General features: G+C 52.9%; 85 protein-coding genes and 1 pseudogene. 41 read left to right on the top strand and 45 right to left on the bottom strand.

Features of this window, described 5'->3' with window-relative positions; all coding sequences use genetic code 11:
- A partial coding sequence (locus C8R21_RS16655) for an integrase core domain-containing protein (RefSeq protein WP_146162448.1) occupies positions 1–106 on the top strand: 106 nt, incomplete at its 5' end.
- A gap of 48 nt (positions 107–154) precedes the next feature.
- Here the strand turns inward: C8R21_RS16655 and C8R21_RS06770 are convergent.
- Positions 155–628, bottom strand: coding sequence for a hypothetical protein (locus C8R21_RS06770; protein WP_181258871.1), 474 nt, complete (start codon positions 626–628; stop codon positions 155–157).
- Between the two features lie 447 nt (positions 629–1075).
- Between C8R21_RS06770 and C8R21_RS06765 the strand changes: the two genes are divergently transcribed.
- The 4 genes from C8R21_RS06765 (at position 1076) to C8R21_RS06750 (ending at position 7901) form a co-directional block, all read left to right on the top strand.
- Positions 1076–3199 carry a PAS domain-containing hybrid sensor histidine kinase/response regulator gene (locus C8R21_RS06765; RefSeq protein ID WP_258192293.1) on the top strand — a complete coding sequence of 708 codons (2124 nt, stop codon included), beginning with the start codon at positions 1076–1078 and terminating at the stop codon, positions 3197–3199.
- A gap of 339 nt (positions 3200–3538) precedes the next feature.
- Positions 3539–5353 (top strand): hybrid sensor histidine kinase/response regulator, encoded by a 1815-nt coding sequence (locus C8R21_RS06760; protein WP_107762020.1) that lies wholly within the window; start codon positions 3539–3541, stop codon positions 5351–5353.
- A gap of 348 nt (positions 5354–5701) precedes the next feature.
- Entirely contained in the window at positions 5702–6805 is a 1104-nt protein-coding gene (locus C8R21_RS06755) for a 5-methyltetrahydropteroyltriglutamate--homocysteine methyltransferase (RefSeq protein WP_258192292.1), read from the top strand.
- A gap of 205 nt (positions 6806–7010) precedes the next feature.
- Positions 7011–7901: an alpha/beta hydrolase gene (locus C8R21_RS06750; RefSeq protein WP_107762019.1), complete on the top strand. Its 891-nt coding sequence runs from the start codon at positions 7011–7013 to the stop codon at positions 7899–7901.
- Between the two features lie 131 nt (positions 7902–8032).
- On the opposite strand, the gene C8R21_RS06745 is transcribed toward C8R21_RS06750, so the two are convergent.
- Positions 8033–9073, bottom strand: a complete 1041-nt coding sequence (locus C8R21_RS06745; protein WP_107762018.1) for a fatty acid desaturase — start codon at positions 9071–9073, stop codon at positions 8033–8035.
- A gap of 188 nt (positions 9074–9261) precedes the next feature.
- Here C8R21_RS06745 and C8R21_RS06740 point away from each other — a divergent pair, with 188 nt between their 5' ends.
- On the top strand, positions 9262–9660 hold the full coding sequence (locus C8R21_RS06740; RefSeq protein WP_107762017.1) for a MarR family transcriptional regulator: 399 nt from the start codon (positions 9262–9264) through the stop codon (positions 9658–9660).
- A 13-nt stretch (positions 9661–9673) separates the two neighbouring features.
- Here C8R21_RS06740 and C8R21_RS06735 read toward each other — a convergent pair whose 3' ends face one another.
- Positions 9674–10948: an O-acetylhomoserine aminocarboxypropyltransferase/cysteine synthase family protein gene (locus C8R21_RS06735; RefSeq protein ID WP_107762016.1), complete on the bottom strand. Its 1275-nt coding sequence runs from the start codon at positions 10946–10948 to the stop codon at positions 9674–9676.
- Positions 10949–11199: 251 nt separating this feature from the next.
- On the opposite strand from C8R21_RS06735, the gene C8R21_RS06730 reads away from it, so the two are divergent.
- Together C8R21_RS06730 and C8R21_RS06725 are read left to right on the top strand one after the other, a co-directional pair.
- Positions 11200–12738, top strand: a complete 1539-nt coding sequence (locus C8R21_RS06730; protein ID WP_107762015.1) for a hypothetical protein — start codon at positions 11200–11202, stop codon at positions 12736–12738.
- 232 nt (positions 12739–12970) lie between these two features.
- The gene (locus C8R21_RS06725) at positions 12971–14494 is read left to right on the top strand and encodes an FAD-dependent oxidoreductase (RefSeq protein ID WP_258192291.1); all 1524 of its coding nucleotides are present in this window, start codon (positions 12971–12973) and stop codon (positions 14492–14494) included.
- On the opposite strand, the gene C8R21_RS06720 is transcribed toward C8R21_RS06725, so the two are convergent.
- A complete protein-coding gene (locus C8R21_RS06720) occupies positions 14454–15137 on the bottom strand; it encodes a hypothetical protein (protein ID WP_107762014.1) in 684 nt (227 codons plus the stop codon). The genes C8R21_RS06725 and C8R21_RS06720 overlap by 41 nt on opposite strands.
- A gap of 144 nt (positions 15138–15281) precedes the next feature.
- Here C8R21_RS06720 and C8R21_RS06715 point away from each other — a divergent pair, with 144 nt between their 5' ends.
- Positions 15282–16361 (top strand): GGDEF domain-containing protein, encoded by a 1080-nt coding sequence (locus tag C8R21_RS06715; protein ID WP_107762013.1) that lies wholly within the window; start codon positions 15282–15284, stop codon positions 16359–16361.
- A gap of 166 nt (positions 16362–16527) precedes the next feature.
- Here C8R21_RS06715 and C8R21_RS06710 read toward each other — a convergent pair whose 3' ends face one another.
- The 8 genes from C8R21_RS06710 to C8R21_RS06675 all read right to left on the bottom strand — a co-directional run bounded on the left by C8R21_RS06710 (position 16528) and on the right by C8R21_RS06675 (position 26727).
- Positions 16528–18039: an efflux transporter outer membrane subunit gene (locus tag C8R21_RS06710; protein ID WP_107762012.1), complete on the bottom strand. Its 1512-nt coding sequence runs from the start codon at positions 18037–18039 to the stop codon at positions 16528–16530.
- Positions 18040–18077: 38 nt separating this feature from the next.
- The gene (locus C8R21_RS06705) at positions 18078–19253 is read right to left on the bottom strand and encodes an HlyD family secretion protein (RefSeq protein ID WP_107762011.1); all 1176 of its coding nucleotides are present in this window, start codon (positions 19251–19253) and stop codon (positions 18078–18080) included.
- Entirely contained in the window at positions 19250–19945 is a 696-nt protein-coding gene (locus C8R21_RS06700) for an ABC transporter ATP-binding protein (RefSeq protein ID WP_107762010.1), read from the bottom strand. Before C8R21_RS06700 ends, C8R21_RS06705 begins: the two co-directional genes overlap by 4 nt.
- A 63-nt stretch (positions 19946–20008) precedes the next feature.
- On the bottom strand, positions 20009–21145 hold the full coding sequence (locus C8R21_RS06695) for an ABC transporter permease (protein WP_107762009.1): 1137 nt from the start codon (positions 21143–21145) through the stop codon (positions 20009–20011).
- 409 nt (positions 21146–21554) lie between these two features.
- On the bottom strand, positions 21555–23063 hold the full coding sequence (pyk, locus tag C8R21_RS06690; RefSeq protein WP_107762008.1) for a pyruvate kinase: 1509 nt from the start codon (positions 23061–23063) through the stop codon (positions 21555–21557).
- Positions 23064–23100: 37 nt separating this feature from the next.
- Positions 23101–23586 carry an MgtC/SapB family protein gene (locus tag C8R21_RS06685; RefSeq protein WP_107762007.1) on the bottom strand — a complete coding sequence of 162 codons (486 nt, stop codon included), beginning with the start codon at positions 23584–23586 and terminating at the stop codon, positions 23101–23103.
- Positions 23587–23612: 26 nt separating this feature from the next.
- Entirely contained in the window at positions 23613–24812 is a 1200-nt protein-coding gene (locus tag C8R21_RS06680; protein ID WP_107762006.1) for an AI-2E family transporter, read from the bottom strand.
- 217 nt (positions 24813–25029) lie between these two features.
- Positions 25030–26727 (bottom strand): protein adenylyltransferase SelO, encoded by a 1698-nt coding sequence (locus C8R21_RS06675; protein WP_258192290.1) that lies wholly within the window; start codon positions 26725–26727, stop codon positions 25030–25032.
- A gap of 193 nt (positions 26728–26920) precedes the next feature.
- On the opposite strand from C8R21_RS06675, the gene egtB reads away from it, so the two are divergent.
- On the top strand, positions 26921–28219 hold the full coding sequence (gene egtB / locus C8R21_RS06670; RefSeq protein WP_107762004.1) for an ergothioneine biosynthesis protein EgtB: 1299 nt from the start codon (positions 26921–26923) through the stop codon (positions 28217–28219).
- A 1-nt stretch (position 28220) separates the two neighbouring features.
- Here the strand turns inward: egtB and C8R21_RS06665 are convergent, their stop codons facing one another.
- The 4 genes from C8R21_RS06665 to C8R21_RS06650 all read right to left on the bottom strand — a co-directional run bounded on the left by C8R21_RS06665 (position 28221) and on the right by C8R21_RS06650 (position 34542).
- The gene (locus C8R21_RS06665; protein WP_107762003.1) at positions 28221–28748 is read right to left on the bottom strand and encodes a hypothetical protein; all 528 of its coding nucleotides are present in this window, start codon (positions 28746–28748) and stop codon (positions 28221–28223) included.
- Between the two features lie 56 nt (positions 28749–28804).
- Entirely contained in the window at positions 28805–29221 is a 417-nt protein-coding gene (locus C8R21_RS06660; protein WP_107762002.1) for a PRC-barrel domain-containing protein, read from the bottom strand.
- Positions 29222–29430: 209 nt separating this feature from the next.
- Positions 29431–31944 (bottom strand): mechanosensitive ion channel family protein, encoded by a 2514-nt coding sequence (locus C8R21_RS06655; RefSeq protein WP_107762001.1) that lies wholly within the window; start codon positions 31942–31944, stop codon positions 29431–29433.
- Positions 31945–32142: 198 nt separating this feature from the next.
- The gene (locus C8R21_RS06650; protein WP_107762000.1) at positions 32143–34542 is read right to left on the bottom strand and encodes a catalase; all 2400 of its coding nucleotides are present in this window, start codon (positions 34540–34542) and stop codon (positions 32143–32145) included.
- Between the two features lie 258 nt (positions 34543–34800).
- Here C8R21_RS06650 and C8R21_RS06645 point away from each other — a divergent pair.
- Positions 34801–35799 (top strand): annotated as a pseudogene (locus tag C8R21_RS06645) (NAD(P)/FAD-dependent oxidoreductase).
- Positions 35800–35880: 81 nt separating this feature from the next.
- On the opposite strand, the gene C8R21_RS06635 reads toward C8R21_RS06645, so the two are convergent.
- The gene (locus tag C8R21_RS06635; protein ID WP_107761997.1) at positions 35881–36360 is read right to left on the bottom strand and encodes a hypothetical protein; all 480 of its coding nucleotides are present in this window, start codon (positions 36358–36360) and stop codon (positions 35881–35883) included.
- A 123-nt stretch (positions 36361–36483) separates the two neighbouring features.
- Complete coding sequence (locus C8R21_RS06630) at positions 36484–36906, bottom strand: hypothetical protein (RefSeq protein ID WP_107761996.1); 423 nt, start codon at positions 36904–36906, stop codon at positions 36484–36486.
- 278 nt (positions 36907–37184) lie between these two features.
- Here C8R21_RS06630 and C8R21_RS06625 point away from each other — a divergent pair, with 278 nt between their 5' ends.
- The 8 genes from C8R21_RS06625 (at position 37185) to C8R21_RS06585 (ending at position 47747) form a co-directional block, all read left to right on the top strand.
- Positions 37185–37763, top strand: coding sequence for an HdeD family acid-resistance protein (locus C8R21_RS06625; protein ID WP_107761995.1), 579 nt, complete (start codon positions 37185–37187; stop codon positions 37761–37763).
- A gap of 266 nt (positions 37764–38029) precedes the next feature.
- Positions 38030–39010, top strand: coding sequence for a DnaJ C-terminal domain-containing protein (locus C8R21_RS06620; RefSeq protein ID WP_107761994.1), 981 nt, complete (start codon positions 38030–38032; stop codon positions 39008–39010).
- Positions 39007–39363, top strand: coding sequence for a chaperone modulator CbpM (locus C8R21_RS06615; protein WP_107761993.1), 357 nt, complete (start codon positions 39007–39009; stop codon positions 39361–39363). Before C8R21_RS06620 ends, C8R21_RS06615 begins: the two co-directional genes overlap by 4 nt.
- A gap of 411 nt (positions 39364–39774) precedes the next feature.
- Entirely contained in the window at positions 39775–40146 is a 372-nt protein-coding gene (locus tag C8R21_RS06610; RefSeq protein ID WP_107761992.1) for a hypothetical protein, read from the top strand.
- Positions 40094–42265, top strand: coding sequence for a VTT domain-containing protein (locus C8R21_RS06605; protein WP_258192289.1), 2172 nt, complete (start codon positions 40094–40096; stop codon positions 42263–42265). The genes C8R21_RS06610 and C8R21_RS06605 overlap by 53 nt, the downstream gene beginning before the upstream one ends.
- A 92-nt stretch (positions 42266–42357) precedes the next feature.
- Positions 42358–43044, top strand: coding sequence for an endonuclease/exonuclease/phosphatase family protein (locus C8R21_RS06600; RefSeq protein WP_107761990.1), 687 nt, complete (start codon positions 42358–42360; stop codon positions 43042–43044).
- Positions 43045–43892: 848 nt separating this feature from the next.
- Entirely contained in the window at positions 43893–44438 is a 546-nt protein-coding gene (locus C8R21_RS06590) for an SRPBCC family protein (RefSeq protein WP_177219722.1), read from the top strand.
- 408 nt (positions 44439–44846) lie between these two features.
- Positions 44847–47747, top strand: a complete 2901-nt coding sequence (locus C8R21_RS06585) for a cation-translocating P-type ATPase (protein ID WP_107761988.1) — start codon at positions 44847–44849, stop codon at positions 47745–47747.
- A gap of 74 nt (positions 47748–47821) precedes the next feature.
- Here the strand turns inward: C8R21_RS06585 and C8R21_RS16650 are convergent, their stop codons facing one another.
- From C8R21_RS16650 to C8R21_RS15635, 3 genes are all read right to left on the bottom strand, one after another.
- The gene (locus tag C8R21_RS16650) at positions 47822–48112 is read right to left on the bottom strand and encodes an EexN family lipoprotein (protein WP_166637018.1); all 291 of its coding nucleotides are present in this window, start codon (positions 48110–48112) and stop codon (positions 47822–47824) included.
- Positions 48113–48357: 245 nt separating this feature from the next.
- On the bottom strand, positions 48358–48882 hold the full coding sequence (locus C8R21_RS06580) for a hypothetical protein (RefSeq protein ID WP_107761987.1): 525 nt from the start codon (positions 48880–48882) through the stop codon (positions 48358–48360).
- The gene (locus tag C8R21_RS15635; protein ID WP_146162453.1) at positions 48879–49115 is read right to left on the bottom strand and encodes a hypothetical protein; all 237 of its coding nucleotides are present in this window, start codon (positions 49113–49115) and stop codon (positions 48879–48881) included. The genes C8R21_RS06580 and C8R21_RS15635 overlap by 4 nt, the downstream gene beginning before the upstream one ends.
- 254 nt (positions 49116–49369) lie before the next feature.
- On the opposite strand from C8R21_RS15635, the gene C8R21_RS06575 reads away from it, so the two are divergent.
- The 4 genes from C8R21_RS06575 (at position 49370) to C8R21_RS06560 (ending at position 51432) form a co-directional block, all read left to right on the top strand.
- Positions 49370–49924: a helix-turn-helix domain-containing protein gene (locus C8R21_RS06575; protein ID WP_107762027.1), complete on the top strand. Its 555-nt coding sequence runs from the start codon at positions 49370–49372 to the stop codon at positions 49922–49924.
- Positions 49925–50143: 219 nt separating this feature from the next.
- On the top strand, positions 50144–50365 hold the full coding sequence (locus tag C8R21_RS06570) for a hypothetical protein (RefSeq protein ID WP_074974545.1): 222 nt from the start codon (positions 50144–50146) through the stop codon (positions 50363–50365).
- Positions 50366–50468: 103 nt separating this feature from the next.
- Positions 50469–50795, top strand: a complete 327-nt coding sequence (locus tag C8R21_RS06565; protein ID WP_074974544.1) for a hypothetical protein — start codon at positions 50469–50471, stop codon at positions 50793–50795.
- 382 nt (positions 50796–51177) lie between these two features.
- Positions 51178–51432, top strand: coding sequence for a hypothetical protein (locus tag C8R21_RS06560; protein ID WP_258192288.1), 255 nt, complete (start codon positions 51178–51180; stop codon positions 51430–51432).
- A 17-nt stretch (positions 51433–51449) separates the two neighbouring features.
- Here C8R21_RS06560 and C8R21_RS06555 read toward each other — a convergent pair whose 3' ends face one another.
- Both C8R21_RS06555 and C8R21_RS06550 read right to left on the bottom strand, forming a co-directional pair.
- On the bottom strand, positions 51450–52577 hold the full coding sequence (locus C8R21_RS06555) for an alginate O-acetyltransferase AlgX-related protein (RefSeq protein ID WP_107761985.1): 1128 nt from the start codon (positions 52575–52577) through the stop codon (positions 51450–51452).
- A gap of 30 nt (positions 52578–52607) precedes the next feature.
- Entirely contained in the window at positions 52608–54104 is a 1497-nt protein-coding gene (locus tag C8R21_RS06550; protein ID WP_107761984.1) for an MBOAT family O-acyltransferase, read from the bottom strand.
- A 954-nt stretch (positions 54105–55058) separates the two neighbouring features.
- On the opposite strand from C8R21_RS06550, the gene C8R21_RS06545 reads away from it, so the two are divergent.
- The 5 genes from C8R21_RS06545 to C8R21_RS06525 all read left to right on the top strand — a co-directional run bounded on the left by C8R21_RS06545 (position 55059) and on the right by C8R21_RS06525 (position 60357).
- Positions 55059–55949: a LysR family transcriptional regulator gene (locus C8R21_RS06545; RefSeq protein WP_107761983.1), complete on the top strand. Its 891-nt coding sequence runs from the start codon at positions 55059–55061 to the stop codon at positions 55947–55949.
- 236 nt (positions 55950–56185) lie between these two features.
- Positions 56186–57352 (top strand): DUF1624 domain-containing protein, encoded by a 1167-nt coding sequence (locus tag C8R21_RS06540; protein ID WP_107762026.1) that lies wholly within the window; start codon positions 56186–56188, stop codon positions 57350–57352.
- Between the two features lie 150 nt (positions 57353–57502).
- Complete coding sequence (locus tag C8R21_RS06535; protein WP_258192287.1) at positions 57503–57769, top strand: hypothetical protein; 267 nt, start codon at positions 57503–57505, stop codon at positions 57767–57769.
- Positions 57770–57890: 121 nt separating this feature from the next.
- Entirely contained in the window at positions 57891–59774 is a 1884-nt protein-coding gene (nhaA, locus tag C8R21_RS06530; protein WP_107761981.1) for a Na+/H+ antiporter NhaA, read from the top strand.
- Positions 59775–59928: 154 nt separating this feature from the next.
- On the top strand, positions 59929–60357 hold the full coding sequence (locus C8R21_RS06525; RefSeq protein WP_107761980.1) for an OsmC family protein: 429 nt from the start codon (positions 59929–59931) through the stop codon (positions 60355–60357).
- A 272-nt stretch (positions 60358–60629) separates the two neighbouring features.
- Here C8R21_RS06525 and bamC read toward each other — a convergent pair whose 3' ends face one another.
- The 5 genes from bamC to C8R21_RS06495 form a co-directional block, all read right to left on the bottom strand.
- Positions 60630–61754 carry an outer membrane protein assembly factor BamC gene (bamC, locus tag C8R21_RS06520; protein ID WP_107761979.1) on the bottom strand — a complete coding sequence of 375 codons (1125 nt, stop codon included), beginning with the start codon at positions 61752–61754 and terminating at the stop codon, positions 60630–60632.
- Between the two features lie 56 nt (positions 61755–61810).
- Complete coding sequence (gene dapA / locus C8R21_RS06515) at positions 61811–62713, bottom strand: 4-hydroxy-tetrahydrodipicolinate synthase (RefSeq protein WP_107762025.1); 903 nt, start codon at positions 62711–62713, stop codon at positions 61811–61813.
- An 831-nt stretch (positions 62714–63544) separates the two neighbouring features.
- Positions 63545–64087 (bottom strand): hypothetical protein, encoded by a 543-nt coding sequence (locus tag C8R21_RS06505; RefSeq protein ID WP_107761977.1) that lies wholly within the window; start codon positions 64085–64087, stop codon positions 63545–63547.
- 113 nt (positions 64088–64200) lie between these two features.
- A complete protein-coding gene (locus tag C8R21_RS06500; RefSeq protein ID WP_107761976.1) occupies positions 64201–64704 on the bottom strand; it encodes a hypothetical protein in 504 nt (167 codons plus the stop codon).
- Between the two features lie 264 nt (positions 64705–64968).
- A protein-coding gene (locus C8R21_RS06495; protein ID WP_375135997.1) for an IS3 family transposase occupies positions 64969–66080 on the bottom strand; the annotation gives its coding sequence in 2 pieces (ribosomal slippage) (positions 64969–65825 and positions 65825–66080; 1113 coding nt in all).
- A 97-nt stretch (positions 66081–66177) separates the two neighbouring features.
- Between C8R21_RS06495 and C8R21_RS15630 the strand changes: the two genes are divergently transcribed.
- Positions 66178–67311: an HAF repeat-containing protein gene (locus C8R21_RS15630; RefSeq protein WP_258192286.1), complete on the top strand. Its 1134-nt coding sequence runs from the start codon at positions 66178–66180 to the stop codon at positions 67309–67311.
- A complete protein-coding gene (locus C8R21_RS15625) occupies positions 67311–67382 on the top strand; it encodes a hypothetical protein (RefSeq protein ID WP_074704460.1) in 72 nt (23 codons plus the stop codon). Before C8R21_RS15630 ends, C8R21_RS15625 begins: the two co-directional genes overlap by 1 nt.
- Positions 67383–67631: 249 nt before the next feature.
- Here the strand turns inward: C8R21_RS15625 and C8R21_RS06480 are convergent, their stop codons facing one another.
- The 6 genes from C8R21_RS06480 to C8R21_RS06450 all read right to left on the bottom strand — a co-directional run bounded on the left by C8R21_RS06480 (position 67632) and on the right by C8R21_RS06450 (position 73352).
- Entirely contained in the window at positions 67632–67973 is a 342-nt protein-coding gene (locus tag C8R21_RS06480) for a hypothetical protein (RefSeq protein WP_219906619.1), read from the bottom strand.
- The gene (locus tag C8R21_RS06475) at positions 67970–68275 is read right to left on the bottom strand and encodes a HigA family addiction module antitoxin (RefSeq protein WP_107761974.1); all 306 of its coding nucleotides are present in this window, start codon (positions 68273–68275) and stop codon (positions 67970–67972) included. The genes C8R21_RS06480 and C8R21_RS06475 overlap by 4 nt, the downstream gene beginning before the upstream one ends.
- 11 nt (positions 68276–68286) lie before the next feature.
- Positions 68287–68442 carry a type II toxin-antitoxin system RelE/ParE family toxin gene (locus C8R21_RS06470; protein ID WP_107761973.1) on the bottom strand — a complete coding sequence of 52 codons (156 nt, stop codon included), beginning with the start codon at positions 68440–68442 and terminating at the stop codon, positions 68287–68289.
- Between the two features lie 25 nt (positions 68443–68467).
- A complete protein-coding gene (locus C8R21_RS06465) occupies positions 68468–68656 on the bottom strand; it encodes a hypothetical protein (RefSeq protein ID WP_107761972.1) in 189 nt (62 codons plus the stop codon).
- Positions 68657–69110: 454 nt separating this feature from the next.
- Positions 69111–71720, bottom strand: coding sequence for an ATP-dependent chaperone ClpB (clpB, locus tag C8R21_RS06455; RefSeq protein WP_107761970.1), 2610 nt, complete (start codon positions 71718–71720; stop codon positions 69111–69113).
- Positions 71721–71870: 150 nt separating this feature from the next.
- Entirely contained in the window at positions 71871–73352 is a 1482-nt protein-coding gene (locus C8R21_RS06450) for an FMN-binding glutamate synthase family protein (protein ID WP_107761969.1), read from the bottom strand.
- 59 nt (positions 73353–73411) lie between these two features.
- Between C8R21_RS06450 and nadC the strand changes: the two genes are divergently transcribed.
- Complete coding sequence (nadC, locus tag C8R21_RS06445) at positions 73412–74281, top strand: carboxylating nicotinate-nucleotide diphosphorylase (protein ID WP_107761968.1); 870 nt, start codon at positions 73412–73414, stop codon at positions 74279–74281.
- Between the two features lie 8 nt (positions 74282–74289).
- Here the strand turns inward: nadC and C8R21_RS06440 are convergent, their stop codons facing one another.
- The 3 genes from C8R21_RS06440 to putA form a co-directional block, all read right to left on the bottom strand.
- Positions 74290–75459, bottom strand: a complete 1170-nt coding sequence (locus C8R21_RS06440; protein WP_181258869.1) for an acyltransferase family protein — start codon at positions 75457–75459, stop codon at positions 74290–74292.
- 217 nt (positions 75460–75676) lie between these two features.
- Entirely contained in the window at positions 75677–76582 is a 906-nt protein-coding gene (locus C8R21_RS06435; RefSeq protein ID WP_107761966.1) for a hypothetical protein, read from the bottom strand.
- A 111-nt stretch (positions 76583–76693) separates the two neighbouring features.
- Positions 76694–80359: a trifunctional transcriptional regulator/proline dehydrogenase/L-glutamate gamma-semialdehyde dehydrogenase gene (gene putA / locus C8R21_RS06430; RefSeq protein ID WP_107762024.1), complete on the bottom strand. Its 3666-nt coding sequence runs from the start codon at positions 80357–80359 to the stop codon at positions 76694–76696.
- A gap of 649 nt (positions 80360–81008) precedes the next feature.
- Between putA and C8R21_RS06425 the strand changes: the two genes are divergently transcribed.
- From C8R21_RS06425 to C8R21_RS06415, 3 genes are all read left to right on the top strand, one after another.
- Entirely contained in the window at positions 81009–82217 is a 1209-nt protein-coding gene (locus tag C8R21_RS06425) for a cation:proton antiporter (RefSeq protein WP_107761965.1), read from the top strand.
- Positions 82214–83329 (top strand): YbdK family carboxylate-amine ligase, encoded by a 1116-nt coding sequence (locus C8R21_RS06420; RefSeq protein WP_074974534.1) that lies wholly within the window; start codon positions 82214–82216, stop codon positions 83327–83329. Before C8R21_RS06425 ends, C8R21_RS06420 begins: the two co-directional genes overlap by 4 nt.
- Positions 83330–83563: 234 nt before the next feature.
- Positions 83564–84340 carry a gamma-glutamyl-gamma-aminobutyrate hydrolase family protein gene (locus C8R21_RS06415; RefSeq protein WP_074974533.1) on the top strand — a complete coding sequence of 259 codons (777 nt, stop codon included), beginning with the start codon at positions 83564–83566 and terminating at the stop codon, positions 84338–84340.
- Positions 84341–84463: 123 nt separating this feature from the next.
- Here the strand turns inward: C8R21_RS06415 and thrC are convergent, their stop codons facing one another.
- From thrC to C8R21_RS06400, 3 genes are all read right to left on the bottom strand, one after another.
- Positions 84464–85897, bottom strand: a complete 1434-nt coding sequence (thrC, locus tag C8R21_RS06410) for a threonine synthase (protein ID WP_107761964.1) — start codon at positions 85895–85897, stop codon at positions 84464–84466.
- 155 nt (positions 85898–86052) lie between these two features.
- A complete protein-coding gene (locus tag C8R21_RS06405) occupies positions 86053–87372 on the bottom strand; it encodes a homoserine dehydrogenase (RefSeq protein WP_107762023.1) in 1320 nt (439 codons plus the stop codon).
- 100 nt (positions 87373–87472) lie between these two features.
- Positions 87473–88702 (bottom strand): pyridoxal phosphate-dependent aminotransferase, encoded by a 1230-nt coding sequence (locus C8R21_RS06400; protein ID WP_107761963.1) that lies wholly within the window; start codon positions 88700–88702, stop codon positions 87473–87475.
- A gap of 234 nt (positions 88703–88936) precedes the next feature.
- On the opposite strand from C8R21_RS06400, the gene C8R21_RS06390 reads away from it, so the two are divergent.
- Both C8R21_RS06390 and C8R21_RS06385 read left to right on the top strand, forming a co-directional pair.
- Positions 88937–89305: an Mth938-like domain-containing protein gene (locus C8R21_RS06390; RefSeq protein ID WP_074974529.1), complete on the top strand. Its 369-nt coding sequence runs from the start codon at positions 88937–88939 to the stop codon at positions 89303–89305.
- Between the two features lie 29 nt (positions 89306–89334).
- Positions 89335–89706, top strand: coding sequence for a VOC family protein (locus C8R21_RS06385; RefSeq protein WP_107761960.1), 372 nt, complete (start codon positions 89335–89337; stop codon positions 89704–89706).
- 234 nt (positions 89707–89940) lie between these two features.
- On the opposite strand, the gene C8R21_RS06380 is transcribed toward C8R21_RS06385, so the two are convergent.
- From C8R21_RS06380 to C8R21_RS06365, 4 genes are all read right to left on the bottom strand, one after another.
- Positions 89941–91179 carry an EAL domain-containing response regulator gene (locus tag C8R21_RS06380; protein WP_107761959.1) on the bottom strand — a complete coding sequence of 413 codons (1239 nt, stop codon included), beginning with the start codon at positions 91177–91179 and terminating at the stop codon, positions 89941–89943.
- A gap of 83 nt (positions 91180–91262) precedes the next feature.
- Positions 91263–95465, bottom strand: a complete 4203-nt coding sequence (locus C8R21_RS06375) for a PAS domain S-box protein (protein WP_107761958.1) — start codon at positions 95463–95465, stop codon at positions 91263–91265.
- Positions 95462–96796, bottom strand: a complete 1335-nt coding sequence (locus tag C8R21_RS06370; protein ID WP_107762022.1) for an ABC transporter substrate-binding protein — start codon at positions 96794–96796, stop codon at positions 95462–95464. Before C8R21_RS06370 ends, C8R21_RS06375 begins: the two co-directional genes overlap by 4 nt.
- A 369-nt stretch (positions 96797–97165) precedes the next feature.
- Entirely contained in the window at positions 97166–98110 is a 945-nt protein-coding gene (locus C8R21_RS06365) for a histone deacetylase family protein (RefSeq protein ID WP_107761957.1), read from the bottom strand.
- 189 nt (positions 98111–98299) lie between these two features.
- Between C8R21_RS06365 and C8R21_RS06360 the strand changes: the two genes are divergently transcribed.
- The 5 genes from C8R21_RS06360 (at position 98300) to C8R21_RS06340 (ending at position 104686) form a co-directional block, all read left to right on the top strand.
- On the top strand, positions 98300–100408 hold the full coding sequence (locus C8R21_RS06360) for a bifunctional diguanylate cyclase/phosphodiesterase (protein WP_107761956.1): 2109 nt from the start codon (positions 98300–98302) through the stop codon (positions 100406–100408).
- 238 nt (positions 100409–100646) lie between these two features.
- Positions 100647–102794: a hypothetical protein gene (locus tag C8R21_RS06355; RefSeq protein ID WP_107761955.1), complete on the top strand. Its 2148-nt coding sequence runs from the start codon at positions 100647–100649 to the stop codon at positions 102792–102794.
- A 77-nt stretch (positions 102795–102871) separates the two neighbouring features.
- Positions 102872–103894 carry a class I fructose-bisphosphate aldolase gene (locus tag C8R21_RS06350; RefSeq protein WP_107761954.1) on the top strand — a complete coding sequence of 341 codons (1023 nt, stop codon included), beginning with the start codon at positions 102872–102874 and terminating at the stop codon, positions 103892–103894.
- A gap of 23 nt (positions 103895–103917) precedes the next feature.
- Positions 103918–104304, top strand: coding sequence for a fluoride efflux transporter CrcB (crcB, locus tag C8R21_RS06345; RefSeq protein ID WP_074974521.1), 387 nt, complete (start codon positions 103918–103920; stop codon positions 104302–104304).
- Between the two features lie 64 nt (positions 104305–104368).
- The gene (locus C8R21_RS06340; protein ID WP_107761953.1) at positions 104369–104686 is read left to right on the top strand and encodes a DUF190 domain-containing protein; all 318 of its coding nucleotides are present in this window, start codon (positions 104369–104371) and stop codon (positions 104684–104686) included.
- 225 nt (positions 104687–104911) lie between these two features.
- Here C8R21_RS06340 and C8R21_RS06335 read toward each other — a convergent pair.
- Positions 104912–105448, bottom strand: a 537-nt coding sequence (locus C8R21_RS06335; protein WP_146162451.1) for an integrase core domain-containing protein, incomplete at its 5' end; no start/stop codon positions are given.

Raw genomic sequence — 105448 nt, 5'->3', positions numbered from 1 at the left:
CTGGCGGCGGGACTACAACGAGAGTCGGCCTCACTCGACTCTCAATGACCTGTCGCCGGCTGAATTTGTACGCCGGGCGGGGCTTCCAAGTCCCGTCCCAGCTTAACCAACGCCGAAAACTAACTCTCGGAATGGTCCTGGAAACCCAAGCGGATCAATCCGGGGAGGTACCCCTGGAAAAGCTGTCCTTGATATCGGGGATGGGACTGTAGGTGAGTTTGAAAAAAGCCTCTTCAGGATTTCCGGTTCGATTAATGATGAGCGGTTGATCATCAAAGCTGAAGGACTCGCACCGCTCCATCACCCCCTCACAGATGGGCGCAAGAAAATGCCATACCTCCGGCCAACACTCCGAAACGGGTTGTCCCAATCCATCCGGATGTTTGGCAGCCATCAGATTGCGATAACTATCGTTATAGATCTGTATCAGTTTCGGTCCCCACAGTAACAGGACAGCCGAAGGCATCAGCAACATCATGCTGACTGTGAATTGAAGAGCAGGCGACCATGCCGATATAGGTCCAAGACCCGAATCGATCCAATCATAGGCAAAAATAAGTTCACCCATTTCGCTCCCTCGAAGCCACTCGGGCAGTTCCGCTGAGTTTGTGGTTTCCCGCTCGTTCATCCCTTCCTCTTTCTGACACAATATTGATATTACGCATTGCAGAGAATACTGTTCAAAGCCTAGCATAACTCATGCTCCGGAACCTGAACGAAGCTCTCCAAATTTCCGACTCCGACTGACTTCAATATGCTCTGGAGACCTCCGCTCTAATGCGGATGCCCGCTAAAATGCTCCAATTCTCGCCCCAGACACAAGGAACACATTTCCCCTCCTTGCTGCCGCACAACCACGACATCAACAAGGCAGAGTCTCCCTCAAGTCCTGTTTGAATCACCCATGACGGCCGGCTGCCAGAGGCAGTCTCGAGTTTGCAGAGACCCAATAAGTAAAACCTCCTCTATATATGAATGTCAAAACTCTTGAACAGAACAGTTTACACGTGTGTCTGCTGCCGGTGATTACCGCTTGCTGTAAAGCCCCTGGCTTGGACAAACCTCATAAAGGGGAATGAAACAGATAATGGATAATAATGATGAAAACCTGCCGCACTCAGTTGCCTTGCATACAAACGCCGTACTGCAGGCCGGCCAACGGGTCGAGCATGAGCTCCAGCAGGTTAAAAGGGCCCTTGAGGACAAGACGAAGCAGCTTGATGAATCGCTATCTATCCTGCGAGCAACCATAGAATCCACTGCCGATGGAATTCTGGTTACCGATGAGTATGGCCATATGCTTCGCTACAACGAACGGTATCTGCAGATGTGGCAGATTCAACTCCCTGATCTCGTTGAAGTGCGTCAGCACAGGCAACTGCAGAAGCTCAGCTGCAGGTACTTGGCGGACCCGAAGCAATACTTTGAAAGAATAGAAGAAATATACGCAACCTGGCCTGCGGAAACCTATGATTTGCTGGAACTGACCGATGGCAGGATGTTTGAACGGTTTTCCAAGATTCAGTATTTGGAGGGTTTATGCGTAGGCCGTGTATGGAGCTTTAGAGATATCACGGCGCGCAAGCATGCCGAAGAAGCGCTGCAGGAAAGTACCGAGCGTTTGCGCTTCATGGCTGAGGCTATGCCGCAGAAAATATTTACTGCGCGAGCGGATGGGGCGGTGGATTATTTCAATCAGCAATGGAAGGATTATACCGGTCTTGCCCCTGAGAAAATGCAGGGCTGGGAATGGACCAAGCTCATCCATGCTGACGACGTGGCGGAGGGCGTGCAGCGCTGGCAACACTCGCTCAACACCGGCGAGCCCCTCCACATGGAATGCCGTTTCCGCCAGGCAAATGGCGCTTATCGCTGGCACCTGCTTCAGGCACAGGCTCGGCGCGATGCAAAAGGGTATATATCCATGTGGGTCGGTTCAAACACGGATATCGATACGCTTAAGCGCGCGAACGACGAAAAGAAACAGCTTCTTGAAAACGAACGGATTGCACGAAGCGAAGCTGAGCGCGCGAACCGCATCAAGGATGATTTCCTTGCAACTCTGTCCCACGAACTCAGAACACCGCTTAATGCCATCCTCGGGTGGTCGCAGCTCATCTTGCAGGGAACAATGAAAAAGGAAGACATTCAGCGTGGTCTGGAGGCCATCGAGCGAAACGCGCGGGCACAGAACAAGCTTATCGAAGATCTTCTCGAAATGAGTAGCATCATCTCTGGCAAGATTCGATTGGATGTACAGGAACTGGACCTAGGTGCAATAATCGAAGCAGCAGTCGAATCCGTTGCACCCGCAGCCGAAGCTAAAGGAATATGTATCCGAGAAACGATCGATGCCACTGCAGGACGAGTTCTAGGTGACAACCATCGTCTTCAGCAGATAATCTGGAACCTTCTTTCCAATGCTGTCAAATTTACGCCTAAAGGCGGCACTATAGAGGTTACCGTACAACCTGCCGCGTCGCAGCTTGAGATTACCGTAAAAGATTCCGGAGTGGGTATCAAAACCGAATTCCTTGCTTACGTTTTTGATCGTTTTCGGCAGGCTGACTCTTCCATCACGCGAAATCATGGAGGTCTGGGCTTGGGACTGGCCATCGTGAAGCAGCTTGTGGAACTGCATGGCGGAACAGTTCGCGCAGAGAGCGAGGGAGAAGGTCACGGAGCCTCATTTATCGTCACGTTGCCGCTTGCCCCGGTCGAGGACGACAAAGAGAAACAACAGCTGCCTGCCGCCACACTTTCCCCCAAGAGGGATGGCAGTTCCCTCCTCTCCGGCATGAGGATTCTCGTCATTGACGACGATCGGGACGCGCGTGAGCTCATCCATAAGGTGCTCGCGCAGCACCAGGCTGAGATCATCACCGCAGCAAACGCCATGGAAGGACTGTTGATACTGAAGAGCCAGATGCCGGATGTGATGATCAGCGATATCGGCATGCCGGGAAAAGACGGCTACCAGTTTATTCGCGAAGTGAGAAAGCTTCCCGCAATCCAAGGAGGGGAGACACCGGCGATTGCACTGAGCGCGTTTGCGCATTCGGAAGATCGTGCCCGTGCAAGGATGGCGGGTTATCAAGTGCACCTCTCCAAACCTGTGGAATCAAAAGAACTGATCGCTTCCATCGGAAGTCTGATGGCGCGAGCAAAACAGCGAGTAGCTAGCGGGGAGGGTAAATAAATACTTAGTCATGCGAGTTGACGCGGAAGGGATATGGCTCTGGGTCTAATATCCCAGACCAACTCCGATTATATCGGCGTGGCGACTTCTACAGTATTTTCACGTTTGCCCGCTTGACGTGGTACAGTACATGTTATGCAACTGAATCTGCCTGCATTGCAAGAACAGTCTGCAACAGCTTCCTCTTTGCTCAGTAGCATTGCACCCCATTTCATTTCGCTTGAACCGTTACACCCGTTCTGTTCAATCTCCCGCCGCCGTACCTCGAAGCCGGGGCCTGTAGCTTCTTTAGCGATTCCCGATCGTAGTGCGATCAGCATCTCTAGGAAAGGATAGCCGATGTTAAAAAAAGATAATGAAGACGCTTTGCTGCGCTCGGTTGCTTTGCAAACTGCTCAGACAATTCTGAGAGCTCGTCTCCAGGCCGAGCGAGTTCTTGAACAAGCAAAATTAGATTTGCAAGATAAAACTAGACAATTGGATCATTCGCTCACCATTCTTCGTGCTACAAGTACCATCGAAAAGGAGAGGTTGGAGTTCAGGAAAATGCCTGTACACCTATACCAGGAAGCATACAAGCGGAAAGCCGCATGTCGGACGTGCGTTGTCGCTGAAAAAACTCCTCTAAAAATATTCACTGCGCGGGTAGATGGCACCAAGGATTACTTTAACGAGAGCTGGTTCGAATATGCGGGGGTTGGCCTGGGGAAGTTGGTAGGCTGGGCATGGGTTGATCTTATTCACACCGAGGACAGAGAAGAGAATTTAAAACGGTGGAAGCAATCCCTACGAACCGGCGAGCCATTCTCGGTAGAAAGTCGGCTCAGACACGTAACGGGCAGCTATCGCTGGCACTCATCCTACGTCGTACCGATTCGTGATGCTGTCGGCAGGATCTGGATGTGGACAGGATATTGTATGGACATCCACGAAACAAAGATGAAAACCGAAGAACTGGAGCGCTCTCTTGCAAAAGAGCGGGAAACGCGTAAAGACGCGGAGCGAGTCAATCACTCCAAAGATGAGTTTTTCGCAATGCTGTCACATGAATTGAGGAACCCGCTCAATGCCATTCTCGGGTGGTCCCAGCTTATTTTACAGGGAACAATGAATAGCGAGAGTGTTCGTAAAGGAATTGAGACCATCGAGCGAAACGCTAGGATCCAAAACAAGCTTATCGAGGATCTTTTCGAAATGAGCAGGATCAATGCCGGAAAGGTTACCTTGGAACTGCTGAGAATTGATCTTTCAAGTCTTACAGAAGTCGTTGTAGACTCGGCGGCGCCAGTGGCGGAGGCAAAAAAAGTTCGGCTACGAAAAATAATCGATTCTGAGGTAGGAGTTGTCCTGGCCGACCAAAACCGATTTCAGCAAGTCCTGTGGAATTTATTGTCTAATGCCATAAAATTTACCCCGGAGGAAGGGGAAGTAGAAATCCATGTTCAGAGGGTGGGTTCTCGCGCTGAAGTAAAGGTAAAGGATTCGGGAATCGGCATCAAACGAGAGTTTCTGCCCCACGTTTTTGATCGCTTCCGGCAGGCTGATTCTCCTGCCAGTCGGCAACAGATCGGGCTCGGTCTGGGACTTGCCATTGTGAAGGAACTGGTCTTGCTTCACAGAGGCACCGTGATTGCCGAAAGCGACGGAGAAGGTAAAGGTTCAGTTTTTACTGTCAGCCTTCCTTTGATTCAGCATCGCGATACTGGGACTGGAATCGAGAATCAAACCGGTATTCTATTAGAGCGTGACGACACACCCCTCCCGCTCACTGGCCTCACACTTCTGGTCATCGACGATGAGAGAGATTCTCTTGAATTTGCGAAAAAGGCCCTTACAAAGCAAGGTGGCACAGTAATCATTGCGGGGGGCGCCGCAGAAGGCCTGGAAATTCTAAAAGCAAAGAGACCGGATGTGATAATTTGCGATATCAGCATGCCAGGCAAAAATGGATATCAGTTTATCCGGGAAGTAAGAAGCATGCCAAAAAATGCCGGCTCATCCACACCAGCAATTGCGCTTACCGGCTTTGCACGTCCCGAAGACCGGACAAAAGCGCTGATTGCAGGCTACCAGAAACATATCATCAAGCCCCTGGACACGCTCAAATTGATTGCAGCTGTCACAGCCCTCGTGCCAGGCCAATCCCTCTCATAACGCATCTCTCATGGAAGTGGAAGCTCAATAAGTTTTTTTGCTTCTATATAAGAAAGAATTCTCTCCTTTATCACCAAGGGGGACGTAATTCCGTTTACGCCGCTTGAACGGACTCTTCTCCCATTGACTCTTCTCCGCATTTCCTGACATTCCCAGGCGCTTTTCTGCCTAATCCCCTATCGTATATAGCTCAATCTCCAGGTCTGCGGGGACTTGAAAAATACGCCAGAACCCCAAATAATAATAAGTGTATGGCATAACTTCAGGCTTCGCGCGCCAGCGTAAAGCCAGAAGGAGTCAGAAAAACTCAATTTAATGGATTTTTGAAAAACACAGCTATAACGGGACTTGAAATATATCATGTTGACAATACCGACCGAGCCGATCGGAAGCATCCCCCGCCCTCTCGAGCTCATCCGGACCATTGAGAGCAAGGATTGGCACCCGGGGATGGATTCCGCACTTGATCACCTATATGAAGCAGCAATAATAGAAACTATCAGAGGATTTGAAGCGACGGGTTCCCCTGTTATAACCGATGGCGAACAGCGTAAATATCACAACTTTTGGACGTATTGCGTCGATGGACTGGAAAATACGACGCCGGAAGGCTTTGTTATCCCCTTCTCCGCGGGACATAGTCGAAGGATGCCGATGTTGAAAAAAGGACCATTCCGGTATCGCATATATGCAGATTATTATCTCGAAACAGCTATGCGTTACACAAATCTACCTGTAAAACAGGCTGTTATTTCCCCTTCTGCATTAAGTTTAATGTACCCCGCCCAAGAAATTGAGGGATACTCCCGGGATCAGTTTATCGAGGATTTATTGAATGAACACGAAACCGAGGTGCGACGCTGCCTCCATAAAGGTGCGCACAAAGTCCAGATCGATTTTACTGAGGGGCGACTGGCACTGAAAATTGATCCCACAGGAAGACTTCTGGACAGTTTTATTGATCTTAATAATATGGCGCTATCCCGATTTAATTCAGATGAGCTTTCCAGAATAGGCGTGCACACATGTCCTGGAGGCGACCGCGATTCTACGCACAGTGCCGATATCGACTATTCTCAACTCTTGCCAAAGTTGTTTCAGTTGAAGGCAAAAAACTTTTATATAGCCTTTTCTGGTGAGAAAGACCGTCTACGTATCCTTAATATGATTCGGGCCCATCTAAAGCCGGATCAAAAAATTTTTATTGGAGTAACTTCCCCAATTAACCCGGAGGTGGAGAGGCCCGAACACATCTGTGACCTTATCGTGGAAGCAGCGGAGTTCATACCGGTTGAGCAGCTAGGAACAACTGACGATTGCGGTTTTTCACCTTTTTGTGATGATATCTCTACCACCAGGGAGACAGCATTTGCGAAAATTGCAGCAAGAGTGCAAGGTACGATACTTGCATCCAGCATACTCGGTGGAATTGCACAATCCTGCACGTCTTGAAATAGATTCTCGAAGAGCATGTATTAGGCTAGATCCTGCCATTAAATATGTTGATTTTGGCACCGGGCTTAACCTCCTGGTGCCACCCTCTCTCATTAATCAAGCTTAATGGACGGAAGAGGCAAGTCTTGTATAGGACACTTATAGCAAGCCCGGACACAGCCGCATCCCCCTGTCTGAGACAGATCCATTATTTTCTTATAAGATGCGCCGCTGGATTCTGATCGGGATTTTTTTCTTTTCCTCCTGCATTGCTGTCATCTTGCTGGCAGCGCTTGGAGTGGGCGAACTCCTGTCCGGAGCAGTACCCACCGCGGTGAATACGCTCTCGATCGACCTGCCAGTCGAACCGGTGGAGATTCCCGTCTACACTGATGCCCACGAAGCAAGCTCAAACGTGCATGGATGGCTGGTGCACGGAGTACGCGGACGCGGCGTGGTACTGCTGGTTCATTCTCTCAGGAGCAATCGGGTGGAAATGCTGAGCCGCGCCCGGTTTTTGAACCGGCAGGGATATGGCGCTCTCCTCATCGATCTTCGGGCGCACGGTGAAACGCCGGGAGAACGCATCACCTTCGGCGTCCAGGAAGCTGAAGATGTGGAAGCGGCTATCGTCTGGCTGCGTAATACTTTTCCGGGCGAACGAATCGGCGCGATTGGCGTCTCGCTTGGTGCAGCCGCGATTGTACTCGCGAAAAATCCACCGCGGCTCGATGCCATGGTGCTTGAATCCCTCCATCCCACCATCGATGAAGCAGTGGACAACCGCCTCAGACTTCACCTTGGAAACTTCGGGCCGGTTTTCTCCCCCTTGCTGCTATGGCAGCTCTCCTTTCGTCTCGATGTAAATTCCGACGAGTTGAATCCGATCGACCGCATGGGTAATCTCAGTTCGCCTCTTCTGCTGATTTCAGGGACTGACGATCGACATACGACAGTAGCAGAAACCGAAAGGCTGTTTGCTGCTGCCCGTCAACCAAAAGAATTATGGATTGTTCCGGGTGGAGGACATTTCAATATGCACACCTACGCAGGCAGGGAATACGAAAATCGCATACTGGATTTTCTGGATCGGTACTTGCCCAGGCGAAACTGATGCTCTGATCTGACTGTTAATTGTGCGATCGTCCCTGGTCGTCCATAGCAAATGACGTTAGCGATAAAGCGATAAAGCGATAAAAGAAGTGCCCATTGCCGCAAAGGAACTCGCGGCGCTGGCAGCAGTTTTTAAAATGGAGTCAGGAAAGATACGCCGTTCGCGCCGACGGCGGAACCATCCTGGAGCCGATGTGCGAAAAGATTCCCTTGGGCTTCCCTGCCATCCCCCATTACGCGAGCAACCCTGCTCTTATGGAAGCTCGAAAGCTGTTTCCGGAACGGGATGACAAACGGCAACCGGCTCTCATACTGCGCCCCATATAGCGCTCTGTGCAGCTTCGGCAACTCGTGCCAGGGTGTGGTCGGCCGGCTGTGGTGGGCGTTATGATAGCCAAAATTCAGGGTAATGAGATTCAACCATGGATGCCTGATCGAAACCGGATTGCTGAATGTGTGAGTCTGCTCATAATCCCGGTCACCCCGGTATTTCACCAATTCCGCATCGTTATCGAACCCTATAATAGTGTCATAATTATGCTGAAGCGCATCCATGAAGCGCAGGATTGTCAGAAATATGACATAGGCAGTCAGGTAGCACAGATAGGCAAGTGGCGAATACACGAATAGCGTCGCAAGCAGACCGAACCGGACAAGAATAACCTTCGCTGTCCGAAGCCGTTGATCTTTCTTCTCCTCGAAGATGAACGGTGCAAAAATGAGCACACCGTGCATAAGAAGCTCTATAGCGGGCACATACAGCCACTCCAGCACTTCAACAAGTTTACGCTGGACGGGATGGCGGGCAAGATAACCCCTGTAGTCGAACTCGATGACATCCGCATTATCGACATGATGCCGCATATGCTTCTCCCGCAGATCAGCGAAAGTGCCGTAGCAACCCCCCGTCAACCAGTTCAACATGCTACCCAGCAGCGCATTATGCTGCGGTGATTTGAACAGCGTATTGTGCCCGCACTCATGAATCAGGTACGAGGCAATCACCATACCGTGAGCCACGGCAAACGTGCCAATCACCATAAGAACCGGGTGCAGGGACAGGATAAGCCCAAATCCCCCCAGATAGCTCAAATGACAATAAAGCAAGGCTGAAACGCTCGGAAGCAAGCCCCCTTTACAGCGAAAGTATGTTTCCTCGATTTTCGTGAACATGGTTTTATAGCTCGCAACAGTTTACGTCTTCGCGTCCCCGTCAGCCGGAAACCACAGGCTCCCACCATAGAGGCAAGTCAAATCTGATATGGTAATTATACATGTAAAAGTGCATGTATATGTATACTATTCTGCCGATATAATAAAGCCTACGGTTCCAAAACAAAGGGAAGGAAGAGAAAGGAAAAATGACCGGACTTTATGAGCAGTCAAACGCCCGGCGCCGCCAGTTCGTTCAACTGCTGACAGATCTCGATCAATACTGGATAGAGATGCTGGGGAACAAGCTTTTCCATGACCTGAATTACTACGACCTTTTCACGCAGATGTGGCTCAAGATTAACAGTTCAGAGGACGATACCTTCCGAAAATCCGAGTTATATAAGCTCATGCCGCACATCAGCCAGCGGACAGCAATCAAATATATCCAGACAGCCATTGATCACGGTTTGCTCATCGAACGAATGGACCCACAGGATCAGCGATCCCGGCGAATCACGATGTCAGCTGATCTCAAGCGAAAAATCGAACTTTTCCTGGACCGCTCCATCTCGATGCTTCAGGAGGCATCCTGGCAGACCGGTTGAACAAAGCGTAAAGTCAGGTAACTGAATCAAGTGCCTGCGCGATATCCTCGATGATATCGTCAATATGCTCAATCCCAACCGATATCCTCACAAGACCCGGTGAAACCCCCGCAGCCTTTAATTCTTCAGGGCTCAACTGCCTGTGGGTGGTTGATGCAGGATGACAGGCGAGCGATTTGGCATCGCCGATATTGACCAGCCGCAGGATCATCTTCAGCGCATCGCTAAACTCGCTGCCGGCAACCGCTCCACCCTTGATCTCAAAACTCAGCAGGCCGGATGCTTTCCCCTTGCTGATCCTGTTACAGAGGTCATAATATTTACTGCTGGGCAAACCTGCGTAATTAACACGCTCTACCAAGGGATGCGCTTCCAGATACTGCGCCACCTTCAAGGCATTCTCACAGTGCCGCTCCATTCTCAAACCCAGTGTTTCCAGCCCCTGCAGTATCAAAAATGCACTATGGGGCGCCAGCGCTGCCCCCGTGTTGCGCAATGGCACAACCCTACAGCGACCGATAAAAGCCGCGGCTTCAAATGCTTCTGTATAAACAACGTCGTGATATGAAGGGTCAGGCTCGTTCAGCAAGGGGAAGCGGTCCTTATGCTTTATCCAGTCGAATTGCCCTGAATCGATAATCATTCCTCCGACCGTCGTACCATGTCCACCGATATATTTCGTCAGCGAATGCACGACGATATCCGCTCCGAGCTTGAAAGGCTGACATAGATAAGGGGTGGAAACCGTACTGTCAACAATGAGGGGCACCCCGTGCCCGTGGGCAATCTCGGCGATCTTCTCGATATCGACAACATTTCCCGAGGGGTTTCCGATGGATTCACAAAAAACTGCCCGGGTTTTATCGTCTATGCATCGCTCGATTCCATCAAAATCATCGTGCGATACCATGTGCGCCTCGATTCCCTGCCTGGGAAAAGTGTGCGCAAACAGATTGTACGTACCCCCATACAGTTGGCTGGTGCTCACAATATTGTCGCCGGCATTAGCGATGCACTGGACGGCATAAGTGATTGCCGCCATCCCTGACGCAACCGCCAGTCCACCCACTCCACCCTCCATCTCTGCCAGACGCTGCTCCAGCACCGCATTGGTCGGGTTCATTATCCGTGTATAAATATTTCCCGGCACCTTCAAGTCAAACAGGTCAGCTCCATGCTGTGTGTTGTCAAATGTATAGGAAGTCGTCTGATAAATCGGTACTGCCGCAGCCTTCGTCGAAGCTTCTGATTTATATCCGTAATGCAATGCCAGAGATTCCAGTTTCATACCGTTCTTTTCCATTCAGATTAAATAGATACCTTCTCTTTCGCTAGACGATCTGCCAGAAGAGATTCTCGACTCGATGCCCGGGTGTGTCACTCCGCTTCCACTCCTTTGGAGGAGAACTCTCAATCAAACTCCCGCTTCCTGGAAAGGACTGGAGAGAGCCTCGATGAGAGGAAGTTTACAAGCCGATCAAACTCGAAACCTATCCTTTACCAAAAAACATATAACATATTTGTCCCAACGTAATAACAATGAGCGATCAGAACGATAATGACCCCATCCCAACCCCAATAAATATCTTCGGCAAGCTTCTCATGACACCCGATGATCTCATAAAACGGCATGATCAGCAGCAGCATGAAGCTGCACAGGCAGCCATGGCTCGAAAACTGCCCGCGAACCCGAATATTTCCGACTTCGCCGATTTTTCCAGGGATACGATGGCGGCGGTGATCAAGGGGTTCGGAACGATTGCCAACGAAACGGGAAGCTGGATCGACTCCCTTCCGCTCCCGCTACAACTGATGACTCAGTCGAAACTGACAGTCGATCTTACGCTGGAAACCCTGAAATCCCCCGCGCCTTTCGGTCTATCCCTATCCTCGCTATGCAAGCTGGCACGGAAAGGATTCATTTACCTGAATCTGCGGGATTACGATTCCGACCTGCAGAATGACCTCGCTGGCCATATGGCCTATCAAGCCAGGCTTGAACAGATTTTTACCGAAGCCCCGAACGCGGTGTATTTCGGCAGCGCGATACGCAAAAGTATCTTCGACGCGGCGATTACCAAAACCGGCCAACGTATCGGCTCTGGCAACAAAACCAGCCAGCCGTTGCAATACGAAAACTATCATGCCGAGGCAGCGCAAACACTCAAGCACGTCTGCCTGGACTATTCAAGATTGCCGGATAACGACCGGCGGGTGCAGGAAAGCTATTTTCGGGGCAGGCGCTCGAGCCCGGATGCCACTTTCTGGCACTACGCATACCTGCGCTCGGTGGAAGGTTATCTCCCTTATCAGGTCAATCAGCAGCTTACGGAAGCGTATGGACGTGCGCGGCACTCGGTCGGGGATATGGCAAAATTCATGCACCTGGCACGCATATGTCATCTCAATTTCACCGCGCCGATTACAGCCTCATTCGGCACCACTTACAATATTATGCCAGACGAATACAAGGAGCTGATGCGGCTGCACGTCTACCCCTCGGACCCTGTTCACGATGACCCGCAATATGATGAACTCATCGACCAGCTGCTTTATTGCCTGTTCGACAAAAATTCGCCTCTGAACCCGGACAGTATCGCATCCCTGAAAATACGCCTCAACCAGGACCCGGCACAGATTGTCTTCACCGATGAAAGGATCGATTCACTCATCGATGTTCTGGAGCGCAACCATTCCAGGCTCAAAGCAGCAGCGAAAATCCTGCGCCAATTTGGCTCTGCTTCGCATGTGGATGGCAGGAAGCCAGAACTCCAGGACTTGATCAGCCAATACAATGCTATTGAGTCCGAATCCTTTGATCTTATCGCAAAGGAGAAAAAACTGGCAAAACTGTTCACTGTCGGCACGAGCGCACTCGCTGCCCTACCAGGGGTGGGAATTTACTTTGGGTTGGGCATTAGCATGCCCTGGCTTGCCGCAGCAGCCGCCGCAGGACCTCTCGCTGCATTGTTGGCCAATCAATTTACCCCTGCCATTGCCGAGTCACTGATACAAAAAATCAAACTGCCGCATAAACTCGACAAAATGCTCTACAGAGTACACAAGGTCATCAACTAATTGTTTAGTCCGGTGTAATCAATGGGGCCGGAGTACTCCGGCCCCATTGATTTCCGGCAGGCGCTTTGTGCCGTAGCGTACAGAAAAACCCCAGCAAATCATTAATGCTAACGATCAATCTTCCACATCTATTATTCCGTGGAAGAGAGCTTTTAAAAGCCGCTGCCAATGCTTTAGCGAGTTGAGCACGGGGTGGGGTAATTCCTTGAAGCCGATACCCCATAACTTGAAAATGTCGAATAAAAAAGGATACATGATGGACACAACTTCTGTCTGGCGTGCCACAGCACACTCTGCCGGTTTTCCGATACTGCAGGAAGAGATCACCACGGATGTCGTGATTGTAGGCGGCGGGATAACCGGCGTATCCCTGGCCTTGAATCTGGCTGAGCAAGGCATCGGAGCAGTATTGCTGGAAGCTCGGGACTGCGGTTTCGGCAGCACAGGAAACTCCACTGGCAACCTTTACGAAACCTTAAGCCGTGGTATTCATCCCATTGTCGAGAGATGGGGTAGGGATGTCGCCCACGCCGTCACCACTGCCCGGCGCCAGGCAGTGGATCAGATCGAGGAGCGGGTGCGAAAATACAATATCGCCTGCGGATTCCGGCGTTGCCCATTACACCGCTACGCTACCTCAGCAGGTGGAAAGGATCGCGTGCAACAGGAGTACGAAGGTTCGCTCAATGCAGGATTATCGGTGCGTCTGGAAGACAAGCTTCCGCATCCTTTTCCCACCCCACATGGACGAGTGCTGGTTCTGGATAACCAGGCTCAGTTCCATCCGCAGACATATGTCCGCGAACTCGCGCAGCAGGCGGCAAAACAGGGTTGCCGCATCTTCGAAAATTCGATGGTCCTGGAAGTGGATGCAGATCAGCATGTCGTACGTACCGCTAACGGCACGGTAACTGCCAGGGAAATCGTGCTTGCAACTCACTCGCCCAAAGGTATTCACCTCGTGCAGACCGAAATGGTAGTGAACCGGGAATACGGACTTGCCAAGCGAATCACCAGGGATACATATCCCGCAGGAATCTTCTGGAGCAGCGGCCTGGAGAGGCTTTCGGTTCGTACCCTAGATGTCGAGGATGCGACATACCTCATCTGTGTCGGCGAAGAGCATAAAACCGGGCAGCAGGATACCAGGACCAGCATCGACCGGCTGGAAACGGCAGCAAGCGAATATCTTGGCATGAAGGAAATTGATTACCGATGGTCAGCCCAGAATTACAGCGCTGCCGATGGTCTGCCATATATCGGCCGCGACGCAACGGATTGCTTCATCGCGACCGGATTTGAAACCGATGGCCTCACCTATGGAACTCTTGCGGCCTCACTCATTGCTGACCAGATTGCGGGGCGTGACAACGCTTTTGCTCCCCTTGTCAAGGCAAGCCGCTTTGAACCAGTGAAAGGCATAAAGGGGATGGTCGAGGAAAATATCACGGTAATGAAGTCCTTCATCAAGGACTACATCACCGATCGGGAGGCTATACCACTGTCTCAACTCATGCCGGGCAAGGCTGCGATCGTCAAATTCGAAAGTGAATCGCTTGCTGCTTACAGAGATGCCGAGGGAACATTGTTTGCCGTTTCGCCTGTTTGCACTCATATGAAGTGCAGGGTGCACTGGAATGCGGTGGAAAAAAGCTGGGACTGCCCCTGTCACGGAAGCCGCTTCGCCCCTGATGGCTCGGTAATCGAGGGGCCGGCTACCGAGCCGCTCCGAAGACATATTCTGCCGGGGCACTAAGCCAATACCTATGCGTCGTTTCTCCCGATAAAACGACGACCGGCAAACTCAACCATGTAAGCTCTCCACTTTGCTGCATCTCCACCAGCGCCTGCAGAATCATCTGTTCCAGCACTTTTCCGAAGGCCTGGTCCTGAGGAAAAGTAGGCACATTCTCCGGTATGCTCATATTGCCAATCGCGGTATGGACAGCCTGCTTTATTCCTGTCCGGCTGATCATCCCCTCCTTGGTCGTGATGAACATGGATAATTCATATGCATCAGTAATGGTCTTGCCAATCACCCACAAGGGGTATCCCGTGCGGGCAGCCTCCGATGCGACCGTTCCGCTATCAGCGATGTTGTTCAAGACCACTCTGACCTCTCCCTCCGCCCGATCAATTACTGGCACCACTACCCGCGTATCCCTGAGTATTGCATTTGCATAATCCTTCAGGGGGATATCGCCTTTGGGAAAATGTTTGCCATTGCGCTGAAATTCGACATTAAGCTTTAACCGAAGCGGTACATTCCGCTCCGCGATGTCCCTATAGGTAACTCTTGGAAAAGACGCCCCCAGAAAAGACTTTTTTGGCGAAGTGCAGCCAGCCAGTGCAAAAGAAGCAATAACAGAGCCGAGTACTATTCCACGGCTGATATTCATAAAAAACTCCAGAAGGGCGCGTTTGGCTCCTGGCCAAGCAAGGGGACCAATAGTAAGAATAGCAATGAGGGAGAATAATGCGTTATCCTTTATGTCGCAACCGCTCAGCCACGGATTTTCTCGCACCCAACCGTCCGCGAATAAGTGAATACCGAAGCAACGCCGCATTGTGCAACGCTCGGGTTCGACAAAGACCGAATCCAGCAGACGCTTTCCTTGCTGGGACTGGACGCGGCTCATGAAAAAGTAGCCGCAAGCAGCCTGCTGCCCGAAGTCATTCCTGAAAGAGTCGATGAAATAATCAATTCCTGCTTTGCCGTAATGATGGACAGTGATAGTTTTGAACTGATCGAGAAGGATATCGGTACCGAAGCCTTCAGGCAGGAATGGAAATATCGCTTGCAATCCTTTGGCAAAAATTTTGCTACGCCAGGTTATTTTGAAGAGCGGCTGGCGCTGGCTGCAGCTTTCGCGCATGCAAACATCCCACTGGGAGCCTTGCAGCTTCCTTCCTTTCTGATACAGCAGGCGCTGATAGACAGTCTGTCGGACAAAGCTGATCTTAATGCGGATAAAAATAGAGCGCTTCTGAACATCATCCTCAATCTCACTGCACTTGACTTGTACCTTTCCGCCGAAGGTTACCGTCTTCCGGAGCTCTACGAGCTGGAAGAAAAACTGGACACACTGCGGGCGGAAGCATCGCGCTTGCAGCAAAAAGCCTGGACCGACGAGCTGACAGGCACGATGAGCTACAGAAAGCTCATGGAGTCTCTCGAACACCACATCAAACGAGCGGTGCGTAGAGGGCATGAACGCAGCCCTTTGTGCCTCATCATGTCGGATCTCGATTTCTTCAAGAAAATCAATGATACCTACGGCCACATGGTCGGTGATCTGGTGCTGCGGCATTTGGCGGGGCGTATAAAATCTGCGACGCGCGACTTCGACATGATCGGCCGGTTCGGCGGGGAGGAATTCGTCGTCATTATGGCGGACACCGACCTCGAATTGGCGAAGGTAATTGCCGAACGCATACGCCTGGGAGTCATGAGGACGCCATTTCACATAAAAAAATTTAACATCCACATTACCATCAGCCTGGGCGTGGCAATGCTGAAACCTGGGGAATCCAGAGAATCACTGCTTGAGCGGGCAGATGCGGCAATGTATGAGGCAAAAAGAAGAGGCCGGAATTGCGTGGTGACTACCAAGGAAATGTAGGAGTCCAACAGTCACCCGTTCAGTACTGTCCGAACATATGAGCCACTCTGATACCAAGGCAATGGGCACAGCGAGAAGTGAGGGACGTGGGCTACAAGCTCGGCAAAACAAGATCGCTTCGCTGATTTCCAGTACCTTCAGTCGGAACTGGCTCGTCTGGGTTTTGCTAGGGAATAGGTGAGTCTGGATTGAAGAAAATTTCCTCCATCCCCGTCAATTCACCTTCTCCCTCAGCATTCCACCACCCCCCTCCCAAGGCGACAAATAATCCCGAAGTATCCTGGAAGCGCTGACCCAATGTCCCTATATAGCCGAGCCTGGCCTGGAGATACTGACTGTTCGTGATCAGTACTTGCAGGTCATTGACGAGCCCCGCCTGATGGTTGATTCGGACAAGGCGCAATGCTTCACGGGCTGAACTGAGCTGTTGCAGCTGGCTCTGCAGAGTCTCCGCGTCGTGCTCCAGCGCGAGAAGCAGATCTGCGACCTGCGCGAGGGCGTTGAGGGCCGTTTGACGATAATTGGCAAGCGACTGCTTGTAAGCCTCAATGGCAGCCTTTCGCTGCTGCCATAACGTGCCGCCATGGAATATCGGGGCGGCAAAGGCGGCTCCTGCACTCCAGAAGTTTCCACTGCTCATGAAAACATCCATGAGGTTCCGGGCGTTTTGTCCATAGGTGCCGCTCAAGGTGAAGCTTGGAAGCATATTGGCCGTCGCGACGCCTATGTTCGCCGTAAATTGATGAACCTGGGCTTCGGCAGCGAGAATGTCAGGACGCTGGCGCACGAGCGTGGAAGGCAGTGCAACAGGCAGATCTTGGGGCAATGAAAGATCGGCGAGGCTGATCTGAGCCGTCAGCCCCTCCCCTGGCGCATAATTCATCAGCGTGTCGAGCAAATGCTCCGCCTGGTCGCGCCCCTGCTCCAGCGCGGGAAGTGTGGCTTCAAGAGATGCGAGCTGGGTTTGCAGCGTGACCCCACTGACGTACGGAACTGTTCCAGCCCGGATTTGCGCCTGGGTGATCTCGATTTGCTCCCGCTGCAGCGCGATAAGCTCTTTTGTTGCCTCGATCTGCGCGTCGTATGCCGCCCTGGCAATTACAGTATTGACGATATTGGCGGTTAGCGTGAGGTAAGTGGCCAATACCGTATAGCGCTGAAAATCCCTTTGCGCCCTGAGACTCTCCACGGCACGCCGCTGGCCGCCGAATATATCGAGCGCATAGGTGACCGTCGTCGACAACGTGAACAAGTTGAATGTTGCACTGGTACTGCCCCCGAAGCGCGCTGACGAGAACCGCTGCCGGACGGCCGAACCGCCCGCGTCCGCCTGGGGGAAAAATACGCCATAACCAGCGAGAAGATTATGCTGGCTTTGCCGCAATGCCGCCTGCGCTGCCCTGAGACTCTGGTTATTGTTGATCCCCTCCGTGACGAGCGCATTCAACTTGGGCGATTTGAACAACCGCCACCAGTCAGCTATGAGGTCAGCTCCTGCATCAAAATATTGTGCCTGATCCTTTACAGGAATTGCTCCTTCCAGCGGCTCCCCGGGCAGGTAACGCGCTGTCTCGGGTGGATTCGGCCGTACAAAATCGGGCCCCACCATACAGCCGCCCAGTACCAGCATCAAGCTGGTATAAATTCCGCCTCTTATAGCGCCCATCGCATTCATCATGTCCGCCTTCGGTTTGATGCTGCTGGCTACTTAGACTGCTATGGCTTGCTTCCTGTTCTTTCCTGCTCCTTCTCTTTCATGGCAGCATCTGCCTGCGTCTCCCCCGAGAACGCTTTTTCCCCGGCGGGCGCCTCTTCCCCGATGTAAACATCCACCAGCTGACCGGGGTAGAGCTGGATATCCTTTGGTTTCTGAAACCGGAAAAGCACCGGCAAAACCCGGACGTCGACGCGCTCTGTCCGCCGGTTCGATAACTGAATCTTCGGCGAGATGTAGGGTTGCACACGGACATATTCAAGCGGAATGCGGATCTTCGTGCCGCGAATGAACATCTGCGCGCGCATTTTCGCCGGATCGGGCAAGCGATGGACCAGGATTTCGTCAACGTAGCATCGTACCGCCAGTTCGTTTTCCGGCTTTCCCATGACCAATACCGGATCCATCCCTGAAGTGTACGTTCCATAGATACCTTGGGGGGAAACGTAACTGCCTATGGCAGCGCCGATCGACAAAATGACGCCGTCAGCAGGCGCGTAAACCGTATATTTTTTCAGCAACGCAAGCCCAGCCTGATAGGTGTTCGACAAGGCGGCATACTGCCGCTCCTGATTGCGGATGTCGTAGCTCCACGCCCCGGCCTTCGTCAACTGATAGTTGCGGCTGGCGACCTCCAGATTTGCCCGGGCGGCATTCACTGCATTGATCGCATTGTCGAGAGTATCCTTGCTAACCGAGCGCGGGTCGAGGTCATATGAAGCCTGCTGCTTCTGCAGTTGCGTTTCCGCCGTTTGAAGATTAGCGGCTGCATAATCGAGCTGTGCCAGGGAAACATCCAGAACTTCCTTGCGGGGCTGGGCTTTCAGCTCTTCCAGAAGTGCCAGCGCAGCTTCGGCCTGGGAACGCTGCTGCTCCACGGTTGCCCTCTGAATCGAATCATCCATTTTCAGCAACGGCTGCCCCTGCATTACGGTTTGCCCCTCCGCCACCATGATTTGCGTGACCACCCCCGCGACCTCGGGGTACAGATTGATGTTTTCCCCCGTGGCTTGGTAGCTCTCTATGATTCCGTTCGAATAAATTCCTTTCTCATAAGGATTCTGTGCGGGATTGAAGACAGGAGGTTGGGGCTTCTTCTGCTGGACAGCCAGAAATGCGTTCACGGCCCCGACCAGAATACCGAGGGCGGCAATGGCGATCAGCATCTGATTTCTCAATGATCTGCCCTTTTTTCAATCCCGACGGTCTTGCCATCCTCCATCCTCATTATTCTGTCGGCGTATTCGAAGATGCGGCTGTCGTGCGTGACGATCAGGATGCACCGGGAATCATTGAGTATGCGGTTCTTCACGAATTCCATAATGCGCCGCCCGGTGTCTCCATCCAGCGAAGCGGTAGGCTCATCGAAAATCAGCAAATCGGGCTGGGCGACCAGGGCCCGGGCAATGGCGACCCGCTGCTGCTCGCCTCCACTCAATTTCACCGGTGCGAGCTGGGCTTTGTTTTTGAGCCCGACGACATCAAGGTAATGTTCAGCGTCGCGGATGGATTCATTCCAGTCCTTTTTCTTCAGGATAAGGGGAATGGCAACGTTCTCAGCCGTGGTAAGGCGTGGAAACAGGTGGTAGTCCTGGAATACGAACCCAACCTTGTTCAGGCGGAATTCGGCGATCTGATCCGGCGTGAGACTCCAGATATCGACGTGATCAACATTCACTGTTCCTGAATCCGGCCGCAGGATGCCGGAAATCATGCTCAACAACGTGGTTTTCCCGCTCCCCGACGGCCCAACCACAAAAAGGATCTCGCCAAAATAGGCATCGAAACTGACTTCTTTGACAGCGTAAGTCCGAAGATCGCCTTCGCCGAACCATTTGGTCAGTTCTTTGGCTGAAATTGCAGTATCCACAGCGCCCCACCTCTACCGTAGGCTGGAGACTACCGGGAACGCAACCGGCGGCCTAGGCCGCGTTCAACCCCGGAAGATATCGAAAGGCTCGATCTTCAGCACCTTTCTTATCCCAATATAGCTCGAAATCGCCGCAATGATCAGGACCATGACAAATGCAAAGGCAAGGGTGGTAAAAGTGACGGTAGCTGAATATTCCGGAACCCTGATCTTTGCCAGTACGATAATCAGGACACATAGACCGACTCCCAGCCCGTACCCTACCAACGCAGTGAACGCTGCCTGAAAAAGGATCATGTATATAAGCTCTCTCCCCTTGGCCCCGATGGCTTTCAGTGCGCCAAATTTTTCAAGGTTCTCAAGGATGAAGGTATAAAACGTCTGGCCGGAAATGGAGAGGCCAACCAGGAAACTCACGGCCGTCATGATAAGGATATTGGTGCCCAGACCCGTCTGATATTTATAGAAATTCGCGATCTTCTCCATGAATTCATCCTTTGTCAGCGCGAGATAGCCGAGGCGGCGGACTTCGCTTTCAATATGCGTAACCGCCTCGGGACTCTTCGGCTCGACAAGGATGTACGAAATTGTGAATCGTGGAGACGGAATGTACTGGATTGCCTTGCTGTAAGTCGTATAGAGAGTCGGAAGGCCGAACAGTCCGCTTGCCCCGACCTTTGCAATTCCCACGATAACCCCACGGTGGTCATTGAGCTCGAACTCGGTTCCCACCGTTGGGTGCCCAAGCTTGCGCACCTCGGCATCCTGGACAACAATGAAGGCGTTCTCGGCATAGATGTCTTCAATTTCACCTTCGATCAACTCTGGACGGCCGAAAAGGCTGTGGTCATCCAGCCCCAGGATGGTTACCGGCTGGAAAATGCCGTTCCTCAGCTTGACCAGCGCAGCGCCTGAATACAGAGGGACGGCATAATTGACGCCCTCGATGCTTCTCACCGCATCGAGAACGTAGTCGGGGAGAGGGATGCTGCTGGCAACGTTATTAACAGCGGGATCCATGACCCACATATCTGCTCCCAGATTGATGACGGTCGATGAGGATTTGATAAGAATGCCCGAGAATATGGAGATCATCTGCACCATCAGGAAAACCGCGAAGGTGATCCCGACCAGCAAGGCCGCATATTTTCCTTTGTCATTGACAAGGAGTTTGAAGGCAATTTTCAGGATTCCTTTCACGCTTCTCTCGCCGCACGCTGCCTCTGCTATTTTCCCTCGTACAGTGGAACAACTTATTTCATTTTAGTTCGCCTAGCGATAGTCAACGGGATGCCGCGAAGATTCTTTCGGCCTTGATCTGTTTCCTCTTTCAGGAGTCGCTAAAAATTGATTCCATTTCTAGCTATATTACGTACTATAGGACTATTTACGTTGAGGCATACGGGCTGGATTTATGCCTTCACAATGCACTTGTGAGTATCTGCTGCTCATGACTGAATTGTAGGGCTGGGTGTTGACGTTTCCAGGCAAACCTCTCTGGTGTCTCTGGACAGGCGAGAAGAGAACCAAGCCAGAGATATTCCTGCTTCCACAAAGATAAATCGTGACGGACCGTTCCGAAGCGACGCAAACACCGAGAACTGGGCGGTCAGGAAGCCAGTTGAACGATCTGCAAGGTATCGAGTTTTCCGTCAATCATCTGTGATGCGGTCAGAAGAACGACTTCGTCCCCTGGCCGCGCCAATCCTTGTGCCAGCAACCAGGCCTGCGCCTTCGTTATCAAACTTCGAGGCTCGGCAGTAGCGTTGCATTCGTCGCATAAAAGCGGTGCAATCGCATGAGCCAGCGCCAGGCTGCGATATAGCGTGGCAGAACCGGTGATCGCAACAACGGGCACCTGCGGGCGGAAACGCGCGACTTCCAGCGCTGCTGCCACGGATTGAACGAAAACAACCACCGCCCGCGCGCCCATACGAACTGCAAGTTCACATGCGGAAAAGCCAAGATTATCCTGTTTCCAGCCCGATATGCTCACAGACTGCATCTCATTCAGCGTGCGCTTGTCATACCAGGTCGCCTCTTCGAGTTTGGTGGATCTGTTACCCCTTGCTTCGGTAGCGGCAATCACCCGGTGAAGAATCCTCACAGCCGCGACGGGAAACTGTCCGATTGCCGTTTCAGCGGAAAGCATTACCGCGTCTGTGCCATCCAGCACCGCATTCGCCACATCGGTTACCTCGGCACGTGTCGGATGCTCGTACGCCACCATGGATTCGAGCATCTGGGTAGCGGTAATTACGGGACGTGCCCGAGCGTTCGCCACCGATATAATTCGCTTCTGTACCAGCGCGATTTCGGCGAGATCGGTTTCCACCCCCAGGTCTCCCCGCGCCACCATTACCCCATCGGCTGCCTCCACAATCTCCTCCAGATTGACGAGTGCCTGGCGTTTTTCTATCTTTGCCATCACGAGCGGCCCCCCAGTGGAAGGAAGCAACGCACGCACGCGGTGGATATCATCAACTGACTGAACAAAGGAAATTCCTATCCACTCCACCTGCCGGGAAAGCGCAAAGGCAAGATGTTGCCGGTCATCGTCAGTCGGAACGAGCTCAAGCAGTGCCGATTCAGGAATATTGATGCCGGACCCGGAGCGCACGACGCCGCCGATAAGGACTTCACATCGGACTCGGGAGGCGTCGAATCCGGACTGAGCCGTCGCACTGCTCTCTACACAAAGCTCGACCGATCCGTCAGCCAGAAATACCCGCTCCCCTGCGCGCAGCGCCTGGAGTAATTCGGGGTTGCGCACTGGCAACCGGCTGGCGTCCCTATCATCAGTACCCGCCTCTAGCGCCCTGCCCTCTTCCACAAGCGTAACGATAGCGCCTTCAGCCAGCCTGCAACAATCATCGGGCAGATTGTCAAGACGAAACTTTGGACCGGGTAGATCGACAAGAATAGCTACCGGTTGCCCAGCCTCACTTGCCGCCCGGCGAACTTGTTCGACGCGACGCGAATGCGTGATGTGATCACTATGCGAGGCATTGATGCGAGCGACATCCATTCCTCCGCTGATCAGACCTTCGATAACTCCGGGCGCATCCGTTGCAGGACCCAACGTACAAACAATTTTGGTTCGATGCCATGGGGTCATAGCTGGTATTCCAATCGATCTGGTTCCACTCGGTCACCTAATGCAGTGTGCCTTTTGGCAGGATTTTAGGCACGAGATGTAAAATGACAAATGCAAGAAAAGCGCTGAGAACAGCCGAACCCTCGCGCCCTAAACCTGCCGCGATACCCACCGCGGCTGTCAACCATAAGCCTGCCGCCGTAGTCAGTCCTTTTACTGTTTCCTCGCTGGTGCTTTTAAGAATGGTCCCAGCCCCCAGAAATCCGACACCCGTAATGACGCCTTGAATTACACGCGACACCTCCGCATCAGGCATTTGCATTTGCTGCGGGACGAGCACGAAGATAGCCGCGCCGACGGCGACCAACATGTGGGTGCGCACGCCCGCCGCCTTGCCGCTATGTTCCCGCTCCAGGCCGAGCAACGCACCCAATATTGCAGCTATCGCGAGGCGCAAGATGACACGGGTAAATTCGACAGCAGTGGGCAGATCGGAGAACTCCACTATTATCGTTTTATATATTTCGTGCCACCATCCGTCCATAACAACTCCAAAGAGGATACATAACGCTATCGCCCCAGCATTTCACCTATAGGCTTGAGCGATTCGATGCCGTCGCAAACCACTTTTGCAACGGCCAATAGCGGCGCCCCCAGAAGCAAGCCAGCCACGCCCCACAGCCAGCCAAAAAATAACAGCACGATGAACAGCACAGCCTCATTCACCCGCGCGAATCTTCCCTGCAACCAGGTGCCGAACAACATTCCAATGGAGCCGGAAATGAAAACTGTTGTCGCCGCTATCGCGAGGGCAAGCGGAAGGGAACCAAATTGCAGCAAACCTGCTATGCCGCTTGCCAGCAGGATAATCATCGTCCCGAGATAAGGAACAAAACGTAATATCCCGGCAGCGACCCCCCACACTCCGGCGTGTTCCAATCCATACAATTCAAGTGCCCACCAAGTGAGTACGGCGATCAAAGTATTCGATATGATCAAGACAAGCAGATAGCGCTGGACCTGTAAATGCACCTCCTCCAGTATTCGAACCGCATCCTTCTTGCGTGTCAGCGATGGCCCGACCAGTTTTATGAGCTTACGGCGAAAATGTGTTCCTGCCGCCAGCAGGAAATAGGTCAGCAGCAACACGACCGGCATTTGCGCGGCAAACGAGACCAACAACGCGGACTGCTTGAGTAGAAAATCCTTGACCCATGCGCCATCTTCCGGCTGGCTTGTAATAACCACCGCCGCCGCGGGCGATTTCAATCCTGCATCTACCGCCGCTTTCTCAAGCTCTTTCGCCGCTTTCTCGACCTGCTGCAATACGGTTGGACCGTCGGCTCGCAGGGTTCTCAGACTATGCCGCAACTTGTGCGCAACCTCAGGAAGTTTTTCCACTATGAGGGCTGCATCACCGCTCAAGGATAAGGCTACCCATGAAACGCTGCCAAGCAGGACAACAAGCACAAGCGCAGCCCCGAGTACGCGAGGGATGCGGCAGCGCTCGAGCCAACCAACTACAGGACTTAACGCGTTACTCACGAGAATGCCGAACAGCAAGGGAATAAAAAAGGTCTGCGCGAAATGCAGACCTCCTAGCAGCGCAACCAGTGCGATTATCCAGAGTGCGATAGCTGTCCCAAAACGAGGTAAAGCGCGAAGCGCCGCAGCTTCCTCATCTATCGCCTGAGTGGAAGCGCCGGGAGAACCTTCCTCTGATCCCCCTTCCAGTCTTTCAGGAAGCAGCTTTTCGGGCACAGCACTCATGATCTAGTCGTTATTTATTTCAGATGAGAGGAACGTTAGCACCGGATATTGAGCAGGTATGGAAACTGATCTTGCCAATCTTGCCACATCACAAGCTTCCCGCTGGTTTTCGTGCTTTTTAAAAAAAGAAGTGCAAATGCTCGCAGTGCACATGTCCTTCTTTCCACTGCAACTCCCGGTCCTACATCAGAAACACGTCGCCATCCAATAAACGTGCTCAGGAACTGCACGACAAAGCGGAGCAGCCGGGCTTGTTACGCGCCCACTCCGGACGTCTTGCCGTAAGGTCCTCGTACTCAGGCTGTTCGTCATAGGGGTGCTTCAGCACTTCCATCAACCGCGTTATCACAGAGTCGTCCCGCCGTTCCAGTGCTTCTATCGCCTGCTGTGCGAGATAGTTGCGTAGCACATATTTGGGATTTGCACGGCTCATGCGATGGTAACGCATATCTGCGGGCTCCCCTTCCTGGCGGGCTCTTGCGATATAGCGTCGCAACCACCCGGCCAGTCGTGTGAGGTGCACATGAGAAAATGCCTGGTGCTCGTCGTAAAACGCCGGGCGGAATAGCTCGACCAGTCCATGGTCGTTCATTTGATCCACGCTTTCCAGGCTCTCTGGAGCATGGAGGGTTGCTGCCCTGTCTCCGGAGATCGGATTCAGAGGAATGTTCATCAGGCAACGAAAGAACAACGTCATATCCGTCTCAACCTGTTGCAGCGTTTCGAATAGGTCGCTCAAAAGCGAGTCATCGTCGGAGTGTTTGAGTGAGGCCAACCCCAGCTTGGCGGCCAGCATGCCACTCCATGTGTTATTGAATGTTTCACCAAAGACTGCCAACCCCTGCTCCAGCGCAGCGTCATCCTCGATCAGTGACGTCAACGCGCCGGCCAGGCGAGTCAGATTCCATTGCGCGATCTTGGGCTGGTTACCATAGCAATAGCGCCGCCCCTGTGCATCAGTGGTATTAGGCGTCCAGTGCAGATCGAAACCTTCGAGCCACCCATAAGGACCATAGTCTATCGTCAGCCCCAATATGGACATATTATCGGTATTCATCACACCGTGGACGAAACCGACGCGCATCCAGTGCGCGATGAGGATACCTGTGCGGCGACAAACCTCCTCGAACCATTTCGCATAAACTTCAGGTGCCCGATAGGATGAGGCCAGTTCTGGAAAATGTTCGCCTATCACGAAGTCGGCGAGCTGCCTGAGAAGTTCTGGCTCCTTCTGGGCAGCAAGTATCTCGAAATTGCCAAAGCGCAGGAACGAGGGCGAGACGCGGCAGACGATCGCGCCGGGTTCCGCCTCCGGATGCCCGTCGTAAAACATATCTCGTATCACCGGTTCCCCTGTCGCAACCAGGCTTAATGCCCGCGTAGTAGGCACCCCAAGGGAGTGCATCGCCTCACTGCACAGAAACTCGCGCACGGAAGAACGCAGGACCGCACGTCCATCCGCGGTGCGCGAATAGGGTGTTTTCCCTGCACCCTTGAGTTGCAGCTCGTAGCGCTTATCGTTTGGGCTGATCAATTCCCCCAAAGTGATGGCACGCCCGTCGCCAAGCTGCCCTGCCCAGTGTCCGAACTGGTGTCCGCCATAACGTGCTGCATAAGGCTGCATGGACGAAAGGATTCTGTTACCGGCAAGCACTTCCACTGCTGGCGAAACTGGAGATGCCGGCCGGGCAATACCCAGCATTTCGCCGACTGCATCCGCCCAGGCGAGGAGTCGCGGTGAGCGAACAGGCGTAGGACTCACACGTGTATAACCGGCATTGAGCACCTGACGGGGAACATTCCGCGTTTCCGGATCGCCCGGCAGCTCGCGCACAAAGCGGTTATCGAACCGTGCATCGGACAGATCTGACAGCGTGACGATCGGCATACTCCTCTGAAGATTGCTTTGGCTCATTTATTTCCTTATGCTGTAAGCAGATTGATATCGAACGATTTGGCGACTTCACAAGCAAGCTGTACAAACTGGCTCATTGCTATTACAGCATCCCCCTTGTAAGCTTGCCGGGAATAAAGCCCTTTCATCCTGATTAGAACATCGAACTGTCCAAGTGTTCTGGGTGTAGATCGCTATCCTTCGGAGGACTGCCATGCCAACGCCGTTGTACGTAAAATATTCCTCGATCCGCGACCGGACTTTAAGTCTGATCGAGCCACTGATCGACGAGGACTGCTGTGTACAATCCATGCCCGAGACAAGCCCGGTAAAGTGGCATCTGGGGCATGCTTCATGGTTTTTTGAGAAGTTTGTATTGCAGCACTACGAAAAGTCCTTCACGCCTTTTCACCCGGCTTTTCTCACGATGTTCAGCTCGTACAATAAATCCGGTCAGACCCACCCTGATCCGAAACGCGGGCTGTTCACCCGCCCCTCCTTGTCCTTGACTCGAGAATACCGCAATAACATCAACGAACGTATGGAGCAGGTCCTGAAACGCTCGGAAGGAGACGAAATGCTGCGCATGCTCGCGGTGCTGGGAATGCATCATGAGCAGCAGCACCAGGAACTTATGCTGGCCGACGTCAAGCATCTGCTTTCCCAAAGCCCTTTGAACCCTTCCTATAATAGGAATCCGCTCATTGATTCCCCTGTCCCCCCACCCCTCGAATGGTGTCGTTTTGACGGGGGTCTCGTTGAAATAGGCTATAAGGGAGACGAGTTCAGCTACGACAATGAATCGCCCCGTCACAAGCAATACCTTGAACCCTACCAGCTCGCATCCCGGCTTGTCACCAATCGCGAATACCTCGAATTCATGAAGGCCGGCGGATATGACAATCCTGAGCTGTGGCTTTCCGAAGGATGGGACTGGATGAAAGCCAACCGCCGGTCGCATCCTCTTTACTGGCGGGAAAGCGATCAGGGATGGGAGGAATTCACCCTCAGTGGTGCCATGCCACTGGACCTGAATCTGCCGGTCATTCATGTGTCCTTCTACGAAGCCGATGCCTTTGGCCGATGGGCAGGCGCCAGGCTCCCCACGGAAGCCGAATGGGAAAATGCTGCTTCTCAACAGGAAATAGAAGGTTGTTTCGCTGATAACAATCGTTTTCATCCCTCCTCCGCAGGCGAGGCTACGCCATCTGCAAATACCGGAGGCCTTGCTCAACTCTATGGTGATGCCTGGGAATGGACGCAGTCGAGCTACTCCCCTTATCCGGGTTACAATCCTGCAAAGCCCAACGAGAACGAACCGATGTCCTTTGTCTGGGATGAGGCGGTAGGCGAATATAACAGCCGGTCTATGGTGAACCAGTATGTGCTGCGCGGCGGGTCATGCGCGATTCCAAAAGAGCGGATACGGGCAAGTTTTCGTAATTTTTTCCCCGCGGATACATGCTGGCAGTTTTCCGGAATTCGTCTTGCGAGAGATTTGAGAGATTCTTAAATCAGCGCCGTTTATGAAATTCGACTCCCGCATCGATTACGTCGCGCGCAGCAAGGCCGACCGCAAGCGCAGCGAAAATTGCGGTTAAAGATTTTCCTGAAACACGCTTTTCGAATCCTGGCGTAAACCGCTTTGGAATGAGGTAATAATCAATAATGTAAGCCGCAACTGCTACTGCGGCTCCGCGGCAAACGGGTTTGACAAGAGACACCGGTTCAGGGGATATAGTGAAAGGAAATCTTCGCATGCGCTGCCTGGCACCGTGGCTGCCAGACAGTTTCTCGTAAAATGACGCCCAGAAAATGGTGGATGCGTGATTCAAGAGAAAACCCGTCAGGGTATATTTTAGCGATGGGCGGTCATGGTAGGCAGCCTCCTCCCCCCAGATAATATGGCTCGTTGCGTTTAGAGGTGCCGCATAAGAGCCATTTTCATATTTTCCGGCGAACGAAGCGACACCTGCTGTTGCAAGACCGCTCACCGTTCCGGATATTACGGCCCGCCCCAGGATACCCCTATTATTTTTCATGTAATCCCTCACTATTTACTGCTGCAAGTAAAGAGCAAACGCTGCCAGAATTTCCCTCATCCAACGCGCTGATTATCATAATATGCGTTAATCTGGCTGTTCCATGATTCATCAGCCATATCCGGCCAGTTGTCCTTGTCGAAACCGGGTGCTGATTCCAGACGTTCCTTCTCCACGTCGAGTATGAAACGCTTGTCCAGCGTTTCCAGCTTCAATGTCAGGACATTCCAGGGCACGGCGAAGAGCTTATCGCCGACTCCGAGGAATCCTCCGAAAGATAATACAGCGTAGGCCACACGGCCCTCTTCCACGTCCAGCATGACTTCCTTGATGTCACCCAGTTTCTCGCCTTTGTTATTGTAGACGTCCTCTCCTATTGGCCATGTCGCACCCATAAACCGGGGCATAGGGCCCGTGCCATCTATAACTTTGTCCAACCCCTGCGTGTTATGTTCATACCGTTCATAGCTCATGCTATTCTCCTGCTAGATTGATATCTCTCTCGCATCTTTCCCAACTTAATCAATTTAGAAGTTATTTTAAAAACAACAGGCATTCCTCTCTGTTCGGTAACGCACTCCTGCTGAACTATCCCTTGCTTGCCCTGCCCCTTCCTTGGAAGGATTCCCTTTGTTCTCTTTATTTCCATGCAATCATTCTAAAATTGAAAGCAATCGAATGTTTACGGGGTTTGAATGCTGGGCTTATATGGCTCGCTACCAACTTGGATTTCGTTACTCTCCATCACTACCTGCCGTTTCTGAGGATTGACGAACCGGATGTTCGATTCACGGAAACGCTCCAGAATCCGTAAGTTGAAGCCACGCTGTACTGGCCATCGGCCTTTATCCAGAGTCCGTATCTGTCCAAGAATGGTAATCATGAACCCATCCATCTGGTCGACGCCCCAGATATCAGCTTCCGACAGGATGAGGTCCTTGAAACGTGGATCGGCTCGCATATCATCGACCACACTCTTGATAGCAGCAAATACCTTCTCGACATCCGAATCAGCGGTCACGCTGACCCTGATCGAAGCATTCCCAATACCGCGATTGGTGTTGGTGACGGTTGAAACCGAGCTGAACGGAACCACATGCAGTGACCCGTCCGGGGCGCGCAACCAGACAGTGCGAATCGACAAATGCTCGACCGATCCTGAAAGATCAGCCACTGTGATGAAGTCGCCAACCTGGATGGCATTTTCCATGAGCAGGAAAATTCCGGTGATGAAATCCTGCACCAGCTTCTGTGAACCAAAACCCAATGCAACTCCGATGATACTGGCACCGGCCAACAGAGGCGCAATGGTAATACCGAGCTCATCCAGTGCTGCAAGCAGCACTATCATGATAAAGACAGCGGACATGGTCGTGCGCAGCATAGGCAGGAGGGTGCGCAGGCGGGCGGCACGAGCAATATCGCCAGCCTTCCCCCAACGATCGATGCGTCGGCAGATCGCAGTATTCAATGACTCCCATGCCGCCAGTGCCAAAGCACAGGTAACTGTGATTGTAACAACAGCCGAAGCCACTCGTCGGCCAACTGATCCGCTTTCAAACCAGGATAAAGTATCCACCCCCCAAACCCGAAGCAATACGAGCCCGGTAACAACAGCGATCAACAATGAGACCGCACGATGTATCAGCAGATGATAGGGGCTTTTTGTTCCAGCTTCGGCTGATCCTTCGAACAACTGCTGTCCTTGCTGCTCCGGCGTATTTTTCCGGTCGGCAATGAATGCGCGGTCAATTGCGCCAAGAACAAAAATCGACGCAAGGCTCGCGCTGATAATAACCACGGCTGATAGCGCAAAGATGTGGAGCATATGCTGAAACCCATTTTCCGTTCCCATCGACCCCAACAGCCAGGCACCTACGATAAGAAATGTTGCCACGAAAAGCCAACTATCAGCCAGCAGTCTCCGCAACCCGGCCAGGACTTGACTGTTTTCGGCGGAACCACGGATCGCGGCTGCCACTTCCTTGCGGCTGCGAAAAATCATTATCAGCAGCATGATATGGACAACGAGAGCCACCAGTTTGGAAAGCGCGTCATGAGTGTCGAGGGTCGCTCCGGTTTCAAGGGCGATATCGGCAATAGCAGTACCAAAAACAGCAGCGATAACAATGCGCCGCAACCAGAGGTTCAGGAAATTTGCCGCCTCGTCACTGATATGCATCAGCCGCAAGCGCTGCCCGATTGGCGATGCCATGAGGTGACCGATACTCAGTGCGATTCGCGTATTAGCATAAGCGCTGATGAGCGGAATCGTGGTTGTGTAGAATATTGACGATCTTCCGCCGAAGACAGTCAAGAGCAGAGTGGCTCCCGCCACGAACCCCCCCACTGGAACCAATTCGAGCAACCAGTAACCCAGAGCAAATGGAAAGCGACGCAACAGGCTCCAATGCCTGTCGACAGCCGTTGCCCTGCCCGTACCAGGGCCAGGGGCAACATGCATGCTCGTTGCAGATTGAAGATGAGGAGCAGCCTGGTTCACCTCCTTCTCCGGCCCTGCTTTTTCTTTCGCCCTTTCCTCGTGGTCCTTTTGGCGATCACTCGCGTTTTGGCGAACTGCCGCACGGTCTTCAATCATTCTCCGCGGGTGCCGCAGGGCCCGTCTCAGTACCCATTCGGTAAATAACGCCCCGCCAAGTATGAGAGCAAGCTCCAATAATGCCTCCAGGACAATGGCACGGCGTTCCGGCACACCCAGATTGTTCTGCCACCAATCGCCCACCGTTCTTATCTGGAGAAGTGTTTGAACGGCTGCCCGTAACTGATTCACAACGATGTGCAGTCGCTCGCCGATGAGATCGAATATCTGGGCGACAAGTCCACCCTTCGCGATTTCGATAGGAACACCCGCTGCCGGTGGAGCGCCGGATGACGAGGGTCCATTGGTTTGTACGGCAGCAGGAGATTGGTCAGAATCAGAAGTTGCAGCGGGCGCGGAAACTTCGTCTGACGTGTTTGCCAGTGGCGCTTCCGCCGTCGCTTGTGCGATTGCCCTTAACGTCTGTTCGAGCTCTGCACGCTTTGCATCATCCTGAAGAATCGATAAGGTCCGCCTGGCTTGAGCGGGAGTAAGTGGGGATTGGGTTGCTTGTTCTTCCGCCCCAGCCTGACTTACTGAAATAATCGGCAACAGCATACCGATTGCCACAAAGGTAAGGATTTTGTTCAGTGACATGGTAAAACGGTGTTGGTTTGCGACGTCGATCAAGTCGATCGAACATTGGTCGGCTATGGATACAATTGGTGATGCAGGGAGGCAGGAACAACAATTCGAATTGCTTGTTCCGACGACGACATTCTATAAAGCTACAAGACTTGCCGTAATAATCCAAGGATTTCGGCCTTCCCGGCCGAAATAAAATAAATAAGCGCTCTAAACAGGCGAAGGGTCCATTTCCCTTTCAAAATGACGATGCGCTGCTATAGCCTCAATGAAGCGGGTTGACGCGTTTCCAATATCTTCATCTTCGAAGTGGAGAAGTCCACTATCCTGTCCGCCTGACGGCAATGTCCATTTTATACCGGAAGCTTCAATCAGTTTCCTGCCATCGCCCAGCACCAGTATGGGTTTACAATGGCGATATTGCTCCTTGACGAATTCCAGCGCCTGACCCAGACGAGTGAGCGCGTCTATACCCTCGCTCCCACCGGGCACTACCAAAGCGTCGAAAAGGACTGACGGCATGGCCTCCAGCGTTACATCCACCTCGATTTTTCCCTCTGTGGTCCGGATTGAACCCAGCCGTACCCCAACGAAGCGCGGCACCGCTTGTTCTCCCAGCAGTCCGGCACGCAATGTCGCAATCCTTCCATCTATGCCATCCGCAACGAGAATCGCTATTCTTCTCATACGGATGCCACCATCGCCGGGACGAGCAAAAAGTGACAGACCGGGAGATGAAGAAACCTCAGGCATAACATCTTTCTCCAGGGCTTTGGGTAGGGGAGGCGGCAAAGCATCCATGCCCAACCCCCGAGCAACAGACTCGGCCAGATCGTTTGCAACATTTTCGAGCATTGCCACCACCCGCTGCCTTATGGCGGGGGATTGGACGCGAGTGAGTTCGAAACGAAAGGCACGAATGATATGCGCCTTTTCCACAGCGCTTTGGCTGTTCCAGAACAGGGTCGCCTGCGTGTAGTGATCTGCAAACCGCTCAGGTTTACCGCGTACCTTATCTCCCTTCACAGGTTCGGAAAATGACCTGAAGCCCGCCGCACCCGCTTGAAAGGGGCAACCTCCCGCAAGGGAATTCGGCTCGTATGAAACCCGACCTCTATTGATGCTCTGGCGATGCATCCCGTCCCGCTGGTTATTGTGAACTTGTGCAATGGGCGAATTGATTGGAATCTCGTGAAAATTCGGCCCGCCCAAGCGTGTCAATTGGGTGTCGACATAGGAATGAATGCGTCCCGCAAGGAGGGGGTCATTACTGAAATCCAGCCCGGGAACGACATGCGCCGCGCAAAAGGCTACCTGCTCCGTTTCTGCAAAAAAATTGTCGGGATTTCGATTGAGAATCATACGTCCCACCGGCTTGACCGGGACCAGTTCCTCCGGAACAATCTTCGTCGCATCGAGTACGTCAAAGCTGAATTGTTCCGCTTGTTCCTCGGTAAAAATCTGCATGCCCAACTCGTATTCAGGGTATGCGCCACACTCTATTGCTTCCCATAAGTCGCGTCGGTGAAAATCAGGATCGGCGCCCGATATTTTAACCGCCTCATCCCAATCCAAAGAATGGGTTCCTGCGAGTGGCTGCCAGTGAAACTTGACGAATCGCGACTCGCCCTCCGCTGTTACCAAGCGAAATGTATTGACGCCAAAACCCTGCATTGTTCGGAAACTACGCGGAATAGCCCGATCGGACATTAACCACATCAGCATGTGCGTGGATTCGGGCATGAGCGAGACAAAATCCCAGAATGTGTCATGCGCGGTGGAAGCCTGCGGAACTGCAAAATGCGGTTCAGGTTTGGCTGCGTGCACCAGATCGGGAAACTTGATGGCATCTTGTATAAAAAATACGGGAATGTTATTTCCTACCAGATCCCAGTTGCCTTCGTCTGTATAAAACTTGGTTGCGAAGCCGCGGGCATCGCGCGCAGTGTCTGCAGAGCCCCGCTCCCCGATCACTGTGGAGAAACGGACGAAAACAGGAGTGCGCTTCCCCGCCTCGGCAAACAGGGAAGCACACGTATACTGGGCAAGTGATTCGTAACATTCGAAATAACCGTGCGCAGCAGATCCGCGGGCGTGAACCACACGCTCAGGTATGCGTTCATGGTCGAAATGCGTGATCTTTTCACGCAGAATAAAATCTTCCAGCAGCGCCGGACCACGATAACCCGCCTTCAACGAGTTCTGGTTATCACCGACAGGAACACCTTGGTTAGTGGTAAGAGTCTGATTACTCGAATCCGCTCTTACACGGTCCAACGGTTCGTTGCCAGCATTGAAACGTAGCCGAGGTTCACCCGACCCGACTTTCGGTGACGCAACTGTTTCAGTTAACGTACTCCCAGTAACAAAGGGATCGGAAGGCGCTACCGTTTGGCCTTCCTCGGGAGAAGTGGAAGCCTCTCCATATTCTCCGGCCTTGTTGGCGTTATAAGGTATTGCCGCTGCGAGCTCGTCATTAGCGGAGAGCTTTCTGGTGAAATCGTTCGCCGGTGAACCAGTCGGGTTAGCGGGTCCCCCAATGGTAGATTTATTGTCCTTTTCGTTACCCGTTCCCATCACTAGTCCCCCTGAATTAGACTGATGATTCATAGTGAGGCCTCAGGAGGCTTTTTTCGGTACGCCATCATACATAAGCTAATTTTTCTTCCACTGCAGAATGTCGCAGCAAGGGTCACGCCCCTTCGAATGTCGCAGCATGGATCAAGCCCCTTCATTTGCATCCGCTATGTGTTGTCACGAACCGAACCGAAAAGAATCCAGGGGTACTGTTTTGAAAGTATTGAAATGGTGTTCTTCTTCTCCACACCCATAAATAAATAGCGGTCTGAGTTTCCGCTAAAACGTGCCATGGAGTTTAGCAACCTGAAATCACCTGGAGTAGTCGATTGCTTGATCATCGGGGCTGGTCCGGGTGGACTTACCGCAGCAATTTATCTCGCTCGCTTTCGGCGCAATATTGCAATTGTTGACAGTGGATTCAGCCGTGCAGCGCTCATCCCTACCACCCATAACTGCCCCGGCTTTCCCATGGGTATCTCGGGAAAGGAATTTCTGAATCGGCTGCGTTTACAGGCGGCGCGGTACGGAGTTGAAGTACAGGCCGGTGAGGTCATGCGACTCAAGCAGGTTGAAAATTTTTTTGAGGCCCACGTCAGCAATAGTGCCGGCAGCGGAACTAGCCGTCATAGGGGTGGGGATGGGGGCGGAGGTGGCGGAATGTCAATAATTCGTGCCATTACGATATTGCTGGCAACGGGAACTGCCGACTTGAGACTGGATACGAAGCACTGGAAAACGTGCATACAAAAAGGGCTTATTCGCCTGTGCCCCGTTTGTGACGCTTATGAAGCGAAGGATCAGAACATCGCCCTGATATCCTCTTCCCCTCGGGAGGGTGTAAAGCACGCGCTGTTTCTGCGAACATACAGCCGGAACGTGACACTGATCTATCAAGCCAAGGCTGAACTGACGAGTGCCGAAAAAAGAAGGCTTCTTAAGGTCAATGTCGAGGTGATTGAGGACGCGCTCGGCAGCCTCCATATAACGGGAGAATCGAAACCTTCGATACGCCTTTCAAATTGAGAAGAGCTTCAGTTCGATGTAATCTACCCGATGCTGGGCGAGAGCCCCAGATCCCAGCTCGCGGTTCAGCTTGGGGCGCACTGCAACAGGCAAGGAAAACTGATTGTCGACCGGCACCATCGTACCACTGTGGCCGGGGTATATGCGGTGGGAGATGTGGTTGATGAACTGAACCAGATCAGTGTTGCTGCGGCACATGCCGCCATTGCCTCTACCGACATTCAGAACCGCTTGAACAAACTAGGTTATAGGCTTTGCCCGTAGCTTCTGCCGTTCATGGGTTAAGGGGTGTACTCTCCAGGATCCTTGGTGATAAATCTCTAATGGCATCCTCTGAACTTACCATTACCTGTCTTCCTCATTCCCGGGAGCAGGCCATAGCAACATTATTTTGTTGCTGCCCCCTTTCCCTATGCTCACATCACGATGAAGCGTCTTCGATTCATACGAAGCATCGATCGAATATTTTCCGGGTACGAGCCTGACAAGCAGAAAGGGACCTTCGGTAACTGTATCCAGAATCATAGTGCCAGACCCATCCTTGATCGTAACGCGAACATCGCTGATGTAGGCAGCACGAGTCGGGCCATTCTGGGTAAGCTCAAGCACCAGGGGCCAGGTGCGTGCTTCCTGCAATATTGCCTCCGACTCATCCGCTCCGATCCCTCCTGTCAGATATTCGGTCTGGCCTTGTGATTGCACAGGGGGGAGCGCAGCAGGAGTAGAGGATGAATCTGATCCTGCTTGAGCAAAGCCAGGACTTGAAACAATACTTGCGAGCACAAATACAATTGCAGCTGCGAGAATGTGTTTAACAATTTTCATTAAGCTGCCTCAGGCTTGGCTTCAGCTTGTCTGGGTGAGAACGCTGAAATGATAGCTTTTTGTCTTTCCTGTTCTGCTCATCTGCTGTTGCATGAGCACAAAATGCAAGCATATTAATGTTTCTCAATGTTTCTTTACGTTTCTGTCGGGGGAGACTCCGGGAATATCATCTGCAGCCGGGATATCAGAATGAACTATATCGGATGGTATTCCACGCCGGTCTGTGTCCTTCAGACCCTGCTTCGTATCTTCATGTGCCTGTCCGATTACTTCGCGTGTATGCTCGTTCCCCCGGTGGCTCGTGCCGGTTGGCCGAGTTGTCTCGTCGCGCTCATGCGGCAACAGGGGCTGATGCTCTGCCTTATCCTTGGCACCTGGTTTCGAATTGGGCAAATCCGCCCGTTCCGTCAGTATCCCGGTTTCCTCGCATTCTATTCGCTTGGAAGGAGACTTGTTCTCTATAGTCATCATATCACCCGTAGCGTCAATATATCGAAAGATATTCTTACTGAAAGGCGGAAATCGCAACGCTGCTTCAAACTGCATAAATTATCCTTACCTTATCGCATCTACCATACCTCCGGCTGTGTCCCAACGCACATAACCTCACAGATTTATTCTTGTACCCGTTCGTCTTATGTCGGTTAACGCACGGCAAAAGCAATTGACTGCATCCATGATGGCAATCATACGAAAACGGCGGTCGTCATCCATTAGGGTGACTTTCGAAACTGGATGAAATCCGGTAACGAAGTAAGTCTCTAATACGTCCAATCGCCGGGTTCCACCCTTCACAACATCACTCGAAAAAGAGAGGTGATATCATGAATGAACTACTTTCGAAATCCTGGCGCTCTCTGGCGCTACGCGGCTTCATATCATTAGTGTTTGGTATACTCGCCGCATTCTGGCCGGGAATAACGCTCCTGTGGCTGCTCGTCATGTTCGCTGCTTATGCCCTCATACAGGGCGTAGCATCCGCTGTGGCAGCGGTACAAAACCGAAAAACCAATGGGGACTGGTGGTTGATGCTCCTTTGGGGACTGGTAGGGATCGGAGCAGGCGTGATTGCCTTCATGCTTCCCAATCTGACAGCTGTAGTGCTTGTGCTTGTGATCGGCGCAACCGCACTGGGAAGCGGTATCGTGGATATGGTAATGTCTGTCCGCTTACGCAAGGTCATTCGGGGTGAAGTGCTGCTGTTCCTCAACGGCCTCATCTCGGTCGCGTTCGGCGTATTTGTCTTTTTCTTCCCGGGAGCGGGTGCATTAGCCCTGGTATGGCTGATCGCGATGTACGCTATCGTTTCGGGATTATTACTCCTGGCGCTCGCCTGGCGCGCCAAAAAATGGGGCACTGATTATGAAGAATGGCCTCATGGGTTAACCCACAAGTCTTTATAACAGGATATGAGACGACGAGGCGCTCCAGATGCCTGCTCCAACGTGCCCGATACCGCGTCGGCATCAGCAGGCTGCGCTACGTCTGGTGGTTGCTTAACTGCATCGGCAACGTCGACCTTGCTCGTGATCCTGCTTCAGGCCGCTACAGGTTGCTATTAAACAAACCTTTCGGCTAAAGTTTGGTACGGCAGTAGTTACATTCTCCTGCGGGATTGGCTATGCTTGAAATCTCAATCCCATAACGGTCTCTTTCCACTGTAATCGCAATGGAATTCAAGGATTACTACAAAATCATGGGCATCCCCCGAGATGCCTCTCAGGATGACATCAAGCGCGCCTACCGGAAACTGGCACGCAAATATCATCCGGATGTCAGCAAGGATCCGCAGGCAGAAGCGCGCTTCAAGGAATTGGGTGAGGCCTATGAGGTGCTCAAGGATCCGGAGAAGCGCGTAGCGTATGACCGCCTTGGCACAAACTGGAAAGCCGATCAGGAATTTAGTCCTCCACCGGATTGGAACGCCGGCTTCGAGTTTTCGCAACAGGGATTTACAGGAGCGGATGCTTCCCAGTTCAGCGAATTTTTCGAGTCCCTGTTTGGACGCAGTTTTCGTGCAGAGCAAGCGGGACGCGGAGGAGAAACCCACGGAGGGTCTGGTGGAGCTTTCTTTCATGCCCCTGGCGAGAATCGGTACGCCAAGATAATGATCGATCTGGAAGATTCATATCACGGCGCTACCCGCACTATTTCGCTGCAAGTGCCGGAGGTCGATGCAGAAGGACATGTATCAACCCGCGAACATAAGTTGAATGTGGCTATTCCTCGCGGTATTCGGCCCAGGCAATACATTCGCCTTACGGGTAAAGGCGCACCCGGGCACGGTCAGGGAAAAGCGGGCGACCTGTATCTGGAAGTCGAGTTTCGCTCACATCCCATCTATCGAGTGGATGAGTACGACGTCTATCTTGACCTGCCGGTGGCGCCATGGGAAGCGACCCTGGGCGCAACGGTCACTGTCCCCACTCCGGAAGGAATGGTTGACTTGAAAATACCTGCCGATTCCACTACCGGACGGAAGCTGCGATTGAGAGGACGCGGTATTCCCGGTAAAACGCCGGGGGATTTCTACGTCGTATTGCGCATTGCACCGCCCCCTGCCACCGATGAAAGAGACAAGGCCTTTTACCGCAGCATGGCGGAGCAATTCAAATCGTTCAACCCGCGAGCCAAACTGGGAGTGATATGAGCGACGAAAACGGTCATCGAAACAACGCACCTTCGCCACCACCGAAACTATCGGTAACTCTTGTCGATGAACAGAACGCGTTGACACTGACGGAGTTCAGTCACGCATGCTCGGTACAAAGTGGCTATATCATCGAATTGGTAGATGAAGGGTTGATCACCCCACAGATTATGGCGGAAGAGCATGAACCGCATTGCTGGCGCTTCACGGGGACACAGATGCGTCGCGCCAGAATGGCACTCCGGCTGCAAAGCGATCTTGGCATCAATCTTGCGGGAGTTGCGCTTGCCCTGCAGTTACTGGATGAAATTGAGACCTTGCAAATGCGATTGAATGTACTGGATAACTGGTAGCTGTTACCCGGCTTGCACCTTTTGAACCCTCGAATCGTGCGGGAGCTTCCACCCGATATACTGAAGCCCCATCTTTACGCATCAAACCCGTAGCCCCTCTCTCCTCATCCGGTTCACTCCAAGCGCTTCGCTCCCCGTTCACGTCGAGAGCGCTTCCTCCTCCATTATCAAGCCCGCGCCCTTTATGTACGAAAACGAACGGAACGCGAAGCGATAGCTCAGGCATTATCGCCTTTATCGCCCATAGTATAACCCCGGCATTCCAGAGCCGACTCATCCGCAACCCCATCGGGGCCCTCGCCGTGCGCAGCAAACGGGCCATAACAGGATGCTCCAGTAGACCGCAGGTCACGCCTGGTGCGAGTTATTTTTAAGGGCGAAGCAGCTTCTCAGCCATAGGATAACTTTGAAATGGAAAAAGAACCGCTGATCAAATTGCCCTGGCGTGGGCGTGAAACGATTGAATCAATACCTCTGTTACTGGAAGGGGCGCAGCGAATAGAAATAACCCTCCCCTCCAACTACAACCACGCTCTGTTTGAAACGCTCCATCCCGGAGAACCCCCAGCTCAACTTGAAGAGATTGACGCAGCAGGTGGACCGGAATTACTTGCCCATATTGCAGCCGTCAGCGGTCTGGAGGAATTCCGCTTGCTCACAGGACCTCTAACCGCCGCCCGTGCGAGAGTGCGGGTTTCAAGCCCTGCAAAAGTCTTTATCATACTTCCCGGTGCAAATCTCAAAAGCAATGAACGGATCATCCATCCTGAAGCCGGGGAATAACTGCTGGCGCATCGAGCACGCGGACAAGGCTGCTTTTATCGTTGATGGAGCGGATTTTTTTCGTGCTTTCCGGGAAACGGTAAAACACGCCCGCCGTTCCGTATTGATCATGGCCTGGGACATCGACAGCAGATTGAAACTGGTACGGGATGAGGAACCCGATGGCTGGCCGATCACCCTCGGTGATTTCCTCAACAGCCTGGTCAAGCGTAACAGAAATCTCCATGTTCATGTCCTCGACTGGGATTTCGTCATGCTGTTTGCATCTGACCGCGAATGGCTTCCTCTCTATAAACAGCGATGGAACGGCCACCGACGGTTGCATTTTCATCTTGATGATCATCACCCCACCGGAGGCTCTCATCACCAGAAAGTCGTGGTGGTTGACGACCAGGTGGCGTTTGTGGGTGGGCTGGACCTGACGCTGGGTCGCTGGGACACTACTGAGCACGCGGCGTGTGACGAGCGCCGCAGGGATTTGCTGACAGAATCCATACCGCAGCCTTATCACGACATCCAGATGATGGTTTCCGGCCCGATCGCAACCGCACTGGGAGAATTGGCGCGTGAGCGGTGGTTTCTTGCAACGGGACAGAAACTTTCTGCTCCCAGGGTCAGGGGGGAGCCAAACTACTGGCCGGATTATCTTGCACCCGACGTTGAGAACATTGAGGTTGCGATCGCCCGCACTGTTCCCGAATATGAAAACCAGAAAGAAGTGCGTGAGGTGGAACGGCTGGTGCTGGATCTGATCACTTCCGCGCGCGATAGCATCTACATCGAAGCGCAGTATTTTACTACCCACATCGTAGCGGATGCACTGGTCCGGCGACTGGAGGAAGAGCACGGACCGGAAGTCGTCATGCTGCTGGCGGAACAGACAGTCGGCTGGCTATCGCAATACACGATGGATGTGCTGCGCGAGCGCTTGCTCAAGCGCCTGGTCGCCGCAGATCGTTACCACCGCCTGGCCCTTTATGAGCCATGCATACCCCGGCTTGTCAACGAATGCGTCAACGTCCACTCCAAGATCATCATTATTGACGATGAGCGGCTGCGTATCGGATCAGCCAATCTCAATAATCGCTCCATGGGACTGGATACCGAATGCGATCTTATGCTTGAAGCGAATGGCAGAGAGGATATAGGCCGGGCAATAGCTGGTTTTAGAACCCGCCTGCTTGCCGAACATTTAGACATGGACGCCAACAAAATCGAGGAGCGTCTCGCGCAGGAAGGGTCGCTGATACATACGATTGAAGCGTTGCGAGGTCATGGGCGTACCTTACGTCCGTGGCAGTTTCGAGTCGATGCCGATGTGGATGCCCTGGTGCCGGACGAGGATATCGTGGACCCGGACAAACCGCTCGATGCGAGTCTGCTGATGGCGAAGCTTATTCCCGAGGGAGCGCGCGCCCCTGCGCGAAGTCACATTGGTCTTATCGTATCGATACTGGTCAGTGTATTGGCGCTCGCAGCCGCATGGCGCTGGTCGCCACTCAAGGAATGGATAGACGTCAGGACCCTGGTAACGCTTGCGGCCGAATTCGAGCGCTCTCCAGCTGCTCCATTCATTACGCTCGCTATATTCCTTCTCGGTGGTCTGGTTGCATTTCCCCTCACTGTGCTTATTGTGGTATGCGCGCTGGTATTTGGCCCCTGGTACGGTTTTTTCTATTCGATGGCGGGTGCGCTATTGAGTGCAGCCTCCAGCTATAGTATCGGCCACCTGATAGGGCGCCATACAGTTTGGCGCTTTGCCGGGAAAAAAATCAGGGAACTGAACAAACGCCTTGCCCGACGCGGTCTGATGACTATCATCGCTCTCAGGATTATACCGCTCGCTCCATTCACGGTCATCAATCTCGTTGCAGGAGCGTCGCGGATCCGTTTCCGGGATTTCATGCTGGGAAGCGCAGTAGGCTTGCTGCCAGGGATAACCGGCATATCCGTTTTTACGGATCAGCTGGCTGCCACTATCCAGAAGCCTGATCTGCCCGCGTTTGCCGCATTGGTTGCCGTTGCTGCGATCATGATCGTTATCGCATGGACATGCTGGAGATGGATGAACCACCGGCGTGAGACGATGAACGCTTCGCCAGTTACTCAATCTGACTGAAGCCTAGCCAGGCGCTGGCTCCCTGCTTTCAGCCCGGCAGCTTTCAGTTTAAACACCTGTTCGGGCATGAAAACGGGAATTCATGAAATTATATGCAGATGACATTGGCCACCTACAATATACACGGTTGTATCGGCGCCGACGGACGCTTTAAACCTGATCGCATCATAAACGTTCTGCAGGAGATGAATGCGGATGTAGTTGCTCTGCAGGAAGTAGAGCATCGCCAGATTGAAGGTTATGACCTGCTGGATTATTTCGCAGCGAAGACCGGACTTACCGCCATTGCCGGACCAACCCTGGTGCGCCGTACACATCACTATGGAAACGCCCTGTTAACGAGGCTTCCGGTCGTGGCAGTAAATCGGATAGATCTCACCCTGCCCGGGCGGGAGCCGCGCGGGGCGCTCGATGTCACTCTTGCGTGGAACGAGCGACAGGTCCATGTGGTTGCAACCCACCTCGGCCTGCGACCTTGGGAACGACGGCAACAGGTGCGCCACCTGCTTAAGCTGTTTGAAATCCGTCTTACGGAGACCTATGTGTTAATGGGCGACCTCAATGAATGGTTCCTGTGGGGGCGCCCTCTTCGCTGGTTGCACGCTCACTTCAAGCGTCCCCCTCATTGCGCCACATTTCCCGCGCGAAAACCTTTCATGGCGCTGGACCGTCTGTGGGTGCATCCGCGCCGCCGACTGAAAAGCCTCGAAGCTCATACCAGCGGCCTCGCACGGATTGCATCGGATCACCTGCCTTTGAAAGCCATAATAGAAATCTGACCGGTTGCTTCTTGAGGATCTCCGCAATCGGGATTTATGGCAGGCCACCTATCCTTATCCAGGAATTATCTTTTTAATTCAGTTACTTTGACCGTTATGGGCAAACAGCGTTCCGGGGAATGCACAGCGTACACTCGCCGTTTTCACCCCACTCGCAGCATTTATTCGGGAAACAGGTCCCTCCGGCAGGAGGCCCTCCCCCGCCGCTACCGCCACCACTACCATTACTATTCTCTGGTATATCGATAAAGTCCAGACAATTACGGCAATAGGCGAACATCGAGCCCATGCAGGCCGCATAGCATGCAATCATGCCGGGAACTGACGGAAAAAATGCAGTGCACCCGATGCAACCCAGAATCCAGCCGTTACAAAGAATGTTTCTACCAAAACTGCATGCTTGAGGGGAAATGACAAGGCTATTGTTGAGGCCCGATCCGGGGTGGCGGGCCATATAGCTGGCAGTATATTGTGAACTCGTTCTATATATTGCTGCTTCGGCAGTAAACCCTGGCATATTCATTTTTCAATCGCTCAATCGTCTTTGAGGAGAGGATTTTCCTGCAATCTGCTTTTTGCATATTTCAGCTGGCAGTTGATCGAATGATATTTGGCCGATATTTGGTTATCAGTGCGATAGTGCACCTTGGATAACGTTGTCCTTGGATACATGCAGCCTCTGCAGTTGCTTCGTCGCGCAATTGCGATTACGTGCACAACCGCACAGAATTCCAGCCCGAAAAACCTATTATTGAGAATATCAGTAAATTTTTCATGAAACTGAGAGGCTTCCCGCTTGGAAAAATACGGGGCTCGTGCCAATGAAATCAAGTCTACAGGGGGTAAAAATGCTAGGAAGAATAGTGGCACTCGCCGCAGTTGCTGCAGGGGGACTGATGTTATCGAAAACATTCCGGAAATCGAGGGAGGCGGGATACACATCGACGGTGGAGAACTCTATCGAAGTCAATGTGCCAGTTAGTACTGCATATAATCAATGGACTCAATTTGAAGAATTTCCCAGGTTCATGAAAGGTGTGCGCGAAGTACGACAGATCGATGATACCCACTCGCATTGGCGGGCAGAGATCGCAGGCAAGGAAGAAGAATGGGATGCCGAGATTACGGAACAGATTCCCGATCAGCGGATCGCCTGGCATAGCACGAGTGGTGCCAAAAATTCGGGTGTTGTAAGCTTCTACGGAATCTCAGACTCAAAAACCCGAGTGGTGCTGAAGATGGATTATGGACCCCAGGGCTTCCTTGAAGGACTGGGGGACGCTCTGGGGGCAGTAAAGGCGCGTACGAGCGAAAATCTCCAGTGCTTCAAGGAATTTCTCGAAAGCCACGGAAAGGAAACCGGAGCGTGGCGCGGTTCGGTCGGACAACATTAGCTGTAGTAGTTCTCAAACTCAAAGATCGTACCAACTCCTCCCCCTGGTACGATCAAAACACTCTGCTGCCATATTGGCAAACCACTTTCTTCAAAGAAATTCGAAAAGCTTGTCGATGTATAGAGATCTCATCCCTGGAACACCGGTCCACCGATCTTTTGTTAGCTATCTATGTAACTCCTGCTTCTGCTACCCTGTTATTTTTTCCAGCCTATCTTCAGTACAAGAATCTCTTGAACAGTCCTCTGGATGAGTGAATTGCAGTTAAAATCGATCGTTCCAACGCACAGTGCCGATTATCACTGCCTTTTCGCCAGTATCCAGTATCCGGTTGCGCCAGCAAGTATCTGTTCAAGGCCCCTTATGTTAAGGAACGAATAAGGAAAACAAGAAGCAGGCAGATGAACATTGCATACATCCGAGCAAAATAAAAAAGACTCATATCAGCAATCCATTCAAGAACTGGCCTCCGCCTACGAAACGAATACCCAGCTTGGCTTGAGCGATACAGAAGCGCTGGCCCGGCTGGATAGATACGGCAGAAATGAACTGCCAGCCGGAAAAGTTGTTCCCCGCTGGCAAAAGTTTCTCGCTCAGTTCCAGAATGTACTGGTTATCCTTCTGCTGATTGCAACGGCAATTTCGGCAGGCCTGTGGCTTTATGAACGCGAATCCGCTTTACCTTATGAGGCAATCGCTATCTTTGCAGTAGTGCTGCTCAACGCGATCATGGGTTACATTCAGGAATCCAGAGCGGAAGAAGCAGTCGCTGCCTTACGCCAGATGTCGGCAGCACGTGCCAAGGTCATCCGCGGCGGAGTACAGCGCTCTGTTGTTGCAACAGAACTGGTGCCTGGCGATATCATTCTCGTTGAAGAAGGCGATACCATCCCTGCGGACGCACGGCTTATTCAAACCACCGCACTACAAACGACTGAAGCGGCACTCACTGGCGAGAGTCTACCGGTGTCCAAGGATACTGAGCTCATCATGGAACAGGCCGAGCTTGGAGATCGCCATAATATGATCTTTAGTGGAACCGCCGTTACTTTCGGCCATGCGCATGCACTGGTGGTGGCAATCGGCGAGCAAACCCAGATGGGGCATATCGCAGGAATGTTGGCAACGGTGCCGCCAGAGACAACGTTGTTGCAAAAAGAACTTGCGCACGTCGGCAAACTACTGGGAATAATCGTGATGGCAATTGCCGTCATCATGATTACCACGATTATTCTCGTAGGGAATGTAAGCAGTCTGGCTGTACTTATAGACGTTCTCATACTGGGAGTAGCTCTTGCTGTTGCCGCCATACCCGAAGGTTTGCCTGCCGTGGTAACAGCTGTACTTGCCTTAGGCGTCCAACGCATGGCGCGCAGAAATGCAATAGTACGTCATCTCCCTGCAGTCGAAACGCTTGGTTCCGCAACCATTATCGCTTCCGATAAAACAGGCACTCTGACAAAAAATGAAATGACAGTCCGGGTAGTTGTTACGGCAAGTGGACGCATCGAAATGACAGGTACCGGCTATTCACCCAAAGGCGAGGTGCGCCGCTATAGTCCTGTGGATAATAAAGAATATCCGGATAATTTGCTTCAAACTGATCCAGTTGTCATAGAGGAAGATAAAGCGGGTGGCAGAATTGAAGGCGCGTTGCGTCATGAGCTTGAGCGCGCTTTGACCATCGCCGACAGGGCCAGTAACGCTGTATTGCAGCATGATGTGGATGGATGGAGGGTACAGGGCGATCCAACCGAAGGGGCACTTATCGTCGCGGCGCGCAAGGCAGGAGTGGAGGCTGATGCACTGGATGAACAATTCGAGCGTGTGAGCGAGCTTCCCTTCTCCTCGGAGCGTAAATTGATGACGACGCTACATGTCGATGCAAAAAAACGTGAGTGCCTGCTTGTTTTTACAAAGGGAGCGCCCGATGCATTGCTCGCCCACTGCTCCTTTGAACTGGTGGGGGAAGAAACCAGGTCTCTAACTCCGGAGCGCCGCGGCGAGATCCTGAAGCTGAATGAGGAATTGGCAACTGAGGCATTACGTTCTCTCGGTGTCGCGTTCCGGTCCGTCCCCTCTGATGCGTTCAAAGCCAATGGAACGGATGAAAGCATCGAGTACAACCTGGTATTCGTAGGGCTGATCGGCATGATCGACCCTCCACGCGAGGAAGCGAAAAACGCCGTCAGCCAGGCAAAGGCTGCAGGTATCAGGCCGATAATGATCACAGGCGATCATCCTGTAACCGCAACCGTTATCGCCGCGCAACTGGGAATAGCTGGAGATAAACAGGTTGTTACGGGTGCAAAACTTGAGCAACTCTCGGATGAGGAGCTTGATCGCACCGTACAGGAAGTTTCCGTGTATGCGCGCGTGAACCCGGAACACAAGCTCTGGATTGTCAAAGCGCTACAGAGAGGGGGTGAAGTCATTGCGATGACCGGCGATGGCGTAAACGACGCGCCCGCCCTGAAAACTTCGGATATTGGAGTGGCCATGGGAATCACAGGGACGGACGTCTCCAGGGAAGCGGCTGACATGGTTCTCACGGATGACAATTTTGCGTCGATCGTGGCAGCGGTGGAAGAAGGTCGCACCATCTTCTCCAATATTCGAAAATTTTTACGCTATCTGCTCTCGTCCAACATAGGAGAAGTGCTCGTGATGTTTTTCGGCGTGCTACTCGCAAATATCATTGGATTGCAGACGGGGGACGGACTTATTGTGCTGCCCCTGCTGGCAACGCAACTGCTGTGGGTTAATCTTGTAACCGATGGAGCTCCCGCCCTCGCGCTAGGCGTCGATCCGGCAGGAGCGCATGTCATGCGCAGACCTCCCCGGGCAAAGGGAGAACGTGTGATAACATCTGAAATGTGGTTCGGCATCGCCTTTGTAGGTGTAATCACGGCAGTGGGAACGCTGCTGGTGATCGACGCCTGCCTTCCGCAAGGCCTTATAGAAGGCTCGGGCAGCACACACTATGCACAAACAATGGCTTTCAATACTCTGGTATTGTTTTCCCTCTTTAATGTGCTGAATGCGCGTTCTGATAAACAGAGCGCATTCGTCGGCTTATTCTCCAATAAATGGCTGTGGGGCGCGATTCTGCTGTCGCTCCTGCTGCAGATCGCCGTAATTTACGTGCCATTTCTACAGCACGCATTCTCCACCGTCAGTCTGAGTCTGCGGGACTGGCTGCTTTGCGCAGGAGTAGCCAGTTGCGTGCTGTGGTTGCGTGAATTGAGCAAATTGATACAACGTGCTGCGAGCCAGGCTTCACGTTCCCCAGTAGCTCAGCAGCCGTAACGCAGGGTCCGCCAGCCTAAATTACTTCGTATTTTACTTTACGTGGCGGGAAGGCAGCATTCTCCTGTTCGTTCTTAATTTCCGATAGATGGCTCAGTTCGGACACCTTCGTCTGGCGTAGCCCACTTAGTTGTTGCTTTAATATTATTTTCAGCACGGCTCGCATTGACACAATCGGGCGTTGCATCCAACGTGCGCGGATTGGTCATGCAATCTTTTAGCTTTTCAGTTCGTTCCGTTGCATGCGACTCATACCAGTCAATGGATCTGACGTCTTCCTGCGCGGGGCGGGTACCGCATCCCGCAAGCATTGCTATTACGAGTCCGCTCACTCCTACTGAAACGATAGTTGTCTTCTCTCTCATAGGTAAGTTCTTCGAGGGTAGATTATCTGTGATAAAACAGGCCCGGTACTCCCGTTCTGTCTGTGTTCATACCATTTGAGTTGAGAATTGCATAAACCAACGGGCGAATTCTGTGCGGTGGCGTACCCAACCGAAAGAAAGCAGAATCGTTACAGAACCCCTTCTGAACCGGGGAGGCACCAGGATCGAGCCGGGGCAAGATGTTTACGGCGCACTCAGCTCGATCTTCTTCTGGTCTGATCTAATTACGCCATTTCACTGACCACCGGACTCCGCAGCAGACCACGGCTTTCCATCTCCCTTTGCAGTATATCCATCGCCTGATCATGAATCAGATCGAGTGCGTCATAACCACGATTACGCAATGAGGCCGCCTTGAGCATTCCACAAGCCATAGTTTTCCTGATTTCACGCAACCCGATCTTTTGGCCACAGTAGGCGCGAATTATCTGCTCGATACCCCTGCGGTTGTGGATTCCCGTCCCAAAATTTGCAGCGAGGTGCCGGCTGAGCAGACCGAACCCGCTCGCCTCCCGGCCGAATTGAACATTTATGTACGCAATATGCAGATCAGATAGTATGCGATTGCATAAGCTTAGAATCAGCGCGGCCTGCGCGTGAAGATCGTGCGCGGTCAATTCACCATTTGCGCCGCCCTCCCCTGCTCTGTCAGGTCCACGCATTGCGTTAACGGATGAGATTTTTACGATCGGACGGCTAGTGGTTTCATACGCCCAGCTCAATGCATGCTGCGGATCATTAAACTTCATTTTTCATATTCCCTTTTTTGAAAAAATGTACAACGAACGCCGTGTTTTCGCCCTTTTTCACAGAACTCCAGGTTATTCCACCCCATCTGGATTTTCGACTCATACCGGCAGCCGTGGCATGATCGAGGCTGCCTGCGCTCTGCAACCGCTTCTGGATTTCCGTACTCCCAACGCTCAAGAGGCAAGCGCATATCGTGCTTTTCGATGTCTGCTCTTCTGATACCTGTTCTCATTGGTTACGCTCCGATTCCTTCCTTGTGTGAATGCCTGTGCCACAGGCTGTTGCTGATAGTTACCCGATACATCTGTAGTCATTCAGGGTGCAGAGCCATTTGTTCGACGATAAGTGGTATTGCTTTGTGGTCCCCTGTGAGGTGAACCTTTCTTGCTTGAAGATTTCCAATAAGAGATATTGTTACAAGTTTTACTTGTATATGTCAAGGGAAACTTGTAAGCGGGGTGCAAGAATTACTTGTATTATGATGGCATGGACATTGCGCGGATAATTCGCGAGGGGCGCGAAAAGCTTAAATTGAACCAGTCGGAGCTGGCCGAGCTCGTGGGCGTATCTCCACAAGCGGTTCAGCAGTGGGAATCTGGTGCTACGCAACCTCGCGGAAAAAGACTGAACAGGATCGCGGAAGTGCTCAAGCTGCCCCCAGCGATGATGCATTTCGGGATACCACTGGAAGTTCCGGCTGCGCCTGATACTACTGTATCGCCTCAGCCGGAGAAGCGGGCACGTGGAACCCGAGGCACTTCTCCCCGCGTCGCTGAGAAACCGGTTTCGGAGAACGATGCACTTATCAATCAGGTTATCGAAGCAATGCGGCGCATGTCTAAAGAAGATGCAGCGCGCCTGGTAACAATAAGCAAGGCCCTGGTCGGCGAATCATCTGCCGAAGTGGCTGAGGCGGTTCCTTCGGTAGATCTGAAACCGTTGCCGGTACCGGATCTGCCTCCTCATCCACCTCCAGCTTTTCCTCCGCGTCGGATGCCCGAGAGTAGAACAAAGGTCAGGGGAAAGACGGCAATCAGATAGACGACAGTTTTCCAGGCACGGACCGGATCGCCGCAAAAATGACAGGCGCCGAGGCTGACCCTGTTGTAGCAGTATGTTTATAAAAAGAAAAGATACGTACGGAAATACGGACCATATTCGCGTCACTCATTCGTGAATATCATCGGGATAATAGAAGAGTTGGTGCGCCTTGCAATAAATAATCTGGACCAGTGATACGCCAGTAACACTCCTGCCATCATGAGACCATTAGCAAATAGACTGCCGTATGACAGCACGGAGATGCTGCTCGCTTTTCATGTTTCAGAAAAGGCACGTGCAAAACGTGACAAATATATTATGCAATTCCCCGAGGAGTTGCGGGAACTCGAAAAAAGGAGGTATACACTTGAGCAGGCAGTAAAGGAGGTGCTGGGTGAAGTAGCGGAAGTTGCATTGCTTATCCGGGAACTGGAGAGCTGATTTGTCCGGAAGGCGGAAATTTAGCGCGAAATAACACATTTATTTTTTATAATTTTTATATATTCTTCCCTTTTTTCGCCTTTTTTATCGATCTGGAGTTCATATGAAAAATCTTATTGCTGCCTTGCTCAGTATGCTGGTGCTTTCTTCGTGTGTTATCACAGGAAAAATGTCAGGCGTCCGGGAAGGCATGACAAAAGCCCAAGTAATAAGCATTGCGGGTAATCCGGATGGCTATCAGCGCAATGGCGATTATGAGGCATTGCTCTATATCGATCGCCGGCACTCCTGGTCCTTATTCGGCGGACCCTATCGGGATGCTGTCGATTATTCGGTCATCCTTCGTGATGATCATGTGATGGAGTTTGGCCCTGGCAGAACGCACGAGCGCCAGGCTGAAGTTCCTTTTGTCAGGGTTCCCGGCCGTTAACTTGCATTTATCCGTATTTCCCAAGGCTTCCAGCGATTGCCCCATCCTGATCCTTTCAAAACTCAACCCCTCCTTCCATTCGATACTTGTAAACAGGCTTACAAGTTTACTTTTCACAAGTTTGTCTTGACAATTACAAGTTATACTTGTATTATGCTCTCCATGTTGCAACACCACAGTTAATCGGTCCTGGTGTTGCAACATCCGTGAAACAGACGTGCAGCCTGCCTCAGGCATAGCCTCGATCGAGTAAGACCCTCAGGGCGTCGAAAGACAAGCGGTCAGGGAAGGGAAAGGCACAAAGAAATATCCAGGCCGTGCCTGGCGCGGAACTTGAGCCCGATTTGAAAGGGCAAACTATGGTAGAGCGAGGGAGAGCGTGATGGGAAACGGGGTAGGACGATGGATGAGCTGGATGGCAGCGTGGACCGAACATCGTCCTGCCCCCCTTGATCTCTCAGATGCCGAGATACTTGACTGGTTAAGCGAATACTGCGACCAGGCGGTTTATACGCGCCCTACTCAGCAATGTCGCGGCGGATTCACCTTGTATTGCGATGAAATCAGAAGCAGCGCCGTCACCCTGCGTGAAGCGGTTTGTTTGGCAGCTGCTAAATGGAAGGAGGTTAATGAATAGGTCGCGACGATAACGAGCTACGGCTGCTGAGACAAAATTTCCGGTTTTCCGGAAGCGGATATCAATGGCGGAAGGCTTCCGAACCTCTTCCTTCGAGCTCCCCGTTCCACTACTGTGATGAAGACGTAATCTGGCTTGAAGCTGTTCACCAACCGGGCAAACAACTCTGGGTTTGCTGCGTCATAGTGAAGTTGCAGCGTTTCGCTGAAAGTGACAGCCATAAACGGCGCCATTGCGGTTCCAAAAGAGTCACGCAGCCATAGGACTCGCTTCTGATTCAAGGCCTGTTCAGATTTGACAAGCAACGGGCGTTGTGCAGTATGAACTTGAGGATTCCCGCCAGATCGCTTGAGCCGGCCTGTTTCAAAGTCGTACTGCTTCGTTTCGATAGGGCGGTCGCTGATGATATCGATGACGACCTCGTTATCTCGCAGTGTTTCCTTCAATCTCAGAAATTTCGCCAGATCACCCCCCTGGCGCTGGTTAACCCCCAAAACACGCACGTCTTTCTCCGATAGCAGACGGAGCCCCGGTTCAGCGCGGGCAATGTCCATTTCAAAAGCCTGAAAAGCCACCCAGGCTCCAAGGCTATTCCAATGGGTATCCGTTTTGTAGTAGAGCGATTCTGAAAATTTAGATTTTGCCGTTCTCAGAGCTGGACGAGTGTCAACGTAAAGTCCCCGTTTAACATTAGCCAGTAACGTATCCGTTGCTGTCGCGGCAGCAGGCTGCGCCCAATCGGGGAGAAATTCGGGATAGATGGTAGCCTTATCAGGGCCCAGCATGACTCGAAACATACTAATGCCGTTATGATTCAACCACCGATTCCATGACGCAGTCGCACGACCGATTACCCCGGCAACTCTTTCATCCTCAACAGTTGCGCCACGGCGTACACCGGTGATTGTTTTTCCATATTCCTCCCCTAGATAGAGCCAGTCTTCCTTTCCAATAAACACTTGGTCGGGATTAGTCGAAATCCCATGGGGATAAAAGAACCGGCTCAGGAAGGGCAATGCAAAGTCAAAGTTGTAGAGTACGGATTCGCTCCACCATTCCTGCCCGTCGTTCTTTTGCCAGATTCCTGCATTCAGATTGATAGCCGGCACCACGGCCAATACAAGCAGGACCGCGCCAACAAACATAAAAACTGTTCTTTTCACGCCCAGGTTCGCTTAGAAATTGAAATAAAGGAATATCGAACTCGTTGTTACCATCGTGAAATACATCGCGATGCAGAATAACAGAAGCGCTCCCGAGAGCTTTATCGCGCCCTGACCGCCCATCATCAGCTCAAACGAATTCTTCTGACCGATGATTCCCAACGTGAGCAGGATCATGGTGAAGCAGAACAGGTTTGAGGCAAGACCAACGGGCAGCCATCTCAGGAGATGATCCGAAAACCACCCACCCCAAACCAGGCTACTTGTTGGCACCTGAAGCAGTGGCAAATTAATGACCGAGTTGATATCCATCATTCCCCATATCACTCTCAGCGCATCGTCAAGGGTGCTGGCGCGAAAGAAAACCCAGGAAATGTTGATGAAGTTGAACGTCAGCAGCCATGCCATAGCTTTGGGCATGCGCAAACCTGATCCACTCCATGCCCGATATGCAACGAGCGCGATACCGTGCAGCGCGCCCCATATGATGAACATCCAGCTTGCGCCATGCCAGAGTCCGCCTAATATAAAGGTTGCCATGAGATTGAAACAGACTCGCGGGGTAGAACACCTGCTACCGCCCAAGGGAATATAGAGGTAATCACGCAGGTAGCGGCTGAGTGTTATGTGCCACCTTCGCCAGAAATCCTGAATATTCAGCGCCTGATAGGGAGAATTGAAATTGATGGGCAACCAGATATTGAACAGAAGCGCTGCCCCAATTGCCATGTCACAGTAACCGCTGAAATCGAAATAAAGTTGAAAGGTATATGAAAGGCTCGCTGCCCAGGCACTGAAAAAATCAAGGCTTGATCCCTCATCCGCGACATCGAAGCCGGCATTTGCCCAGATCGCAAAGGTATCTGCAATAACTACCTTCTTGAACAGGCCGATACTGAAAATAAACAGCCCCAGGGCGATATTCCGATAGCGTATCGCCAGCGTCCAGCGCGATTTGAATTGCGACATCATCTCACGGTGATGCAGGATCGGACCTGCTATCAGGTGAGGAAAGAAAGTTACAAACAGGGCATAGTTGAGGAAATCATATTCTCCCGTCTCTCCCCGGTAACTATCCACCAGGTAGGCTATCTGAGTGAACGTAAAGAAACTGATGCCCAATGGCAGAAGAATGTGTGGCGAAATAAGGCCAGCGTTAAAAACGCTATTAATGTTATCTACCAGGAAGTCTGCATACTTGAAATAGCCAAGCAACGCAAGATTCGCAGCAATACCCCCCGCCAGAACAAAACGGGAAGAAAACCATAAACGCCCCGAGGTCGAACAGGCGGAATTCCGCGAAAGCATCATGCCGATCGCGAAGTTAAATAATATGGACCCAAGAAGAAGCGGCAGGTAAGCGATATTCCAGTACGCGTAAAAGAACAGGCTCACAATTACCAGCCAAGCCTTGCCCGCCAGGATGAGCCGATTTCGATTCAGGAAAAAGTACCCGAGAAACGCAATGGGTAGAAATAACAGGATGAACTTTGGAGAGCTGAAAATCATCTGTGTACGACTTTATTATCTAAAGTTAGACCGACGCCTTGTCCGGAAAAAAATGTTCCGGCCGCTTATTATTCCAACCATTAACGTACAACTTGCTGATCAGCCGAAGTTCCCGGCTCCGAGCGATTTGCGTCCGGATGAGAAGTCAGGTATTACTTCACAGGCTCAAAGAATATGCTGGTTGAGCAATGTCCGTTTTATATTGGAGGCTGATATGAAAGACTAACTGACCTCCGGCCGTGGTGGTGTTGATCCCATCGGATAAACTCCCGCACTTGAGCCGATCTGTCGCAGGCAATTCACCAGTTTAACGAGGAATCCGAGCGAACAGTCGGAGCGAAACCAGCATACTGGTGCGTGACTTGTGACGTAATTAATTAGGTAGCTTTAGCTTATTCTTATTATTGGCTATCCTGCTGGTTTCTTTGGTTCCAGCGGTGGATGAGGCCACGAACGAGTCCTGCAAGAGCGACAACCATCACTAGAAATCCCCAGCCGGTGTCCTTGCTATCGTTCGATGAGCGCGACCCACGGCGATTCATCCCCGCGCATGCGGGGAACACGCCTCTTTCCGGTATGCCGATGGCCGCACTTTGCATGTGCGCAAGCCTACACGTCCGGAGTCAGAACTGGCCGCTATCTCCAGATGCCATCTTCACCTTCTTTCAGGCATGATCCATTAGCATCCAGTCCGTATGCATACTCTATTATTCCACCTGCAATAATTTTTTCATAATTCTCCCTTTCTCTTTCATTAATCGGCACCGAAGGACGACCACACGGCTATCAGCATAACTGACAGAGCAATAGTAACTGCATTAATAATATGCTTCATAAAATAACTCCCTAAAACTTTATAATAACCTTACCGTGGGAGTGGAATTATCCACTGCTTTTTATATAGAATAAAGGCTATTTTTTGGATAACATTGCTCTACATTTGGAGCAATTAGTATGGAATTTTTGAATGACATGGCCTTGTTCGTGGAAGTTGTCAAGGCCAAGGGCTTTCGCGGTGCTGCCGATACTATCGGAATGCCGAACTCAACTCTGTCCCGAAGGATCAGTGGGTTGGAGAAGGCAATTGGACTGCGCCTTTTGCATCGTACAACCCGCAAGATTGAGCTAACCGAGGCTGGTCAGATCTATTACGAGCGCTGTAAGCGCATCGTCGATGAAGCCAGGCTTGCCCATGAACAACTCGGCAAAATGCTCGCACAGCCCAGCGGAGTGCTACGCGCTTCACTACCTGTGGATTTTACCGTAGCCTACTTGGCGCCTTTGGTTGCCGAATTTGCAGACCTCTATCCCGGCATCACTTTCGATTTCGATCTCACATCACGGCGGGTCGATCTGGTGAGCGAGCCTTTCGATGTGGCGATCCGCCTGGGAGAACCAGAGAATTCGCAGTTGATCGCGCGTCCACTGGCCGTGCTCCCTACGTACCTTTACGCTTCACCCCGTTATCTCGACCGCTCGGGAGAACCTGTCGAGCCTGCCGATCTGGAGCACCATGAGTGTCTGAGCCTCCTGAAGACCGGTACGTGGACACTGCATGATGGGGCGCACACCCTCAAAGTTTCTATCAGTAGCCGGTTCACGCTCAACAGCGTCGCCATGATTCTCCGCTTGGGAACACTCGATATGGGCATTATCATGATGCTGGAGGAAATTGTCACCGATGATCTTGCCAGCGGGCGGTTGCGTCGCGTACTGCCTCAATGGCATGGCACTCCGGTATCAGTCTATGCCGTCACTGAGACCCGATTTCTGCCTGCAAAGACACAGTGCTTCATCGAGTTCTTACAGGAGCGCCTGCCACGGGGTTTAAAACACGGGGTTTAAAACACGGGGTTTAAAAAGATGCTGGAATTGTCATAAACGTATGCCCGTCGGCCAATCTTGCCGCAACTGGACAGTTGGCGAGCGACGCGTGTAGGGGGCAATGATCTTGCGGATGGACACCTCATGCCCGCCTGCAAGCAAGAAGGTGGATACTGCTACAGATAATCCACATTCAGGAATAGGAAAAAGACTCAAGCAAATCCATGCAAAGCTCGCGTTCACCTGCAAATTCCACTATGAGTGCTCCCTACATAACGTCCATCGACCTCATGCGTGGGCTGGTGATGGTGCTCATGGCGCTTGACCATGTGCGGGGATTTTTCACCGATGCGGATTTTAGCTCCACTGATCTTGCGCGTACCACTCCCGCTATCTTCCTGACCCGCTGGATCACCAACCTGTGCGCACCGGTATTTGTCTTTCTGGCGGGCACGAGCGCCTATCTGTCTGCATCCAGAGGCATGAGGCGCTCACAACTGGCGAAACGGTTACTCCTGCGGGGATTGTGGCTGGTATTTCTTGAGCTGACGGTTGTGCGTTTTGCCTGGTTCTTCAACCTGGATTACAGCTTGATGGATCTGCAGGTAATCTGGGCGCTGGGCTGGTCGATGATTGCTCTCGCGGCACTCGTCTATCTGCCGCTATGGGCGATAGCCGGCTTTGGCATCGGCATGATCTTGACTCACAACCTGCTCGACGGCATACGGCTTGAGGATTTTCAGGCAGCGAGCGGCTCACTCACCTGGAAAGGATGGCTATTGAGTGCGCTCCATATCCCCCACTTCCCGGTAGTGTATCCCCTCATCCCCTGGATCGGGGTAATGGCCGCAGGCTATGCATTTGGTCCTCTCATGCTGCTGCCATCAAAGGCAAGAATAAAGGCGGTGCTTGAATGCGGGGTTATTCTTGTCGCAGGCTTCCTCATTCTCCGAGCCTTGAATATCTATGGCGATCCGGATTCATGGGTTGTGCAGGAAACCTCGGTGTTTACCCTGCTATCCTTCCTGAATACGACAAAATATCCGCCGTCACTGCTCTATCTCCTGATGACGCTCGGACTCATGTTACTGCTGATATCTGCATTTGAATGGTGGCATGAGGCGCATGGGCCGCATGGCGGCGCGGGGCGTTTTCTTATCACTTTTGGACGCGTGCCCCTGTTTTTCTATCTCATTCATCTGTATTTTATTCACGGGCTCGCCCTGCTCATTGCGTTTGCAATGGGAGCCGATATCAGCTCATTCATGACTTCTTCGTGGGAATTTCCGCCCTGGTGGGGATTCAGCCTTCCAGTTGTTTACCTTGTTTGGGTGATAGTCACCGCAGTGCTCTATCCCATCTGCCGGCGGTTCGCGGCATTAAAGTCCCGGCGCCGCGGCAGCTGGTGGACGCCTTATATCTAAGGAAGCCGTAAGTCTGAGGGGTAAATTCCAGAGGAGACGGGAAACAGGTCACGTTGCACGCCAAATGTTCCTATATGTGCGCTATCCAACGAAAAAAAATCGTTCCTTTTGTTAGGCTTCGGGTTTCAGAGAATGACAGGAGTTGCTGTAATGGGTGACGATCTTTTTCAATTCCCCATCACCGGATGGGAAATAAAAACAGAACCTATCGATGGATTGCTCTCGGTCCGGTTTCCATTTTTATCTCACGAGCAGCAAAAGCTTGCGGAGGCAGATCCTGGCAGGCCCTACGTAATGCAGGCTGAACAGGCTCGAGAGCTTCGAGACGCATTGTCGAGAGCAATCGAACGCCTTGAGGACCAAGAGCTCGCGACCCCCGTGCTGGCGGAAACATACAACCCGTTTCTCATCTATTAAGCGAAGTGCAGCAGTTCGCTTTGCAGTCCCAATTCACCGAGCAGGATAGATAGCAAAAAGCAGTAAACCCTCGGCGCCATTGCCAGGAGTGAGCGAATATATTTGATACGCTCGATCTCTGATGAATCCTGAACCGCCACCAAATCGCCTCGACAGGCCGGTCGACGAAGCGTATGACCATACATTGGGACCAGCGGATGCCGAAATTACCCTGGTCGAGTATGGTAGTTACGCCGATGCGCCCTCACGCTCTGCACACGAGCGCGTTGCCGAGCTGCGAAGCCGGTTTGGCAACCGCATGCGCTATGTATTTCGCCATCGCCCGTTGGCAGGAAGCAAAATTGCGCGACGTGCAGCTGAACTGGTGGAATCATACGATGATCCCGCTCGATTCTGGAATCTGCATGTCGCACTGATGAGCCGATCTGACAAGCTGAACGCAGACGATCTGCGCACCATTATTTCTGATTTGAAGCTGGATGGGAATAAAGGAGCCGAACAGGAAGAAGCAGCAGCAAGAGCAAGAGATCGCGTAGATGCGGATATAGGCAGCGCAGATGCCAGCGGTGTCACCGTCACGCCGACATTCTTCATCAATGATCGACGTTACGATGGCCCCTGGGATGTGCGTTCACTCTCTGAAGCAATGCTTGGCTCGCTTGGCCACGTTATGCATTCTGCCGCGCTGGATTTCGCCAAATGGGCGCCTTCGACTGGAATCATGCTGCTGCTTGCCACCGGACTCGCGGTTATTCTGAGCAACTCCGCTTTCGGTCCTGATTTCAATGAAATGTGGGAACAACGCCTCGGGGTTACTTTCCAGCATAGCACTTTTGAGCTTTCATTGCGTCATTGGATAAATGACGGATTGCTGGTGATCTTTTTCCTGGTTGTCGGTCTCGAAATCAAGCGCGAGTTCACCGTGGGACATCTTGCAGACCGGCGATCCGCAATGTTGCCAATCGCCGCAGCGACTGGAGGCATGGCTGCTCCCGCCTTGCTTTATCTGATTCTGGTGCCGTCAGGACCGCCAATCGCTCCGGGATCGGAGGGGGCTGATGGCACATGGTCATATGGATGGGGTATCCCAATGGCAACGGATACGGCGTTTGCGGTTGCGCTGATTGCCATGATGGGCAGGCGCGTTCCTGTCGAGCTACGTGTCTTCCTTACCGCGGCTGCCATTGTCGATGATATTGGGGCAATCATTGTCGTTGCAATTTTTTATTCAGGTGAACTGCATATCGGTTATCTGGGCAGCGCAGCCGCGATTGCGGGATTACTGGCGCTGCTCAATAAGGGCAGCGTGTATCGTGCGTCTCCGTATGTGATTCTCGGAATCGCCCTATGGGCTTGTGTGTACGCAAGCGGGATACATGCTACGCTGGCAGGCATCATTCTCGCATTGTTCATTCCTACACGCCCGCCGCCCAATCTTCGCGCACTCATGCTTCAGGCGGATGCCATTCTGACCGCCGAAACCCGGCGCGGGAGGGAGGTCATGCATTACGGCCCTTCCGAACCTGCGCTGGAGGCGTTGGATGCCATTCATGACCGTTTGGAATCTCCCGCTGATCGCATGCTCCGGCACCTGGCGCCAAGATCGAGCTTTCTGGTATTGCCGGTGTTTGCGTTCGCGAATGCAGGAATGGTTGTAGAGACAAGCGTATTCAGCGAGCACGTACCGTTAATACTTGGCACCGCAACAGCATTGGTCATCGGCAAACCTCTCGGATTTATCACTGCCACCGTAACCGCTGTTCAACTGGGCTTTGCCACCAAACCAGATGCCTATTCCTGGCGACAGCTTGGGGGAGCAGGAGCCCTCGCCGGAATCGGTTTTACCATGTCACTTTTCATAGCCGGCCAGGCCTTCTCCGAGGTAAGCGATTATGCGGCCGCCAAAATCGCAATTTTCGGAGGATCGATCCTCTCGGCAGTCATCGGTGTCGCCATACTCTGGAATGCACAGGCAGAGGAAGAAAAAATCCATGAGCGTGAGTAGAAACGGTCCAGGTCGAAATAGCAAGGGGACGCGCTGGAAGCGAAGGTAAAAATGAAGCAGATATCCGGGCGGTAAAACCATTTTCTGAAACAACTGGTGATAATCAAGCTATACGATGAAAGTAAACGATAACTTTTCCATATGAGGAGGAAATATGACTACAAAGAAGGCGTGGGCAGTTTGGAAAGGTGGAATCAAGGACGGGGGCGGAACGATTTCCACCGAAACGGGTGTACTGAGCGAAGCACCTTACGGTTTCAAATCGAGATTTGAAAATGGCAAGGGCACCAATCCGGAAGAACTCATCGGCGCCGCACACGCAGGCTGTTTCTCGATGGCGCTCTCCCTGATGCTCGGAGAAGCTGGTTTGACGCCGGAGAAAATCGAGACGCACGCTGCTGTCACGCTCGATAAAGTTGGAGAAGGCTTCGAGATTACCACTATCCACCTTGACGTTGCCGCCAAAATACCGGGGACAGATCAGGCGAAATTCGAAGAGATCGCGAGCAAGGCAAAGGAAGGCTGCCCCGTATCCAAACTATTCAAGGCAAAAATAACAATGGATGCAAGGCTGAAAACATAGTTATTGCCCGATAAAGCGATCGGAGCGCCATTCGCCGACATATTACACGGCGAATAACCGGATTTACCCGGAACTTGCCAGATAGCTGGAAGAAAGCATATCAACCTTCGCTCCGAGATACCTGGCGGCAGCACCGATGATACCGCCAGATCGTTGGAGCAAAGCCCGAGACCTCAACACATGAGGCTTGCTGCAACGCTCATGCGGCTGGATCGGACCCACCGAGTACGAATCAGACATACAGCTACACGGGCAATAGCAACCGAAGGTGATTACTTCAACTGCTCATATAGCAGCTTCAATATGCGCTTTGCGTCGCCGGAATCCTCCGCCACGCCATCCTTGTTCAACACGGTGACGTCGGTATTGGCCCCCGCTTCGCTTAACTGGATGCGGTATTGATCCGGCTTATCGCTATCCTCGCCACGCCAGAATGCAAGCTTCGAAAGCAAACCGGTCCCTGCGCCGTTTTCTGCATCCGGATTTACATAGCGCACAAAGTAAACTCCCTGAGAGCGGTTTCGGTCTTCGACGGTAAATCCGATACGATCCAGCGCCAGTCCGACGCGTCGCCACGATCGGTCGAAAGCTTCGGTTACGGTCAGTATCCCGCCTTTTTCGCCATTGAGGCGCGCACGCTCCTGAACGCCCATGCTCGCCACTGCGCTTCTGGCGCGCTCCTCCGTCACGCCAAAGCGCATCATCAGGCGGGAAAGCATCTCCGCTTCCAGGTCAGGATCAGAGGGGCGCGGTTGCCATACAGTCCGTACGTTGGCGCCCTCGATCACCTCGTCCATGCCGCGATGGCTGATATAGATCTCCGTAGTACCGCTCTCACCGCGCTCCAGACGCGTGCGAAACTTGTCACGCTCACCCGTTGAATACATGCTGTCCAGAAGCTTGCCAAGCGTATTCCGAATAATATCTTCGGGAATTTTCGCGCGATTTTCCGCCCAATCCGTTTCCATCACGCCGGCTTCAGGCATTTCAATCTTGATGAGAAAGCCCAGTTCCTGCCAGAAATCCCTGACGATCGGCCATATTTCCTCCGGCTCGCCATTTACAACAAGCCAGCGCTGCGTGCCCGAACGTTCCATCCGTACTCCGGCCTCATCCATCGAGGGCAGGATGGAAGCTCCTCCGGTGGTGATACCTGCCGTCTTGCTGCGCTCCTTGTCGTAGGAGGAAAAAGTCGCAACTCCGGTGGGACTGATATCCGGAACATGATAACGCTCGTCCGAACCCGGTGCGGTCAGATCAGGTGGAATCTCCAGAGGTGGAAGTTTGCCCGCCGATTTATAATTGATCTTTTTAGCTTCCGGCAAAATGTCCGAGAAAACACTGCATCCTGCAACGGCCGCGGCCAGACACAGCGCAACCATTATCTGCGATCTCATGTGCAATACTTGATTCCTGAAAATCCTGCCCCAGGCTCTCGAATTCGGGCAGTCATTTAAACAGATATCGCCACATCGATTCCTGCCTCGCTCATCGCTTTCCTGACAGTCTGATGATATCGATCTGACAATGGTGTCAGTGGCAACCGCAGTCCCTCGCCGATCAATCCCATTTGCGCAACAGCCCATTTCACAGGAATAGGATTGGCTTCTATGAATAAATCCAGATGCAACCTCAAAAGCTTTCTGTTCGCAGCGCGGGCAGCAGCCAGGTCGCCCGCAAACGCCGCTGTGCACATCTCATGCATGAGCTTCGGCGCCACGTTGGCGGTGACGGAGATAACGCCATGCCCGCCGAGCAACAACAAAGCCAGGGCACTGGCATCATCGCCGCTATAGATTGCAAAATCTTCGGGAGCACGGCACAACAGATCGAACCCCCGACCGATATCACCCGTTGCATCCTTGATTCCGACAATGTTGGGAATTTGCGCGAGACGAAGAATCGTATCGTTGGCGATATCTGCCACCGTCCTGCCGGGCACGTTGTATAGTATCTGCGGGATATCCACCGCCTCGGCCACCGCTCTGAAATGCTGGTATAAACCCTCCTGGGTGGGCTTGTTGTAATACGGTACGACTGACAGGCTTGCATCCGCTCCCGCATTCTTCGCATAAATGGAAAGGTCAATTGCCTCGCGCGTGGAATTGGCTCCAGTTCCCGCAACTACCGGTACCCGTCCGGCTGCCTGTTCCACTGCGGTTTTGATCAGCAAATGGTGCTCTTCGAAATCCACGGTCGGTGATTCGCCGGTGGTTCCTACCACCACGATACCATCAGTTCCTTCCGTCACATGAAAGTCGATCAAGGATTGGAAACGCTCCAGATCCAGTTCGCCATTTTCATGCATCGGAGTGACAATGGCGACCAGACTGCCTTTTATTGCGACGTTATCCATGAAGGTAGATTCGAAAAAAACGGCTATTTTACCTGAATCCGGCAGCGGCAAAGCATATTCGCGAAGGTACAGGTCGCGTTGTCAGACAACACCAGGAGGAGCGGGTTCCCGACATCTTAGATGAATCCGATGAGAGTCATGAAAACCAAAACACCCTGGATGAATCTGCTGTCAGCTGGTGGTTGTCCTCCCACGCATAAGAAGGGGAGGCTGCGCGCAATGCTCAAGTAACTTGAGATGAGTAATAATTGGCTATGGGAAAAGTCCTGTAATTCAGTTATTTCCCTAAAAGTGATGAGCTCAAGGAATGGAGAATCTAAAAACCTGATCCTCTCGCTCGGACTCTCCTCGCTCCGCCTTGGGGCGGCGGCGGTGGGGAGGCCTTTTCCATCACGGGAAAGGGCTGGGAATGGGTGGGGTGAATAGCAGGCAATAGCGGACTATTGTTTCCCGCGTATTCTTTTATCCCCCCAGCAAGTCCCCCTCACAAAGGAATGGGGGCGCTTGCCTGGGGGGATTGGCGCGGGAAGCACTGGGTCCATGCCGGCGGAAAGGGGGTTCAAGGGAATTCAAGTGCAACTGCGTCCGCAAAGCTTTGCGGATCACAGGCCATGACAGGCGAAGCGCACCGCCTCAGGCCTTGGGCGGCTGGCGTGGCCTGTGACAGCAGCAAACGGGAAAAAGTGGGGAAGATTTTCTCCGGCGAGAAAATATCCGATTGATTTGAAAAAGAGATCGTTACCGGGTGGCCGAAACGACAGCTTCAGGCGGAATGGCGGACTTGACGTACCTCATCAGGGTTATTTTCCCAACCGATTGTGGTTTACATCGTTAATTACGGCTTGCGTACCAGACCCCATCAATTTGTTCAAATCCGCCTTGCTCCTCCAGGTATGAGTCGAAATTCTCATGGCCGACAGACAGCAGGATCAAATCACCGTTCACATGGCCTTCGGTTTGGACGATCATATTTTTTACTGCCTCTGGTGAGAGCCCGCCGATGTTTCCACGCTCATCCACCATCCATCTTGTAGCATTCATGAATGCCTCGTTGCGGGTAAATCCTGCGCCGAAAACGTAGTAACCCGATTGAACAACCGCAAATCTGATTGGCAAGCGGCCTCCTGTCGCCCACTCCCGGTATTCAGGATAGGCCTCAACCAGGGCAAGTCCATCTTCGGTAGCTTTCACCGTCCAATGCTCTTCAGGGTATGGAATTCCGTTAGCTTCATTTATGGGACGGCTAATTGCTATTAGCCCTTCTGCCTCCAATTCCGCCAGATCGTCGGCGTTATAGATCTCCGTAAAGTGCTTTCCCGCCTTGTCGTGGGTAGTAATTTTCGAGAGGATTCGCACTTGCTCTGCTGTGTTCATTTTCTGCTCCGTGGTTAATGTCTTGCTCCTTGTTGCTCAGGTTGCTTCCTCAGCCATCCACTGCACGCTCAGTCATGCTGCCGGGGTAGGCCCGCCCATCTTTGTCATACTCATTACTTGGACCCCAGTGCGGCTATTCCAGTTAAAAACTGTGTACCTGGATAATGAGCAGTTTCTTTACGAAATTTGTCTACAAGGTCCTTCTCCATAACTTGTACGCCATTCGCCCCTCGAAACATCGCCTTGAATGCCTGCGGATATTTCGACCTCATCAGGCTGGTAACAAGGTCGAGTGCTTCAACTGAATCTGTATTTTCATAGAGAATGGAATCGGCAGCTTCAGGGTTATAGTAGATCTCTGACATTGGTTTTTGCTTTTCCGTTGGCCTTAATCCGGCAAGCGGCAAATTAGACCACTTCAGCCTGGCAAGAAGCTTCAACTTGCAATCGCCTTTACCCCGCTGTCCTCCAAGTCCTTTCGGAATGATGAACGCCCAAATATAATCAGGGTGGCGGTCTTTCAGCTTTTCAAGTTGCTCCCTGCTGGAAACGAATCGGCCCAACATATCTTCTTTGACATTGTTCTCAAATTCTTTCCAGTAGTAAAAAACGTCCAATATTATTTCTCCTTATTTGAACCCAATTTTTCTTATTTTCGCACGTGCAAAAATTCTTCCCCTATTAATCAACCTTGAGAGCTTCCGATAGGAAAGCTCTTCCTCGCACATCAGCGTAACAACGCAAAAACGGAGACATCAAACCATGAACAAAAACGAACTCATTGAGGCGATTGGAGTTGGAGTTGACCCACTTTCGTGGACGATTATGAGCTTGATTCCCAAGCGTTATTGACGTTTCCCCGAAAACCGGACGGTTTAAAACTACAGGCGGACCGCTTCGTTGGTTTGATCTGACCTCTTTTTGACGAACTCGCTCGGGGTCAGGTGGCCGAGTGAGCCATGGGGACGGTGGTGATTGTAATCGTCCTGCCAGGCCTTCAGTTTCTCACGGGCATCGTGCAATGTAACGAATTCGTGGACATTGAGGAACTCATCGCGCAATCGGCCGTTGAAGGATTCGATCAACCCATTATCCGTGGGTTTGCCCGGCCGCGTGTAATCGAGCTTGATCCCCCGGCGATATGCCCACTCGTCCAGAGCCCTGGACGTGAACTCCGTGCCGTTGTCCACGGTGATTGCCCTGGGCCATCCACGCTGCGCTGCAAGCCGGTCCAGGGCTTGGCCCACGCATCGCCCGGACAGCCTGAAGTTGGCCTCCAGGCACACACTCTCGCGACTCCACTGATCAATGACAGCGAGGATGCGAAATGCCCGGCCGTCTTGCATCTGATCGTGGACAAAATCCATGCTCCAATGCTGGTCCGGGCCGGTGGGTGCCTGAGGCCTGCCTCGCAACAGCGCAATGCGCTTGCGGCGCTTGACCTTCATGCGCAGTTGCAGACCCTGCTGGCGATACAGCCGATACACACGCTTCTTCCCCACCTGCCAGCCTTCGCGCTTGAGCATCACCAGCACCCGCAGGTAGCCGAACCTGGGACGGCTCATGGCGATATCGCGAATGCGCTGGCATAGCGCACTTTGATCACGCGCCCTGCTTCTGGCATACCAAACCGAGCGCGCTAGCTGCGCCAGGCGGCATGATCGCTGCACACTGATCTTGAAACGCTCCTGCATCCAGGCTGCTAGCTCGCGCCGCTTGGCAGCCTTCAGAGCTTTTTTCTCACCACCTCCTGCAGAATCTGCTTGTCCAGCGTCAGGTCCGCCACGATACGTCGCAGCCGAACATTCTCATCCTCGATCTGCTTGAGCCTGCGCAGCTCGCTCACACCCAAATCCGCATACTTCTTCTTCCACGTATAGAACGTGGCCTCAGACACACCGATCTGCCGGCACACATCCACCACCGGCTGACCGCTATCGGCCAGTCGCAGCGCATAAATGATTTGCTCCTCTGTGAATCTCGACTTCTTCATCGCTTCTCCTTTGCCTCTCATGAGGCCTTGGAAGCAATCCTACCTCCAGTTTTAACCTGTACCGATTTTCAGGGGAAACGTCAGCTCCTTTGACAGCATGAACTCCATTATCTACATTGAAGTAATGGATTGCCAAACCCTGCTGGAGAATGCCGTGACGCTACTCAGCCACTCCTTCAAAGTTCGCCATCTTATCCTGGCCGCAGCCTTAACTACCGGCCTTGGTTTTGTCAATCCTGCAAACGCCGAAATAGTCCTCCTTGTTGACCTTAACAGCAGGAAAGCAATTAGCCTGGGCACTTTGGGCGGGAGCTGGAGCAATGCCTCCGGCATCAACGATGCTGGGCAGGTAGCTGGATACTCTCACACGGCTGAAGGTGGTCAGCATGCCTTCATCACCGGTCCTGATGGGGTGGAGATGAGAGACCTGGGCACTTTGGAGGGGGGTGAGAGCTATGCGTACGGCATCAACGATGCCGGACAGGTAGTGGGAGGCTCTGGCACTGTTGGAGGCTATGCCCATGCTTTCATCACTGGTCCGAATGGCATGGGGATGAGAGACCTGGGCACTTTAGGCGGGCACTGGAGCTATGCCTTCGGCATCAACGATGCCAGACAGGTGGCTGGATACTCTCTCACGGCTGATAGTAATCGTCATGCCTTCATCACCGGTCCTGATGGCATGGGGATGAGAGACCTGGGCAGTTTGGGCGGGAGCTTGAGCGAGGCTTTCGGCATCAACGATGCCGGACAGGTGGTAGGAATGTCTGGCACAGTTGATGGTAATCTTCATGCCTTCATCACCGGTCCTGATGGGGTGGGGATGAGAGACCTGGGCACTTTGGGTGGGCGATGGAGCTATGCCTACGGTATCAACGATGCCGGACAAGTGGTTGGAAACTCTTCCACGGCTGATGGTAGTCTCCATGCCTTCATCACCGGTCCTGATGGGGTGGGGATGAGAGACCTGGGCACTTTATTAGGTGGGAACGGGAGCCAGGCCAACGACATCAACGATATCGGACAGGTAGTGGGATACTCTTACACGGCTGAAGGTTATTACCATGCCTTCATCACCGGTCCTGATGGTGAAGGAATGACGGACCTCAATTCGTTGGTTGACCTCCCTCAAGGGATGGTTCTAGTCCAGGCAATGGATATCAATAACAGGGGTCAAGTCATTGCTATTGCTATTCCTACTACTATCCCGAACCTGAAGCCTATGCCTTAATGCTCGCCGGGTTGGGTTTGATCGGGTTTATGGCGAGACGAAAGAAGATGGAAAATTTAAAACGTTATTGAACGCTCATCTCTTGTTCTGCAATATTGCCCTTTTTGGCGAGTCGATAAGTAGCATAAAGACTCCCTTTTGCTACATCTTTACATCCTGCCCTTTCAATTTTTCAATATTTCCTCTTTCAACGAGATAGATCGCTTTCAATGTATCTCGTGTCATTGAGCAGTAGCGCACATACTTTAGGTTGTGGAATGCCCCTCCCGGGACGCAATCCGCTACCTGGCCAGTCTTTCCACAGGCACAAGGGCAAGCGGTTAATAGATCCGCCAGTAAGCTGGTTTACGCCGTAATCTCACTAAATGAATCCGTTCAATAAATTGTTTTCCCTCCACCTCTCCCTCTACCACATGCGACAGTTCTCCGTATTGCCTGGAAGCCTTGCTACCCCATCGACGCATAAGAACCCAATCGCCTAGTAGGTCAAGAACAAGCTCAGCCTCATACCAACGCTGCGCCGTTTCCCAACGGGCACGGATAGAACCTGTGGCCAAAAGCCCTACTTCTGATCTCTTTTCTGTTCCTTTCCTGCTTTCAGAACTACTTTGAAGATTGGCTTTGGCGCTTTTATTTTCCCAATTCTTTCCCGAAATCTTCACTGGCCTCCTGGGGCCGGATGCGGTTGGACAATCTGGTTGACGATAATGGTATCGGCGCGTGCCTCGACTTGGGCAAGATCGAAAATCATCTGCAGCCGCATCCAGAAAGCAGGAGCGCTTCCCATGGACTTTGATAGCCTTACCGCCATCCCCGGCGATATGCCGGCTTTTTCGTTGATGAGACTGGACAGGGTAGGTCGTGACACGTTTAACACCTTGGCAGCCTCGGTAACGCTTAAATCCAGCTCTTCGATCGTGCTTTTTACAATCCGACCAGGATGAACAGGATTCTTCATGCCCATTTTCAGCTCCTTCAGTGGTAATCGGTTAAGTCCAGGTCCTGCGCCGCTCCGTTCTCGAAGCGGAAAATAATTCGCCAGTTTCCGGTAACGCGAACACTCCAGAATCTTTCTCTGCTGGCCACTTCGAGATTCTCAGCTGTCTTTGCCGATGGTTTAGCATCATGCACACTCCCCTTAAGTCAAATAAGCGCGTCAGCCGATCTGGAATCGACCATCTACGTTCGTAGCCGCTCCCGCTTCAATGGCGACCGTTTTCAATTCCTCGCCGGTCGTCTTTTTTTGAGGGTTGCCGCAATCCTGAGCAATGCCGGAAACCCAGGCTGGACAGGCGCTTTGGAAGTCATCAACAGACCTATCCCCGCCAATGGGGGAAAACTCCATTAGTTGATTTCCCCCTGCTCAGTGAGCGAACTTCTTATGCCTTCGGGGGTACAAGATAATCTTTCACAACTGCACCGCGTTTTGAATCAGCATTGATCATCGAAGGCCGTACCCACACTACTTTCTTTTCAAGTCGCCGGAGATGTCCGCGCCTCAAATGCATGTGAGGACTGTCATGCTTCCCGCCCGATCCAGCCCCGCTTCGCGGCCTCTTATCCTCTGAAAGCTGCAAGATTTTGTAGGAAAAAAGGGTTGTTTGTCTTTTGCCATGCGTTTTTTATTAAGCGCGGCTGGTGCTGGATTTCACTGGTTGTCACGTTTGGACAGTTCATAACGCTACAAGCCTGAACCAATGCCATCACTTCATCGTGCGAATCGAGTTTCAACCTTACCCACTCCCTCTCCCTTGCAAGGAGAGGGTTGGGGAGAGCGCGCTTGGCTTCCGGGAATTTCCTCAAGCCGGTACGGATTCCCTTGTCTTCGAGAAGGTGATCACGCCATTTTTCGAATCGACTGTGATGGTATCCTTCGCAGCGAAGTGACCTTCGAGTATTTCCTTTGCCAGCGGGTTCTCGATCTGGGCCTGTATCGCGCGCTTGAGCGGTCGGGCCCCGAACACCGGATCGAATCCCGCCTGGGCCACTTCTGCAAGCGCAGCATCCGTCACCTTGAGGTGCATTTCAAGTTTCGCCAGACGCTTTTCCAGTTGCTGAAGCTGTATCCGCGCGATGGATTTGATATGCCTCTCATCCAGCGCATGGAATACCACCACCTCGTCAATCCGGTTGATGAACTCCGGGCGGAAATAGGCCTTCACCTCGCCCATGACCGCCAGCTTGATGACCTGGTAATCATCCCCTGCCATCTGCTGGATCATTTGCGAACCGAGGTTTGAAGTCATGACGACAACAGTATTCTTGAAATCCACCGTGCGGCCCTGTCCATCAGTCATGCGTCCGTCATCCAGCACCTGTAGCAGAACGTTGAACACGTCAGGATGTGCCTTTTCCACCTCATCCAGCAGAATTACCGAATAAGGTTTTCTGCGTACCGCTTCGGTCAAATAACCACCTTCCTCGTATCCGATGTATCCGGGCGGTGCGCCGATCAAGCGCGCAACAGAATGTTTTTCCATGAACTCGGACATATCGATGCGAATCAGATGCTCTTCGGAATCGAACAAAAAACCAGCCAACGCCTTGCATAGCTCTGTTTTACCCACCCCCGTCGGTCCGAGGAACAAAAAGGAACCATAGGGGCGGTTGGGGTCCGCCAGTCCCGCGCGTGAGCGGCGGATAGCATCGGATACCAGGCGTACCGCCTCATCCTGTCCCACTACGCGCTCGTGCAGCTTCTGTTCCATATTCAGGAGTTTTTCCCGTTCGCCCTGCATCATCTTGGAAACAGGAATGCCAGTAGCACGCGAAACCACTTCTGCGATTTCTTCCGCTCCAACCTGGGTTCGGAGCAGCTTCGGCTTGTTTTGCTCCATGGTCTCTTTCTCAGCCTGCCGATCCTGCACCTGAAGTTGCGCCTCCAGTTGCGGAATGCGTCCATATTGCAGTTCGGAAACTTTCTGCCAATCTCCTTTGCGCGTCGCCGCCTCGATTTCGAGCTTGACCTTTTCCATTTCTTCCTTGATATGCTGCGTACCCTGCACCTGGGATTTTTCAGCTTTCCAGATTTCTTCCAGGTCGGCGTATTCGCGCTCGAGTTTGGCTATCTCATCTTCCAGTAGTGCAAGACGCTTCTGGGACGCTTCATCCTTTTCCTTCTTCACCGCCTCGCGCTCGATCTTGAGCTGTATCAGACGCCGGTCGAGCCTGTCCATCGCCTCCGGCTTGGAATCGATTTCCATCCGGATACGTGCCGCGGCCTCATCGATCAGATCGATGGCCTTATCGGGCAGAAAGCGGTCGGTAATGTAACGATGCGACAGTTCAGCCGCTGCAACGATGGCCGGGTCGGTGATATCCACGCCATGATGCAGCTCATATCTTTCCTGCAAGCCACGCAGGATGGCGATGGTAGCTTCCACCGTCGGTTCATCCACCAGCACCTTCTGGAAACGCCGCTCCAGCGCGGCATCTTTCTCGATGTACTTGCGGTACTCATCCAGGGTAGTGGCGCCCACGCAATGCAATTCACCCCGCGCCAGTGCCGGTTTAAGCATGTTGCCCGCATCGATTGCGCCCTCAGCCTTGCCCGCGCCCACCATGGTATGAAGCTCGTCGATGAAGACGATAACGCTCCCGCTGGCCTGCGCAATCTCTTTAAGAACAGATTTGAGGCGCTCCTCGAATTCGCCCCTGTATTTGGCTCCGGCGAGCAGCGCGGCCATATCCAGCGAGAGCACTCTCTTGTCCTTGAGGGTTTCCGGCACCTCATTATTGACGATACGCTGAGCCAAACCTTCGACAATAGCAGTCTTGCCCACACCCGGTTCGCCGATCAACACCGGATTGTTCTTGGTACGGCGCTGCAATACCTGGACAGTACGTCGAATTTCATCATCACGCCCGATAACCGGATCAAGTTTTCCCGCCCGCGCACGTTCGGTCAGATCGAGCGTATATTTTTTCAGAGCTTCACGACTGGCTTCGGCCTCAGGATTGCTGACATTCTCGCCACCGCGCACCTCGTTGATTGCCTGTTCCAGCGCATTGCGACTGGCTCCGTTCTGCCTCAGCAGATTCCCAGTCTCGCCTTTGTCCTGAAGCGCGGCCACCAGGAACATTTCCGACGCAATGAACTGATCACCCCGTTTCTGCGCCTCCTTGTCGGCCAGGTTGAGCAGATTACCCAAATCACGCGAGACATTGATCTCTCCCCCCGTACCCTCTACTTTAGGAAGACGCTCAATCGACTTTTTCAGTGCTTCCCGGAGGGGCGGCACATTCGCACCTGCCCGCTGCAACAATGAAACCGTGCCCGTATCTTGCTGCTGCAAGAGTGCTAGCAGCAAATGCTGCGGTTCAATATAAGGGTTGTCCTGCCCCACGGCAATGCTCTGCGCATCGGACAACGCCTGCTGGAATTTTGTGGTTAATTTGTCGAAACGCATGAGAAGCCCTTTATGGGTAGTGAATGATTATTATATATGTGGGATACGGGAGAATTTTCAAGATATCCCTTACGGCCCCAATCCTCAGGCGAGATGGAGGATGCAACAGGCAAAGCTATTGCTGTATCGGATTCCAGTACCGCATGCCAGTCAAAGCGAAGGTATTTCCGGATATGGATACAAAATGTTGAGAGCCACACTTTTGCCCGCCGTCTCCACGATGCGCACATGCTCGCGCTTCAATTGACGGGCGTGGCGCAAGCCGCAGGAGTAGGCAATCATATCGATTTCCCTGTTCATGTTTTTGGCATAATTGGCAACGCGCTGGTATTTCTCCTGCACCACCAGGCCACGCTGCAAACGCCGATTATGGGTGGTGATACCGGTAGGGCAGGTATTCAGGTGACATCGCATGGCCTGGATACAGCCGAGTGAAAACATGAAACCGCGCGCGGTGTTGACGAAGTCCGCACCCACGCACAGCGCCCACGCCGCCCGTGCCGGTGTCACCAGCTTACCTGCTGCAACCACACGTATGCGGTCTCTCAAGCCGGATTCCAGTAATGCATCCACCACCCGTGGTAACGCTTCCGCAATGGGCAGGCTCATGTGGTCGAACAGAGTCTGGGGCGCAGCCCCGCTGCCACCTTCGCCCCCATCGATGTTGAGAAAATCCGGTGCGTATTCGGAACCCCTGCGATTCACTGCGTCGCACAGTTCGTTAATAAAGCGCCACCCGCCGATGGCAGCCTTGACACCCACAGGCCGCCCGGTGAGATCGCGGATATGAGCGATCTTGTCGAGCAGTTCATCCACATTTCCGATATCGCGATGACGATTAGGGCTGATTGAATCACGATGGGCAGGAATACCGCGAATAGCCGAGATTTCATTGGTTACCTTGGTTCCGGGCAGCAACCCTCCCTTACCCGGCTTCGCACCCTGAGAGAGCTTTATTTCAAATGCCTTGACCACCTTCGCAAGTTCCTTTGCCCGCTCCGGTGAAAAATTACCCTCCTGGTCGCGAATACCATACTTTGCAGTACCGATTTGCATGACAATATCGCCACCACCTTCGAGATGATAAGGTGAGAGCCCGCCTTCCCCCGTGTTCAGCCAGCATCCCGCCTCCGCCGCTCCAAGTGACAATGCGCGGACTGCGGGCGCCGAGATCGCGCCATAGCTCATTCCACTGATATTGATAATGGATTTCGCATGAAAAGGATGCTCGCAATAGCCCTCGCCAATTATCAGCGGCGGAGTGGGCAACCGGTCGCTCTCCAATACGGGGAAAGCGACATTGACGAAAAAAATAGAGCCTGGCTCGCGCAGATCATTGGTCGAGCCGAAACCGACGATACCGCCCTCATTCTTTGCATTCCTGTACACCCATGAGCGAGTAGCGCGATTAAAGGGCATTTCGCTCCGATCACTGGAAAAGAAGTATTGCCGGAAATACTCTCCCTGCTTCTCCAGGAAAAATCGCAGGCGCCCGATTACTGGATAGTTACGCAGGATGGAATGCTTCTTCTGGGTTATATCCTGAATGAACCAGAATACGACTATCCCTATCACGATCAGACCGACAATCGTGCCGAAACCGTATGAGATTACTTTCAATGCATCAGACATGACGCCTCCGTATTGCATTCAGCTAAAATACTCCATTCGTTCCGGTAAACATAATAAAAATGTTTTACGATCATTTCACATATCTGGAAACCGAAATCAAGAATAACGTCAGCCAGGCGCTGCTCGAAGATGTCGGTGCTGGCGACCTCACCGCTGGCCTTGTTCCTTGTGACGAAACTGCGACCGCTACTGTGATCAGCCGTGAAGAGGCTGTGATGTGTGGAAGCCAATGGTTTGCCGAATGCTTTCGGCAACTGGAATCGCAAATCGAAGTGCGCTGGCATGCGCAGGACGGCGAAACAGTCGGCGCCGGACAGAAACTCTGTGAAGTGAAGGGTGATGCCAGAGCACTGCTGACAGGTGAACGGACAGCCCTCAATTTTCTGCAACTGCTCTCGGCTGTCGCCACCCAGACCCGATGTTACGTGAATGCAATTTCCGGAACCGGTGCAGTCATTGTCGACACCCGCAAGACCTTGCCTGGATTACGGCTGGCCCAAAAATATGCCGTTAAATGCGGCGGGGGAACAAACCACCGGATCGGTTTATATGATGGCATTCTAATCAAGGAAAACCATATCATGGCTGCCGGCGGTATTGAACCGGCACTGCATGCCGCGAGGAAAATTGCCGCCCGGGGGATATTCATCCAGATCGAAGTGGAAACACTGGAAGGCCTCCGCACTGCTTTGAATGCCGGAGCGACACTGATTCTGCTGGATAACTTCGATCTGGAAGAACTGAGGAAAGCAGTAGTATTGAACGCGCGGCTAACCAATAAAGGCGCAGTGCTGGAAGCTTCCGGCGGAATTACCCTTGACAATGTCCGCGCAGTAGCCAAAACCGGTGTGAACCGCATTTCCATTGGCGGCCTTACCAAGGATATAAAGGCCATAGACTTGTCGATGCGGTTTTCTTCCCGTACCTGACATGCCACTCAAAAAATGCAGTCGCGTCTGGTTTTTTGAGGATCTTTAAGCGACAGATTAGCAGGCATCCGTCCCAACCCGTTGCGAACAATTGCCTTTTTTGGTTTTTGTGGTAACAGCAACTTTGACAACCATCGCTGACGCTTCGCCATCTCCCACAGGAGCAAAGACATCCCGATACTCCATGCAAGACTCACAATGCTGTTTAGATACACATAAGGGCTTATGTAGTGCAGCGCGTCAAACGCCAGTGTTTGCAGGAAGTCATGAAAGATCAGGATAAAAAGAGTCCCTGATCCCAGGTATGCCAGCGGTTTTCTGAAGGATGAAAAATTTTGCAGTAACGAAGCGATACTGAGCGTTATATATATCCCTGTCGCCGCCTCCACGGTCGATACAACTGCACTATCGTATACCCTTTCATTAAGATCAATAGTGTCATCAAAATAAAAGTGCAGAGCAACAAACACTACGGCAGATACAAACAAGCCGGGCAGGCTGAATTTCATTGATTTCACGGGTGTAGCGAGCAGATACCCGAAGATAATGAAGGAAGATGTTATCGGAATAAGATCAATGCCCCAGGGGAGTCCCAGGAATCGTCCTGGTCCCATAAGGCTGGCGGCTATTGCCGTAGGGTGACGATAGGCATCGATAGAACCTATGCCAATCCCTAAGAGCATGAGGGCAACTGACGCTATCCATACCTTGTTGTCCGTGCAAGCTTCAACCGCCCTCAAAATGATCAGGGACGCGATCAATGAGATAAAAAGATGCGGTAAGAACCATAGGGTAATCCACGCAATTGTGTCGCCGGTACCGTAAAGCAAGCCTATAAAATACCTGGTGCCGCTGATGTCGGCATCTCCATCCAGTGTCGCCCACACTATCTTGAGTATACCGAGGGCTGTCAGGACAATGAAATAGGGTTTCAGTAGCGATCCTGTCCGCCCTATTGCAAAACGCAGGAGTCCGTGTGGTGCTCTCAAAAATATTCCTGCCAGGAAGAAAAACAAAGGCATGTGAAAGGAGAAAATAACTCTTGTGAGTTCGCTTTTCTCGTGAGTCGACAGCCAGTTGTGCCCAAGCACAACAAAAAAAATGCCCATCCCTTTTGCCAGGTCAATTGTGCTATTACGGGTCGTCATAAAAAATAGCCGGTCTGGAATAATATGCATCGGTATGAAATAGTTCCGGCAGGCGGGGTAATGCATTGCACCTGAATCGTTGTTGCTTTCAGATAAAGAATTGCGGGAACAGGTTCGAGATTGAAATACATGTCAGCAATTGTTGAAAACTTTAGCGCTGGTTACAGCGCGTCCGAAATCAATAGGGTCAGAGTCGATTGATCCCATTTAGGATCAATCGACTCTGACCCTATTGAAATCCATATTATTAAAGCAAGATAATATTGTCCAGCAGGGGCAATACAACCGATCCTTGCCCTTCTCTCTCATCGGTGCTCAAGGTATCAAGGGGCCATGTGGGAAGATGCACCAGAGGCACGACAAATTCAGGAGGCTGGCCGCCTTCAGACTCGCTGAGACCAAACAGAAACAGGCGCGCGGGCACCCAGGCGTCGTCACCCTTGATACTTAACCTGATCGAGTCGGCGTTCAGTTGAGCCCTTGTAAAAGGAATATCGACCGGGGCGAAGTAAAGATTTGCCTGGGCGCGCTCCAGGTCATCCTGAGAAGTGTCGGGAAAAACGTGATCTACGACCACGCGGCCATCAGCAGCGGTAATCTGAAGCGCGATGTCGTTGTCGGTGCCGGCATTATCTACATCAGCGGTAGTCAAGAGCAGGAGCAATCGTCGAATAACTACCGTTTGGTCTCCCAGTTGAACGCGTGCAGGAGCAAAGGAAAGCTTGCCTTCACCAGAGTCCGTGCTGAGGGCCACACCCACCAACTGGCCCGCAATTCCCACATCCCCTTGCAACTCGGTATTGAGGGCAAGTGGAACGATTAATCCATCTTTTTGTTCCCCCCAGACGAATACGCTCTTGGGCCGCCACATATCATTACCGCGAATGCCGATCCGGATGGAGGAAGCATTCAGGTCCTGAGGATCGACCGTAGAGCCGACAAAGGGTTGCGGCTCGAAGTCATCCTCCGTTATTTCATAGAGATTCGCTTGTCCTTGTTCCTGGTCGTTCTGCTCCGTGTCAGGAAATGTGCGGTGCAAGACATCGAACCTGCCACCTCTTACATTGATAATTAATACAATGGAACTGTCGGTACCGGAATCATCCGAATCGTCAGTCAACATTCCGAACCATACGGTTTTAAGATCTGACATGATTGCTCCTCACCTTATATATAGATATCAGGATCTATTTTTAATATAGCGCATCAGTTCATCTTGAGAAGCTTCAATCCAAAGCTGGATTGATTTTTGACTTACGGCCGGCTAATGGGTAGATGATCCATTGAAATCCAGTACCATCAAGCCAGGGTTGCCGCCAGCAGCAGCGGTATTCACGCTAACCACCCGCTCAGCCGTCAAACGGTATAAAGGGAAATCGGTACCGGAGGCAGTAATGAATGCGACTAGAGCACCTTCGCGTCCCGCCAGCTCGTTTCGGAGCCGGTAGGCCTCATCTTCAGAGCCTGAATAGAGAACCGCAGAAACCGGTGCGTGGACCCAGTCCCGCTCGACATGCAATCGATCCCGCACTTGCGGCGGCAGCTTATCCAGTAACGCGTGCAAAGGCGGGTTATCAGCCAAAATAATCTGGTTACCGGTCGCCAGCGCCGCGGCCATCTGCTCAAGCAGCGCATCTTCGTCTACGGCAATACAGGCTACCGCTCCCCGTGGGGCGAATCTTAATGTATTGCTCTCCCCTGTCGGTCCCGGTAGCGGAATGCTGAATGCGAGGGGTGTGCGTTTGGCATAATCCTTGCACAACGAGGCGAGTACGTCCCGTCCGGCTTCCCGGGCCCAATCGGCAAGAGTTTGCAGCTCAGCAGGCGCATTATTTACCTGGAGGCCGCCGTTATCCGCCAGCAAGAGGGGCGTCTGAGGCATCAGCCGATGCAGGTAGAGCGGCCCTCCTGCCTTGGGGCCGGTACCCGATTTGCCCTCCCCGCCAAAGGGTTGCACACCGACCACGGCCCCGATCATATTACGATTGACATAGATGTTACCGGCATGCACACGCTTGGTAATGAAATCAATGGTCTCATCCACCCGACTGTGAATACCATGCGTCAGACCGTAGCCAGTCGCATTGATCTGGCCAACAAGCTCGTCCAGCCGTTCCCGGGTAAAACGCACGACATGCAGCACCGGTCCGAACACCTCACGTTTGAGCTCATCTATATGATCAATCTCGATCAGGGTGGGTGCAAGGAAAGTGCCGTTCACACAAACCGACGGCAGCGCCGGTTGGAAAACGGTATGACCTGCCGCGCGCATTTTTTCGATATGAGCGAGCAAGGCGTGTTGAGCATCTGCATCAATTACCGGGCCGACATCGGTAGCAAGCCGCCGGGGATCACCCACGGTGAGTTCCACCATTGCGCCTCTCAGAACCTCCAGCACCTGTTCAGCGATATCTTCCTGCAAGCACAATATCCGCAGCGCCGAGCAACGCTGCCCCGCGCTATCGAACGCCGACGTCAGCGCATCCTGCACCACCTGCTCGATACGAGCGGATGAATCGACGATCATCGCATTCTGACCTCCGGTCTCGGCGATGAAGAGGATCTCACCTTTCTGGGAACGAAGAGCGAGTGTACGGCAAATGAGTTGCGCGACTTCGGTAGAGCCGGTGAAAATAACTCCATGCACACGGACATCTTTGACAAGCTGCTCTCCAACCCTCTCACCCCGTCCGGGCAAAAGCTGCAACGCTGGCCGTGGAATGCCAGCCTCATGCAGCAGCCTGACAGCAACGGCGGCAATCAAGGGCGTCTGCTCGGCTGGCTTCGCGAGTACGAGATTGCCCGCAGCAAGCGCGGCACTTACCTGGCCAATGAATATTGCCAGCGGGAAATTCCAGGGACTGATGCAGACCACGGGGCCGAGCGCTGAAGACGGACTCGCATTGGACCAGCCGCGTATCTGTTGCCCGTAATAACGGCAGAAATCAACCGCTTCACGCACTTCCGCAACCGCATCGGGTAACGACTTGCCGGCTTCGCGTATCGCCAGTCCCATCAGTTCCGTACGGTGCGCTTCCAATGCATCCGCTGCCCGTTCAAGCATCGCAGCTCTGGCTTCATGCGATACATTTTGCCATTCGGCCACGAATGCGTGCGCGGCAGCGATCGCCACTCCGACATCATGCTCGGTCGCCTCTATCACAATGCCGAGGGAATCATTGCGATCAGCCGGATTGAGAACCCGTGAACCTGCATTACCGGCATTCCCACCGTCTGCAAGCACAGGCTCAGCCCGCCATTCACGCCTTTCCATTCCAGCCAATTCGGCAGCCAATGTAGCCAGTACCTGCTCATCGCTGAAATCAATGCCTGCCGAATTCCTGCGCTTGTGACCGTACAAATCACAGGGCAAGGGAATCGCAGGATGAGGATGCACCCCTTTCTGCTCGATCTGGCTGATGGGATCCGCAACCAGCTCTTCTATACTGATATCGTCGTCGAGAATGCGGTTGACAAATGACGAATTTGCGCCATTTTCAAGCAGGCGGCGCACGAGGTAAGAAAGCAGCGTCTCATAGCTGCCTACGGGGGCATAGATGCGGCATGGCTTTGCGAGTCGATCCTCCTCCAGGAGTTCGACCTGGTCGTACAGCGTCTCGCCCATCCCATGCAGGTACTGGAACTCGTAATCTTCGATACCCGCATCCTGTGCTGTTTGGCATACGGCTGATAATGTGTATGCATTATGGGTAGCGAACTGGGGATAGATCGTCTCCGCTGCGCGGAGGAGCTTCTGCGCGCAAACCATATAGCATATGTCGGTATGAATCTTGCGCGTATAAACGGGATAGCCATCCAGTCCCTCTACCTGTGCACGCTTGATTTCCGCATCCCAGTACGCGCCCTTCACAAGCCGAACCATGATGCGATGACCGCTGCGGCGCGCAAGATCGATGAGCCAATCGACAATGAACGAACATCGCTTCTGATAGGCCTGGACGACAAAGCCGATGCCATCCCAACCCGCAAGATCCGGGTCGAACACGAGCGCTTCCAGGAGATCGAGCGAGAGATCGAGTCGATCGGCTTCCTCCGCATCCATGTTGAAGCCCATGTCATAGTGCCTGGCAAGCAGCAGCAGTGATTTAAGACGTGGCAACAGCTCAGCCATCACACGCTCGCGCTGGGAGCGCACATAGCGGGGATGCAGCGCGGAGAGCTTTACTGAAATTCCCGGTCCCTTGTAAATACCGCTCTTAATACCACTCTTGCCACGCGACTTGCCGATAGCATGGATGGCCGAGGTGTAGGAAGCCCAGTAGCGCTGGGCGTCAGCCTCCGTTATTGCCGCCTCCCCCAGCATATCGTATGAATAGCGATATCCCCGCATCTCGCGCTCCCGGCTACGCTCCAGCGCTTCCTCGATGGTTTCGCCAATCACGAACTGGTGGCCCAGCATACGCATTGCCAGATCCATTCCTTTTCGAATCAGCGGCTCGCCCCCCTTTTCCATCAATCCGGATAACGCAGCTGACAGCCCATCTTCTCCGTGGGTCGAAACCAGCTTGCGAGAGATCAGAAGGCCCCAAGCCGTCGCATTTACGAAAAGCGAAGGGCTATGTCCCACATGCGCGCGCCAATCACCCCTGCTGATCTTGTCCCGTATGAGGCGATCGGCGGTTTCCCGATCCGGGATGCGCAGCAGCGCCTCGGCCAGGCACATCAGAGCTATACCCTCCTGGCTCGACAGGGAAAATTCGTGCATCAGCGCATCCACGCCTCCCCTATGGCTGTGTTTGCCTTGCATCGCGGAGACCAGTTTACGGGCGAGTTCCTCTACTCGCATGCGGCTGCTCGGCGGCCAATCGAGCTGGCTCAATAAACCATTCACGCTCTCGGTCTCGTTGCGCCGATACGCACTGGTAATTGCAGCGCGCAAAAATCGGGGATGGATAACCGTTTTTCCCACGTTTTTTCCGTGTGAGCGAAACAATTTACTTGATCTGCCGATTACCTTCATTCCCGGACTCCATGTCTCTATCTCACCCATTTTGGGAAACAGGTTGAGGTCGTAGCCCTCCAGCCTGTGATTTTCGAAGAGAAGGCTGGTTAAGGTAAAAAGGTATAAAAGCAGAGCAAATTTTCGGACCGTTGTTTCAAAACCACTCCTGAGAGCCTGGTCCCTTTCTGCACCTCCTCCTGCTGAAGAATAGCGTGGAAATTATTGAACACTGAACCGGAGCCTGTCTGTTGGCCCCGTCACATAACCAGATTGCTGCGCAACTGAAAATTCCCTGAGGGTCACTATCATGAGAAAAACTGCGGTCTGCCCCATATTCGTCAGCTTCGAAGAGTTATCCCTGTTTCGATTCATGGTTTATAATCCGGGCATCTCTCCCAATACTGACTCAATACCTCATTCATAATCCCGCAAAAGCAGTAAAAAATACAACGCTTTCTGGAGTCAGTTTCGAGTCTGGCCGGTTTTTAACGGATGAACAGATCCAATATCCGCATTTGTCTGAAGGAGGCACCGATGTATCTTACAGTAACGTTTACAACGGTCGAATGAGTCTCATGCCGGTTCTTCATTCTCAGAAGTACTTGATCATAAATGCATGACCTGGTCTGATTATCTTCCAGCCTGGCCGCTTCAAATCAGTCCAGCGCTGTGGCTGGCGCTCACACTCGTTGTCGCTGTGCTTCTGGGCGAAGCGCTGGTACGTCATCTGAGGCTGCCCCGGATAGTTGGCTATATCGGCATTGGCGCACTATTGGGGCCAGGTGGACTGGGTCTTATCCCTCAGCTCCCCGTGAACGAGTGGCGCCTGGTGGTTGATCTCGCACTTGGGATTCTCCTGTTTGAATTGGGTAGCAAGGTCAATCTGCGCTGGCTGAAAGCCAACCCGTGGCTTGCAGGCACCAGTCTTCTCGAAGCCATCACTACTTTTGGGGCTGTCTTCTCGGTGCTGGTATGGTTTGATGTTACCAGCACTGCCGCTGCCGTCGTTGCAACCATCGCCATCGCAACCTCGCCCGCTATCATAGTACGCACCGTAACGGAATCCCGCGCTCAGGGTCAGGTAACCGATCGGCTCCTGCTCATGACAGCGCTCAACACCATCTATGCGGTGATTTTCCACAAGCTGACGGTTGCCGTCATGCACGGTCAGGCGGGTACAAGCTTCGTGCATACCATATTCCCCCCACTCTATCTCCTCGGGGGGTCCGCGTTGCTGGCATGGTTGTTCGGCGTTACCTTCGAACGCATCCATCACCACCTAGGGCAGCACGAGGAAACTTTTTCCTTCATCCTGTTCGGCATGATCGCCTTTGCCACCATCATGGCTTCGACACTCAGGCTCAGCCCGATCCTAGTCCTGCTTGCTGCCGGATTGATCACCCGCTACCAGCGCAAACACACCCGCACGTTCCCGCCGCACTTCGGCTCCGCGGGGGCTGTTCTGGTGGTATTGATGTTTATTGCGAATGGTCTGGCAGCAGATCTCAGAGGCTTGCAGGATGGTTTTTTACTGGTTCTGCTGCTTATCGTCGTACGAATCATAGCAAAGCTCTCAGCCGTGCTACCGCTGGCTACCCACAGCGGCATTGGCTGGCGTCAGGCGATATCACTCGGTATTGCACTGGTCCCCATGTCAAGCGTGGCGCTTCTGCTGACACTGGATACTGCAATCGATTTTCCCGAATTCGCGTTCGGCCTTGGAATGGTGCTGATGAGCTGGATCGTCATACTTGAATTGGCCGGGCCCATTCTGGTGCAAGTTGCCCTGCGCAGAGCCGGAGAAACACCGGAAAAAAAAGCATGAGCCTGATGCCCTTCGCGCCCTCCCGTCCCCTGAGCATAGGGGTGGAGCTTGAGCTGCAGTTGCTCAGCTGTAACGATTACAACCTCGCCTCCTCTGCACCCGAGATTTTGCGCCGCGTAGCAAAACGCACGCACCCCGGAGAAATCAAGCCGGAAATGACGCGCAGCATGATAGAGATCAATACCTCGGTGCAACAGGACTATGCGGGGCTGGTGGCGGAGCTGCGCGCCCTGCGGGATGTTGTTTCTGATGCCGGACGTTTTCTCAACGTTGCTGTTGCAGGCGGAGGCACTCACCCGTTCCAGCATTGGAGCGAGCAGAAGATTTCCGATGCGCCGCGATTTCATTACCTCTCGGAACTGTATGGCTATCTGGCTAAACAATTCACGATATTCGGACAGCACGTACACCTCGGCTGTCCCGGTCCGGACGAAGCGCTGCATCTGATGCATATGCTCTCGCGCTACATTCCGCATTTTATTGCCCTGTCAGCCAGTTCGCCGTTTGTGCAGGGGCATGATACTGGTTTTGCCTCTGCGCGGCTGAACTCCGTTTTTTCCTTTCCGTTAAGTGGAAGAGCGCCTTTTGTATTGCGCTGGAACGATTTCGAAAAATTCTTCGCCAAGATGGCGGGAACGGGAGTGGTCGAATCGATGAAAGATTTTTACTGGGATATACGGCCAAAGCCCGAATTCGGCACCATCGAGGTGAGAGTGTGCGATACGCCCCTTACAGTCGAGATTGCCGCTGCCATTGCCTGCTATATCCAGGCAATGTCCAGATACATCATGGTGGAACAGCGCATGGCGCCCGAAGAGGATGACTATCTGGTGTATACGTTCAATCGCTTCCAGGCATGCCGCTTTGGCCTGGAAGGCGTCTTTATCGATCCTCGTACCCACCAGCAGCGCAGTATCCGGGAAGATATAATGGAGATGCTTGAACACATTTCCGACCACGCAAGAGAACTGCACGCGGTGGAAGCGATGGAACGCATCCGCGAAATACTCATCGTCGGCAATGGCACAAGCTGGCAGCGCAGGGCTTATGCGAGCGAGCACAACCTTGCCGACGTCATGCAATTGCAAGCCGAATTATGGATGGGAAACTGATTCTCGTGAGGAGTGTCAAAACTGCCAGGTAGATACGGATCGATGAGAAAAACCAGCGCAACAAAGTAGCGCAACGTCGGCTCGATTGCCGCCAGACCACTGTAAGGAGGGCGCAAAGTTATCCAGGGCGTATTAACCACACCGACACTGGCTAGCTATATGTAACGAAGAACACCGCGGAAATTCCAAAATCTAATTACATTCATATTTCTGAGGACTCATCCGTTACCTGAGATGCCCCGCCCGTTACGTATCGGCCTGTCACCCCGTATCCTGCATCAACCGCCCCCTGAACTGGGTTTTCGCAATAAAACCCTGCAATACCTTGAACAGACTGTCGCCCACTGGATCATGCGCCGACGAGCGCTGGCATTCATGTTGCCGGCAATAGAAACCGGCGGCGTCGAGCGTTCTCATGTGCGTATAAGCGACTATGTCCGGGAAATCGACGGCCTGGTGCTGCAAGGTGGCGCAGATGTATCTCCCGTTTCCTACGGTGAAACACCTCACCGGCCGGAGTGGTCCGGCGACCGGGTGCGTGATCTTTACGAAATGGAGCTTTTCTGGGAATGTGTGGTACAAAGAAAACCGGTATTGGGTATCTGCCGCGGACTCCAGCTCATCAATGTAGCGTTGGGTGGAAGCCTATACCAGGATATCGCGACGGATCGCCCGGAATGCCTCATTCACGTAGATGCCGTGTTGTATGACCAGCATCGGCATGCGTTGTTGATTGAAGAAAATTCCCGGTTGGCGAGGCTCTACGGCAATCGCTACCAACACCTTGTCAACAGCATACATCATCAGGCAATCAAGGAACTGGGACGGGATTCCATGGTCGAGGCAGTATCCGAGTCTGACGGCATCATCGAAGCAATACGCATGCACGGAGACAACTACGTGACGGGATTCCAGTGGCATCCCGAATTCCATGGCCCCGCCACAGACCTGCTCGATTCCGGTCCCATACTGGATGATTTTCTTGCTGCCGCTGAAAAGCAGCGCGAATAATAAAGTGACAGGTCCTTCCTGTCGCTGTTCGTCCTGAATCTGTCGAAGCGAGGCGGAATAGAAGGCGATGCTGCCGCCCGCGCTTATATTTACTGGCGCTCCACCTTCCGTCTCATCGCCAGCCTATACCGCAGCCGCGGTTTGGGCCTGCCCCGCCTGCTCCACAATAAACGCCTTGACCGCCCCTGCATCAGCATCCATGACTACATAGCGCTGCGCTTTTTCTTCAATATTCTCATATCCGGCCGGGCGCAGAGGCTCATGTCCGATTGCCTCGACAATACTTGCCGAGAATTTGACGGGCAATGCGGTTTCAAGGCAGATCAGGGGTATATTGGGCTCACGCTGCTCCAATCCCGCTTTTACACCGTCAGCGGTATGCGGATCTATCACCAAACCATACCGATCATGCACCTTGCGAATGGTCGCGATTCGATCTGCATGACTGCTGGTTCCTGACACAAGACCGAAGTCTTCGATTTTCTCCCACAGAGGCGTATTGACGAGATCAAAGGCGCCTCCCTCATCTACTGCCTGCCATAATTCCTTCACTTTGGCGGCATCCCTTCCAACCAAGTCGAAAATGAAGCGCTCGAAGTTCGAGGCCTTGGAGATATCCATTGAGGGGCTACTGGTCTGGACAGTCTCAACGGTTGTGCGCGGGCGATAATGTCCCGTCCGGAAAAATTCATCCAGCACATCATTTTCATTGGTGGCAAGTATCAGTTTTTTGATAGGCAGGCCCATCATGCGCGCCACATGCCCTGCGCAAATGTTGCCGAAATTTCCCGATGGCACGGCGAAAGATACCTGCTCCGTATTCGAGCGGGTGGCGGCAAAATAACCTTTGAAGTAATAAACGATCTGGGCGGCAATACGCGCCCAGTTTATGGAATTAACCGTGCCGATGCGATATTTCTGCTTGAACGCATAGTCATTGCTGACAGCCTTGACAATGTCCTGGCAATCGTCGAACACGCCACGGATCGCGATATTGAAAATATTCGGATCATGCAGGGAAAACATTTGAGCTGTCTGGAACGGGCTCATTTTCCCATGCGGCGAAAGCATGAACACACGAATGCCACGCTTGCCTCGCATGGCATACTCTGCGCTTGGCCCGGTATCGCCGGAAGTTGCACCGAGGACATTCAGTTGCTCGCCACTCTTGTCCAACGCGTACTCGAACAGGTTGCCCAGTAATTGCAGGGCGATATCCTTGAAGGCCAGCGTCGGCCCATTCGACAAACCGAGTATGTGCAGCCCCGGTTCCAGGGTTTTAAGCGGTGTGATCTCATCGTTTTGAAACGACTGGGCGGTATAGGCTCGCGCAATGATGCCATGTAGGTCCGGGGCAGGAATGTCATCCGCAAAACGTGAAAGGATCTCGAACGCGAGTTCCCGGTAATCCATGCCACGCAGTTCCTGCAGTTGTGCGCTATCGAATCTCGGATATGTTTCCGGCATCGTCAGCCCCCCATCCGGAGCAAGGCCGCCGAGAAGAATCCTGGAGAATTTTTTAGGCGGCATGCCGCCACGAGTGGAAATGTAGAGCATTATCCTAAATCCGCCTTGTACAAATTCGCAAAAAGGTAAAAGTGACGCGATGCATAAAATATGAAAGCGGGATGAGGAATTTTCGCAATAGGCTCCTCAAGTCTCGTCATACCCGCGAAGCAGTATGGATTGTAGATTGCAACCGGTTCTGTAAATTATTTGCTGCCCAGATGCTCCAGTCGGATGCGGGTCACCTTGCCCGTTGTTATGGGCAATCGCTTTATTCGAGCGATAGCGTCGTTAACGTTCCTTTCCACTGCCAAATGGGTGATCATAATGATATCCACCTGGTCTTCGCCTTCGCTTGGCTCTTTCTGCATCATGGCTTCGATGGAAATGCCGAGGTCGGCAAGCACACGCGTGATATCGGCCAGGGCGCCAGGTTTGTCCATGACTCGCAGCCGCAGGTAATAAGACGTTTCCACCTCGTCCATCGCGATGATCGGCGTATCTGACAGGCGTTCGGGCTGGAAGGCAAGATGAGGAACGCGATGCTTGGGATCGGCAGTGTGCATGCGGGTTACATCCACCAGGTCTGCCACGACTGAACTCCCTGTAGGTTCAGCGCCCGCGCCCGGACCATAATAGAGGGTAGAGCCTACCGCATCGCCTCTCACCACGATGGCATTCATGACCCCCTCGACATTGGCAATCAGCCTGCGAGCAGGGATGAGTGTCGGATGCACACGCAACTCGATTCCTCCGGGTGTACGTTTCGTAATGCCCAGCAGCTTGATGCGATAGCCCAGTTCCTCTGCATACCGGATATCCTCGCGGGTCAATTTCGTTATGCCTTCGGTATATACCTTGTCAAATTGCATCGGAATGCCAAAGGCAATCGAGGCCATGATCGTGAGTTTATGCGCCGCATCGATACCTTCGATGTCAAAAGTGGGATCGGCCTCGGCATAGCCCAGTTTTTGCGCCTGCTTCAATACGGTTTCAAACGTCAACCCCTTATCTCGCATTTCCGAAAGGATGAAGTTGCTCGTGCCATTGATAATGCCGGCAATCCACTCGATGCGGTTGGCAGTCAACCCCTCACGCAAGGCCTTGATGATAGGAATGCCTCCGGCCACCGCCGCTTCGAATGCCACCATCACGCCTTTTTTCTGCGCCGCAGCAAAGATTTCGGTCCCATGTGAAGCAAGCAATGCCTTGTTGGCGGTAATGACATGCTTGCCATTCTCGATGGCCTTCAGTATCAAATCCTTGGCCACGGTGTAGCCACCGATCAGTTCGACCACGATATCGATATCGGGATTCATCACCACTTCATTCGCGTCGTCCGTGACAATGACATCATCGTCGCCTGCAATCCGGCGGGCTTTCTCTTCCTCTCGATCAGCAATCATGCGAACGACGATACTGCGACCGGCGCGCCGTGTAATCTCTTCCTGGTTGCGTTTGAGCACGGCGAACGTGCCGCTGCCGACAGTGCCTGCCCCCAACAGGCCCACGTTGATAGGTTTCATATCTTCGGTAATGATGAATTTTTCGGACATATTTGCCATATTTGCTGAAAGAGACTTTTATTCGTATGCGGCGTTCTCGTTTACAGAGGTTAAGTTTGCCTCACCCGGTTCCGTGCTGCCTGCGATAGCGAGCCAAAAAGCCTCCAACGCGGCTAATGGCTTCGGTCAGGTCGTCACTGTTAGGTAGAAATACAACACGGAAATGATCAGGATACGGCCAGTTGAAACCGCTACCCTGCACCAGCAGCACCTTCTCTTCCAGCAGCAAATCCAGCACAAATTGCTCGTCGTCCTCGATCGGATAGATTGCGGGGTCCAGGCGCGGGAACAGATACATTGCGGCCCGTGGCTTATAGCACGATACACCCGGAATCTCCGTCAACAGTTTCCAGGCGAGATCGCGTTGCCGCATAAGCCGCCCCATGGGCATGACCAGATCCTTGATGCTTTGATAACCCCCCAACGCCGTTTGAATACCAAACTGCGAAGGAACATTCGCACACAGCCGCATGGAGGCCAGCATGGTCAGACCAGCGATATAGTCACTGGCATAGTGTTTTGTTCCGGAAACCACTGCCCATCCCGAGCGAAATCCCGCAGCACGATAATTCTTGGACAATCCGTTCAATGTAACGAACAGGACGTCATCCGCCAGGGAAGCAATCGAAGTGTGAGTCGCATCGTCGTACAAGACTTTGTCGTAAATTTCGTCCGCATAGACGATAAGTTGATGCTGACGTGCAATCTCGATGATTTCACGCAACACTTCGTCCGGATAAAGCGCACCTGTCGGATTATTCGGATTGATGACAACGATCGCACGGGTGTTTGAGGTAACCTTCGAGCGGATATCCTCCAGATCAGGCAACCAGCCCGATTGCTCGTCACACACATAATGGCGCGGAGTCCCGCCTGCCAACACCACCGCTGCTGTCCACAACGGGTAATCGGGTGAAGGAATCAGAACCTCATCGCCCGTATTCAACAGCGCCTGCATCGCCATCACGATCAGTTCGGAAACGCCGTTGCCGATGTAGATATCCTCCAGCCGGACATCCTCGATACGCTTCTCCTGCGTGTAATGCATGATGGCCTTGCGTGCCGCAAACAATCCTTTCGAATCGCAATAACCGGATGCAGCGGAAAGGTTATGCATCACATCCTGCAGGATTTCTTCGGGAGCTTCGAAACCGAATGATGCCGGATTCCCGATATTGAGCTTGATGATGCGGTGCCCTTCCTCTTCCATTTGCCGCGCCCGGTCAAGCACCGGTCCGCGAATGTCATAGCATACGTTGGCCAACTTGCTGGATTTGAGAATGGGCTGCATCAGATATGGGATGGATGGGTGGCAAAAGCCTTACGGCAAAGGCAAAGGTCAGCGAAGGCTCTGTGCAAGGCCGGGTTCAGATGGAAGTACGTAACCGGGAGTGCCTGCGAGTGTTGGGCATTGAAAATCAAGAGATTCTGTCGTTTCAGCTTTATTCGGCGCAAAACCTTTATCGCGACGGGAAAAAGATGTAATGTTACCCGACCCGCTAAACTGCCGCAAATGGAGTCTCGTGTGAAACTGCATCTTTCCGGTCCTACCGCACACAACCTGTTTACCGGTTACGGAACCGACTACGTCATGATCAATCACGTACGCTACGATCATAGCCTGATCGTGTTGCCCGATCGCCTGATCGAGGAGTGGGAGGCAAAAACGTTCGAGGAACTCAACACTGAACACTTTCAGTTCATCCTCTCGCTGCGGCCAGAAATGGTCCTCTTCGGAACCGGCGCCACATTGCGTTTTCCCCATCCGCAACTTACCAGAAGCCTGATCGAGTCCGGCATTGGCATAGAAGTGATGGATACCGCCGCTGCCTGCCGCACTTACAACATATTATCGGCGGAAGAACGACGGGTAGCGGCTGCACTATTGATTTAACCGGATGATAAACATTGAGGAGCAACGCCATGAAATCCAATCCAGTCGTCTGGTTTGAAATTTATGTACAGGACATGGAACGCGCAAAAACGTTCTACGAAGGGGTTCTGCAAGGGAAGCTCGAACAGATACCAAGCCCCGATATAGAACTATGGGCCTTCCCCATGTCGGAGGAAGGCTATGGCGCGGCCGGCGCACTGGCAAAAATGGAGGGCTGCCCGTCCGGCGGAAGCAGCACCCTGGTTTATTTCAAGTGTGAAGACTGTGCGGTAGAGGCCGCTCGTGCTGCCGAGCATGGGGGGCGCCTTTTCAAGGAAAAAATGTCCATCGGCCAATATGGTTTCATCGCCTTGGTCCTCGATACCGAGGGCAATATGATCGGATTACATTCCATGCACTAAACTCATCCATCCGCCTCATCCAGAAAGCGAACTGTCTCGTATTCATACTAAATCCCGCTATCTCCTCGCACAGCCCCCAACTTGCGTAAAAAAGCCCCTTCAGCGGGCGTAGAGATTGTTGCCAGGGCCGAACAGACGGACCCGAAGGACAGAGCAAATGGCGTGAAAGACTCGAAAACTGCAAACGCTCCCGTCATTCCCGAAGAAATCGCTCCTGCCCTGCCGCTCTGCCGGTTATTCCTTTATATCTTCCGTCGGAAAAAGTTCGTTTCGAACCCGCTCCCGCCACAGTTCTATCCAGCCCGGTATCTCTTCCGGCAGCAGGGGACGCGAAACAAAAGTTCCTTGTGCAAGATCGCACCCGGTACGGAGCAGGAGGTCCCAGTCCTCCCGGTCCTGCACGCCTTCCGCCACGACTTCCATATTCAACTGTCGAGCCAAAGACAAGCTCGCGTCGTAAATTGCGCGCAGGGTTTCATCCATCGATGCGCGGTGTACGAAACCTTGATCTATCTTGAGTTCGTCGAAGGGAATGTCGCGTAACTGGGCCAGTGATGAATGTCCTGTACCAAAATCATCAATGGAAAGGCGGAAACGCTTCAACCGCAGCCGCGTCAGAATCTCAAGTGGCGCCCGTGTATCCTGCATCAGTCGACTTTCAGTTACCTCCAGCACCACATTTTGGGGCGCTATCCCCTCCTTTGCCGCCGCTTCCGCAACAAAGTTCAGAAAATCGATCGACGCGAGGTTATCCATGGAAACATTGACAGCAATCCGCAGCGAAAGTCTGGCTTCCTGCCAGGCTTTCGCCTGGATCATAGCGGCAGTAAATACGGCCTGAGTCAAATCATCGATCAAACCCGAAGCTTCCGCCACTCCAATGAACTGATCCGGAAATACTATTCCATCTGTCGGATGACGCCATCTTACAAGCGTCTCTACGCCGACCACTTCACCGCCCGCCACTGCGACTTTGGGTTGATAATAGTTGATCAGTTCACCCCCTTTTATGGCGGTACGAAGCTCATTCGCGCTGTAGACTTTCTTCGCTGTACCAGGGACACTGGCGGAAGGCGGCCCCCACTTTCCCAGCATGGCGGCCAGAGCGTCAGATGTCACTGGTTTATGCAGGTAACCCAGTATGGGAATCTTGTGAGCGCGCACAAGTTTTTCAGTCGTCTGAAGTATGCGTTCATCCTCACCGCTGACCAATATAAGGCTGCCGGGATAGTGAAGATCCACGAGATGCCGCACGAACTCAATCCCATCCATTTCGGGCATGTTGAGATCCAGCAGAATCACATTGGGTACTGTATCAGCGTCTGCATTGGCTATTTTTTCCAGCGCTACACGCCCGCTGTCACAAAGTGTGATCGAGCCATATCCGAGGTTGGATAAAACGCGATTCAACAGCTTGAGCATGAAAGACTCGTCATCAAGCACCAGAATCTTCACTGCCGATCGTTCGACCATAACGTTTATCTTTTCAGTTATTATTCAGGCCGGTTTCTGAATCCGGACGTCGCTGGAGGCAACTTGTCTGTCAGACGACAACATTATGCCAATGACCGGATGTACTTATCCACAACAGCAGATTCCGATTCGAAAGATGGCAATAGCTCATTCAATCGGGTCATGTCACCCGCCTTGCCCGCCTGTTCCATTTGAGCGCACAACTCACCCAATTGCAATGCGCCTACTGAGCGAGCCGAGGACTTAAGCTTGTGTGCAATACTACCGGCTGTTTTCGCATCACCTGCCTGGCACGCTGCTCGCAACTCGTCTGCTGTTTTTCGTGCGCTCGCCCGGAAATCCTGGAGGAATTCACTGATCACGGCAGGGTCGTTACCTACGAGCTGTTCAAGGATACGGACATCGACAGGTTTTGCCGCAACTGTGGATAGAGCGGGGGCGCCGGTTGTAGCAGTTTCCCTGGGCGTAGCGGGAGCAACGGGTGTGGCCGTGGCGGAAGGTGCAGGCGCAGTAGAGTCTGATGGAGCCAGTTCGAGCAATTCGGTGCTGGCGGGGGAAGGCAACCACTTCTGTAGTACCGCTTTCAAATGCGAGAGCTGCACGGGCTTGCTCAAATAGTCATCCATTCCCACGGCACGGCAATGTTCAGCCTCACCCTTGAGCGCATTGGCCGTAATGGCAATAATGGGCTTGCGCGCAGCACCTTGCTCCCCCTCTTTGACGCGAATTGCCGCAGTCAATTGATAACCGTCGATTTCCGGCATGTGCAAATCTGTCAGCAGCAATGCGTAGTTACCGCTTTCCCAGCGATTGAGCGCCTCCCGTCCATCCTTCGCAATATCCGCCGCATAACCCAGCAGAGAAAGCTGCTGCCGGATCACTTTCTGGTTGATTTCGCTGTCTTCGGCGACAAGGATAAGGCGGCTTTCACTTAGCGCCTTTTCTCGCGACGGCAATTCCACCGCCTTCACTTCCTCTGATGGCGGCGCGGGTAATTCTTCCTGCAGTCTTCCGGCAGCGAGCGCGACCGCCCGCAGGAAGGCGTCACGATGCATGACATCGCCATCCAGCGTAACGGTATCGACCTCTTCGGTACGCTCATGTCGCCTGCGCCCGCGACGGATGACGACAAAGCGGGGTTCAATATCAGGCTCGTGATGACCGTGCTCGAGGACTACGAAATGAGGATCCAGGTCGGGGCGGGAACGGAAGGCAGCACGCAATTCTTCAAGCGGGGGTGTTTCATGTCCGGCGTCCATGACCAGCAGCCATAGGCCCGGCGGAAGCGTCTCGATCCGCTTGAGCGCGGCTGGCAAATCGATCATTCGCTCTGCAGCCGCACCGCTGTATCTCAGATATACCGCCAGATCGTCCGCCAAACCTTTTTCAGCACCGATTACAAGGCAGGAGACGCCGGTGAGATCGATAACCTTATCTTCCAGGTGCGAGGAAGGAATGAGGTCAAACGTTAAACGCACAGTGAAAACCGAACCTTCACCCGGGGCGCTCTGCACCCCGATACTGCCTCCCATCAATTGAACAAGGTGATGAGTAATCGCAAGACCCAGCCCGGTTCCGCCGTATCGCCGGGTAGTTGATGTATCGCCTTGAGTAAAAGAGGTGAAAAGTCGCGATTGCACCTCCTCGTTCATGCCTATGCCATTATCGGTTATATCGAACTCCACTGTTACCCCATCCTCGCTGCGCTCAACAAGCAGCGCGCGCACTGACACCCGACCCGGCTCCTGTAATCCACTGGAAAACTTGATGGCGTTATTGGCAAGATTAACGAGCACTTGGCGCAGCCGCAGTGCATCACCGAGGACTTCATCAGGTATCGCCGGGTCGAGAAACAGGGTAAGTTCCACAGCCTTCCTGGCAGCCAGGCTTTCGAGCATGGCACATGCTTTTTCCACAACCTTTTCCACGGACATCGGCGCCTGCTCGATTTCCAGTCTTCCTGCTTCGATCTTTGAAAAATCCAGGATATCCTCGATGATTTCCAGCAGGGCAAAAGCCGATTCACGGATGAGATCGACCATCTCCATCTGATAACCGCTCAGGCTGGTCTGCTGCAATACGTCGGCCATGCCGATCACACCGTTCATGGGAGTGCGTATCTCGTGGCTCATGGCCGCAAGAAAGATTGATTTTGCCTCGTTGGCCTGCTCGGCATCATGCCGGGCCTGTTCGAGGTCCTTGAGAATCCGGATTCTCTCACTGATGTCAATGCCGGACGGAATCAGCTTGATTACCCTGCCTTTATCATCCCGCACTGGCACCAGCATGAAATCGATTGTCATCAGATCGCCATTGGCGATATGTATCTCGACGTCATGACGCACGATCTCGCCCGCCAGTGCGCGCCGGATATCCTCGCGGATCTGTTGCTGTACCTCCGGCTTATAGGAAAACCAACTGGTCTCCGACAGGCACTTTCCTATAACATCTTCGCTGCGCAGGCCGCCCACCTCGAGCGCGGTGCGATTGATCTCCACGAGCACTCCGTCGGGCGTCATTTCCCCAACAATCGCAGCCAGGTTATCCACGATGGCGCGAAAGCGCTGTTCGCTGTTGCGCAAAGCCTGCTCGACTCGTTTGCGTTCGCGGATATCGCGCAGCACACCGGTAAAATAACGTTTCCCCCCCACGAAATACTCGCTCACGGCCACATACAGGTCGACGAGTTCACCATTCTTGTGGCGGCCTTCGACTTCGCGGCCCATGCCGATGTTATGCACACCCTCGACTTCCAGCGACAGAATGTGATCGAATTCACACCGCCCCCTTCCGGTCCGGTAGTATCTCTCAACATATCCCTCATGACCGCTGCGGAAAGGTTCGGGCATCAGAATGGAAATGGGTTGACCGATTACTTCCTCCCGGGTGTAACCGAAGAGTTTTTCGATAACGGGATTGACCGAGCGTATTATGCTTTTGTCGTCGATCGTAATGATGCAGTCCACCATGTGCTCCACGATCGAACGCATTTCTTCTTCTTTGCTGACAAGCACCGCATTCGCCTGCTCCAGGTCAGCTGTGCGTTTGGCAACACGGTTTTCGAGGTTCTGGTTGAGCTGGCGCAAATCTTTTTCGGCTACGTCACGCTGACGATCGCTGGCGGTCAGGCGCTCAGTCATCGTATTGAAGGTGCTGGCCAGCTGACCGATTTCATCCCATCCGGCAACGGGAACACGCTGCTTTAGGTTTCCGCCGGCGATGTGCTGCGCGCTGTGACTGAGGTTTGTCAGTGTGGTGACCACGCGGCGGCTGAACAACAAAGCACCCAGCATGGCAGCAATCAGGGTGAGCCCCAGGATTATCAAACTGTAGTTGCGCACGCGGGGAACGAAAGCAAACACTTCCTCCGCATCCATCTTGACCTCGATACCCCAGTTCATGCGCGGCAGGTAGCGCCAGGCGGCCACGACCTCCTTGGCCCGATAGTCCGTTTTCACTCCGCCCCCGCGCTCCCCATGCAATCCGCTCTGGACCGCAATGGAAAATGGGGAAGTACCGAGAGGTATCTTGTATTGCAGCGCCGCATCCGGCTCATGCTTGAGTGGCGCGATGACCAATGCGGTGCGATCGTTGAGAAGGCGCGTCACGACCGTTTCACCGCTTGCTCCTAGTCCCACGTTGTCGGTCACTACCTCAAACACGCGTTCACTGTAGATCTGCAGCGCCAGCACGCCTTCCAGCTTTCCCTGAACAATAATAGGCAATGCCATGAAGGCCGCAATTGCGCCTTTCGAGGGCGGGTAGTATTCGAAATCCGAGACGCCGCTCTGCAAGATATTGAGTGCAGCACGCACAACCCAGGCAAAACCGCTGTTTCGATACGGACCCGTGATCAAGCTCGTCGCAAAATCTGATTCATGGGCCTGGCTGTAGACGATTTCGCCTTGGGGGGAGATGAGGAACAGATCGTAATACCCGGCATCCTCCACGAAGCGCTTGAAGTGTTCGCGATAAAATGCATCCAGTTGACGATAGGCATCAGAGTCCACTCCACTCTTCGTATATATACGGCTGAAGTCCCGCATGGCCATGCGTGTCGTACTGGTCGTCTGGATCACCCTCGCGTCCAGCAAACGCTCGCGCAGATAGCTGTCGATCTGTTCCGCTTTCATGTCAGCGATCGCTGACACCTGTTGAATTGCGGCCTTTTCCGCCTCGGTCTCAAAGGTACGCAACAGAGCATAACCAATGATCAGGATAGGCAGCACGGAAACGGCTACAAACCAGACAGCAAAACGCTGCGTAAGTGAGGTAAAGCGTATCATCGCTTCAACCCTTCGGCCCTCTGGAGTTGCCCCGGGGGTTTTTCCATGAACTGCGTTGTCTGCATCATCAGAGATTTGTTCAGCACCTCCTCCAGCAGGACGTTCCACTCTTCACGCGACCGATAGGACGGGAACGGCGATGGTTCCAGCGGGCGCGTGGAATCCCACACGATATCGAATTGTCCGTCTTCCCGCACTTTGCCAACCCGAGCCACTTTCCATACGTGGCGAGTAATCGGATCAAGCGACACGATCCCCTCTGGAGCAGGAAGGCTCTGACGCAAAATCAATCTTTGTACCTTTGCCAGATTACCCGAGCCTGCTTCTGAGGCAGCCTGAATCCACATGCGCACGTTGACGTAGGAGGCTTCTGCCGGGCTGTCAATAACAGCTTTCTCCCCATAGCGGTCGCGGAACCGCTGGACGAATGCCTGATTCTCCGGCGAAGGAATGGTCTGGAAATAATTCCGGGCAGCGAAGTGTCCCGCCATCGGTATCTTGTCCTGTACGGACAGCACGAGCTCGGTAACACTGAACGATAATACCGGGATGCTCTCCGCTGTGATTCCCCTCCTGTTCAACGTTTGAAAGAACCCCGCATTATAGGCGCCCGCAATCGTGCTCAATATTAGATCGGGCTGTTGATCCACGATATCCTCTACGAGAGGATCCATGTCTTGGGAACCGAGAGGCAGATAATATTCCCCCGATACAAATCCACCGTTTGCTGCCAGAACATCCTTGATAAGAATATTCAGGACTCGCGAAAAAATGTTATCCGACCCTGCTAGATAGACCCGTTTGCCGCTATGACGTGCATGTTTTCGGTTACCAAGATTTTCCAGGGCCCAGTGCACGGCAGGCATCACCAACTGGTTTGGTACCGCACCTCCATAGATAATATTTGGCGACTGCTCCATGCCCTCATACCGCAACGCATAAAACAGCAAGTGATCATGCCGTTCCACAACCGGTTTCACAGCGTTCCGGCAGGTAGAAGTCCAGCAACCGAACAACGCCTCTACTCTCTCTTCGAGAATCAGGCGTTCGGCCTCCCGCGCGCAATGAGCCGCGTCTGACCTGCAATCCGCTACCACCGCTTCAATTTTGTGACCCTTGATGCCTCCTGCGGCATTGGCCTCCTCAACGGCCAACTGTATGGCATCGACCAGCGGCTTCTCGCTTGCAGCAAGGACCCCGGAGAGGGAGTGGAGCACACCTATCCTGATGTTCGGCTTACTTCCGGCCAAGTATTGCCATACAACCCCCGCCATGATCGTGAGAACGATTAACAGAATCAGGGGAACGCCCAGTTTATGGTTGCCCTTCAATGCCACCCTCTCGGTATGAGCCGGAAAATACCGCGTCTGATCCCTTCATTGCTATTTCCATCATAGACTTGATAGGAGAATAGCGAAACGTCTTCGGGGAAATTCTATCGAACACAAGGTTTGGTTTCCTGTTTTCAACCTGACTCTCCACCTTTTGACCTGTATCCCTCTTCTCCGTTCGCTCTGAGTCCTTCGGTGTCTCAAGGCATGCTTGTAAAGTGCGAACGGAGCTCAGGATAGGCCCGGCTCAGGACATTCCCCATTCCCTTTGGCAGGCTCAAGATATGCTTGAGGAAGGACTCTCAGGTAAACCGGAAGGGTCAAAGAGGTACCTGGAATATAGGTGTTGGGGGGGCACGTTTTGAGCTGTCAGCACTCCATAAGGACTTTTATATGTGCTGCCACGCTTCGTCCCAGCGCAGCCAACGCATACCCGCCTTCCAGCACCGATATGATACGTTTCCCGGCATAAACGCGGGCAACCTCTTTGATTTTTTCAGTTACCCACGCATAATCGTCTTCCACCAGATTCAGAGAAGCAAGCTCATCATCGGCATGAGCATCGAAACCAGCGGAAACAAACAACATTTGCGGTTCGAATCTTTCCAGCGCCGGCAGCCAGAATTCATCCACTGCTTTCCGAAATACCTTGCCGTTGCTCCCTGCCGGCAGCGGGATATTGACCATCCGCTCTGAACGGCCTGCGATGCCGCTATAAGGATAGAACGGGTGCTGGAATGTCGAGACCATCATGACGCGCGGATCGTGCTGAAAGATATCTTCCGTACCATTGCCGTGATGCACGTCGAAATCCACCACCGCGACCCGTTCCAGAGCATGTGCTTCAAGCGCGTGAGCAACCGCTACGGCAATATTGTTGAAGAGGCAGAAACCCATCGGGTGGTCGCGTTCGGCATGGTGGCCCGGAGGGCGAATACTGCAAAACGCATTTTCCACCACTCCTCCAATCACGAGATCAGCAGCGAAGGCAGCTGCCCCTGCGGCCCGATAAGCCGCTTGCAGGCTGTGGCGGTTCATGGCGGTATCCGGATCGAGGTACGTGAAACCTCCCGAAGCTGCGCGGGAGGCTGCTGCCTGCAACCTTGCAACATGTTCCTGTGTATGCACACGCTCCAGTTGGCCAATAGTCACCAATGGCGCCGGATAATATCTCAGCTTCTCCATCAGTCCTGAAGCAGATAGCTCATCCTCGATCGCCTTCAGTCGTGCTGGACTTTCAGGATGATAAAAATCCATTTCGTGCAACAGACAATCCGGATGGGAAATGAAGGCAGTATGGGAAGTGGGTGGCATGGGTTATCTCTCTTGATGTCGTCTCGTTGCTTCTCAGGATGTGTTTTCTGCAAATTGAACCCCTGTCCACTCCGTGCTAATCTCATAACTCAGGAATCCACCGCAGGTTGATAATTCCTTGATGAAACCGTCATCGCGCCCGCGGAGGACATTGTCCTGAAGACGCTGTCTAAAACAATAAGGCGTTCAATGTCTCTCTTTCGACAACTATGGTTAGCCGTTATCCTGGTGACCATCACAAGTTTTACCGGTAGCCTTTTTGTAAGTCTGCTTGGCACACGAAGCTATCTGGAGCAACAGCTTCACCGCAAAAACATCGATAGCGCGAATTCTCTCGCATATTCGATTTCCCAACTCCGCAAGGACCCTATCACCATCGGTCTTCAAATCGCGGCATTTTTTGATAGTGGCCAATACCAGGTCATTTCCATCACCTCCGCCGATGGCAAGCTGATCACAGAACGCGTGCAGAACAAGATAGAAACGACTGTTCCCGGATGGTTCACTCGTCTCTTTCCAATCAGTGCAACACCGGGTCAAGCCCAGATATCGGACGCCTTACTGCACTTTGGCGTGATCAAGGTGATCAGCCAGGCTCAGCTCGCGCATCAGGCGCTCTGGGAGCAGGCAAAAACCCTGGTGCTCTGGTTTCTGGGTGCATCGATCGTATGTGTGCTGATCGGGGCGATGATATTGCAGCGTATCCACAAACCGCTGGCGGAGATGGTCGAGCAGGCCGATGAGATCATGGAACGCCGCTTTCTCACTATTTCAGAACCTCGCATACCGGAACTGCGCAGCCTGGCGCGTGCCACGAATGACATGATCAGACGCCTGCATAACCGCGGCATCGAAGAAACCAAGCGCCTGGAAGCTTTGCACAAGCAGATAAACTTTGACCCGATCACAGGCTTAGCCAGGCGGGAGTACTTCATGAACCAGCTTAGCCAGATTTTAATTGGCAGGGAAGAAGGTCATGAAGTAGAACAGAAACCGGTGGCTGCCAGCGAAGTACAGGACATGCCCCAGGATGAGGCCAGCGAGGGAAAATATCACCCTATGGGTGGACATGGTGAAGTTGTCCTGCACGAGGGAAAGACCCTTGCTTCAACTGCAACTGTTGCAGATGCGGCGACAGGACAGATACAAGGCAGGCGTGGAATTTTTTTCCTCATACGCATCAATAATCTGGAAGAGATCAACCGCAAACTCGGCAGAACTGGCGCAAACGAACTGCTTCATCGGGTCGGTTCACTGATTGGCGGCATCACCGAGGAATTCGAGGAGATCGCATCTTCTCCGCCGCTCGCTGCGCGCCTGAATGGCTCGGATTTTGCGCTTCTCGCTCCTGATGTCAGTAATGCGGCCAAATTTGCCAGGCGATTGTCTGAGAAACTCGCAGCACTCCCGCTGCGTGACGGTGACAGGATCACCGACTTCTGCCATATCGGGGCCGTGCCCTATCAACGCGGCGATACGCTCAGCGAGCTTCTTTCCAGAGCAGACGCAGCACTGGCCACGGCGGAGCAGACCGGAGCAAACGCCTGGCATCTCGCTGCCCGGCCATCAGGACAGGCTTCTCCAGTCTCCCTCAATATCGCCGACTGGCGCCACATTTTCAGTGATGCTTTGACTGCCAACCGCTTCATGCTGGCTTTCCATCCTGTTGTCGATCCCACTGGTGCGGTGCTGCACCAGGAAGGCGTTGCACACATGCAAGCTCAAGCGGAAGGCGGCTGGCTGGATGCGTCCGACTTTATCAACATCGCCGCTCGCCTGAACATCACGGGTCCCATTGACGTAGCAGTATTGCGCCACGCACTGGAATTCCTGCGATCGAATGCTGGCGAGGTCGCAGTTGATTTATCGATTGAAACAGTCGCGAATCATCGTTTTCGCAATAAGCTTGACGCACTGCTGCGCCCGCATCCCGAACTGTGCCGCCGACTCTGGATCGAAGTGCCGGAGTACGGCGCTTTTCGCAAGTTCGAAGTCTTTCGCGATTTTTGCCATATTTTCGGGCAGCTGGGTTGCCACCTTGGTATCAGGGATTTCGGGCGCCATCTCGACAGCATTCAAAGTCTCGCCGGGGCCGGGCTAAGCTATCTTAAAGTAACCGATAGTTTCATTCACCGCATTAACCAGAATAAAGCGAACCAGAAATTCCTGAAAAATCTGTGCGGGCAAGCTCACACCTTGGGAATGAAAGCGATCGCGCTGGGCGTCCAAAGTGAAGCCGAGCAAAAGGCATTGATAAAACTGGGTTTCGACGGCATGGCCGGCAGGGCCATAAAATAGCTTTTGATTCAAAAGGATGACGTCGTGGACGGGGACATTGGGCCTTGCAGCGTCTAATGTGAAGTAATCCTTTCCCTGGATGCGGCGTTGTCCCTGCAGTCGCCGCAAATTTCATCTTTGGAATGCTTTCCAGTTTCAACGCCATCCGTTCACATATCTTGTAATGCAAACATGCTATGCCTATAAATTCTGTATAAGGACGTAGTCGGGAATAAAACCAAAAAATAAAGGAGACACAATGGCTACCACGCACCAATGGAAATTTTTCCGGGCAGGCGGTTTTGATCAGGTACAAATTGATACCGGAGCCGACCTGCTGGCATTAAAAGACCTGGATCAGAAATTGTGGGTAGCGTTGAGCTGCCCCACACGCGGCATAGAATTTGACACGAAAACACTCGACCTGATCGACCATGACGATGACGGGCGTGTGCATGCAAACGAGGTGCTCGCCGCGATCGCGTGGACAGGCAAGCTGCTGAGGAATCCGGATCTGCTGATCAATGGCTCCGGCAGTGTTGCCCTTGCCGATATTGACAACAGCACCGATGAGGGGCAGCAGGTGCTGGCATCGGCACAATACATCTTGAGCAGTCTCGGAAAGCCCGATGCACCTGAAATTTCTCTTGCCGATATGGCTGACATCGAGAAGTTTGTCGCAGGACTGGATTTCAACGGCGATGGGGTAATCACCGCAAGCCAGATTTCCGATGCAGCACTGCGCGCAACCGTGGAAGACATCATGAAGTGCCGTGGATCAGCAACCGATGTGAGCGGGAAGCCAGGCATCGATCAGGAAATCAGCGACGCGTTCTTTGCCGAAGTTGCGGGCTATTCCGCCTGGCAAGCCAGGGGCGAAAGTGACGACGGTATCCGGTTCCTGGGAGACAAAACGCGGGCAGCGGCAGAGGCCTTCCACACGGTCAAAGAAAAAATCGATGATTACTTCACGCGCTGCCGGCTGGCTGCCTATGACATACGCTCAGCCGTGCCCTTGAGCCGCTCTGCTGACGACTACAAAGGCATTGCCGCGCAAACATTGTCGGCAAAAAGCGGGGATATCGCCAGCTTTCCTCTGGCCACCGTGGAGCCGGAAAAACCTCTGCCATTAATGGCAGGAATCAATCCTGCCTGGCAGGAAGAAATCGATGCATTCCGCGGCCTGGTGGTCGTACCATCACTCGGCGAGAAAGAAAACTTATCGGCTTCGGAATGGAAAGCGCTATGCGACAAGTTTGCGGCATTTGAAGCCTGGCAGGCAAACAAGCCTGCCTGCTCTGTCGAACCTCTTGGAGGCGAACGCTTGCGCGAAATTTCCACCGGCAGGCACAAAGAGGAGATCGACAGGCTGATCAGCCGGGACAAAGCGGTAGAAGAAGAAGTAAAGGCAATCCATTCGGTGGAAAAACTGCTGCGCTACAACCGTGACCTGTTCAATCTGGTCAATAATTTCGTATCCTTCCGCAGCTTTTATACAGGCAGGGATAGAGCGCTCTTCCAGTTGGGGACACTGTATCTCGACGGGCGAAGTTGTGATCTGTGCGTAACAGTGGACGACATTGCCAAGCATGCGGAGTTTGCCAGCATGAGCGGAATCTATCTGGCATATTGCGACTGTATACGTAAGGGTGGCACCGAGAAAATGAGTATCGCAGCCGCTTTTACCGCCGGCGATTCCGATTTCCTGATGGTCGGGCGGAACGGCATTTTCTATGATCGAAAAGGCCAGGATTGGGATGCCACGATCGTGCGAATCATCGACCACCCTATCAGCATTCGTCAGGCTTTCTGGTCCCCCTACAAAAAGCTGGTGAAATTCATCAATGAGCAACTGGAAAAAATGGCTAGCCGGAAAGCCGCCGAGTCAGATGAAAAACTGACCGCCGCGGCGGCCGGGATCGGTGCCCCCACGCCCTCCGGCACTCCTCCTCCGCCCTCAACGCCACCATTCGATGTAGGCAAATTCGCCGGGATATTTGCAGCAATAGGACTGGCTCTTGGCGCAATCGGGGGTGTGGTTGCTTCCATTGTCACGGGTATACTGGGACTTGAATTCTGGCAGATACCGCTTGCGATCATCGGCCTGATATTGCTGATTTCCGGTCCCGCTATGCTGATCGCATGGTTCAAGCTGAAAAAACGCAACCTCGGTCCGGTTCTGGACGCAAATGGATGGGCCATCAATGCGCGTGCACGCATCAATATTCCGTTTGGAACATCACTTACCAAGCTCGCCCGCTTGCCGGAAGGGGCGCGCCGCTCGCTGGCGGATCCATACGAGGATAAAAAAACCGTGTGGCCATTCTATCTTTTGACTATCGGAATCCTCATTCTCTTGCTCATCATGTGGCAACTGGGTGTTTTTGGACCACCGCCTATTCGATAATCCGGCAATGAGGGTGAAAAATCGCATATCCGGCTACTTGTCCTGAATCTGTGCTTGTTTAAGGAGGATAAAAGCTCATGAACATCGATGAACTCAAGTCAGTGGCGGAGGCCATTGTTGCCAGGCAGAAAGGGATTCTGGCAGCGGATGAAAGCAACCCCACCATAAAAAAACGTTTTGCTCCGATCAACGTTGAATCCACCGAGGAAAACCGGCGCCGCTACCGGGAGCTACTTTTCACTGCCGAGGGGATCGAACGCCACATCAGCGGCGTCATCCTGTATGATGAAACGATACGACAGAGTTCGAAGCACGGGATACCGTTTCCACAGGTACTGTCGGAGCGGGGAATCATACCGGGCATTAAGGTGGATAAAGGTGCGAAGCCGCTGGCGCTGCAACCTGGGAACAAAATCACTGAAGGTTTGGACGGCTTGCGCGACCGGCTGGCGGAATACAAACAGTTGGGTGCAAAATTTGCCAAATGGCGGGCAGTCATGGAAATCGATGAGCAATCCCTTCCTTCTGCCTATGCCATCCGGGCAAACTGTCACGCCCTGGCTCGCTATGCAGCCCTCTGCCAGGAAGCCGGCCTCGTGCCCATTGTGGAACCGGAAGTTCTGATGGATGGAGCGCACGATATCGGACGGTGCGAAAGCATCACCTCCGCCATGCTCGAAACTTTGTTCGGGGAGCTCGATGCCCATGGCGTAGTGTTCGAGGGGATACTGCTCAAGCCCAATATGGTCGTTCCGGGAAAGAAATGCGCGCTCCAGGTCAGTTCTCAGCAGGTTGCGGAAGCAACAATCCGCTGCCTGCGCCGTTATGTCCCGACAGCAGTGCCGGGAGTCGTGTTTCTCTCGGGCGGGCAAAACCCCGAGGAAGCAACCGATAACCTGAATGCCATGAACATCATGAGGGGAAATTGCCCCTGGCAACTCAGCTTTTCTTATGGTCGGGCGCTCCAGGAACCGGTTCTTGCTGCCTGGAAGGGAGAGGAAAAAAATGTGACTGAAGCACAGCGCGCGTTTTCCAAACGTTGCCAGTTAAATGGCCTGGCGCGGGAAGGACTTTACAACCGCTCGATGGAAGATAGCTGAACTTGCGGACACGGGTGTAAGCAATGGGCGTCTATGCATTAACGGCGGTAGGCGCAGGTGCGGCGCTGGGCGCCTGGTTACGCTGGTGGTTTGGGATGACATTAAACCCGCTGTTTCCGACCCTTCCCCTGGGTACTCTCGCCGCCAACCTGACCGGAGGTTATCTTATCGGCGTCGCAATCGAGTATTTTCATCACAACAGCTTTCTCCCGCCCGAGGCAAGGTTGTTTGCCATCACCGGCTTTCTCGGCGGATTGACAACCTTCTCCACCTTTTCAGCCGAAACCGTTACGCTGCTCTTGCGTGGACAATATACCTGGACGTTTGTCATCATATTTTCACACCTTGCTGGCTCTCTCGTGATGACTATACTGGGAATAATGACCATCAAATGGCTGGCCCAGCATTGAAACGGGACTGTCCAAATCCGGGAAAGAATGATACAGGGAATGAGAGGGGCAAACGGAGCAGGAGATGCAAGGAGTCTTTCTCAAATTCTACGTAAGCGAATACCGCGAGCATAATGGCATACTGCTGTACGAGTGGCTGCTGGAGCACGCAAAAAAAAGCGGCTTTAATGGCGGTACCGCAACCCGCGCCCTGGCTGGCTTTGGTCGCCATGGCATATTGCATACGGAAACTTTTCTTGAACTGGCGCCCGACTTGCCCGTGGAAGTCAGTTTTGTTCTCAGTAAAGAAGAAGCCGAAGGTTTCATGCATCTGCTGCAAGCAGAAAACATCGACCTTTTTTATGTCAATTTTCCGGTCGAGTTCGGTTTTTTGCCGGAATGATAGATTAAGCCCAAGCCCTTAGGGGGAACAGTTGTGTCAGATTAGGGCGTAGTGCTTCCCGCTCTGACCGGGCGTTTTTTCCATTCATTCTGACCTCTCTCTGTTCGCCCTGAGCTGAATCTGTCGAAGGATCGAAGGTGAATGGGGCTCAGGCCAAGCCCTTCGACAGGCGCAGGATAGGGCTGCAGAAGAGTCGAATCTAACAACTCCCAGCAATGGATGGAACTAGGTGTTTAGCCCCACAGTGTGGTGGTGCGGGTTAATAATAAACCTGTCTGGATCTTCAGACCATATTTTGCAAATGTGTTCATAGGGTGTCAGACCCTTGAGGGTCTTTAGCCGTCTGGCGAAGTTATAGGCCATCAGGAAGGTTTGCATATGCGCCTTGAGCTCGTCATGTGAACTGTAGCGATAGCGCTTGACGGTAGCTTCCTTGATTGTCCGGTTCATGCGTTCGACCTGGCCGTTCGTCCAGGGATGGTTGACCTTTGTCGTACGGTGCTCGATGCCATGCTCACGGCAACATAGATCGAACATGTGGGTGATGTATCTGGCTGTCGGGCCGTTGCGATAGCGTGGCGGATGACAGAACTGCACCCCATTGTCGGTCAGGATGGTGTGTATTTTGTAAGGAGTAGCTTTTATCAGGCTGCACAGGAATGCCGTTGCCACTGTTCGGTCCGATTGTGTTTGCAGCTCGGCATAGGCGAACTTGCTGGTACGGTCAATCGCAACAAAGAGATAGAGCTTGCCTTCTTCCGT

This window comes from Nitrosospira multiformis, from assembly GCF_003050865.1.
Lineage (GTDB): Bacteria > Pseudomonadota > Gammaproteobacteria > Burkholderiales > Nitrosomonadaceae > Nitrosospira > Nitrosospira multiformis_E.
Note: the sequence above shows the minus strand (reverse complement) of the source record. Positions and strands in the feature narration are given on the sequence as shown.

Coding starts and splice junctions, on each gene's coding strand:
- C8R21_RS06770 (WP_181258871.1), bottom strand. CDS start 628: ATGAACGAGCGGGAAACCACAAACTCAGCGGAACTGCCCGAGTGGCTT.
- C8R21_RS06765 (WP_258192293.1), top strand. CDS start 1,076: ATGAAACAGATAATGGATAATAATGATGAAAACCTGCCGCACTCAGTT.
- C8R21_RS06760 (WP_107762020.1), top strand. CDS start 3,539: ATGTTAAAAAAAGATAATGAAGACGCTTTGCTGCGCTCGGTTGCTTTG.
- C8R21_RS06750 (WP_107762019.1), top strand. CDS start 7,011: ATGCGCCGCTGGATTCTGATCGGGATTTTTTTCTTTTCCTCCTGCATT.
- C8R21_RS06745 (WP_107762018.1), bottom strand. CDS start 9,073: ATGTTCACGAAAATCGAGGAAACATACTTTCGCTGTAAAGGGGGCTTG.
- C8R21_RS06740 (WP_107762017.1), top strand. CDS start 9,262: ATGACCGGACTTTATGAGCAGTCAAACGCCCGGCGCCGCCAGTTCGTT.
- C8R21_RS06735 (WP_107762016.1), bottom strand. CDS start 10,948: ATGAAACTGGAATCTCTGGCATTGCATTACGGATATAAATCAGAAGCT.
- C8R21_RS06730 (WP_107762015.1), top strand. CDS start 11,200: ATGAGCGATCAGAACGATAATGACCCCATCCCAACCCCAATAAATATC.
- C8R21_RS06725 (WP_258192291.1), top strand. CDS start 12,971: ATGTCGAATAAAAAAGGATACATGATGGACACAACTTCTGTCTGGCGT.
- C8R21_RS06720 (WP_107762014.1), bottom strand. CDS start 15,137: ATGAATATCAGCCGTGGAATAGTACTCGGCTCTGTTATTGCTTCTTTT.
- C8R21_RS06710 (WP_107762012.1), bottom strand. CDS start 18,039: ATGATGAATGCGATGGGCGCTATAAGAGGCGGAATTTATACCAGCTTG.
- pyk (WP_107762008.1), bottom strand. CDS start 23,063: ATGACCCCATGGCATCGAACCAAAATTGTTTGTACGTTGGGTCCTGCA.
- C8R21_RS06685 (WP_107762007.1), bottom strand. CDS start 23,586: ATGGACGGATGGTGGCACGAAATATATAAAACGATAATAGTGGAGTTC.
- C8R21_RS06680 (WP_107762006.1), bottom strand. CDS start 24,812: ATGAGTGCTGTGCCCGAAAAGCTGCTTCCTGAAAGACTGGAAGGGGGA.
- C8R21_RS06675 (WP_258192290.1), bottom strand. CDS start 26,727: ATGAGCCAAAGCAATCTTCAGAGGAGTATGCCGATCGTCACGCTGTCA.
- egtB (WP_107762004.1), top strand. CDS start 26,921: ATGCCAACGCCGTTGTACGTAAAATATTCCTCGATCCGCGACCGGACT.
- C8R21_RS06665 (WP_107762003.1), bottom strand. CDS start 28,748: ATGAAAAATAATAGGGGTATCCTGGGGCGGGCCGTAATATCCGGAACG.
- C8R21_RS06660 (WP_107762002.1), bottom strand. CDS start 29,221: ATGAGCTATGAACGGTATGAACATAACACGCAGGGGTTGGACAAAGTT.
- C8R21_RS06655 (WP_107762001.1), bottom strand. CDS start 31,944: ATGTCACTGAACAAAATCCTTACCTTTGTGGCAATCGGTATGCTGTTG.
- C8R21_RS06650 (WP_107762000.1), bottom strand. CDS start 34,542: ATGAATCATCAGTCTAATTCAGGGGGACTAGTGATGGGAACGGGTAAC.
- C8R21_RS06635 (WP_107761997.1), bottom strand. CDS start 36,360: ATGAAAATTGTTAAACACATTCTCGCAGCTGCAATTGTATTTGTGCTC.
- C8R21_RS06630 (WP_107761996.1), bottom strand. CDS start 36,906: ATGCAGTTTGAAGCAGCGTTGCGATTTCCGCCTTTCAGTAAGAATATC.
- C8R21_RS06625 (WP_107761995.1), top strand. CDS start 37,185: ATGAATGAACTACTTTCGAAATCCTGGCGCTCTCTGGCGCTACGCGGC.
- C8R21_RS06620 (WP_107761994.1), top strand. CDS start 38,030: ATGGAATTCAAGGATTACTACAAAATCATGGGCATCCCCCGAGATGCC.
- C8R21_RS06615 (WP_107761993.1), top strand. CDS start 39,007: ATGAGCGACGAAAACGGTCATCGAAACAACGCACCTTCGCCACCACCG.
- C8R21_RS06610 (WP_107761992.1), top strand. CDS start 39,775: ATGGAAAAAGAACCGCTGATCAAATTGCCCTGGCGTGGGCGTGAAACG.
- C8R21_RS06600 (WP_107761990.1), top strand. CDS start 42,358: ATGCAGATGACATTGGCCACCTACAATATACACGGTTGTATCGGCGCC.
- C8R21_RS06590 (WP_177219722.1), top strand. CDS start 43,893: ATGCTAGGAAGAATAGTGGCACTCGCCGCAGTTGCTGCAGGGGGACTG.
- C8R21_RS16650 (WP_166637018.1), bottom strand. CDS start 48,112: ATGAGAGAGAAGACAACTATCGTTTCAGTAGGAGTGAGCGGACTCGTA.
- C8R21_RS06580 (WP_107761987.1), bottom strand. CDS start 48,882: ATGAAGTTTAATGATCCGCAGCATGCATTGAGCTGGGCGTATGAAACC.
- C8R21_RS15635 (WP_146162453.1), bottom strand. CDS start 49,115: ATGAGAACAGGTATCAGAAGAGCAGACATCGAAAAGCACGATATGCGC.
- C8R21_RS06575 (WP_107762027.1), top strand. CDS start 49,370: ATGGACATTGCGCGGATAATTCGCGAGGGGCGCGAAAAGCTTAAATTG.
- C8R21_RS06570 (WP_074974545.1), top strand. CDS start 50,144: ATGAGACCATTAGCAAATAGACTGCCGTATGACAGCACGGAGATGCTG.
- C8R21_RS06565 (WP_074974544.1), top strand. CDS start 50,469: ATGAAAAATCTTATTGCTGCCTTGCTCAGTATGCTGGTGCTTTCTTCG.
- C8R21_RS06560 (WP_258192288.1), top strand. CDS start 51,178: ATGGGAAACGGGGTAGGACGATGGATGAGCTGGATGGCAGCGTGGACC.
- C8R21_RS06555 (WP_107761985.1), bottom strand. CDS start 52,577: ATGTTTGTTGGCGCGGTCCTGCTTGTATTGGCCGTGGTGCCGGCTATC.
- C8R21_RS06550 (WP_107761984.1), bottom strand. CDS start 54,104: ATGATTTTCAGCTCTCCAAAGTTCATCCTGTTATTTCTACCCATTGCG.
- C8R21_RS06545 (WP_107761983.1), top strand. CDS start 55,059: ATGGAATTTTTGAATGACATGGCCTTGTTCGTGGAAGTTGTCAAGGCC.
- C8R21_RS06540 (WP_107762026.1), top strand. CDS start 56,186: ATGAGTGCTCCCTACATAACGTCCATCGACCTCATGCGTGGGCTGGTG.
- C8R21_RS06535 (WP_258192287.1), top strand. CDS start 57,503: ATGGGTGACGATCTTTTTCAATTCCCCATCACCGGATGGGAAATAAAA.
- nhaA (WP_107761981.1), top strand. CDS start 57,891: ATGAATCCTGAACCGCCACCAAATCGCCTCGACAGGCCGGTCGACGAA.
- C8R21_RS06525 (WP_107761980.1), top strand. CDS start 59,929: ATGACTACAAAGAAGGCGTGGGCAGTTTGGAAAGGTGGAATCAAGGAC.
- bamC (WP_107761979.1), bottom strand. CDS start 61,754: ATGAGATCGCAGATAATGGTTGCGCTGTGTCTGGCCGCGGCCGTTGCA.
- dapA (WP_107762025.1), bottom strand. CDS start 62,713: ATGGATAACGTCGCAATAAAAGGCAGTCTGGTCGCCATTGTCACTCCG.
- C8R21_RS06505 (WP_107761977.1), bottom strand. CDS start 64,087: ATGAACACAGCAGAGCAAGTGCGAATCCTCTCGAAAATTACTACCCAC.
- C8R21_RS15630 (WP_258192286.1), top strand. CDS start 66,178: ATGAACTCCATTATCTACATTGAAGTAATGGATTGCCAAACCCTGCTG.
- C8R21_RS06475 (WP_107761974.1), bottom strand. CDS start 68,275: ATGGGCATGAAGAATCCTGTTCATCCTGGTCGGATTGTAAAAAGCACG.
- C8R21_RS06465 (WP_107761972.1), bottom strand. CDS start 68,656: ATGGAGTTTTCCCCCATTGGCGGGGATAGGTCTGTTGATGACTTCCAA.
- clpB (WP_107761970.1), bottom strand. CDS start 71,720: ATGCGTTTCGACAAATTAACCACAAAATTCCAGCAGGCGTTGTCCGAT.
- C8R21_RS06450 (WP_107761969.1), bottom strand. CDS start 73,352: ATGTCTGATGCATTGAAAGTAATCTCATACGGTTTCGGCACGATTGTC.
- nadC (WP_107761968.1), top strand. CDS start 73,412: ATGTTTTACGATCATTTCACATATCTGGAAACCGAAATCAAGAATAAC.
- C8R21_RS06440 (WP_181258869.1), bottom strand. CDS start 75,459: ATGCATATTATTCCAGACCGGCTATTTTTTATGACGACCCGTAATAGC.
- C8R21_RS06435 (WP_107761966.1), bottom strand. CDS start 76,582: ATGTCAGATCTTAAAACCGTATGGTTCGGAATGTTGACTGACGATTCG.
- C8R21_RS06425 (WP_107761965.1), top strand. CDS start 81,009: ATGACCTGGTCTGATTATCTTCCAGCCTGGCCGCTTCAAATCAGTCCA.
- C8R21_RS06420 (WP_074974534.1), top strand. CDS start 82,214: ATGAGCCTGATGCCCTTCGCGCCCTCCCGTCCCCTGAGCATAGGGGTG.
- C8R21_RS06415 (WP_074974533.1), top strand. CDS start 83,564: ATGCCCCGCCCGTTACGTATCGGCCTGTCACCCCGTATCCTGCATCAA.
- thrC (WP_107761964.1), bottom strand. CDS start 85,897: ATGCTCTACATTTCCACTCGTGGCGGCATGCCGCCTAAAAAATTCTCC.
- C8R21_RS06405 (WP_107762023.1), bottom strand. CDS start 87,372: ATGAAACCTATCAACGTGGGCCTGTTGGGGGCAGGCACTGTCGGCAGC.
- C8R21_RS06400 (WP_107761963.1), bottom strand. CDS start 88,702: ATGCAGCCCATTCTCAAATCCAGCAAGTTGGCCAACGTATGCTATGAC.
- C8R21_RS06385 (WP_107761960.1), top strand. CDS start 89,335: ATGAAATCCAATCCAGTCGTCTGGTTTGAAATTTATGTACAGGACATG.
- C8R21_RS06380 (WP_107761959.1), bottom strand. CDS start 91,179: ATGGTCGAACGATCGGCAGTGAAGATTCTGGTGCTTGATGACGAGTCT.
- C8R21_RS06375 (WP_107761958.1), bottom strand. CDS start 95,465: ATGATACGCTTTACCTCACTTACGCAGCGTTTTGCTGTCTGGTTTGTA.
- C8R21_RS06365 (WP_107761957.1), bottom strand. CDS start 98,110: ATGCCACCCACTTCCCATACTGCCTTCATTTCCCATCCGGATTGTCTG.
- C8R21_RS06360 (WP_107761956.1), top strand. CDS start 98,300: ATGTCTCTCTTTCGACAACTATGGTTAGCCGTTATCCTGGTGACCATC.
- C8R21_RS06355 (WP_107761955.1), top strand. CDS start 100,647: ATGGCTACCACGCACCAATGGAAATTTTTCCGGGCAGGCGGTTTTGAT.
- C8R21_RS06350 (WP_107761954.1), top strand. CDS start 102,872: ATGAACATCGATGAACTCAAGTCAGTGGCGGAGGCCATTGTTGCCAGG.
- crcB (WP_074974521.1), top strand. CDS start 103,918: ATGGGCGTCTATGCATTAACGGCGGTAGGCGCAGGTGCGGCGCTGGGC.
- C8R21_RS06340 (WP_107761953.1), top strand. CDS start 104,369: ATGCAAGGAGTCTTTCTCAAATTCTACGTAAGCGAATACCGCGAGCAT.